Origin of the sequence: Paracoccus sp. N5 (assembly GCF_000371965.1) — a bacterium.
Taxonomy (GTDB): Bacteria; Pseudomonadota; Alphaproteobacteria; order Rhodobacterales; family Rhodobacteraceae; genus Paracoccus.
This window is the reverse complement of the sequence record NZ_AQUO01000001.1, coordinates 54,481-166,158: the sequence shown is the minus strand read 5'-3', so window position 1 is coordinate 166,158 and position 111,678 is coordinate 54,481. Positions and strand designations below refer to the sequence as shown.

Annotated in this window: 102 protein-coding genes, 1 tRNA gene and 7 pseudogenes (2 of these 110 cut by a window edge); 56 read left to right on the top strand and 54 right to left on the bottom strand. The window is 67.0% G+C overall.

Annotation, left to right across the window (positions count from 1 at the left end; translation table 11 throughout):
• The 5 genes from PARN5_RS0100795 to PARN5_RS0100775 form a co-directional block, all read right to left on the bottom strand.
• Nucleotides 1-1,349, bottom strand: the 5' portion of a protein-coding gene (locus PARN5_RS0100795) for an NAD(P)(+) transhydrogenase (Re/Si-specific) subunit beta (protein ID WP_017997900.1). The gene continues 85 nt to the left of window position 1, outside the view; 1,349 of the gene's 1,434 nt are visible here — the first part of the coding sequence; it begins with the start codon at nt 1,347-1,349; its stop codon lies off the left edge, out of view.
• A 13-nt stretch (nt 1,350-1,362) separates the two neighbouring features.
• Entirely contained in the window at nt 1,363-2,937 is a 1,575-nt protein-coding gene (locus PARN5_RS0100790) for a Re/Si-specific NAD(P)(+) transhydrogenase subunit alpha (protein ID WP_026155071.1), read from the bottom strand.
• 91 nt (nt 2,938-3,028) lie between these two features.
• On the bottom strand, nt 3,029-3,709 hold the full coding sequence (locus PARN5_RS0100785) for a D-lyxose/D-mannose family sugar isomerase (RefSeq protein ID WP_017997898.1): 681 nt from the start codon (nt 3,707-3,709) through the stop codon (nt 3,029-3,031).
• Nucleotides 3,710-3,808: 99 nt separating this feature from the next.
• Nucleotides 3,809-5,944 carry a malate synthase G gene (locus tag PARN5_RS0100780; RefSeq protein ID WP_017997897.1) on the bottom strand — a complete coding sequence of 712 codons (2,136 nt, stop codon included), beginning with the start codon at nt 5,942-5,944 and terminating at the stop codon, nt 3,809-3,811.
• 167 nt (nt 5,945-6,111) lie between these two features.
• Complete coding sequence (locus tag PARN5_RS0100775) at nt 6,112-6,768, bottom strand: hypothetical protein (protein WP_036744637.1); 657 nt, start codon at nt 6,766-6,768, stop codon at nt 6,112-6,114.
• A gap of 174 nt (nt 6,769-6,942) precedes the next feature.
• On the opposite strand from PARN5_RS0100775, the gene pepN reads away from it, so the two are divergent.
• Complete coding sequence (pepN, locus tag PARN5_RS0100770) at nt 6,943-9,486, top strand: aminopeptidase N (protein ID WP_017997895.1); 2,544 nt, start codon at nt 6,943-6,945, stop codon at nt 9,484-9,486.
• Nucleotides 9,487-9,557: 71 nt separating this feature from the next.
• Nucleotides 9,558-10,445 (top strand): 1-acyl-sn-glycerol-3-phosphate acyltransferase, encoded by an 888-nt coding sequence (locus PARN5_RS0100765; RefSeq protein WP_232419267.1) that lies wholly within the window; start codon nt 9,558-9,560, stop codon nt 10,443-10,445.
• A gap of 150 nt (nt 10,446-10,595) precedes the next feature.
• Here PARN5_RS0100765 and proB read toward each other — a convergent pair whose 3' ends face one another.
• Entirely contained in the window at nt 10,596-11,708 is a 1,113-nt protein-coding gene (proB, locus tag PARN5_RS0100760; RefSeq protein ID WP_017997893.1) for a glutamate 5-kinase, read from the bottom strand.
• The gene (gene obgE / locus PARN5_RS0100755) at nt 11,696-12,727 is read right to left on the bottom strand and encodes a GTPase ObgE (protein ID WP_026155070.1); all 1,032 of its coding nucleotides are present in this window, start codon (nt 12,725-12,727) and stop codon (nt 11,696-11,698) included. Before obgE ends, proB begins: the two co-directional genes overlap by 13 nt.
• A 120-nt stretch (nt 12,728-12,847) precedes the next feature.
• Here obgE and PARN5_RS0100750 point away from each other — a divergent pair, with 120 nt between their 5' ends.
• From PARN5_RS0100750 to eno, 4 genes are all read left to right on the top strand, one after another.
• Complete coding sequence (locus PARN5_RS0100750; protein WP_017997891.1) at nt 12,848-13,186, top strand: SMR family transporter; 339 nt, start codon at nt 12,848-12,850, stop codon at nt 13,184-13,186.
• Nucleotides 13,187-13,240: 54 nt separating this feature from the next.
• Nucleotides 13,241-14,656 carry a protein adenylyltransferase SelO gene (locus tag PARN5_RS0100745; protein ID WP_017997890.1) on the top strand — a complete coding sequence of 472 codons (1,416 nt, stop codon included), beginning with the start codon at nt 13,241-13,243 and terminating at the stop codon, nt 14,654-14,656.
• A gap of 14 nt (nt 14,657-14,670) precedes the next feature.
• Nucleotides 14,671-15,450 (top strand): endonuclease/exonuclease/phosphatase family protein, encoded by a 780-nt coding sequence (locus PARN5_RS0100740; protein WP_017997889.1) that lies wholly within the window; start codon nt 14,671-14,673, stop codon nt 15,448-15,450.
• Between the two features lie 69 nt (nt 15,451-15,519).
• A complete protein-coding gene (eno, locus tag PARN5_RS0100735; protein WP_017997888.1) occupies nt 15,520-16,797 on the top strand; it encodes a phosphopyruvate hydratase in 1,278 nt (425 codons plus the stop codon).
• Between the two features lie 48 nt (nt 16,798-16,845).
• Here eno and PARN5_RS0100730 read toward each other — a convergent pair whose 3' ends face one another.
• The 3 genes from PARN5_RS0100730 to cysS are packed head-to-tail and all read right to left on the bottom strand — an operon-like array spanning nt 16,846 to nt 20,726.
• Nucleotides 16,846-17,694: a squalene/phytoene synthase family protein gene (locus tag PARN5_RS0100730; RefSeq protein ID WP_017997887.1), complete on the bottom strand. Its 849-nt coding sequence runs from the start codon at nt 17,692-17,694 to the stop codon at nt 16,846-16,848.
• Entirely contained in the window at nt 17,691-19,307 is a 1,617-nt protein-coding gene (gene cimA / locus PARN5_RS0100725; RefSeq protein WP_017997886.1) for a citramalate synthase, read from the bottom strand. Before cimA ends, PARN5_RS0100730 begins: the two co-directional genes overlap by 4 nt.
• 33 nt (nt 19,308-19,340) lie before the next feature.
• Nucleotides 19,341-20,726 (bottom strand): cysteine--tRNA ligase, encoded by a 1,386-nt coding sequence (gene cysS / locus PARN5_RS0100720; RefSeq protein ID WP_017997885.1) that lies wholly within the window; start codon nt 20,724-20,726, stop codon nt 19,341-19,343.
• A 156-nt stretch (nt 20,727-20,882) separates the two neighbouring features.
• Between cysS and PARN5_RS0100715 the strand changes: the two genes are divergently transcribed.
• Entirely contained in the window at nt 20,883-21,224 is a 342-nt protein-coding gene (locus PARN5_RS0100715; RefSeq protein WP_017997884.1) for an MmcQ/YjbR family DNA-binding protein, read from the top strand.
• A gap of 89 nt (nt 21,225-21,313) precedes the next feature.
• Here the strand turns inward: PARN5_RS0100715 and PARN5_RS0100710 are convergent, their stop codons facing one another.
• The 6 genes and pseudogenes from PARN5_RS0100710 to rmuC form a co-directional block, all read right to left on the bottom strand.
• Nucleotides 21,314-21,772 carry a pore-forming ESAT-6 family protein gene (locus PARN5_RS0100710; protein WP_036744635.1) on the bottom strand — a complete coding sequence of 153 codons (459 nt, stop codon included), beginning with the start codon at nt 21,770-21,772 and terminating at the stop codon, nt 21,314-21,316.
• 97 nt (nt 21,773-21,869) lie between these two features.
• Nucleotides 21,870-22,967: an ABC transporter ATP-binding protein gene (locus PARN5_RS0100705; RefSeq protein ID WP_198289594.1), complete on the bottom strand. Its 1,098-nt coding sequence runs from the start codon at nt 22,965-22,967 to the stop codon at nt 21,870-21,872.
• Nucleotides 22,968-23,023: 56 nt separating this feature from the next.
• A complete protein-coding gene (locus PARN5_RS0100700; RefSeq protein WP_017997881.1) occupies nt 23,024-23,830 on the bottom strand; it encodes an ABC transporter permease in 807 nt (268 codons plus the stop codon).
• Nucleotides 23,827-24,696 (bottom strand): ABC transporter permease, encoded by an 870-nt coding sequence (locus PARN5_RS0100695; protein WP_017997880.1) that lies wholly within the window; start codon nt 24,694-24,696, stop codon nt 23,827-23,829. The genes PARN5_RS0100700 and PARN5_RS0100695 overlap by 4 nt, the downstream gene beginning before the upstream one ends.
• A 93-nt stretch (nt 24,697-24,789) precedes the next feature.
• Nucleotides 24,790-25,211: pseudogene (locus PARN5_RS21375) on the bottom strand (secondary thiamine-phosphate synthase enzyme YjbQ).
• 63 nt (nt 25,212-25,274) lie between these two features.
• Nucleotides 25,275-26,723 carry a DNA recombination protein RmuC gene (gene rmuC / locus PARN5_RS0100685; RefSeq protein ID WP_017997878.1) on the bottom strand — a complete coding sequence of 483 codons (1,449 nt, stop codon included), beginning with the start codon at nt 26,721-26,723 and terminating at the stop codon, nt 25,275-25,277.
• 140 nt (nt 26,724-26,863) lie between these two features.
• Between rmuC and PARN5_RS0100680 the strand changes: the two genes are divergently transcribed.
• On the top strand, nt 26,864-27,412 hold the full coding sequence (locus PARN5_RS0100680) for an NAD(P)H-dependent oxidoreductase (protein WP_017997877.1): 549 nt from the start codon (nt 26,864-26,866) through the stop codon (nt 27,410-27,412).
• A 408-nt stretch (nt 27,413-27,820) separates the two neighbouring features.
• Here PARN5_RS0100680 and rpoD read toward each other — a convergent pair whose 3' ends face one another.
• The 3 genes from rpoD to PARN5_RS0100665 all read right to left on the bottom strand — a co-directional run bounded on the left by rpoD (nt 27,821) and on the right by PARN5_RS0100665 (nt 32,621).
• Nucleotides 27,821-29,806, bottom strand: coding sequence for an RNA polymerase sigma factor RpoD (gene rpoD, locus PARN5_RS0100675; protein WP_017997876.1), 1,986 nt, complete (start codon nt 29,804-29,806; stop codon nt 27,821-27,823).
• A gap of 150 nt (nt 29,807-29,956) precedes the next feature.
• Nucleotides 29,957-31,882 carry a DNA primase gene (gene dnaG / locus PARN5_RS0100670; RefSeq protein ID WP_017997875.1) on the bottom strand — a complete coding sequence of 642 codons (1,926 nt, stop codon included), beginning with the start codon at nt 31,880-31,882 and terminating at the stop codon, nt 29,957-29,959.
• A 154-nt stretch (nt 31,883-32,036) separates the two neighbouring features.
• Complete coding sequence (locus PARN5_RS0100665; RefSeq protein ID WP_017997874.1) at nt 32,037-32,621, bottom strand: TetR/AcrR family transcriptional regulator; 585 nt, start codon at nt 32,619-32,621, stop codon at nt 32,037-32,039.
• A gap of 100 nt (nt 32,622-32,721) precedes the next feature.
• Between PARN5_RS0100665 and PARN5_RS0100660 the strand changes: the two genes are divergently transcribed.
• Together PARN5_RS0100660 and PARN5_RS0100655 are read left to right on the top strand one after the other, a co-directional pair.
• Nucleotides 32,722-33,072 (top strand): hypothetical protein, encoded by a 351-nt coding sequence (locus PARN5_RS0100660; protein WP_017997873.1) that lies wholly within the window; start codon nt 32,722-32,724, stop codon nt 33,070-33,072.
• Nucleotides 33,073-33,082: 10 nt separating this feature from the next.
• Complete coding sequence (locus PARN5_RS0100655; RefSeq protein ID WP_017997872.1) at nt 33,083-34,246, top strand: alpha-hydroxy acid oxidase; 1,164 nt, start codon at nt 33,083-33,085, stop codon at nt 34,244-34,246.
• A gap of 12 nt (nt 34,247-34,258) precedes the next feature.
• On the opposite strand, the gene PARN5_RS0100650 is transcribed toward PARN5_RS0100655, so the two are convergent.
• Entirely contained in the window at nt 34,259-35,257 is a 999-nt protein-coding gene (locus tag PARN5_RS0100650; RefSeq protein ID WP_157403888.1) for an acyltransferase family protein, read from the bottom strand.
• A gap of 182 nt (nt 35,258-35,439) precedes the next feature.
• Here PARN5_RS0100650 and PARN5_RS0100645 point away from each other — a divergent pair, with 182 nt between their 5' ends.
• From PARN5_RS0100645 to gluQRS, 3 genes are all read left to right on the top strand, one after another.
• Complete coding sequence (locus PARN5_RS0100645; RefSeq protein WP_017997870.1) at nt 35,440-36,063, top strand: 50S ribosomal protein L25/general stress protein Ctc; 624 nt, start codon at nt 35,440-35,442, stop codon at nt 36,061-36,063.
• 117 nt (nt 36,064-36,180) lie between these two features.
• A complete protein-coding gene (gene trmFO / locus PARN5_RS0100640; protein WP_017997869.1) occupies nt 36,181-37,518 on the top strand; it encodes a methylenetetrahydrofolate--tRNA-(uracil(54)-C(5))-methyltransferase (FADH(2)-oxidizing) TrmFO in 1,338 nt (445 codons plus the stop codon).
• Entirely contained in the window at nt 37,500-38,345 is an 846-nt protein-coding gene (gene gluQRS / locus PARN5_RS0100635) for a tRNA glutamyl-Q(34) synthetase GluQRS (protein ID WP_017997868.1), read from the top strand. The genes trmFO and gluQRS overlap by 19 nt, the downstream gene beginning before the upstream one ends.
• Here gluQRS and hisI read toward each other — a convergent pair.
• On the bottom strand, nt 38,334-38,693 hold the full coding sequence (gene hisI / locus PARN5_RS0100630; protein WP_017997867.1) for a phosphoribosyl-AMP cyclohydrolase: 360 nt from the start codon (nt 38,691-38,693) through the stop codon (nt 38,334-38,336). The genes gluQRS and hisI overlap by 12 nt on opposite strands.
• Nucleotides 38,694-38,753: 60 nt before the next feature.
• Between hisI and PARN5_RS0100625 the strand changes: the two genes are divergently transcribed.
• Nucleotides 38,754-39,191, top strand: a complete 438-nt coding sequence (locus PARN5_RS0100625; protein ID WP_017997866.1) for an iron-sulfur cluster assembly scaffold protein — start codon at nt 38,754-38,756, stop codon at nt 39,189-39,191.
• Nucleotides 39,192-39,549: 358 nt separating this feature from the next.
• On the opposite strand, the gene recG is transcribed toward PARN5_RS0100625, so the two are convergent.
• From recG to PARN5_RS0100600, 4 genes are all read right to left on the bottom strand, one after another.
• Nucleotides 39,550-41,664 (bottom strand): ATP-dependent DNA helicase RecG, encoded by a 2,115-nt coding sequence (gene recG / locus PARN5_RS0100615; protein WP_017997865.1) that lies wholly within the window; start codon nt 41,662-41,664, stop codon nt 39,550-39,552.
• Complete coding sequence (gene ligA, locus PARN5_RS0100610; RefSeq protein WP_017997864.1) at nt 41,640-44,036, bottom strand: NAD-dependent DNA ligase LigA; 2,397 nt, start codon at nt 44,034-44,036, stop codon at nt 41,640-41,642. The genes recG and ligA overlap by 25 nt, the downstream gene beginning before the upstream one ends.
• Nucleotides 44,037-44,152: 116 nt before the next feature.
• Nucleotides 44,153-44,869 carry a response regulator transcription factor gene (locus PARN5_RS0100605; RefSeq protein ID WP_017997863.1) on the bottom strand — a complete coding sequence of 239 codons (717 nt, stop codon included), beginning with the start codon at nt 44,867-44,869 and terminating at the stop codon, nt 44,153-44,155.
• A gap of 83 nt (nt 44,870-44,952) precedes the next feature.
• Entirely contained in the window at nt 44,953-45,237 is a 285-nt protein-coding gene (locus PARN5_RS0100600) for a DUF1153 domain-containing protein (protein ID WP_017997862.1), read from the bottom strand.
• Nucleotides 45,238-45,402: 165 nt separating this feature from the next.
• Between PARN5_RS0100600 and mnmA the strand changes: the two genes are divergently transcribed.
• Entirely contained in the window at nt 45,403-46,572 is a 1,170-nt protein-coding gene (gene mnmA, locus PARN5_RS0100595) for a tRNA 2-thiouridine(34) synthase MnmA (protein WP_017997861.1), read from the top strand.
• 6 nt (nt 46,573-46,578) lie between these two features.
• Here mnmA and PARN5_RS0100590 read toward each other — a convergent pair whose 3' ends face one another.
• The gene (locus PARN5_RS0100590; protein WP_017997860.1) at nt 46,579-46,992 is read right to left on the bottom strand and encodes a SufE family protein; all 414 of its coding nucleotides are present in this window, start codon (nt 46,990-46,992) and stop codon (nt 46,579-46,581) included.
• Between the two features lie 163 nt (nt 46,993-47,155).
• On the opposite strand from PARN5_RS0100590, the gene PARN5_RS0100585 reads away from it, so the two are divergent.
• On the top strand, nt 47,156-47,641 hold the full coding sequence (locus PARN5_RS0100585) for a hypothetical protein (protein ID WP_017997859.1): 486 nt from the start codon (nt 47,156-47,158) through the stop codon (nt 47,639-47,641).
• 664 nt (nt 47,642-48,305) lie between these two features.
• Nucleotides 48,306-48,485, top strand: a pseudogene (locus tag PARN5_RS24685) (hypothetical protein); the annotation flags it as partial.
• A 321-nt stretch (nt 48,486-48,806) separates the two neighbouring features.
• On the opposite strand, the gene PARN5_RS0100580 reads toward PARN5_RS24685, so the two are convergent.
• The 4 genes from PARN5_RS0100580 to PARN5_RS0100565 all read right to left on the bottom strand — a co-directional run bounded on the left by PARN5_RS0100580 (nt 48,807) and on the right by PARN5_RS0100565 (nt 51,386).
• Nucleotides 48,807-49,352, bottom strand: coding sequence for a GNAT family N-acetyltransferase (locus tag PARN5_RS0100580; protein WP_017997858.1), 546 nt, complete (start codon nt 49,350-49,352; stop codon nt 48,807-48,809).
• 112 nt (nt 49,353-49,464) lie between these two features.
• The gene (rpmA, locus tag PARN5_RS0100575; RefSeq protein ID WP_026155066.1) at nt 49,465-49,737 is read right to left on the bottom strand and encodes a 50S ribosomal protein L27; all 273 of its coding nucleotides are present in this window, start codon (nt 49,735-49,737) and stop codon (nt 49,465-49,467) included.
• A 12-nt stretch (nt 49,738-49,749) separates the two neighbouring features.
• Nucleotides 49,750-50,133, bottom strand: a complete 384-nt coding sequence (gene rplU / locus PARN5_RS0100570; RefSeq protein ID WP_017997856.1) for a 50S ribosomal protein L21 — start codon at nt 50,131-50,133, stop codon at nt 49,750-49,752.
• Nucleotides 50,134-50,321: 188 nt separating this feature from the next.
• Complete coding sequence (locus PARN5_RS0100565; protein WP_017997855.1) at nt 50,322-51,386, bottom strand: CaiB/BaiF CoA-transferase family protein; 1,065 nt, start codon at nt 51,384-51,386, stop codon at nt 50,322-50,324.
• Nucleotides 51,387-51,438: 52 nt separating this feature from the next.
• On the opposite strand from PARN5_RS0100565, the gene PARN5_RS0100560 reads away from it, so the two are divergent.
• Nucleotides 51,439-51,514: transfer RNA gene (locus PARN5_RS0100560), tRNA-Val, on the top strand.
• Between the two features lie 191 nt (nt 51,515-51,705).
• Nucleotides 51,706-52,008 (top strand): hypothetical protein, encoded by a 303-nt coding sequence (locus tag PARN5_RS21370; protein WP_017997854.1) that lies wholly within the window; start codon nt 51,706-51,708, stop codon nt 52,006-52,008.
• Between the two features lie 59 nt (nt 52,009-52,067).
• Here the strand turns inward: PARN5_RS21370 and PARN5_RS0100550 are convergent, their stop codons facing one another.
• On the bottom strand, nt 52,068-52,934 hold the full coding sequence (locus tag PARN5_RS0100550; RefSeq protein ID WP_026155065.1) for an NAD(P)-dependent oxidoreductase: 867 nt from the start codon (nt 52,932-52,934) through the stop codon (nt 52,068-52,070).
• Between the two features lie 129 nt (nt 52,935-53,063).
• On the opposite strand from PARN5_RS0100550, the gene PARN5_RS0100545 reads away from it, so the two are divergent.
• Nucleotides 53,064-55,517, top strand: coding sequence for a penicillin acylase family protein (locus PARN5_RS0100545; protein ID WP_017997852.1), 2,454 nt, complete (start codon nt 53,064-53,066; stop codon nt 55,515-55,517).
• Nucleotides 55,518-55,602: 85 nt separating this feature from the next.
• Complete coding sequence (locus tag PARN5_RS0100540; protein WP_017997851.1) at nt 55,603-56,550, top strand: nucleoside hydrolase; 948 nt, start codon at nt 55,603-55,605, stop codon at nt 56,548-56,550.
• A 149-nt stretch (nt 56,551-56,699) separates the two neighbouring features.
• Here the strand turns inward: PARN5_RS0100540 and PARN5_RS0100535 are convergent, their stop codons facing one another.
• The 8 genes from PARN5_RS0100535 to pyrH all read right to left on the bottom strand — a co-directional run bounded on the left by PARN5_RS0100535 (nt 56,700) and on the right by pyrH (nt 65,294).
• Nucleotides 56,700-57,386, bottom strand: a complete 687-nt coding sequence (locus PARN5_RS0100535; RefSeq protein ID WP_017997850.1) for an OmpH family outer membrane protein — start codon at nt 57,384-57,386, stop codon at nt 56,700-56,702.
• Entirely contained in the window at nt 57,386-59,722 is a 2,337-nt protein-coding gene (bamA, locus tag PARN5_RS0100530) for an outer membrane protein assembly factor BamA (protein WP_026155064.1), read from the bottom strand. Before bamA ends, PARN5_RS0100535 begins: the two co-directional genes overlap by 1 nt.
• A 103-nt stretch (nt 59,723-59,825) precedes the next feature.
• Entirely contained in the window at nt 59,826-61,151 is a 1,326-nt protein-coding gene (gene rseP, locus PARN5_RS0100525) for an RIP metalloprotease RseP (protein ID WP_017997848.1), read from the bottom strand.
• Nucleotides 61,148-62,320, bottom strand: a complete 1,173-nt coding sequence (gene dxr / locus PARN5_RS0100520) for a 1-deoxy-D-xylulose-5-phosphate reductoisomerase (protein ID WP_017997847.1) — start codon at nt 62,318-62,320, stop codon at nt 61,148-61,150. Before dxr ends, rseP begins: the two co-directional genes overlap by 4 nt.
• A 4-nt stretch (nt 62,321-62,324) precedes the next feature.
• Nucleotides 62,325-63,179 (bottom strand): phosphatidate cytidylyltransferase, encoded by an 855-nt coding sequence (locus PARN5_RS0100515; RefSeq protein ID WP_017997846.1) that lies wholly within the window; start codon nt 63,177-63,179, stop codon nt 62,325-62,327.
• Nucleotides 63,176-63,910 carry a polyprenyl diphosphate synthase gene (gene uppS, locus PARN5_RS0100510; protein WP_017997845.1) on the bottom strand — a complete coding sequence of 245 codons (735 nt, stop codon included), beginning with the start codon at nt 63,908-63,910 and terminating at the stop codon, nt 63,176-63,178. Before uppS ends, PARN5_RS0100515 begins: the two co-directional genes overlap by 4 nt.
• Before the next feature lie 5 nt (nt 63,911-63,915).
• Nucleotides 63,916-64,479: a ribosome recycling factor gene (gene frr, locus PARN5_RS0100505; RefSeq protein ID WP_017997844.1), complete on the bottom strand. Its 564-nt coding sequence runs from the start codon at nt 64,477-64,479 to the stop codon at nt 63,916-63,918.
• Between the two features lie 80 nt (nt 64,480-64,559).
• Complete coding sequence (pyrH, locus tag PARN5_RS0100500) at nt 64,560-65,294, bottom strand: UMP kinase (RefSeq protein ID WP_026155062.1); 735 nt, start codon at nt 65,292-65,294, stop codon at nt 64,560-64,562.
• Nucleotides 65,295-65,378: 84 nt separating this feature from the next.
• Here pyrH and miaA point away from each other — a divergent pair, with 84 nt between their 5' ends.
• Together miaA and PARN5_RS0100490 are read left to right on the top strand one after the other, a co-directional pair.
• Nucleotides 65,379-66,272, top strand: coding sequence for a tRNA (adenosine(37)-N6)-dimethylallyltransferase MiaA (gene miaA / locus PARN5_RS0100495; protein WP_017997842.1), 894 nt, complete (start codon nt 65,379-65,381; stop codon nt 66,270-66,272).
• A 188-nt stretch (nt 66,273-66,460) separates the two neighbouring features.
• Complete coding sequence (locus PARN5_RS0100490; RefSeq protein ID WP_232419265.1) at nt 66,461-67,450, top strand: AraC family transcriptional regulator; 990 nt, start codon at nt 66,461-66,463, stop codon at nt 67,448-67,450.
• A 485-nt stretch (nt 67,451-67,935) separates the two neighbouring features.
• On the opposite strand, the gene PARN5_RS0100485 is transcribed toward PARN5_RS0100490, so the two are convergent.
• Nucleotides 67,936-68,724, bottom strand: a complete 789-nt coding sequence (locus tag PARN5_RS0100485; RefSeq protein ID WP_017997840.1) for an RlmE family RNA methyltransferase — start codon at nt 68,722-68,724, stop codon at nt 67,936-67,938.
• 1 nt (nt 68,725) lies between these two features.
• Nucleotides 68,726-69,850, bottom strand: a complete 1,125-nt coding sequence (locus tag PARN5_RS0100480) for a Ppx/GppA phosphatase family protein (protein ID WP_026155061.1) — start codon at nt 69,848-69,850, stop codon at nt 68,726-68,728.
• A 106-nt stretch (nt 69,851-69,956) separates the two neighbouring features.
• On the opposite strand from PARN5_RS0100480, the gene PARN5_RS24440 reads away from it, so the two are divergent.
• From PARN5_RS24440 to PARN5_RS0100455, 5 genes are all read left to right on the top strand, one after another.
• Entirely contained in the window at nt 69,957-70,121 is a 165-nt protein-coding gene (locus tag PARN5_RS24440) for a hypothetical protein (RefSeq protein WP_198289558.1), read from the top strand.
• The gene (locus tag PARN5_RS0100470) at nt 70,121-71,302 is read left to right on the top strand and encodes a VWA domain-containing protein (RefSeq protein WP_017997837.1); all 1,182 of its coding nucleotides are present in this window, start codon (nt 70,121-70,123) and stop codon (nt 71,300-71,302) included. Before PARN5_RS24440 ends, PARN5_RS0100470 begins: the two co-directional genes overlap by 1 nt.
• Nucleotides 71,303-71,386: 84 nt before the next feature.
• Nucleotides 71,387-72,070, top strand: a complete 684-nt coding sequence (locus tag PARN5_RS0100465) for a M48 family metallopeptidase (RefSeq protein WP_017997836.1) — start codon at nt 71,387-71,389, stop codon at nt 72,068-72,070.
• A gap of 69 nt (nt 72,071-72,139) precedes the next feature.
• On the top strand, nt 72,140-73,333 hold the full coding sequence (locus tag PARN5_RS0100460) for a hypothetical protein (protein WP_026155060.1): 1,194 nt from the start codon (nt 72,140-72,142) through the stop codon (nt 73,331-73,333).
• Nucleotides 73,330-74,676 carry a cytochrome P450 gene (locus PARN5_RS0100455; protein WP_017997834.1) on the top strand — a complete coding sequence of 449 codons (1,347 nt, stop codon included), beginning with the start codon at nt 73,330-73,332 and terminating at the stop codon, nt 74,674-74,676. Before PARN5_RS0100460 ends, PARN5_RS0100455 begins: the two co-directional genes overlap by 4 nt.
• A 75-nt stretch (nt 74,677-74,751) precedes the next feature.
• On the opposite strand, the gene PARN5_RS0100450 is transcribed toward PARN5_RS0100455, so the two are convergent.
• Genes PARN5_RS0100450 through PARN5_RS0100440 form a run of 3 tightly spaced genes read right to left on the bottom strand, consistent with a single transcriptional unit; the run spans nt 74,752 to nt 78,162 of the window.
• Nucleotides 74,752-76,224: a carboxypeptidase M32 gene (locus tag PARN5_RS0100450; protein ID WP_017997833.1), complete on the bottom strand. Its 1,473-nt coding sequence runs from the start codon at nt 76,222-76,224 to the stop codon at nt 74,752-74,754.
• Nucleotides 76,221-77,366: a heme A synthase gene (gene ctaA, locus PARN5_RS0100445; protein ID WP_026155059.1), complete on the bottom strand. Its 1,146-nt coding sequence runs from the start codon at nt 77,364-77,366 to the stop codon at nt 76,221-76,223. The genes PARN5_RS0100450 and ctaA overlap by 4 nt, the downstream gene beginning before the upstream one ends.
• A gap of 52 nt (nt 77,367-77,418) precedes the next feature.
• Nucleotides 77,419-78,162, bottom strand: a complete 744-nt coding sequence (locus PARN5_RS0100440; protein WP_017997831.1) for an RNA methyltransferase — start codon at nt 78,160-78,162, stop codon at nt 77,419-77,421.
• A 75-nt stretch (nt 78,163-78,237) separates the two neighbouring features.
• Here PARN5_RS0100440 and PARN5_RS0100435 point away from each other — a divergent pair, with 75 nt between their 5' ends.
• From PARN5_RS0100435 to PARN5_RS0100425, 3 genes are all read left to right on the top strand, one after another.
• Nucleotides 78,238-78,849, top strand: a complete 612-nt coding sequence (locus PARN5_RS0100435; RefSeq protein ID WP_017997830.1) for a thiamine phosphate synthase — start codon at nt 78,238-78,240, stop codon at nt 78,847-78,849.
• 187 nt (nt 78,850-79,036) lie between these two features.
• Nucleotides 79,037-80,596, top strand: a complete 1,560-nt coding sequence (gene guaA / locus PARN5_RS0100430) for a glutamine-hydrolyzing GMP synthase (RefSeq protein ID WP_017997829.1) — start codon at nt 79,037-79,039, stop codon at nt 80,594-80,596.
• Between the two features lie 307 nt (nt 80,597-80,903).
• Complete coding sequence (locus tag PARN5_RS0100425; RefSeq protein ID WP_017997828.1) at nt 80,904-82,103, top strand: site-specific integrase; 1,200 nt, start codon at nt 80,904-80,906, stop codon at nt 82,101-82,103.
• Between the two features lie 429 nt (nt 82,104-82,532).
• Here PARN5_RS0100425 and PARN5_RS23920 read toward each other — a convergent pair whose 3' ends face one another.
• Nucleotides 82,533-83,396 (bottom strand): hypothetical protein, encoded by an 864-nt coding sequence (locus tag PARN5_RS23920; protein ID WP_157403886.1) that lies wholly within the window; start codon nt 83,394-83,396, stop codon nt 82,533-82,535.
• An 81-nt stretch (nt 83,397-83,477) separates the two neighbouring features.
• On the opposite strand from PARN5_RS23920, the gene PARN5_RS23915 reads away from it, so the two are divergent.
• From PARN5_RS23915 to PARN5_RS0100370, 12 genes are all read left to right on the top strand, one after another.
• Nucleotides 83,478-83,708, top strand: coding sequence for a DNA-binding protein (locus PARN5_RS23915; RefSeq protein WP_157403885.1), 231 nt, complete (start codon nt 83,478-83,480; stop codon nt 83,706-83,708).
• Nucleotides 83,709-83,715: 7 nt separating this feature from the next.
• Nucleotides 83,716-84,549, top strand: a complete 834-nt coding sequence (locus PARN5_RS23910) for a hypothetical protein (protein ID WP_157403884.1) — start codon at nt 83,716-83,718, stop codon at nt 84,547-84,549.
• The gene (locus tag PARN5_RS21365) at nt 84,546-84,848 is read left to right on the top strand and encodes an AlpA family phage regulatory protein (RefSeq protein WP_017997826.1); all 303 of its coding nucleotides are present in this window, start codon (nt 84,546-84,548) and stop codon (nt 84,846-84,848) included. The genes PARN5_RS23910 and PARN5_RS21365 overlap by 4 nt, the downstream gene beginning before the upstream one ends.
• On the top strand, nt 84,848-85,258 hold the full coding sequence (locus tag PARN5_RS22760; RefSeq protein WP_017997825.1) for a TraK family protein: 411 nt from the start codon (nt 84,848-84,850) through the stop codon (nt 85,256-85,258). Before PARN5_RS21365 ends, PARN5_RS22760 begins: the two co-directional genes overlap by 1 nt.
• A complete protein-coding gene (locus PARN5_RS0100405) occupies nt 85,258-85,983 on the top strand; it encodes an ArsA-related P-loop ATPase (RefSeq protein WP_017997824.1) in 726 nt (241 codons plus the stop codon). The genes PARN5_RS22760 and PARN5_RS0100405 overlap by 1 nt, the downstream gene beginning before the upstream one ends.
• Nucleotides 85,984-86,321: 338 nt before the next feature.
• A complete protein-coding gene (traJ, locus tag PARN5_RS0100400) occupies nt 86,322-86,696 on the top strand; it encodes a conjugal transfer transcriptional regulator TraJ (protein WP_017997823.1) in 375 nt (124 codons plus the stop codon).
• A 34-nt stretch (nt 86,697-86,730) separates the two neighbouring features.
• Nucleotides 86,731-88,545 carry a TraI/MobA(P) family conjugative relaxase gene (gene traI, locus PARN5_RS0100395; RefSeq protein ID WP_017997822.1) on the top strand — a complete coding sequence of 605 codons (1,815 nt, stop codon included), beginning with the start codon at nt 86,731-86,733 and terminating at the stop codon, nt 88,543-88,545.
• A gap of 213 nt (nt 88,546-88,758) precedes the next feature.
• Nucleotides 88,759-89,544, top strand: coding sequence for a P-type conjugative transfer protein TrbJ (gene trbJ / locus PARN5_RS0100390; protein ID WP_017997821.1), 786 nt, complete (start codon nt 88,759-88,761; stop codon nt 89,542-89,544).
• Nucleotides 89,545-89,561: 17 nt separating this feature from the next.
• The gene (gene trbK / locus PARN5_RS0100385) at nt 89,562-89,837 is read left to right on the top strand and encodes an entry exclusion lipoprotein TrbK (RefSeq protein ID WP_017997820.1); all 276 of its coding nucleotides are present in this window, start codon (nt 89,562-89,564) and stop codon (nt 89,835-89,837) included.
• Nucleotides 89,834-91,495 carry a P-type conjugative transfer protein TrbL gene (trbL, locus tag PARN5_RS0100380; protein ID WP_017997819.1) on the top strand — a complete coding sequence of 554 codons (1,662 nt, stop codon included), beginning with the start codon at nt 89,834-89,836 and terminating at the stop codon, nt 91,493-91,495. Before trbK ends, trbL begins: the two co-directional genes overlap by 4 nt.
• Nucleotides 91,496-91,497: 2 nt before the next feature.
• Nucleotides 91,498-91,755: a hypothetical protein gene (locus tag PARN5_RS0100375; protein WP_017997818.1), complete on the top strand. Its 258-nt coding sequence runs from the start codon at nt 91,498-91,500 to the stop codon at nt 91,753-91,755.
• 63 nt (nt 91,756-91,818) lie between these two features.
• Nucleotides 91,819-92,055 (top strand): type I toxin-antitoxin system ptaRNA1 family toxin, encoded by a 237-nt coding sequence (locus PARN5_RS0100370; protein WP_017997817.1) that lies wholly within the window; start codon nt 91,819-91,821, stop codon nt 92,053-92,055.
• 272 nt (nt 92,056-92,327) lie between these two features.
• Here PARN5_RS0100370 and PARN5_RS0100365 read toward each other — a convergent pair whose 3' ends face one another.
• Nucleotides 92,328-92,675, bottom strand: a complete 348-nt coding sequence (locus PARN5_RS0100365) for a hypothetical protein (protein ID WP_017997816.1) — start codon at nt 92,673-92,675, stop codon at nt 92,328-92,330.
• Nucleotides 92,672-93,037, bottom strand: coding sequence for an XRE family transcriptional regulator (locus PARN5_RS0100360; protein WP_026155056.1), 366 nt, complete (start codon nt 93,035-93,037; stop codon nt 92,672-92,674). Before PARN5_RS0100360 ends, PARN5_RS0100365 begins: the two co-directional genes overlap by 4 nt.
• 310 nt (nt 93,038-93,347) lie before the next feature.
• On the opposite strand from PARN5_RS0100360, the gene PARN5_RS0100355 reads away from it, so the two are divergent.
• The 12 genes and pseudogenes from PARN5_RS0100355 to PARN5_RS21360 all read left to right on the top strand — a co-directional run.
• Nucleotides 93,348-93,548: a helix-turn-helix domain-containing protein gene (locus PARN5_RS0100355; protein ID WP_010378957.1), complete on the top strand. Its 201-nt coding sequence runs from the start codon at nt 93,348-93,350 to the stop codon at nt 93,546-93,548.
• Nucleotides 93,549-93,606: 58 nt separating this feature from the next.
• Complete coding sequence (locus PARN5_RS0100350; RefSeq protein ID WP_017997814.1) at nt 93,607-96,399, top strand: DNA methyltransferase; 2,793 nt, start codon at nt 93,607-93,609, stop codon at nt 96,397-96,399.
• A complete protein-coding gene (locus PARN5_RS0100345; protein ID WP_026155055.1) occupies nt 96,396-98,450 on the top strand; it encodes a DEAD/DEAH box helicase in 2,055 nt (684 codons plus the stop codon). Before PARN5_RS0100350 ends, PARN5_RS0100345 begins: the two co-directional genes overlap by 4 nt.
• Nucleotides 98,443-99,630, top strand: coding sequence for a GIY-YIG nuclease family protein (locus tag PARN5_RS0100340; RefSeq protein WP_026155054.1), 1,188 nt, complete (start codon nt 98,443-98,445; stop codon nt 99,628-99,630). The genes PARN5_RS0100345 and PARN5_RS0100340 overlap by 8 nt, the downstream gene beginning before the upstream one ends.
• A gap of 57 nt (nt 99,631-99,687) precedes the next feature.
• The gene (locus PARN5_RS0100335; protein WP_017997811.1) at nt 99,688-100,200 is read left to right on the top strand and encodes a hypothetical protein; all 513 of its coding nucleotides are present in this window, start codon (nt 99,688-99,690) and stop codon (nt 100,198-100,200) included.
• A gap of 56 nt (nt 100,201-100,256) precedes the next feature.
• Nucleotides 100,257-100,550 carry a transposase gene (locus tag PARN5_RS24680; RefSeq protein ID WP_232419263.1) on the top strand — a complete coding sequence of 98 codons (294 nt, stop codon included), beginning with the start codon at nt 100,257-100,259 and terminating at the stop codon, nt 100,548-100,550.
• Nucleotides 100,495-101,040 (top strand): IS5 family transposase, encoded by a 546-nt coding sequence (locus PARN5_RS23085; protein ID WP_232419362.1) that lies wholly within the window; start codon nt 100,495-100,497, stop codon nt 101,038-101,040. The genes PARN5_RS24680 and PARN5_RS23085 overlap by 56 nt, the downstream gene beginning before the upstream one ends.
• 72 nt (nt 101,041-101,112) lie before the next feature.
• Nucleotides 101,113-101,604, top strand: coding sequence for a hypothetical protein (locus PARN5_RS23080; RefSeq protein WP_198289557.1), 492 nt, complete (start codon nt 101,113-101,115; stop codon nt 101,602-101,604).
• 89 nt (nt 101,605-101,693) lie between these two features.
• On the top strand, nt 101,694-101,915 hold the full coding sequence (locus PARN5_RS0100325) for a hypothetical protein (RefSeq protein WP_017997809.1): 222 nt from the start codon (nt 101,694-101,696) through the stop codon (nt 101,913-101,915).
• 507 nt (nt 101,916-102,422) lie between these two features.
• Nucleotides 102,423-102,557, top strand: a pseudogene (locus PARN5_RS23900) (IS5/IS1182 family transposase); the annotation flags it as partial.
• Nucleotides 102,558-102,778: 221 nt separating this feature from the next.
• Nucleotides 102,779-103,923, top strand: a pseudogene (locus PARN5_RS0100310) (IS3 family transposase).
• A 40-nt stretch (nt 103,924-103,963) separates the two neighbouring features.
• Nucleotides 103,964-104,768 (top strand): annotated as a pseudogene (locus PARN5_RS21360) (IS3 family transposase); the annotation flags it as partial.
• Here the strand turns inward: PARN5_RS21360 and PARN5_RS24675 are convergent.
• Both PARN5_RS24675 and PARN5_RS24670 read right to left on the bottom strand, forming a co-directional pair.
• Nucleotides 104,769-104,900: pseudogene (locus PARN5_RS24675) on the bottom strand (transposase); the annotation flags it as partial. It abuts the pseudogene before it with no gap.
• Nucleotides 104,901-105,078: 178 nt separating this feature from the next.
• A pseudogene (locus PARN5_RS24670) lies at nt 105,079-105,330 on the bottom strand (phage portal protein); the annotation flags it as partial.
• Between the two features lie 491 nt (nt 105,331-105,821).
• On the opposite strand from PARN5_RS24670, the gene PARN5_RS23070 reads away from it, so the two are divergent.
• A complete protein-coding gene (locus PARN5_RS23070) occupies nt 105,822-107,009 on the top strand; it encodes a Hint domain-containing protein (RefSeq protein ID WP_232419262.1) in 1,188 nt (395 codons plus the stop codon).
• Between the two features lie 69 nt (nt 107,010-107,078).
• Here PARN5_RS23070 and phoB read toward each other — a convergent pair whose 3' ends face one another.
• The 5 genes in view from phoB to pstC are tightly spaced (at most 20 nt apart) and all read right to left on the bottom strand, a layout consistent with a single transcriptional unit that may run on beyond the window.
• Entirely contained in the window at nt 107,079-107,768 is a 690-nt protein-coding gene (gene phoB / locus PARN5_RS0100295) for a phosphate regulon transcriptional regulator PhoB (RefSeq protein WP_017997802.1), read from the bottom strand.
• A 3-nt stretch (nt 107,769-107,771) separates the two neighbouring features.
• The gene (gene phoU / locus PARN5_RS0100290) at nt 107,772-108,482 is read right to left on the bottom strand and encodes a phosphate signaling complex protein PhoU (protein WP_017997801.1); all 711 of its coding nucleotides are present in this window, start codon (nt 108,480-108,482) and stop codon (nt 107,772-107,774) included.
• Nucleotides 108,483-108,500: 18 nt separating this feature from the next.
• Complete coding sequence (gene pstB, locus PARN5_RS0100285; RefSeq protein WP_017997800.1) at nt 108,501-109,298, bottom strand: phosphate ABC transporter ATP-binding protein PstB; 798 nt, start codon at nt 109,296-109,298, stop codon at nt 108,501-108,503.
• 20 nt (nt 109,299-109,318) lie between these two features.
• A complete protein-coding gene (pstA, locus tag PARN5_RS0100280) occupies nt 109,319-110,659 on the bottom strand; it encodes a phosphate ABC transporter permease PstA (protein ID WP_017997799.1) in 1,341 nt (446 codons plus the stop codon).
• Nucleotides 110,656-111,678: the 3' portion of a phosphate ABC transporter permease subunit PstC gene (gene pstC / locus PARN5_RS0100275; RefSeq protein ID WP_017997798.1), read on the bottom strand. It continues 168 nt past the right edge of the window; only the last 1,023 of its 1,191 coding nucleotides appear in the window; its start codon lies off the right edge, out of view — the gene reads right to left on this strand; the stop codon is at nt 110,656-110,658. Before pstC ends, pstA begins: the two co-directional genes overlap by 4 nt.

Sequence of the window (111,678 nt, the reverse complement as noted above, 5' to 3'; positions counted from 1 at the left end):
TTCTCGATGCCGGAATAGCCGGTGCCCTGGCCGCGCTTGCTGACGAAGACCTGCTTGGCCTTCCAGACCTCCAGCACCGGCATGCCGGCGATGGGGCTGTTCGGGTCCTCCTGCGCCGCCGGGTTCACGATGTCGTTCGAGCCGATCACGATCACCACGTCGGTATTCGGGAAATCCTCGTTGATCTCGTCCATCTCCAGCACGATGTCATAGGGCACCTTGGCCTCGGCCAGCAGCACGTTCATGTGCCCGGGCAGCCGGCCCGCCACCGGGTGGATGGCAAAGCGCACGGTCTTGCCGCGCGCGCGCAGCTTGCGGGTCAGCTCCGACACCGATTGCTGCGCCTGCGCCACCGCCATGCCATAGCCCGGCACGATGACGATCTCGTCGGCGTCGTTCAGCGCCGCCGCGACGCTTTCCGCGTCGATGGCGATCTGCTCGCCCACGATCTCCATCGCCGGGCCCGCCTCGCCGCCGAAACCGCCCAGGATCACCGAACCGAAGCTGCGGTTCATCGCCTTGCACATGATGTAGCTCAGGATCGCACCCGAGGAGCCGACCAGCGCACCGACCACGATCAGCAGGTCGTTCGACAGCGAGAAGCCGATCGCCGCCGCCGCCCAGCCGGAATAGCTGTTCAGCATCGACACCACCACCGGCATGTCGGCGCCGCCGATGCCCATGATCAGGTGATAGCCGATGAAGAGCGCCGCCAGCGTCATCACGATCAGCGCCAGGGTCGAGCCATTGGCCAGATAGACCAGCAAGAGCACCAGCGACAGCGCCGCCGCGCCGGCGTTCAGCACATGGCCGCCCGGCAGCTTCCTGGCCTTGCCGTCGACCTTGCCGGCGAGCTTGCCGAAGGCGATGACCGAGCCGGTGAAGGTCACGGCACCGATGAAGACGCCGAGGAAGGTCTCGACCCGCAGGATCGACTGCTCGACCGGGGACTTGTGCGCCAGCACGGCGGCGAAGCCGGTCAGCGCCTCGCGTCCGGCGGCGTCGAGGCCCAGCACATGGCCAAGCTCGACATGGGTGTTGAAGCCGATGAAGACCGCGGCCAGGCCGACCAGCGAATGCATGGCGGCGACCAGCTGCGGCATCTCGGTCATCTGCACGCGGGTGGCGACGATCCAGCCGATGACGCCGCCGACCGCGACCAGGATCAGCGACAGAAGCCACAGGCCCGAGCCGGGGCCGATCAGCGTGGCGGCGACGGCCAGCGCCATGCCCACGATGCCGTACCAGACCGCGCGCTTGGCGCTTTCCTGGCCCGAAAGCCCGCCCAGGGACAGGATGAACAGGATGGCCGCGACGACATAGGCGGCGGTGGTGAAACCGAATTCCATTGCGCCGGCCTCCTCAGGATTTCTGGAACATGGCAAGCATCCGGCGCGTGACCAGGAAGCCGCCGAAGATGTTGATCCCGGCCATGAACACCGAGAGCGCCGCCAGCACGATCACCAGCCCCGAACCCGAGCCGATCTGCATCAAGGCGCCCAGGATGATGATCGAGGAGATCGCGTTCGTCACCGCCATCAGCGGCGTGTGCAGGCTGTGGCTGACGTTCCAGATCACCTGGAAGCCGATGAAGACCGACAGCACGAAGACGATGAAATGCTGCATGAAGCTCGCCGGCGCCACCAGCCCCAGCGCCAGCATCAGCACGCCGCCGACGGCCAGCAGCCCGACCTGGTTGCGGGTCTGGGTCCTGAAGGCGGCGGCCTCGGCCGCGCGGCGTTCCTCGGGGGTGGGCTCCTTCGGCTTTTCCTTGGGCTTCGCGGCGGCGATGGCCGCGACCTTGGGCGGCGGCGGCGGCCAGGTCACGTCGCCGTCATGGGCCACGGTCGCGCCGCGGATGACGTCATCCTCCATGTTCTGCACGATGACCCCGTCCTTGCCCGGGGTCAGGTCGGCCAGCATGTGGCGGATGTTGTTGCCATAGAGTTCAGAGGCTTGCGCCCCCATCCTCGAGGGAAAATCGGTATAGCCGATGATCACCACGCCATTGTCGGTGACGATGCGCGCGTCCGGCACGGTCAGGTCGCAATTGCCGCCGCGCTCGGCCGCCAGGTCGACGATGACCGAGCCGGTCTTCATCGCCTCGACCATGTCCTCGGTCCAGAGCTTCGGCGCGTCGCGGCCGGGGATCAGCGCCGTGGTGATGACGATGTCCATCTCGGGCGCCAGCTCGCGGAACTTCTTCAGCTGCGCCTCGCGGAACTCGGGGCTCGAGGGCGCGGCATAGCCGCCGGTCGCGGCGCCGTCCTGGGCCTGCTCGGCGAAATCCAGATAGACGAATTCCGCGCCCATCGATTCGATCTGCTCGGCCACCTCGGGGCGGACGTCGAAGGCATAGACCTGGGCGCCGAGGCTGGTCGCGGCGCCGATGGCGGCAAGCCCCGCGACGCCGGCGCCGACGATCAGCACCTTGGCCGGCGGCACCTTGCCGGCGGCGGTGACCTGGCCGGTGAAGAAGCGGCCGAAATTGTTCGCCGCCTCGATCACCGCGCGGTAGCCGGCGATATTGGCCATGGACGACAGCGCGTCCATCTTCTGTGCGCGCGAGATGCGCGGCACCATGTCCATGGCGATGGCGGTGACGCCCTGCTCGCGGGCGAGCTCCAGCAGCTCGGCATTCTGCGCCGGATAGAAATACGAGATCAGCGTCTGACCACGCCGCATCGCCTTCAGCTCGGCGGCCTCGGGCGGCCGGACCTTGACCACGACATCGACCTCGGCGATCAGCGCCTGGGCATTCGGCGCGACGGTGATGCCGGCGGCCTGGTAGGCGGCGTCGGAAAACCCGGCCCCCGCCCCCGCGCCCGATTCCACGAAGACCTCGTGGCCCAGCTTCTTCAGATGCGCGGCCGAGGACGGCGTCACCGCAACACGCGCCTCCCCCTCGTAATGCTCTCTCAATGCGCCGATCTTCACGAGGCAACCTCCCTGTTAAGCTAGCAGCGACCTCATAGCATCGCGCAACAATCTTTCACAAGAGCGCGAGCGCTTGGCTCATCCGGAAATGTTACGCAGCGTCGGAATCGTAATCGCTGACCAGCAGGTGCGTCGGCGGCTCGTCCTCGATGACATGGGCGAAGCGGCCGATCGGGGCGGCGAAGATATTGTCGGTCAGGTCGTCGTTCACGGTCGAGACCTCGCCGATCAGCACCGGCCCGCCCTCGGCCCAGAATTCGTGCCAGTCGCCGGGGCGCAGGGTGACGGATTCGCCGGGCAGCAGGCGGATCATGCCGCCGGCCGCCACCTCGCGCGCGATGCCGTCGCAATCGACGCGGACGGCGGCGTTCCTGTCCATGCGCCCCTGCGCGTCCGAGCCGCAGAGCCGGATCGCCAGCACCGCGCCCGAGCGGTTGATGATGTCCTCGGTCTTGATGGCATGGGTATGCATCGGGCTGATCTGGTTTTCCTGCGAAATCAGCAGTTTCTCGGCATAGACCATGCCCCGGCCCGCCTGCAGATCGGCCAGCCGGCCGTTGCGCAGCGTGAACAGGAACAGGCCCAGCCGGTCGAAATCGCCCTGGCCGTAATCGGTGATGTCCCAGCCCAGCCTGCCGTCGCGGATGGCGGGGGTGGCGCGGGCGCGGAACTCTTCGGGCGACCAATGCGCGAAGGGCGGCAGGTGGAAGCCGGCCCCGGCGATCATCTCGGCCGCCTCGGCCATGATGCGGTTGATGCGCGAACGCTGCATGTCATTCCCTCCCCGGCGCCTTGCGGCCGATGACGGCATGAAAAGGCCTGCCCGCTGCGAAGGCAAGGGGCAGGCCGCGGCTTGATCGCAAGATCGGGGTCAGGCGGCTTTCTGCTCGGCCTTGGCCTGCAGGCGGCGGGCATGCAGCACCGGCTCGGTATAGCCCGAGGGCTGGACCCGGCCCAGGAAGACCAGGTCGCAGGCGGCCTGGAAGGCCACGCCGTCATAGCCCGGCGCCATCGGCCGATAGGCCGGGTCGCCTGCGTTCTGGCGGTCCACCACCAGCGCCATCTTGCGGAAGGCGTCCATGACCTGGCCCTGCGTCACGATGCCATGATGCAGCCAGTTCGCCAAAGCCTGGGCCGAGATGCGCAGCGTCGCCCGGTCCTCCATCAGCCCGACGTCGTGGATGTCGGGCACCTTGGAACAGCCGACACCCTGGTCCACCCAGCGCACGACATAGCCCAGGATGCCCTGGCAGTTGTTTTCCAGCTCGCGGGCGATTTCCACGTCGCTGTAGTTGCGGCCGCCGGCCAGCGGGATGGTCAGCAGGTCGTCGAGCCGCGCGGGACGCTTCAGCGCCGCGATCTCGGCCTGGCGGGCGTGGACATCGACGCGGTGGTAATGCGTCGCATGCAGGGTCGCGGCGGTCGGGCTGGGCACCCAGGCGGTATTGGCGCCGGCCATGGGATGGGCGATCTTCTCGGCCAGCATCTCGGCCATGCGATCCGGGATCGCCCACATGCCCTTGCCGATCTGCGCCTTGCCGGAAAGGCCGCAGGCCAGGCCGATGTCGACGTTGCGATCCTCATAGGCCGAGATCCAGGGCTGGCCCTTCATCTCGCCCTTGGCGAGCATGTCGCCCGCCTCCATCGAGCTGTGGTATTCGTCGCCGGTGCGGTCCAGGAAGCCGGTGTTGATGAAGGCCAGCCGGTGCTTCGCGGCGCGGATGCACTCCTTGAGGTTGGCGCTGGTGCGGCGCTCCTCGTCCATGATGCCCAGCTTGACGGTATGGCGCGGCAGGCCCAGCACGTCCTCGACATGGTCGAAGATCGCGCTGGCGAAGGCCACTTCCTCGGGGCCGTGCATCTTGGGTTTCACGACATAGATCGAGCGCGTGACCGAGTTCGCGCCGCGGTCGAGGTCGCGCATGGCGCAAAGCGTGGTGACCATGGCGTCGAGCAGCCCCTCGAACACCTCCTTGCCGTCGCGGTCCAGCACGGCGGGCGTGGTCATCAGGTGGCCGACGTTGCGCACCAGCAGCAGCGCCCGGCCCTTGGCGGTGACGGTCGAGCCGTCCGGCGCGGTGAATTCCACGTCGGGGTTCAGCCGGCGGGTGAAGCTCCTGCCGTTCTTCTGGACCTCTTCGGCCAGCGTGCCGTCCATCAGGCCCAGCCAGTTCGAATAGGCCAGCGCCTTGTCCTCGCCATCGACGCAGGCGACGGAATCCTCGCAGTCGATGATCGCGGACAGGGCGGATTCGATGACGATGTCGGAAATGCCGGCCTTGTCCTGCCCGCCGACCGGGGTCGAAGCGTCGAGGACGATGCGGATCAGCAGGCCGTTGTTGCGCAGGAAGATGCTGGCGGGGCTGGCGGCATCGCCGATATGGCCGGCGAATTTCGCCGGATCGCGCAGCGCCGGGACCAGCGCGCCGTCCTGGACCGACAGCGCCTCGATGCCCGCCCAGGATCCTTCGGCCAGCGGCGCGGCGGTGTCGAGAAACTCGCGGCCCCAGTCGATCACCCGGGCGCCGCGAGTGGCGTCATAGCCCTTGCCCCGCGGCAGGTCGCCCATGGCGTCGGTGCCGTAGAGCGCATCGTAAAGGCTGCCCCAGCGGGCGTTGGCGGCGTTGAGCACATAGCGCGCATTGGTGATCGGAACCACCAGCTGCGGCCCGGCGATGCGGGCGAATTCGGGATCGGTCGCCGGGGTCTCGATCTGGAAATCCTCGCCCTCCGGCACGAGATAGCCGATCTCGGTCAGGAAATCGCGATAGGCCTCAGCATCCGCCGGCTGGCCGCGATGCGCGATATGCCAGGCGTCCAGCGCCGACTGGATCTCGTCGCGCTTGTCCAGCAGCGCCCGGTTCTTCGGCCCGAAATCGTGGATCAGGGTCGAGAGCCCTTCCCAGAAGCGGCGCGGCTCGACGCCGCTGCCCGGCAGCGCGTGATCGTTGATGAAGCTGGCCAGGGTCTGATCGACCCGCAATCCTGCCTTTTCGACGCGGCCCATCGCAGTTCCCCTTCCGTCTGTCGGTCGATTTGGTGCACCGTGGTATGCCAAAGGCGAGCAGCATTCAACCGGGCTGGGTTTATCCGAAAGCTATATTCACAATTGCACCAAAATTGAAAATCCGCCGCCCGGGATACGGGCGACGGAAGCGATGCGAAGCCTTGCGATCAGTTGGTCGAAGGCGTGGTCGTGGTGTCGGTGCCGGCCGGCGGCGGGGTGGTCGGCGCGGTGGTCGCCGGTTCCTCGACCGAAACCGCGTCGTCCATCGCCTCGCCGGCGTTCTCGACGGCCTGACCGGCGGCATCGGCCGCGCTTTCGGCGGCGTCGGTCGCGGCATCGGCAGCCTCACCCGCGGCATTGGCGGCGTCGTTCGCCATGTCCTCGGCAGCCTCGGCGGCGTCCTGGGTGGCGTCGGTCACGGCGGCACCGGCCGCTTCACCGGCGTTCTCGGCGGCGGTGGCGGCCTCGCTCGCGGCCTCTCCGGCAGCGTCGGCCGCATTCTCGGCCGCGGCCGCGGCATCGTCGGCGGCAGCCTCGGCCTCGGCGGCCGGGGTGGTCGCGGCGGGCGCGGTCGTGGTGGCGGTATCCGCCGGCGCGGTCGTGGTGGTGTCGGCCGGCGCGGTCGTGGTCACGGCGGCATCCTCGCCGGTGGTCGCGACCTCGTTGCGGCCCATGAAGTATTGCAGCACGAAATAGGCGATCGCCAGGGCCAGCAGGATGCCGATGATCAGCGGCAGCGGCGATGCGCGGCGCTCGACCGGTTCGACATAGGTTTCGGGCTTGCCGGCCGGGCGCTGGGGATCGTTCGGGTCGTAATTGGCCATCGGGAGTTCCTCGTTTTCGGGGTCCGGGTTCTTGTCTTCCGGTCTTTGCGACGACATGGCCAAGGGTACTTTCACCCCGGGTTGCGAGCCGGCGCTTCCCGCACTAACACTTGGGTTTCGCGCAAGTTCCCTTGTGCCAGCGATTTTTTTCACCTGCGGAAAGGTGCCCGGGCCATGACCGTCACGCAATATCTCGCCGACTGGCGTCCCTATCCCTTCGCGATCGGCGAAACCCGGCTGGAATTCGTGCTCGCCCCGCGCGCGACGCGGGTGCGCTCGCAGATCGACTTCCGCCGCAGCGGGCCGGGCGATCTGGTGCTGGACGGCGCCGGGCTGAAGACCCTGTCGCTGGCCCTGGACGGCCAGCCGCTGGACCTGGCCCTGGCCGGCGCGGACCGCCTGGTCATCCCCGCGGCCGACCTGCCCGACGCCTTCACCTTCGAGGCCGAGGTCGAGATCGACCCCGAGGCGAATACCGCGCTGGAAGGGCTCTATCTCTCGGGCGGCATGTTCTGCACGCAGTGCGAGGCCGAGGGCTTTCGCCACATCACCTGGTATCCCGACCGGCCCGACGTGATGGCGCCCTTCCGCGTCACCATCAACGCGGACCAAGCGGTGCTCTTGTCGAACGGCAACCCCGCCCTTCAGGCGCCCGGCCGCGCGGTCTGGGTCGATCCCTGGCCGAAGCCGGCCTATCTGTTCGCGCTGGTTGCGGGCGACCTGCGCGCCATCTCGGACAGCTTCACCACCCTGTCGGGCCGCAAGGTCGCCCTGAACGTCTGGGTCCGCCCGGGCGACGAGAGGCGCGCGGGCTATGCCATGGAAAGCCTGATCCGCTCGATGCGCTGGGACGAAGAGGCTTATGGCCGCGAATACGATCTCGACGTGTTCAACATCGTCGCCGTGGACGATTTCAACATGGGCGCGATGGAGAACAAGGGGCTGAACATCTTCAACTCCAAGCTGGTGCTGGCCACGGCCGAGACCGCGACCGATGGCGACTATGAGCGCATCGAGGGCGTAATCGGCCATGAATATTTCCACAACTGGACCGGCAACCGCATCACCTGCCGCGACTGGTTCCAACTTTGCCTGAAAGAGGGGCTGACGGTCTTCCGCGACCAGCAGTTCACCAGCGCCATGCGCTCGGCCGCGGTCAAGCGCATCCAGGACGTGCAGACCCTGCGTGCGCGCCAGTTCCGCGAGGATGCGGGCCCGCTGTCGCACCCGCCGCGCCCGGACCACTATCAGGAAATCAACAATTTCTACACCGCCACGGTCTATGAAAAGGGCGCCGAGGTCATCGGCATGCTCAAGCGGCTGGTGGGGGAGCAGGGCTATGCAGCGGCGCTGGACCTGTATTTCACCCGCCACGACGGCCAGGCCTGCACCATCGAGGACTGGATCAAGGTGTTCGAGGATGCCACCGGGCGCGACCTCGCGCAGTTCAAGCGCTGGTATACCGACGCCGGCACGCCGCGCCTGACGCTGGTCGAGGACTGGCAGGACGGCGCGCTGACCCTGCACTTCCGGCAGGAAACCGCGCCGACCCCGGGCCAGCCGCAAAAGCCGCCGCGCGTCATCCCCATCGCCGTCGGCCTGATCGGCCCCAATGGCGACGAGGTGCTGCCGACCACGGTGCTGGAGATGACCGAAGCCGCGCAGAGCTTCCGCTTCGACGGGCTCGGCGCGCGGCCGGTGGTCTCGCTTTTGCGCGGCTTCTCGGCCCCGGTGACGGTCGCGCGCGAGATCACGGCAGAGGAGCAGGCGCTGCTGCTCGCCCATGACACCGACCCTTACGCGCGCTGGCAGGCCGGGCACGACCTGGCGCTCGACGCGCTGATCGCCTCGGCGCAAGGGGCGGCGGCCGATGCCGGCTTCAGCCGCGCGCTCGGCGGGCTCTTGGACGATGCCGAGGCCGACCCGGCCTTCGCCGCGCTGTGCCTGGCGCTGCCGGGCGAGGAAGAGATCGCCACCACCATCGCCGGCCGCGGCGCCATCCCCGACCCCGACGCGATCCACGCCGCGCGCGAGGCGCTGGCCCGCGACATCGCCGCCGCGCACGAGCCCGCGCTGGCCCGGCTTTACCAGGCGATGGCCGACGCCGGCCCCTACCGCCCGGATGCCGAGGGCGCGGCGCGGCGCAGCCTGCGCCTCGCCTGCCTGGGTTACCTCAACCGCCTCGACGCCGGCGCCCGGGCCGAGGCGCTGTTCGACGCGGCCGGGAACATGACCGAGCGGCAGGGCGCGCTGGAAAGCCTGATCGCCGCCGGGCGCGACAGCCGGGCGCTGGCCGATTTCGCGCAGGAATTCGCCGAAAACCGGCTGGTGATGGACAAGTGGTTCATGGTCCAGCCGCTGCGCGTCGCGCCCGCCCAGGCGGTGGCGCGGGCGCGCGACCTGGCGGCGCGGCCGGATTTCGACTGGAAGAACCCGAACCGCTTCCGCGCGCTGATCGGCGGGCTGACCGCGAACCATGCCGCCTTCCACGCGGCGGACGGCTCGGGCTACGCTTTCGTCGCGGAATGGCTGATGCGGCTCGACCCGGTGAACCCGCAGACCACCGCGCGCATGTCCACGGCCTTCGAGACCATCGCGCGCTACGACGCCACGCGGCAGGCCCATGCCCGCGCCGCGCTGGAACGCATTGCCGCCCGGGACGGGCTGTCGCGCAATACCAGCGAGATGGTTACGCGCATCCTTGCCGGTCTGGCATGAGCCCGGACGAACCGCTCTTGCGGGCATCCGGAGCGCACGGCAATACTGCCGGCATGGATGCCCGCGAGGACATGACCCAACGCCTTGATCCGCTGATCGCCGAGCGGGCGCCATGGCTTTTTTCCGGCCGCTGGCATCACGCCGCGGCGCGCCGGGCGCTGATGTGGCTCCTGCGCTATCCGCGCACGCTGGATCTCGCCGCCGAATATCGCGACCTGCCCACCGACGAGATCATGCGCCGGCTGGCGACGCTGATCGTGCGCGACCTGCAAGTCGAGGGGCTGGAGCAGATCCCGGCCACCGGCCCGGCGCTGATCGTCTCGAACCATCCGACCGGCATCGCCGACGGCATCGTGCTGAACGCGGTGATCGCGGCAGTGCGCGACGATCTGTTCATCTATGCCAACCACGACATCCTGCGCATCCTGCCGCAGTTCGAAAGCCTGGTGGCGCCGGTCGAATGGCGGATCGACAAGCGCAGCCACGCCAAGACCCGGGCGACGATGGACTATACCCGCGCAGCGCTGGAGCGCGGTCGGATCGGCCTGATTTTCCCCTCGGGCCGGCTGGCAAAGCGCCGCGGCCTGCAACTGGACGAACGGCCCTGGATGGCCAGCGCGGCGATGATCGCGCGGAAATTCGACGTGCCGGTGATCCCCCTGCGCATCCGGGCACGCAATTCGGCGCTGTTCTACCTGCTCGACGCCATCCACCCGACGCTGCGCGACGTGACTCTGTTCAACGAGGTGCTGAACAAGGCCGGGCAGCCCTTCCGCGTCACCGTCGGCGCGCCGATCCTGCCCGCCACCCTGCCCAGCCGCAGCGAGGACAGCATCGCGGCCCTGCGCGACGCCGTTCTGGCCCTGCCTGCGCCGGGCGCCGGTGCCGCGCGGCTGTCGCAACTGCGCCGGCTGTCGCAGGGTCGGCATGCGCTGGTCAAGGCGCGGCCGATCGAATAGGCCAGTTTCCCGCGGGCGCCGCCGCATGGGTATTTGGAAAACGGTGAAGGCGCAAAGGGCGAGAACACCCGAAGCCCCTTTGCCTTCACTGTTTCCCAAATACCCCCGCAGCCGTGCAAGAGGCGCTAGAGCGCCTGCCAGACGGCCGCGTCAGACCACCATGTCGTCGCGATGGATCAGCGCGGCGCGGCCGGGATAGCCCAGGATCGCCGGGATCTCGTCGCTGCGGTGGCCGGCAATGGCGCGTGCCTCGGTCGAGGCATAGCGCACCAGGCCCGAGGCGAGCCGCGCCCCGTCATGGCCCAGCACCACCACCGGATCGCCGCGGCCGAAGCGGCCGGCGACGGCGGTGACCCCGGCCGGCAGCAGCGACTTGCCCTGCCCCAGCGCCCGGGCCGCGCCGGCGTCGACGGTGATCTCGCCCTTGGGCTTCATCGCCGCGATCCAGCGCTTGCGCGCCGCCTGCGGGTCGGTGTCGGGCAGAAACCAGGTCACGCGCGCGCCCCCTGCCACCGCCGCAAGCGGATTCAGGACCGAGCCTTCGGCGATGGCCATGGCGCAGCCGCCGGCGACCGCGGTCCGCGCCGCCATCAGCTTGGTCTTCATGCCGCCCTTCGACAGGCCCGAGATCGGGTCGCCGCCCATGGCCTCGATCTCGGGGGTGATCTGCTCGACCACCGCAAGGTGCCGGGCGGTCGAGTCGGTCTTGGGATTGGCGGTATAGAGCCCGTCCACGTCCGAGAGCAGCAAGAGCTGGTCGGCGCCGCAGGTTACCGCGATCTGCGCCGCCAGCCGGTCGTTGTCGCCGAAGCGGATCTCGTCGGTGGCCACGGTATCGTTCTCGTTCACGATCGGCACGGTGCCGAGGCCCAGGAGCGTCTGCATCGTCGCGCGGCTGTTGAGATAGCGGCGCCGGTCGGTGGTGTCATCGAGCGTCACCAGCAGCTGCGCGGTCTTGACGCCATGCGGCGCCAGCGCCTCTTCATAGGCGCGGGCCAGGCGGATCTGGCCGACCGCCGCCGCCGCCTGGGATTGTTCGACCCGCAGTGGGCCGGCCGGCAGTTCCAGCACCAGCCGCCCCAGCGCGATGGCGCCCGAGGAGACCAGCACCACGTCCGTGCCCCGCGCCCGCGCCTCGGCCACGTCGTCGCAAAGCGCGCGCAGCCATTCGGTGCGCAGCCCGTTGCCATCGACCAGCAGCGCCGAGCCGATCTTGACCACCAGCCGCTGCGCCCGGCCCAGTTCGGGGATCAGGGCTGCCACGGCTTGTCTTCCTCGGCCACGGCCGGCCCGCGCGAGGGCAGGATCTGCGCCCAGAGCGCGCGCAGCACCTCGGGCACGCCCTGGCGCGAGACGCCCGACATCAGCAGCACCGGCCCGCCGATCTCGGCCTCCAGCGCGGCCTTGCGCTCGGCCAGGGTCTCGGCGTCCAGCGCGTCGATCTTGTTCAGCGCCGTCACCCGCGGCTTTTCGGCCAGGGCCGGGGAATAGGCCTGAAGCTCGGTCAGGATGGTGCGGGCGTCCTGGGCCACGTCCTCGGCAGTGCCGTCGATCAGGTGCAAAAGCACGCGCGAGCGTTCGACATGGCCCAGGAACTGGTCGCCGAGGCCGCGGCCCTCGCTCGCGCCCTCGATCAGGCCGGGAATGTCGGCCATGACGAATTCATGCCCGTCGATGCCGACCACGCCCAGGTTCGGGTGCAGCGTGGTAAAGGGATAATCGGCGATCTTGGGCCGCGCGTTCGATACCGCCGCAAGGAAGGTGGACTTCCCGGCATTGGGCAGGCCGACGAGCCCGGCGTCGGCGATCAGCTTCAGCCGCAGCCACAGCGTGCGCTCGACGCCCTCCTGTCCGGGATTGGCGTTGCGCGGCGCGCGGTTGGTCGAGCTCTTGAAATGCAGGTTGCCGAAACCGCCGTTGCCGCCCCTGGCCAGAAGCACGCGCTGGCCGGGCTCGGTCAGGTCGGCGATCACGGTTTCCTGGTCCTCCTCCAGGATCTCGGTGCCGACCGGCACGCGCAGCACGATGTCGTCGCCCGAGGCGCCGGTGCGCTGTGCGCCCATGCCGTGCTGGCCCGACTTGGCGAAGAAATGCTGCTGGAAGCGGAAATCGATCAGCGTGTTCAGCCCGCCCACCGCCTCGGCCCAGACGTCGCCGCCCCGGCCGCCGTCGCCGCCATCCGGGCCGCCGTATTCGATGAATTTCTCGCGGCGGAAGGACACGCAGCCGGCGCCACCCCCGCCCGAGCGGACATAGACCTTGGCGAGATCGAGGAATTTCACGGGCAGCACCTCTGGGATTGGCAAGTCACCGGGATAGTCAGATCGCGACCCGGGTTCAAGGGCGGCGTGACTTTCCGCCCTGCGCCGGCTTAGATGAGGCCAGATTCGCCGGAGCCGCCCATGCCGATCACCACCTATGCCACGCTTTTCACCGCCATCACCCTGGAGGTCATCGGCACGACCTTCCTGCAACGCAGCCAGCAATTCACTCAGCTTGTGCCGACGCTGGCGATGGGGCTGTGCTATGCGGCCTCGTTCTATTTCCTGTCACTGGCGTTGCGCGCCATGCCGCTGGGCATCGCCTATGCGATCTGGAGCGGGCTCGGCATCGTGCTGGTCTCGCTGATCGGGCTGGTGGGGTTCGGCCAGAAACTGGACCTGGCCGCGGTGATCGGGCTTTCGCTGATCGTCGGCGGCGTGGTGGTGGTCAACCTGTTCTCGAACAGCGTCTCGCATTGAGCAGGGCTTAACATTTCGGCAATCGCGGCTAGATAATGTCGAAAGGAGGGTCCGATGATCCACTTCGACAACAGCTATGCCCGGCTGCCCCAGGGCTTCTTCACCCGCACCCATCCGACGCCGGTGCGCGATCCGCAGCTGGTGGCGCTGAACCGTCCCCTGGCCGAACGGCTGGGCCTGGATGCCGATTGGCTCGCCAGCCCCGAGGGCATCGCCATGCTGGCCGGCAACGCCCTGCCCGAGGGGGCCGAGCCCATCGCCCAGGCCTATGCCGGCCACCAGTTCGGCGGTTTCGTGCCGCAGCTGGGCGACGGCCGTGCCGTGCTATTGGGCGAGGTGGTGGCGCCGGACGGCGCGCGCTTCGACATCCAGCTGAAGGGCGCGGGGCCCACGCCCTTCTCGCGCCGGGGCGACGGCCGGGCCTGGCTGGGGCCGGTGCTGCGCGAATACCTGGTCAGCGAATTCATGGCGGCCTGCGGCATCCCGACCACGCGCGCGCTGGCCGCCGTCGCCACGGGCGAGCAGGTGATCCGCGAGACCCTGCTGCCCGGCGCGGTGCTGACCCGCGTCGCCGCGAGCCATATCCGCGTCGGCACCTTCGAATTCTATGCCGCCCGCGGCGACCGCGACCGGCTGCAACTGCTGGCCGATCACGTCATCGGCCGGCACTATCCGGCTGCGGCAGATGCCGGCGAATTGCTGGAGGCCGTGGTGGCGCGGCAGGCCGCGACCATCGCCGGCTGGATGGCCTTGGGCTTCATCCACGGGGTAATGAACACCGACAACATGGCGGTCTCGGGCGAGACCATCGACTATGGCCCCTGCGCCTTCATGGACGAATATCGGCCGGACAAGGTGTTCTCCTCGATCGACGCCCATGGCCGCTATGCCTGGCGCGAGCAGCCCAACATCGCGGTCTGGAACCTGGCGCAACTGGCCAGTTGCCTGGTGCCGCTGATGGGCAATGACGACGCCGCGGTCGAGCGCGCCACCCGCATCGTGCACGGTTTCCCCGAGATCTATCAGCGCGAATGGCTGGCGCGCTTTGCCGCCAAGCTGGGCATTTCCGACCCGCGTCCCGAGGATCGCGCCCTGGTCGAACGCCTGCTGACCCTGATGGCCGAGGCGCGGGCGGATTTCACCCGCAGCTTCGCCGGGCTGTCGGATGGCACGGCGCGGGCCGAACTCGCCGATCCGGCCGGCTTCGACGCCTGGGTCGTCGACTGGCAGGCCCGCCTCGCCGGGCTGGCGGATGCCCAGGCGGTGATGGCCGCGGCCAATCCGCGCCGCATTCCCAGGAACCACCGCATCGAGGCGGTGATCGCTGCCGCCCGGGACGGCGACTATGCCCCCTTCCACGCGCTTGACGCGGCGCTGCGCGAACCCTTGCAGGATCGCCCGGAATGGGACAGCTTTGCCCTGGCGCCACGGCCCGAGGAACTGGTCCAGCGCACCTTCTGCGGCACCTGAACAACGACAGGCCCATGGCGAAAAGTCCCGACCATCTGCGACTGGCCAGCTACAACCTGCACAAATGCCGCGGCATGACCGGCCCGCATGCGCCCGAACGCAACCTCGCGGTGATCGCCGAACTCGGCGCCGATGTCATCGCCCTGCAAGAGGTCGATTTCCGCTTTGGCGCCCGGCCCGAGGCGCTGCCGCGGGCGCTGATCGAGCGGACCACCGGCATGGTGCCCGCGCCCTTTCTCGGCACCGGCGAGAATTCGCTGGGCTGGCACGGCCAGACCATCCTTCTGCGCCCCGAGCTGCGCGACAAGGCCGAGATCCGCCGCCTGCCCCTGCCCGGGATCGAGCCGCGCGGCGCCCTGGTGCTGCGCCTGCCCGGGCTGACGGTGGTGGCGATGCACCTGGGCCTGATGCGCTCGTCCCGGCGGGCGCAGCTTTCGCGCATCATCGCCCAGGCCCGGCGCATCGGCCACGACCGCATGGTGCTGACCGGCGATTTCAACGAATGGCACGATTCGCGCGGGCTCGAGGCGCTGGAGCCCTTGCGCATCGTCACCCCCGGCCCCAGTTGGCCCGCGCCCTTTCCGCGGCTGCGCTACGACCGCTTCGCCATGTCGCGCAGCATCGAGCTGCGGGATTGCGGCGTGCTTGACAGCGACATGGCCCGGCAGGCCTCGGACCATCTGCCGGTCTGGGCCGACCTGGTGGTCGATGCGCATGAGGACGTGCCGCGCGGCTATCACCCGGCCCGCATCACCTCGCGCATCCCTGGCGAGGATGATGCCGCGACGGAATAATGGCGCTTTTCCGGGCCGGCCCGCTCGGCTAAACAACGCCCAACCATTGTCACGAGAGGGACGGAAGCCATGACGGCCATCATCGACATCTTTGCGCGCGAGATTCTGGACAGCCGGGGCAACCCGACGGTCGAGGTCGATGTGACGCTGGAGGACGGCACCATGGGCCGCGCCGCGGTGCCCTCGGGCGCCTCGACCGGCGCGCATGAGGCGGTGGAAAAGCGCGACGGCGACAAGGCGCGCTACATGGGCAAGGGCGTGCTGGAGGCCGTCAATGCGGTCAATGGCGAGATCGCCGAGAACCTGATCGGCGAGGACGCGACCGACCAGATCGGCATCGACCGGCTGATGATCGAACTCGACGGCACCCCGAACAAGGGCCGGCTGGGCGCCAATGCCATCCTGGGCGTGTCGCTGGCCACCGCCAAGGCCGCCGCCGAAGCCTCGGCGCAGCCGCTTTACCGCTATGTCGGCGGCACGGGCGCGCATGTGCTGCCGGTGCCGATGATGAACATCATCAACGGCGGCGAACATGCCGACAACCCGATCGACATCCAGGAATTCATGATCATGCCGGTCAGCGCGGAAAACATCCGCGAAGCCGTGCGCATGGGCTCCGAGGTGTTCCACACGCTGAAGAAGGAACTCTCGGCCGCCGGCCTCGCCACCGGCGTCGGCGACGAGGGCGGCTTCGCGCCGAACCTCAGCTCGACCCGCGACGCGCTGGACTTCATCCTGAAGGCCATCGAGAAGGCCGGCTATGCCCCCGGCGACGACATCATGCTGGCGCTGGACTGCGCCTCGACCGAATATTTCAAGGGCGGCAAATACGAGATGAAGGGCGAGGGCAAGTCGCTGAGCCCGGCCGAGAACGTCGCCTACCTGGAAGCGCTCTGCAACGACTACCCGATCCTGTCGATCGAGGACGGCTGCTCCGAGGACGACTGGGACGGCTGGAAACTGCTGACCGAGCGCCTGGGCGACCGTGTGCAGCTGGTGGGCGACGACCTCTTCGTGACCAACCCGGCCCGCCTGGCCGAGGGTATCGCCAAGGGCTGCGGCAACTCGCTGCTGGTGAAGGTGAACCAGATCGGCACCCTGACCGAGACGCTGGACGCCGTGCGCATGGCCGACCGCGCCCGCTACACCTCGGTCATGTCGCACCGCTCGGGCGAGACCGAGGACGCCACCATCGCCGACCTAGCCGTGGCGACGAACTGCGGCCAGATCAAGACCGGCTCGCTGGCGCGCTCGGACCGGCTGGCGAAATACAACCAGCTGATCCGCATCGAGGAAATGCTGGGCGCCTCGGCGGTCTATGCCGGGCGCTCGATCCTGCGCGGCTGATCGGCTGCGCCGGAAAACAAGCAAGGGCGGCGCGCAAGCCGCCCTTTTTCATATCCACCAGCGATGGGTCAGGGCGAAGCGCGTCAGGGCCAGCCGCTTGCGGAACTCCGACACCTGCGCCCCGGCCAGGGCCTCGATGCCGCGCGGCGCCGCCTCCAGCACGGCCTTTACCTGTGCGCCCGGAAACAGCACCGGCGCCAGTGCGCGCGGCACCGCGCGCCGCCCAGCCCGCGCCTCGGCCAGCTTCGCCCGCGCCATGCCGGCAATCTCGGCCAACACCGGCGCCGAGGGCTCCCAAAGCCCCAGCCCCAGCCCCTGCAAGGCCGGCAAAGCCGCAAGCCAGGCAACCAGCCCCGCCCCCTCGGCTTGTGCTGCAATCACCTCCCCGACCGAATTTCTTTCTTGGACAAATATCCCACGGGGGTCCGGGGGTGTGAAACCCCCGGCAGCAACCCGGGCAGCCAGAGCGGGCGTCGCCGCCTTCGGCCCATCGAGGGCCTCGGCGGCGAACAGGACCAGCGGCGCCGCCGTTTCCCGCACATAGGCCGCGACCGCTTCAGGCCCGCCATGCGGCTCGCGCGCCGCATCGCGCCGGCGCGGCTCGGCCAAACCGGCAAAGGCGCCGGCCCGATCGCCCCAGGCCTCGGCCAGCGGCGTCAGCAATTCATGCGACGGGCGCTGGCCTTGCCCGATCGCCTCCAGCCGCTCGATCCACCATTGCAGCCGCATCTCGGCGATCAGCGGCTCGTTCGAGGCCAGCGGCGCCCGCGCCAACTCCAGGTTCAGCGCATAGAGCGTCAGCAGCTTCGGCCGCGCCTCGGCCGGGGCCAGCAGGCAGATGCCGAAGCGCTCGGGGTCATGGGCGCGCAGGCTTTCGGCGCAGGCGTCAAGGCTCATGCCGGACCGACCCCGTCGCGGATCAGCTTCCAGCGGATCGCATCGACCAGCGCCTCGAAACTGGCATCGACGATATTGGGCGAGACGCCGACCGTGGACCAGCGGTTGCCATGGCCGTCGGCGCTGTCGATGATGACGCGGGTCGCGGCATCGGTGCCGCCGCCGGTGATGCGGACGCGGAAATCGACCAGATTCATGTCGTCGATGGCGGCCTGATAGGGGCCCAGATCCTTGGCGAGCGCCCGCCACAAGGCGTTGACCGGGCCGCGATCCTGCCCTTCGCCGTCCATGCTTTCGCTGACCGAGAGCATGCGCTCGCCGCCGATCTCGACCACCACCACCGCCTCGGAAACCGAGATGCGTTTTCCCAGCGCGTTCGTCCTGCGCTCGACGGTGACGCGATAGCGCTCGACGTCGAAGAAATGCTGCATCCGCCCCAGCTCGGCCAGCGCCAGCAGCTCGAAACTGGCCTGCGCGCCGTCATAGGCATAGCCCTGATCCTCGCGCGCCTTGACCAGGTCCAGGATCCGCGCCAGCGCCGGATCGTCGCGGGCGATCTCGATCCCGGCATCCGCCAGACGCGCACGCAGGTTCGACTGCCCGGCCTGGTTCGACATCGGGATCACCCGCTCGTTGCCAACGGCCGCGGGTTCGACATGCTCATAGGTCGCCGGGTTCTTCAGGATGGCGCTGGCATGCAGCCCGGCCTTGTGGGCAAAGGCCGAGCTGCCGACATAGGGCGCGGCACGCGCCGGCGCGCGGTTCAGGATCTCGTCGAGCCGGCGCGAGATCCGGGTCATCTCGGAAAGCCCCTTCAACCCGGTCTCATAGGCCGAGGCATAGGGCTGTTTCAGCAAGAGCGTCGGGATCAGCGTCGTCAAGCTGGCATTGCCGCAGCGCTCGCCAAGGCCGTTCAGCGTGCCCTGGATCTGCCGCGCTCCGGCATCGACGGCGGCCAGCGTGCAGGCGACCGCGTTGCCGGTGTCGTCATGGGTGTGGATGCCCAGCCGGTCGCCCGGGATGCCCGCCGCGATCACCGCGCGCGTGACCTGCCCCACGCGGTCGGGCAGCGTACCGCCATTGGTGTCGCACAGCACCAGCCAGCGCGCGCCTGCCTCCAGCGCCACCCGCAGGCAGCGGATCGCGTAATCCGCATCCTCGGCATGGCCGTCGAAGAAATGCTCGGCATCGAACAGCGCCTCGCGGTCCTGGGCCACCAGATGCGCGACCGAGGCGCGGATGTTCTCGAGGTTCTCCTCCAGCGTGATCCCCAGCGCCTCGCGGACGTGAAACGGATGGGTCTTGCCGACGATGCAGACCGCCGGCGTCCCCGCATCCAGCACCGCCGCCAGCACGTCGTCGTTCTGGGCCGAGCGCCCGGCGCGCTTGGTCATGCCGAAGGCGGTCATGGTGGCGCGGGTCGCGGGCGCCGCGGCGAAGAAATCGCTGTCGGTCGGATTGGCGCCGGGCCAGCCGCCCTCGATGTAATCGACGCCCAGACTGTCCAGCATCAGGGCAATCTCGGCCTTCTCGGCGGCCGAGAACTGCACGCCCTGGGTCTGCTGCCCGTCGCGCAGGGTGGTGTCGTAAAGGTAAAGTCGCTCGCGCGGCATCGGGGCATTCCCCTTTCGGCTGGCTGGTTCGGATTATTGCGGCAAGCGGGCGGGATCGAATCCGGCGCCGGGCAGAAGCTCGGTGCCGTCCCTGGTCATGCGGATCTCGACCCCGGCTTCGGCCAACTGGCGCTTGAGCGCATCGACGGCCGAGAAGTCCTTCCGCGCCCTGGCCTCGGCGCGCAGGCTCTCCATCCGGGCGGCCAGGGCCGAGAGATCCGGGCCACGCGCCCAATCGCCCAGGTCCTCGCCCAGCAGCCCCAGCAGTTGCGCCGAGGCCAAGAGCCCCGCCGCATCGCCCTGCCCCGCCAGCTCGTGCAACGCCGCGATCGCCCCCGCGGTATTGAGGTCGTCGGCAAGCGCGGCGATGACGGCGGGGGCCGGGCTTGGCGCGGGGTCGATCCCCGCGACAAGCCCGCGCCATTTGCGCAGGCTCGCCTCGGCCTCGCGTGCCTTCTCGGCCGTCCAGTCCATCGGCTTGCGGTAATGCGTGGACAACAGCACGAAGCGGATCACCTCGCCCGGGATGCCCTGGTCCAGCAGATCGCGGACGGTGAAGAAATTGCCCAGGCTCTTGGACATCTTCCGGCCCTCGACCTGCAGCATCTCGTTATGCAGCCAGACCCGGGCGAAATCGCCCTGCGGATGGGCGCAGCAGCTCTGCGCGATCTCGTTCTCGTGATGGGGGAATTGCAGGTCGATGCCGCCGGCATGGATGTCGAAGCTCTCGCCCAGCAACTCGTAGGACATGGCCGAGCATTCGATATGCCAGCCCGGACGGCCGCGGCCCCAGGGGCTGTCCCAGCCCGGCAGTTCGTCGTCCGAGGGCTTCCACAGCACGAAGTCCATCGGGTCTTCCTTGAAGGGCGCGACCTCGACCCGCGCCCCCGCGATCATGTCGTCGACCGAGCGGCCCGAGAGCTTGCCGTAATCGGCAAAGCTGCGCACCCGGAACAGCACATGGCCGTCCCTGGCATAGGCATGGCCGCTCTCGATCAGCTGGCCGATCATGCGCAGCATCTCGTCGATGTAATCGGTGGCGCGCGGCTCGTGGTCGGGGCGCAGCGCCCCCAGCGCATCCATGTCGGCATGATACCAGCCGATGGTTTCCTCGGTGCGCTGGCGGATCAGCTCCTCCAGCGTGCCCGTGGCGCCCGCCTGCTGCCGGGCCAGCGCGGCCGCGTTGATCTTGTCGTCCACGTCGGTGAAATTGCGCACATAGGTCACATGCTCCGGGCCATAGACATGGCGCAAGAGCCGCACCAGCACGTCGATCACCACCACCGGCCGGGCATTGCCCAGATGCGCGCGGTCATAGACCGTCGGGCCGCACAGGTAGAGCCGCAGGTTCTGCGGGTCCAGCGGCTGGAAATCCTCTTTCCGGCGGGTCTTCGTATTCGTCAGCCTGATCTCGACCATGACTTCCCCTTTGCGGGCGTCATCCGGTCAAACTAGAACCGCCCGCCTGAAATTTCAGCCGGTAATGATGCAGCGGAGGGCGGCGGTTCTCACCTTCATGCGCCTGCCTTAACGCATTGTCTTGCCTCTGCCAAGAGAGGCTGCGACACTCGCGCCATGAGCCGCGAACTGGTCAACGAGATCTGTGCCGCCCAGCCCGGGGCCGAGTGGTCGGACCCTTGGGGCGGCGGCCATGATTGCTGGAAGATCGGCGGCAAGAGCTTTGCCGTGACCGGCGCCACGAACGGTCTGGTCTCGGTCAAGACCGACAGCGCCGAGACGGCGCGCTTCCTGATCGAGACCGGCGTCGCCGAACGCGCGGCCTATCTGCATGCAAGCTGGGTCGCCCTGCCGCTGGATTCGGCCCCGGACGAGCTGGCGCATCGCATCCGCCATTCCTATCGGCTGGTGCGCGGCGCGCTGCCGAAAAAGACCCAAGCCACGCTGCCGCCGCTCTAGCGGTCGACGGCCGGCCCCTGCCCCTCGCGGATCGGGACCGGCCGCAAGCCGGGGTCCGAGCGACTGGACCCCGGTTCACGAAACCGGCGTCAGGCCGGCACTTGCGAGGCGAGCTGTTGCAAGAGCGCGTCCATCTGCTTGCAGAGCGCGTCCTCGGTGGTGTTCTTTTCCTTGGCGGCATCGGCCAGGGTGCGCTCGACCCCCATGGCCGAGACGGTGCCTTCCTTGCCCTTGGCCTCGGCCGCATCGCCCTTGGCGGTATCGCCGGCCGGGATCATCGCCAGAAGCTTGGTCTGGGTCTCGACCGCCTTGGCGTCGATATAGCCCTTGTCCTGGCAATAACCCAGCACGCCCAGCTGGTTGCGGGCGCTTTCATAGGCGGCGCCGCTGTCCTGCGCGGCAGGGGCCGGCGCGGCGGCGGCCGGGGCTTCGGCCGTGGCAGCGGGGGCCGGGGTCGCCGCCTCTTGCGCCAGGGCGCCGGCGGACAGGCCGGCCACGGTCAGGGCCGACAACAGGGCCACGCGGAATGTTGCGGAACGTGCGATCATCTCGATCTCCGTCTGTTGCATTGTGCGCAGACTGTGGCATGGGCGGCGCCGGGCCGCAAACCGGCTCGGCGGAATGCCGCGGCCGGGGTCGGGCGTTTCAGCGGAAAAGCACCAGCGAGCCCGGAGACCAGCTCACATTCGCGCGCGTGCCCACGTCCTGCACCTCGCGGCCAAAGACGTTGCGCATGGCGATGCGGATCGGCCGGGCCTGGCCGTCGAAACCGGCCGAACCGTCCAGCCGGACGTCGTAATAGGTCATGTCGCCGTAATAGACGACCTCGTCGATCACGCCCTCGGCAACCCGGGCCTGGCCCGGCGCGCCGGCCGAAACCAGCGACACCGCCTCGGGCCGGAACCCGACCGAGGGGCCATCGTCGCCGGGATCGGCATGGCTGACATTGGCCGCCGGGATCTCGACCCGGCCGAGGCCGGGCACCTCGACCTCGACCCCCGAAAGCGTCTCGCCCAACACCCGCGTCGGCAGGAAGTTCATCACGCCGATGAAATTCGCCACCCGGCGGCTGGTCGGGCGGGCGTAAAGCGCCTCGGGTCCGTCGAGCTGGGCGATCTGGCCCTCGAACATCACCGCGATGCGGTCGGACATGACCAGCGCCTCTTCCTGGTCGTGGGTGACCAGCACGAAGGTGATGCCGACCTGGCGCTGCAGCTTGATGAGCTCGACCTGCATCTGCTCGCGCATCTTGCGATCCAGGGCCGAAAGCGGCTCGTCCAGCAGCAGCACCTTGGGCTTCAGGATCAGCGCGCGCGCCAGCGCCACCCGCTGCCGCTGCCCGCCGGACAGCGCATGGCTGGCGCGTGCGCCATAGCCTTTCAGCCCGACCATGGCCAAAGCCTCCTCGACCGCGGCGGCCTTTTCGGCCTTGGAACGCGGGTCGCGGCGCAGGCCGAAACCCACGTTCTCGGCCACGGTCAGATGCGGGAAGATGGCATAGGACTGGAACACCATGTTCGTGGGACGGCGGTTCGCCGGCACCCCCTCCATGTCCTGGCTGTCGATCAGCACCACGCCCGAGGAAATATCCTCGAAGCCGGCGATGGTGCGCAGAAGCGTGGTCTTGCCGCAGCCCGATGGGCCGAGCAGCGAAAAGAACTCGCCCGCGCGGATGGTCAGGTCGATGCCGCGCAGCGCGTGATAGTCGCCATAGTATTTCTGCACCTGCCGGCATTCGATCATCGGCTTGGCCCCGGCCATGGCGGCGCGATGGGCGGCGGTGGTTTTCTGGCTCTGGCTCAAAGGAAGCCCCCCGTGTCCTTGGCGCCGGTCTTCGCGATGCCGCGACGGCGGAAATATTCTGCGACGGTCAGAAGCAGGATCGACATCACCACCAGCACCGTCCCCAGCGCCATGATCATCGGGATCTGCTTCGGAAAGCGCAGCTGGCTGAAGATATAGGTCGGCAGCGTCGGCTCGTTCCCGGCCAGGAAGAAGGCGATGATGAATTCGTCCAGGCTGATGGTGAAGCTCATCAGCAGCGACGAGATGATCCCCGGCATGACCAGGGGCAGGATCACCAACCGGAAGGCGCTCCATCGCGTCTCGCCCAGGTCATAGGCGGCCTCCTCCAGCGAGCGGTCGAGCGAGTTGAAGGCCGTGGACAGGATCACCGTGGCATAGGGCATGCAGATCAGCGTATGGCCCAGCATGACCGTCAGGATGCTGAGCTTGACCCCGATGGAGAGCAGCACCACCAGAAGCGAGATCGAGACGATGATCTCGGGCAGCACCAGCGGCAGCATGATCAGCCCCATGATCGGCCCCTTGGCCGGAAACGCGAAGCGGGTCGAGGCGCGGGCGGCGAAGATGCCGAGGCAGGTGGCGAAGACCGAGGAACAGACCGCGATGGTCAGCGAATTCACCAGCGCCCGGCGCAGCGAGGCGTTCTCGGCCATCTGGGCGAACCATTGCGTGGTGAAGTCCTTCAGCGGAAAGGCGATGATGGTGCCCGAGTTGAAGGCGAAGACCGGCAGCAGCAGGATCGGCGCATAGAGGAACAGCAGGTAGGCGATCGCATAGGCGCGCAGCCCCCCGCCCTTCATTGCCGCACCTTCAGGAAGCGGCGGTTTAGCGCCACGAAGACCAGCGACAGCACGGCGACGATCAGCATGGCGGTCACCGCCAGGGCCGAGCCCATCGGACGGTTGTCCTGGTCCAGCATCTGGCTCTGGATCATGTTGGCGATCATCGGGATCTTGCCGCCGCCGATCAGCGCGGGCGTGACATAGTCGCCGATGGTCGGGATGAAGACGATCAGCGCCGCCGCCACCACCCCCGGCATGGCCAGGGGCAGCGTCACCCGCCAGAAGGTCATCGCTCGGCTTTCGCCCAGGTCGCGCCCGGCCTCCAGCAGCGAGCGGTCGATCTTTTCCAGCGCGATGAAGATCGGCAGGATGGCGAAGGGCGCATAGGTATGGGCCAGCGTCAGCACCATGGAATTCACGTTGTAGAGGATGAAGGTCAGCGGCTGCTCGATGATGCCCAGCGTCTTCAGCCCCGAGTTGATGACGCCGTTATAGCCCAGGATCACCTTCCACAGGAAAACCCGGATCAGGTAGCTGGTCCAGAAGGGAATGGTGATCAGGAACAGCCACATGGACTTCTTGCGCGGATCGACCGCGAAGGACAGGAAATAGGCCACCGGAAAGGCCAGCACCACCGTCACCAGCGTCACCAGCGCGGCCACCCCCAGCGAGCGCAGCATGATCTTGTGAAAGATCGGGTCGGACCAGACGGCGCGGTAATTCTCCAGCGTGAATTCGCGGATGACGGTCAGGTAGCCGTCCTTGAAGAAGGAATAGGCCAGGATGGTCAGGAGCGGCGCCGCCAGCACCAGCACCGCATAGCCCAGCGGCGGAGCGATCAGGCCCAGCCCCTGCGCCGCTTGTGATCGGTTTCCTGAAGCCATGCCCCGCCCCGGTTGCTTGCCCGTTTGTTACGCAGGTTTTCACAACAAACAATCAAGGGGAAGCAATTTTCGGTCGGTTCTCCACAGCTTTCGTCAGCCTGCCTGAAACTTGACCAGCACCTCGCGGCGATGCGGGGCGCGGCGATGCTCGACCAGATAGATGCCCTGCCAGGTGCCAAGCGCCATGCGCCCGTCCGCGACCGGGATCGACAGGCTGACCGGCAGCACCGCCGCCTTGAGATGCGCGGGCATGTCGTCGGGGCCCTCGGCGCGATGGGTCAGCTAGGCCATCGACGGATGATCGGCCGGCGGCGCGATGCGGCGAGCCAGCCCAGCAGGTCGCGCTGCACGTCGGGGTCGGCATTCTCCTGGATCAGCAGCGAACACGAAGTATGGCGGACAAAGACCGTCAGCACCCCCTCCTCGGCGCCGGCCCGGCGCAGCCAGCCGGCGATCTCGCGCGTGATCTCGTGGCAGGCGGGGCCATGCGTGGCGATGGTCAGGACCGTCTTCATCTCCGCCCTCCGGCCGGATCCCGCCGCAGCCTGGCTTTCTCTGTTTCAGAAATACCCAAAAGCCTACTCCGCCGCCTCGTCGGGCGCTTCCAGCCTGGCACCGTCATGGTCGAGCCCCAGCCGCTTCTGGGTGCGGGCACCGAGTTCGCGCAGCATCTCGGCCTGGCGGATGACATTGCCCGGCCCGCGCGTCAGCCGGTCGAGCGCGGTGGCATGGCTTTTCTGCGCCCGCTCCAGCGCGGTGCCGACATCCTCGATGGCGCCGACGAAACCGTGCAGCTTGTCGTAAAGCTGGCCGGCGCGGGCGGCGATCTGCATGGCGTTCGATTCGCGGCGCTCGACCGTCCAGATGTGATCGACGGTGCGCAGCGTCAGCATCAGCGTCGTCGGCGTGGTCAGCCCGACCCGGTTCTCCATGGCGAAACGCGCGAGGTCGGGATCGACCCGCAGCGCCTCGGAAAAGGCGCCCTCGACCGGGACGAACATCAGCACGTAATCGACCGCGCCCTCGTCCAGCGCCTGGTAGCCCTTGGCGGCGAGGCCGGTGACATGGCCGCGCATGGCGGCGACATGGCGGCGCAGCGCCGCCTCGCGCACCAGCCCGTCCTCGGCATTCACCGCCTCTTCATAGGCGTTCAGCGACACCTTGCTGTCGATCACCAGGATCTTCTTCTGCGGCAGCTTCACGATCACGTCCGGCCGCCACAGCTTGCCGTCGCCGTCGCGATGGCTGGTCTGGGTCAGGTAATGCGTGCCGGAAAGCAGGCCCGAATCCTCGAGGATGCGCTCCAGGATCATCTCGCCCCAGGCGCCGCGCTTCTGGCTGTCGCCCTTCAGCGCCCGGGTCAGCGCCACCGCCTCGCGCGAGATGTCTTCCGAGCGCTTGTGCAGATATTCGATCTGCTCGCGCAGCCGGGCCCGCTCCTCGTCGGTGGCCTTGTTGCGGGCCTGAAGCTCGGTCTGGAAGCGGTGCACCTGGTCGCGGAACGGCGTCAGCAGCGCCGAAAGCTGCTCGCCATGCGCCTTTTGCATCTCGCTGCCCTGGGTCTTCAGCGTCTCATGCGCCATCAGCCGGAACTGGCCGGTCATCTCCTCGCGCAATTCGCGCAGGGTGGCGAGATCGCGCTCGGCCGCCTCGCGGTCCTTCTCGGCGGCAAGCCGCGTCTCGGCCAGCATCCGCTCCAGCCGCGAGACCGACTGGCGCTCGCCATGCAGCGCGTCGGTCAGGGCGTCGCGTTCCTCGACCAGTTCGCGCATGCGCTGGCCCAGGCCCTCGGCCCGGGTCTCCAGCCGGCTCGCGGCCAGCAGCTGGTCGCGCAGCTGGGCGGCCTCGGCCTCCAGCCGCGCCAGCAGCGCCGATTCGCGCGCCGCGAACGCCTGCGCCGAACGCCGGGTTCGCCACAGCTGAACAAGACACAGGACCAGCGCGGCCAGCGCCACCGCCAAAGCCGCGCGCAGGTTGCCCGAATTCGCCAGCCAATCGTGCAATTTCACCGCCATGTCCTCGGGCATAAGCGCCTCGTTGTTTCGCGCCCGGCGGGCGCCCGGCGTGACTGTTCACCTTTTTCCCCATGATTGCAAGCCGCACGGGTCTTTCCTCCGGCCGCCACCGCGCCTAGCTTCTGGCCATAAACCGTCAAAGGAGATCAGGCATGGCCAAGTCCGTCGCCGTCATCGTCGGCTCGCTGCGCAAGGAGTCGATCAATCACAGGCTGATGCTCGCGCTGCAAAACCTGGCCGGAGACCGGCTGCAATTCCATCCGCTGCATATCGGCGACCTGCCGCATTACAACGAGGAACTCTGGGCCGAGCCGCCGGTCCCGGTGCTGCGGCTCAAGGACCGGGTCGAGCATTCCGACGCGGTGCTGGCGATCACGCCGGAATACAACCGCAGCTATCCGGGCGTGATCAAGAACGCGCTGGACTGGGGCACCCGGCCCTATGGCGAGAATTCGTGGAAGGGCAAGCCGGCCGCCGTCACCGGCGCCTCGCCCGGCGTGATCGGCGCCGCCGTGGGCCAGGCCCGGCTCAAGACCGACATGCTGGCCGTCGGCATGGTGATGATGTCGGCGCCCGAGGCCTATATCCAGTGGAAGCCCGAGGCCTATGCCGCCGACGGCCGCGTCACCGACGAGACGACGGCGAAATTCCTCGGCGGCTTCGTCGACGCCTTTGTCGCCTGGATCGAGAAGCACGGCTAACGGGCGGTTTCGCACCAGGGCTCAGGCCGGCGCCGGACCCGCCGCGGCGCGCATGAAGGCCAGCAGGCCGCCGGCGAAACGCGCTGTCGCCGGCCTGCACACCCCTCTCGTTGATCCAGTCGAAAAGCGTGCCCGGTTCGGAACTGCCGGATCCCATGTGCCAGCCGGCGAATTGCCGCTCGGGCAATTCGCCGCGCCACAGGTATTCGACACCCTCGTGGCGCGGGTCGGACGCGATCAGTGCACCGACGCCAAGGCCTCGGCCGGGCCTTCCAGCCATTGGCAGAAGCGGCCGTCCTTATGGCGCAGACAGCCGGTCAGCCCCTGTTCGGCATTGCGCGGGGCGCGCGGCAGGTGCCGGACCGCGCGTCGAGCGTGGTCCGGCTGCGATACAGGAAGGCCGTCGCCCTACTGGTCCAGGAAGGACCGCAGTTTGCGCGAGCGCGAGGGGTGCTTCAGCTTGCGCAGCGCCTTGGCCTCGATCTGGCGGATGCGCTCGCGGGTGACGCTGAACTGCTGGCCGACCTCTTCCAGCGTGTGGTCGGTGTTCATGCCGATGCCGAAGCGCATCCGCAGCACCCGCTCCTCGCGCGGGGTCAGCGACGCCAGCACCCGGGTGGTGGTTTCCTTGAGGTTTTCCTGAATGGCGCTGTCGAGCGGCAGCACGGCATTCTTGTCCTCGATGAAATCGCCAAGCTGGCTGTCCTCCTCGTCCCCGATCGGGGTTTCGAGGCTGATCGGCTCCTTGGCGATCTTCATCACCTTGCGGACCTTTTCCAGCGGCATCTGCAGCTTTTCGGCCAGTTCCTCGGGCGTCGGCTCGCGGCCGATCTCGTGCAGCATCTGGCGGCCGGTGCGCACCAGCTTGTTGATCGTCTCGATCATGTGGACCGGGATGCGGATGGTGCGGGCCTGGTCGGCGATGCTGCGGGTGATCGCCTGCCGGATCCACCAGGTCGCATAGGTCGAGAACTTGTAGCCGCGGCGATACTCGAACTTGTCCACGGCCTTCATCAGGCCGATATTGCCTTCCTGAATAAGATCAAGGAATTGCAGGCCCCTGTTCGTGTATTTCTTGGCAATCGAGATCACCAGGCGCAGGTTCGCCTCGACCATTTCCTTCTTGGCCTGGCGCGATTCCTTCTCGCCGCGCTGGACCTGGGCGACGATGCGGCGGAACTCCTCGATGTCGACGCCGACGTGCTGGCCGACCATGGCCATGTCGCCGCGCAGCTGCTCGACCTGGGCGCGCGAGCGTTCGAACAGCGCCTGCCAGCCGCGGCCCTTGTGCTCCATCATGCGGTCGACCCAGGTCGGGTCCAGTTCGCTGCCGCGATAGGCGTCGATGAATTCGCGGCGGTTGATGCGGGCGGCGTCGGCCAGCTTCACCATGCCTGAGTCGATGGTGACGATGCGGCGGTTGATGCCATAGATCTGGTCGACCAGCGCCTCGATCCGGGCATTGTGCAGGTGCAGTTCGTTGACCAGCCCGACGATGCGCGAGCGCAGCAACTGATAGGCCGATTCCTGCGCGGCCGAGAAGGTGCCGTCCTCGTTCAGCGTGGCGGACATGCGGTTGTCCTGCATATGCGCCAGCTCTTCATAGCCCTGGGCGATGGCCTCGAGCGTCTCGAGCACCTTGGGCTTCAGCGAGGCTTCCATCGCGGCCAGCGACAGGTTCTGGCCGTCGTCGTCCTCTTCCTCGTCGTCGCGGCCGATGGGATTGCCGTCGGCGTCCAGTTCCTCTTCCTCCGAGGCGCCGGCATTGCCGGAAACGGCGGGGGCGGCGGCGGTGTCGAGCACCTCTTCCTCTTCGCCCTCCTCGTCCATCGAGCGGCCGAAGGTGGTCTCGAGGTCGATCACGTCGCGCAGCAGGATGTCCTCGTCCAGAAGCTCCTGGCGCCAGAGGGTGATGGCCTTGAAGGTCAGCGGGCTTTCGCAGAGCCCCGCGATCATGGTGTTGCGGCCGGCCTCGATGCGCTTGGCGATGGCGATCTCGCCCTCGCGCGACAAGAGTTCGACCGAGCCCATCTCGCGCAGATACATGCGCACCGGGTCGTCGGTGCGGTCCAGCTTTTCGGTCTCGGCGGTGGCGACGGCGATCTCGCGCGAGCCCGAGCCGGTGGTCGCGACCTCGCCGCCGGTCTCGGCTTCCTCGGCGTCCTCGTCGCTTTCGACCACGCGGATGTCCATCTCGGACAGCATGGACATGACGTCCTCGATCTGGTCCGAGCTGACCTGCTCGGGCGGCAGGACGGCGTTCAGCTGGTCATAGGTGATGAAGCCGCGCTCGCGCCCTTCGGCGATCATGCGCTTGACCGCAGCCTGCGACATATCCAGCGAATGATCGTCGTCCTTGGTGTCGGGCTTCTGGTCGTCGTCGTTGGCTGCCATGCTGGCTCCCTTGAGGCAGTGATTCGCGAATCGGCGAATCGGGATCGGCTATCGGTCGGTTCTAGCGCGAGTCGCAAGCGAATCAAAGCCTGCGGCCGGCCCCGGACCGGGGTGATTCGAAGCGGGCGATTCGGGCCCGTCCGAGCCATTTCAGCGGCGCGGCTTGCGCCAGATCTCGTTCTTCAGCGCCGCATCCAGGATGGCCCGGAAGGCGTCGCTGTCCTCGCCCAGGTCCGACAGATCGGCCAGCGAGGGGTGGTCCGCCTGCTGCCGGGCGCGGGCGGATTGCGCCATGCGCCAGGTCAGCCCCTCGTCGGCCAGACCCTCGATCTCGGCCTCGGCGCGGGCGATTTCCTCGCGCGCGGCGCGGCGGGCCTCGATGCGGTCGAGCGCATTGGCAAGGATGCCGGCGGCGGCATCGCCGTCATGGGGACGCAGAATCGCCGGGGCCGCCCTCACATGGGGCTCGGCGAGGATCGATTCAAGGGCGCGCTGGCCGGCCTGGGACTGGCTGCCCGAGAGCAGGTCGTGGATCAGCGCGGCACGGTCGGCGTCCTGCGGTTCCAGCCGCTCCAGCCGCGATTCGACCGGGCCGATCAGGTCGGGATGGGTGGCGCAGATCGCCAGCACCATGGCCTCGATCAGCAGTTCGGCCTCGTGCTCGCCGGCCTCGGGCGAGGACAGGCGCGAGGCCCGGGTCGGCGCCGCCGGCGCCACCGGCAGCGCGGGTCGCATGCCGCGCGGCTGCCAGCCGGTCTGCGCGGGCCGCGGCTGGGCGGGATCGCGGCGGCGGTTGCCGAAAAGCTCCCATTTCAGGTTCTTCAGCGTGGCGAAATAGTGATCGCGCGTGTCCTTGTCGGGGATCCGCGCCACCGCCTCGCCAAGCGCCTTGTCGAGCGCGGCGCGGCGTTCGGGGCTGTCGAAGACCCGGCCCTCGGTCTCGCGCCGCCAGAGCAGGTCGACCAGCGGCCGCGCCTCCTCCAGCACGGTGGCCATCGCCCCCGCGCCGCGGGCGCGGATCAGGTCGTCGGGGTCCAGCCCCTGCGGCAGGAAGGCGAAGCGCAGCGCCTGGCCCGGCCCGGTCATCGGCAGCGCCAGGTCGATCAGCCGCATCGCCGCGCGCAACCCCGCGCTGTCGCCGTCGAGCGCGATCACCGGCTCGGGCGAGATGCGCCACATCAGCCGCAGCTGGTCCTCGGTGATGGCGGTGCCGAGCGGCGCCACCGCGCCTTCGAAACCCGCGCGGACCAGGGCGATCACGTCCATGTAGCCCTCGGCCACCACCAGCGGCTTGCCCTTGGCCACCGCCGCCCGTGCCGGACCGGCGTTGTAGAGGTTGCGGCCCTTGTCGAAGAGCGCGGTCTCGGGCGAGTTCAGGTATTTGGCGCGGGCATTCGGGTCCATGGCCCGGCCGCCGAAGGCGATGCAGCGGCCGCGGCCGTCGCGAATCGGAAAGATGATGCGGCCGCGGAAACGGTCGAAGGGCGCGCCGCCGTCGTCGGGTCTGGCCGCGAGTCCCGCCTCGACGATCAGCGCCTCGGCGACGCCCTTGCTGCGCAGGGCGTTGAACAGGCCTTGGCGCTGGTCGGGGGCGAAGCCGATGCCGAATTGCTCGCAGGCGGCGGGGTCGAGGCCGCGCCGGGCGAGGTAGGCGCGCGCCTGTTCGGCCGCGGCCATGCCCAGCTGCATGCGGAACCAGCGCACCGCCTGCTCCATGACCTCGACCAGTGCGCTGCGCCGGTCGGCGCGCTGCACCTGGCGCGGGTCGCGCTGGGGCATCTGCAACCCGGCCTCGGAGGCGAGCAACTCGACCGCCTCCAGGAAGCCCATGCCCTCGGCCTCGCGCAGGAAGGTCAGCGCGTCGCCTTTCGCGTGGCAGCCGAAGCAGTAATAGAAGCCCTTCTGGTCGTCGACGTGGAAAGAGGCGGTCTTTTCGCCGTGGAAGGGGCAAGGCGCCCACCAGTCGCCCTTGGCCTGATTCGAGCGGCGCAGATCCCAGGTCACCTTGCGCCCGATCACGCGCGACAAAGGCACGCGGGCGCGGATCTCGTCGAGGAACTGGGGCGGAAGGCTCATGCCGTCTTATATCCGGCTTGACCCGGGGTTGAACAGGCTTGTGCGCGGCGCCGCGGCCGGGGGGCGCCGCCCCCCGCGCCTCTGCGGCCCCTCGGTGGGGCCGCAGAGGCGTCCCCCGGGGGTATTTGGAAAACGGAAAAGGCCTGGGCGCGGGTCAGGCGCCGACCGCGCCGCGGACCAGTTCCCAATAGACCGCCGCGACGCGGTCCTGGTCCAGGCGGCCGCCTTCGCGATACCAGTTGGTGATGCCGGTCAGCATGGCGATCAGCGCCATGGTGGCCAGGCGCGAATCGGGGATGCGCATGCTGCCCTGGGCCATGCCGGCGACCAGGATCGCCTCGAGCGCATCCTCGTAGCGGCGGCGCAGGGCGGCGATCTCGGCGCGGTTGTCGGCCTCGAGATTGCGCAGTTCCATGTAGGACAGGAATACCGCCTCGGGCCGCTCCAGGCTGGTCTGGATATGGAAGCGCAGAAAGGCCTGCAGCCGGTCGAGCGCCGGGCGCGCCGGGTCGTCCTGCCAGGCGGCCAGCAGCTCCTCCATATGGCTGCGCAGGAGATCGGCCAGCAGCGCCTGCTTGTCGGGCGTATAGGCATAGAGCGCGCCGACCTGCAGGCCGACCTCGGCCGCGATCTGGCGCATCGAGACGGCGGCATAGCCGTGGCGCGCGAACAGCCTGCGCGCCGCGTCGCGGACCAGCGGTCCGGTGATCTCTGCCCTGGAGCCCTGCCTGCGTGCCATGACGCCTTCTAGGCAGGGACGCCCGGCAAGGAAAGAGCGCATCTTGTCCCGGCGGCCCGGCCGGGCCTATGGTGCGGCCCGACACAGCAGGGGAAACGGCATGAGGCTGGCCGGCATCATCGGCATCGCGGCGCTGGCGGCGCTGGCGGGTTGCGAGGACGGGCGCGACTATCCGGCGCTGATGCCGACCGAGCAGGTGCTGGCCCAGCCCGCCCTGCCCGGCCATGCCGCGGATGCCGTGCGCGACCCCGGTGCCGCGACCGGGGCGCTGGCCGCCCGCGGCGCCGCGCTGGCCGGCCGTGGTGGCGGCGGCAGCGTCGCCGATGCCGCGGCGCTGGACCGGCGCGCGGCCGCGCTGCGCGCCCGCGCCAAGGCGCTGTCGCAGCGGTCGCTGGACGGCGCCTGCCCCGAGGATCAGCCCGATTGCGCCGCTCCCGCGGCACCAGAATAAGGAAAGCCCCATGCCGGTCATCACCTGCATCGACGACCTTAAGGCGATCTATCGCCGGCGCGTGCCGCGCATGTTCTACGACTATGCCGAGAGCGGCAGCTATACCGAGGGCACCTTCCGCGAGAATTGCTCGGACTTCCAGCGCATCAAGCTGCGCCAGCGCGTCGCCGTCGACATGACGAACCGCAGCACCCGCAGCACCATGATCGGCCAGGACGTCGCCATGCCGGTGGCGCTGGCGCCGGTCGGGCTGACCGGCATGCAATCCGCCGACGGCGAGATCAAGGCCGCCCGCGCCGCGCGCGATTTCGGCGTGCCCTTCACGCTGTCGACCATGTCGATCTGCTCGCTCGAGGACGTGGCGCAAGAGGTGCCGCATCCGTTCTGGTTCCAGCTCTACGTCATGCGGGACCAGGAATTCCTCGAGGCGATCATCGAGCGGGCCAAGCGCGCCAACTGCTCGGCCCTGGTGCTGACGCTGGACCTGCAGATCCTGGGCCAGCGCCACAAGGATCTGAAGAACGGCCTGTCCGCCCCGCCCAAGCTGACGCTGCCGGTCATGCTGGACCTGGCGACGAAATGGCGCTGGGGCATCGAGATGCTGCAGACCAGGCGCCGCTTCTTCGGCAATATCGTCGGTCACGCCAAGGGCGTCGGCGACACCTCCTCGCTGTCGAGCTGGACCGCCGAGCAATTCGACCCGCAGCTCGACTGGGACAAGATCGCCCGCATCCGCGACCTCTGGGGCGGCAAGCTGATCCTGAAGGGCATCAACGACCCCGAGGACGCCCGCATGGCCGCCGGCTTCGGCGCCGATGCGATCATCGTCAGCAACCACGGCGGCCGGCAGCTGGACGGCGCGGTGAGTTCGATCCGCATGCTGCCCGAGATCGTCGCGGCGGTCGGTGACCAGGTCGAGATCCATCTCGACAGCGGCATCCGCTCGGGCCAGGACGTGCTGAAGGCACTGGCGCTCGGGGCGCATGCGACCTATATCGGCCGCGCCTTCATCTACGGGTTGGGTGCCATGGGCCAGGCGGGCGTCACCGCGGCGCTGGAGGTGATCCACAAGGAGCTGGACATTACCATGGCGCTGTGCGGCGAACGCGATGTCAGGAACCTCGGCCGCCACAACCTGCTGTTGCCGCCGGATTTCCTGACACCCTGGGCGTGACGCCCCCGCATCTCAGGGCTGTGCGGTGTCCTGGCCGTGGTCGTGATGGCGATGGGCCGGCTTGCCGAAGCCCGGGATCGGCAGGCGCTGCAACAGCAGCGCCACCAGCGTCGGCAGCCCGACCGCGAACAGCATCAGGTCCATGAGATGCGTGAATCCCAGCGCATGCGCGAGATGCAGCGCCAGCACATGCATGAAATAGATCCCGGCCGAGATCGGATCCAGCCGGACCGGCGGCGCCGGCAGCGGCGTGCCCAGCGTGGCGATGAACAGCGCCGGCGCCGCGATATAGGAACTGGCCGGGATGTCCAGCATCACGTCGTCGCTCCAGCGCGCCTGCACCAGCCAGGCCTCGATCATCAAAAGCCCGAGCCCGCCGATGGTCAGCGACAGCACCAGCCAGCGCGGCGGCAGCCCCAGGGTTCCCAGCCGCGCCACCCGCCGGCCGCAGAGATAGCCGATGGTGACGAAGGGGAAGCACATGAAGAGCCCGTTCGAGAACTTCTTCACCCCGATCTGCGCCACGCCCGACAGCGCCATGTATTGCAGCGTCACGCCGATCACGGCGCAGACCAGCGCGGCGCCCAGCAGGATGCGGTATTCATAGGCCGGCGCCAGCACCCGGCCCAGGCCGCGCAGGACCAGCACCAGCGCCCCGGCGACCAGGATCCCGGCCATGAACCACAGGTGGAAATAGCCCCAGAGCAGCTCCTTGACCAGCGAGGCCAGGCCGTGGATCTCGTTCAGCCAGAACGGGAAATAGACCGCCATCCAGAACAGGTAGAGCGCCAGCACCCGCCACAGCCACTTGACGCCCTTGCCGCGCGCCACCGCCGAGTAAAGGAAATAGCCCGCGACGATGCAGAAGACCGGCACCATGACCCGCATCAGCCCGTTGCCGATCAGGAACAGCCGCGGCGTCATGTTGGTCTGCAGCCAGTAGGTATGGGCAAAGGCCACCAGCACGGCCAGACCCAGCTTGAGATAGTCGAGAGAATGAATACGATGCAATTTTGAAACGCCCCGGGCACCTCTGGCGATGCATGAGGCTTCGGATGCGCTGTGGCAAGCGAATTCCCGCTTATGGCGATCACTTTTCCTGCTTCACATCGCGCCCCGTTCGGGATATAGGCGCGGCTTCGGCCATGCACCCTTGGAGGATGGCCGCGAACGCTTAGCAAAGGAATACCATCATGGCCAAAGAGATCCCGGATCTGGTGGCCGAGGCACGCGCGGGGACAGGCAAGGGGGCCGCCCGCCAAGCTCGCCGCGAAGGCAAGGTGCCCGGCATCGTTTATGGCGACGGGAAAGACCCGCAGCCGATCCAAATCGAATTCAACTCGCTGCTGACCAAGCTGCGCGCCGGTCGCTTCCTGTCCACGCTGTGGAACCTGAAGATCGACGGCCAGGAAGACGTGCGCGTCGTCTGCCGCGGCGTCCAGCGCGACGTGGTCAAGGACCTGCCGACGCATATCGACTTCATGCGCCTGCACCGCAACACCCGGGTGAACCTGTTCATCCACGTGAACTTCGAAAATCACGACGCCGCCCCCGGCCTCAAGCGCGGCGGCACGCTGGTCGTGGTGCGCCCCGAGGTCGAGCTGGTCGTGACCGCCTCGGACATCCCCGAGCAGATCACCGTGGACCTGACCGGCAAGCAGATCGGCGACACCATCCACATCGAGGACGTGGTCCTGCCGGCCGGCGTGAAGCCGACCCTCGACCGCAACTTCGTGATCGCCAATATCGCCGCGCCCTCGGGCCTGCGTTCGGCCGATAACGAGGAAGCCGCTGAAGGCGAGGCCGCCGAGGCCTGATCGCCGGCCTGAGCTGCGGATCACATCGGGCGGCACCCCTCTGCGGGCGCCGCCCTTTCTCTTGCCCAGACGCCCGGCGATTGCTAGGACATCGCGCCTGACGCGAAGGGGAAACGCATGGAACCGATCCATATCATCGGCGCGGGGCTGGCCGGCTCCGAGGCCGCCTGGCAGATCGCCCGCGCCGGCGTGCCGGTGGTGCTGCACGAGATGCGGCCGCAGGTCGCGACCTTCGCCCATCGCACCGGCGATTGCGCCGAGATGGTCTGCTCGAACAGTTTCCGCTCGGACGACGACCAGATGAACGCGGTCGGGCAATTGCATTGGGAAATGCGCGCGGCCGGCGGGCTGATCATGGCCATGGCCGACCGCCACCGCCTGCCCGCCGGCGGCGCGCTGGCCGTGGACCGCGACGCCTTTTCCGCCGCCGTGACCCAGGCTCTGTGGGACGAGCCGCTGGTCGGCTTCGCCCCGGGCGAGATCGCCGACCTGCCGACCGAAGGCCGCTGGATCGTCGCCACCGGCCCCCTGACCTCGCCCGCCCTCGGCCAGTCGATCCTGCAAGCCACCGGCGAGGGCGCGCTGGCCTTCTTCGACGCCATCGCCCCCATCGTCCATGCCGAGAGCATCGACATGGGGATCTGCTGGCGGCAAAGCCGCTATGACAAGGGTGAGACCGAGGAAGAGCGCACGGCCTATATCAACTGCCCGATGACGCGCGCGGATTACGAAGGCTTCATCGACGCGCTGCTGGCGGCGGACAAGGCCGAGTTCCACGAGGGCGAGACCGCCGGGTATTTCGACGGCTGCCTGCCGATCGAGGTCATGGCCGAGCGCGGCCGCGAAACCCTGCGCCACGGCCCGATGAAGCCGGTCGGCCTGACCAATGCCCATAACCCGGCGGAAAAGCCCTATGCGGTGGTGCAGCTGCGCCGCGACAATGCGCTCGGCACGCTCTACAATATCGTCGGCTTCCAGACCAAGATGAAATATGGCGCGCAAGTGGATGTTTTCCGGCGCATTCCCGGCTTGCAAAATGCCGGTTTCGCCCGGCTGGGCGGCATCCACCGCAACACCTTCCTGAATTCGCCGCGGCTGATCGACGACCGGCTGCGGCTGCGCGCCCGCCCGAACCTGCGCTTCGCCGGCCAGGTGACGGGCGTCGAGGGCTATGTCGAATCCGCCGCCATGGGCCTGCTGGCGGGCCGCATGGCCGCGGCCGAGGCGCTGGGGCGCGACCTGCCGCCGCCGCCCGCCACCAGTTCGATGGGCGCGCTGGTCCATCACATCACCGGCGGCGCCGATGCCAGGACCTTCCAGCCGATGAACGTGAACTTCGGCCTCTACCCGCCGCTGGATGCGATGCGCGGCGGCCGCAAGGGGCGCAAGGACCGCTACCCGGCCTATACCGACCGCGCCAAGGCGGATTTCCAGGCATGGCTGGCGGAACAGTAACCCGCTTCGCGCCTTCGCCGACCGGGCCGCTGCATCTGGGCCATGCCTTCGCCGCCCTGACCGCCGCGCGGCTGGCCGACCCCGGGCGCTTCCTGCTGCGGATCGAGGACATCGACCAAAGCCGTTGCCGCCCGGAATACGAGACGATGATCGCCGAGGATCTGCATTGGCTGGGCCTCGACTGGCCCCTGCCGGCGATGCGTCAATCCCGGCGCCTGCCCGCCTATCAGGCCGCACTGGACCGGCTGGCGGCGCTTGGCCTGACCTATCCCTGCCAATGCCGTCGCGCCGACATCCGCGCCGCCCTTTCGGCCCCGCAGGAGAGCGTGATCGGTCCCGACGGCCCGGTCTATCCAGGCACCTGCCGCCACCGTAGCATGGCCGAGACCGGCCCCGAGGACGCGATCCGCCTGAATGCCGCGGCCGCTTTCGCCCATCTTGGCGCAGGCGAGATCGCCTTCGAGGATGAAAACATCGCCCCCGGCGTCCCGCACCGCCTGACGGCCGAGGATTTCATCAGCGGCGTCGGCGATGTCGTCCTGGCCCGGCGCGGCATGGGCACCAGCTATCACCTCTCGGTGGTGGTGGACGATGCCGCGCAGGGTATCACCCTGGTCACCCGCGGCAAGGATCTGTTGGATTCCACATGGATCCACGTCCTTCTTCAGAAACTGCTGGAACTTCCGACCCCGCGCTATCACCACCACCGCCTGATCCGCGACGCCAGCGGCAAGCGGCTCGCCAAGCGCGACGACGCCCGCGCCCTGCGCCTCTACCGGGCCGAGGGCGCGACGCCGGAGGACATCCGCCGCATGCTAGGCCTCTGAGGGCGCCATGATCACCACCTCGGTCGCATCCCGCACGGCGGTATAGAAGCAGGACCGCCGATTGGTGTGGCAGGCCGGGCCGGTCTGCTCGACCAGCAAGAGCAGGCAGTCGCGGTCGCAATCCACCCGCAACTCGACCAGCCTCTGGACATGGCCCGAGCTTTCGCCCTTGGTCCAGAAGGCCTGACGCGAGCGAGACCAATAGGTTACGCGACTATCCTCAAGCGTTTTCGCGACGGATTCGGCATTCATCCAGGCCATCATCAGCACCTCGCCGCTGCGATGATCCTGGGCGATGGCGGGGATCAGCCCGTTCGCATCGTATTTCAGGCTGGCGGGATCGAACATCGGCTTTCCTTTCGGCTTGGCGATGCCTATCTAGACCCGACGGCAGCAAGGGAAAAGACCATGTCCGACAGCGACCTGATGCAGCTCTACTCGCGGCGCATCCTCGCGCTGGCCTCGGACATCCCGCATCTCGGCAAGCTGGCCGCGCCGACCGGCAGCGCGCACAAGCGCTCGCCGCAATGCGGCTCGTCGGTCACGGCGCATGTGGTGGTGCAGGACGGCCGCGTCGCCGATTTCGGACAAGAGGTGCGCGCCTGCGCCCTGGGCCAGGCCTCGGCCGGCGTGCTTGGCCGCAACGTTCTCGGCCGCTCACGCGCCGAGATCGCCCGCGCCCGCGACGAGTTGCAAGCCATGCTGAAACAGGACGGCCCCGCTCCCTCGGCCCCCTTCGAGGAACTCGAGGCGCTGCTGCCCGCGCGCGAATTCCCGAACCGCCACGCCTCGATCCTGCTCGCGTGGGAGGCGCTGCTCGGCGCCATCGACGCCTCGCCCAGCTGAGGCTTTCTCCGTTTTCCAAATACCCCCGCCGGAGGCATCGCGACCGCGCAAGCCGCGGCAACGCCGCCGCATGAAAAAGCCGGCCCTTCGCGGGGCCGGCCAGTTGCGCGCATGATCGTCCGGGGGAAATCGCGGCACCCAGGCGAAGGGGCCGCCATCAGCGCGGGGCAGTGAGGATCAGGCTGCCAGGATCGAGGGCAGCGAAAACAGGATGATGGCCGTCACGGAAATGGCGACAGTGCCCAGAAGATCAGACAGGGATTCGCGGGTCATAGGCGTTCTCCACGGTTTGTTTATACTTTGTTCTCATCAATGCGGAACAAAGTAAAGAACTTTTTAAGAACATCCGCGATCATGCCTAGCCGGCGGTGATCAGCCGCACCGCGCGGTCCTGCTCCATCAGCCACAAAAGCAGGCGAATCGCCTGGCCGCGCGGGCTTTCCATACCGGGGTCGCGCTCCAGGAAGGCCTGCGCATCCTTACGCGCCAGCGCCATCAGCGCGCCTTGCCGCTCCAGGTCGGCGATGCGGAACCGCGGCAGGCCGGATTGCGCGGTGCCGATCACGTCGCCCGCACCGCGCATCGCCAGATCCTCCTCGGCAATGCGGAACCCGTCCTCGGTCTCGCGCAGGATGCCGAGGCGGCGGCGGCCGGTCTCGGACAGCGGTTCGTGATACATCAGCAGGCAGCTCGAGGCCCCGCTGCCGCGTCCGACCCGGCCGCGCAGCTGGTGCAGCTGTGCCAGGCCGAAGCTCTCGGCACGTTCGATGACCATGATCGTCGCCTCGGGCACGTCGACGCCGACCTCGATCACCGTGGTCGCGACCAGGATGCGCGCCCGGCCGGCGGCGAAATCCTCCATGGCGGCGTCGCGTTCCTCGGCCGGCATCTGGCCGTGGACCATGCGCACATCGGCACCGAAGCGGGCGCGCAGCTCCTGGAAGCGGGCCTCGGCGGCGGTCAGGTCCACGGCCTCGCTTTCCTCGACCAGCGGGCAGACCCAATAGGCCCGCGCGCCGCCCTGCAGGGCGCGGTCCAGATGCGCCAGAACCTCGGCCATGCGGCTGTCCGGCACCACCGTGGTGCGCACCGGCTGGCGCCCGGCCGGCTTTTCGTCCAGCACCGACAGGTCCATGTCGCCGAATTGCGCCAGTGCCAGCGAGCGCGGGATCGGCGTCGCCGTCATCACCAGCATGTCGGGCGGCAGGTGGCTGCCCTTCTGGCCCAGTTCCATGCGCTGGTTGACGCCGAAGCGATGCTGCTCGTCGATGATCGCCAGCCGCAGGTCGTGGAACTCGACCGACTTCTGGATCACGGCATGGGTGCCGACCAGGATGTCGATGCGGCCCATGGCCAGATTGGCCAGGATATTCGCCCGCGCATCGCCCTTGTCGCGGCCGGTCAGCACCTCCAGCCGGATCCCGGCCAACCGGGCCAACGGCTCCAGCGCGCGGAAATGCTGGCGCGCCAGGATCTCGGTCGGCGCCATCAGCACGCCCTGCCCGCCCGCCTCGACCGCGACCAGCAGCGCGAGAAAGGCGACCAGGGTCTTGCCGGCCCCGACATCGCCCTGCAACAGCCGGTTCATCCGCCGCGGCGCGGCCATGTCGCCGGCGATCTCGTCGACCGCGCGGCGCTGCGCCCCGGTCGGCGGCCAGGGTAGACCGGCCAGCACCCGCTCGCGCAAGCGGCCGTCGCCCTGCGTCGCCAGCCCCGCTTGCCGGCGGCGGTCGCGGCGCAAGAGCGCCAGCGTCAACTGATGCGCGAAAAGCTCGTCATAGGCCAGCCGCGCCCGCGCCGGATCGGTCGGCGACAGCCCCTCGGGGCCCGAGGGCGCATGGGCCTGCGCCAGGGCGCCATGCCAGTCCGGCCAGCCCTCGCGCGCAAGCAGGCCCGGGTCGATCCATTCCCCGGCCGCCGGCAGTTTCGCCAGCGCGCCGCGCACCGCCTTCTGCACCACCCCCTGCGTCAGCCGGCCGGAGAGCGGATAGACCGGCTCGAACTCCGGCAGAGGCGGGCCGTCCTCGGGGCCGATATGGTCGGGATGCACCATCTGCGCCATGCCGTCGAACAGCTCGATCTTGCCCGAGACCAGCCGGCGCGCGCCCGCGGGCAACTGGGGCTCGATCCAGTCCTTGCGGGCATGGAAGAACACCAGCTGCAGATCGCTGTAGCCGTCCGAGCAATGCACCCGCCACGGCCGGCCCTTGGCGGTGGGCGGGCTGTGACGCTCGACCCGGATCAGCAAGGTGACGATCTCGGGTGGCCGGGCCTCGGCCAGCCGGGCGATGCGGCGGCGGCGGATGCCGGAATGCGGCAGGGTCAGCACCAGGTCGCGCAGCCGGGTCGCGCCCATCTGGGTAAAGCTCTCGGCGGCGCGTGGGCCGACCCCGGGCAGGGTCTCGACGCCCGCGAACAGGGGAAACAGCGCCTCGGGCCGGCCGGGCTTCACCGCTGCGCGATCGCCAGCCATTCGTCCTCGTCGATGACCTTGATGCCCAGTTCGGCGGCCTTCCTGGCCTTCGATCCCGCGCCCGGGCCGGCGATCAGCAGGTCGGTCCGGGCCGAGACCGAACCCGCGACATGGGCGCCAAGCGCCTCGGCGCGGGCCTTGGCCTCGGCGCGGGTCATCTTCTCCAGCGTGCCGGTAAAGACCAGCGTCTTGCCGGTGATCTCGCTGTCGGTGGCGCGCGCCTCGGGCGGCAGCACCGTCAGGAAAGCCGCCAGCCGGTCGATGGCGGCGCGTTCGGCGGGGTTGGCAAAGGCGTCCGACAGCGACATGGCAAGCGTCGGGCCGACGCCATCGGCGGCGATCAGGTCGGACCAGGCCGCGGCGCTTTCCGGCGACAGTTCGGCATCGGCCAGCATCGCGGCCCGGGTCTCGGCAATGCGGGCGCGGCGGTTTTCGGCCTGGGCGGCGGCGCGTTCGGCTTGGGCGGCCTCATCGGCCCCGCGATGGGCCAGCGCGGCGGGGCGCGACAGGTCCAGCGCCGTTTCGAGCGCCTGCCAGCTGCCGTAATGCCGCGCCAGGTCCTGGGCCGCAACCTCGCCGACATGGCGGATGCCAAGCGCGAAAAGCAGCCGCGAGAGCGGGATCTCGCGCCGCTTCTCGATGGCCTGGAACAGGCTCGCGGCGCTTTTCTCGCCCCAGCCCTTGATCTCGGCGAGACGCGTGGCCGACAACCGGGCCAGGGCCGCCGCGGCGCCACCCGAAAGATGCAGCCGGTCGATGCCAAGCGAAAGCAGCAGTTCCTCATCCGCATCGCCGCGGCTATCCGCCCGCATCTTGGCGCCCTCGGCGTCGCGCCGGGCCAGGGTAAAGATATCCGCGGGCTCGGCGATCCAGCCCAGGCGATAGAACAGTTCGACCTGCTTGGCGCCCAGCCCCTCGATGTCGAAGGCCGCGCGCGAGACGAAATGGCGCAGCTTTTCCACCGCCTGCGCCGGGCAGATCAGCCCGCCGGTGCAGCGGCGCACCGAGTCGCCCTCTTCCCGGATCGCGGGCGAGCCGCATTCCGGGCAGCTGTCGGGAAAGGCATAAGGCACGGCCTCGGGCGGCCGCTTGGCCAGGTCGACGTCCGCGACCTTGGGGATCACGTCGCCGGCGCGATAGACCTCGACCCAGTCGCCGATACGGATGTCCTTGCCGCCACGGATCTCGCTGCCATCGGCGCCGCGTCCGGCGATGTAATCCTCGTTATGCAGCGTGGCGTTCGAGACCACGACCCCGCCCACCGTGACCGGCGTCAGCCGCGCGACCGGGCTCAGCGCCCCGGTGCGGCCGACCTGGATGTCGATGGATTCGAGCCGGGTCCAGGCGCGCTCGGCCGGGAACTTGTGCGCCAAGGCCCATCGCGGCGTGGTCGAGCGCATGCCCAGCCGCGCCTGATAGCCGAGGTCGTTGACCTTGTAGACCACGCCGTCGATGTCATAGCCCAGCGTGGCGCGCATCTGCTCGATCTCGGCCCAGGCGGCCAGCATCTCGGCGACGGAACGGCAGATCCGGGTCAGCGGATTGATCTGGAAGCCCATCGCGGCGAGGCGCTGGACCGCCTCGAACTGGGTCGCGGCCAGGGGCTCGCTGATCTCGCCCCAGGCATAGGCGAAGAAGCGCAGCGGCCGGGCGGCGGTGATCGCCGGGTCCAGCTGGCGCAAGGAGCCGGCGGCGGCATTGCGCGGGTTGGCGAAGACGCGGCCGCCTTCGGTCTGGTTCAGCCGCTCGAAATCCGCGTGCGACATATAGACCTCGCCGCGGATCTCCAACACCTCGGGGAAATCGCTGCCGGCGAGCGCCTGCGGAATATCCGCGATGGTGCGGGCATTGGCGGTCACGTTCTCGCCCACCGCGCCGTCGCCGCGAGTCGCGGCCTGGACTAGCCGCCCGCCCTCGTAACGCAGCGACAGGGACAGGCCGTCGATCTTGGGCTCGGCGGTGAGTTCCAGCGCGGCATCGGGGCCGAGGTTCAGGAACGACCGCACTCGCTGCACGAAGGCCTGCACGTCATCGGCGGCAAAGCCGTTTTCCAGCGACAGCATCGGCAGCCGGTGCACAACCTTGGCGAAACGGCCATCCGGCGCGGCGCCAACCTGGGCCGAAGGGCTGGCTGTCGCGGCAAGCTCGGGGAAACGGGTCTCGATCTCCAGCAGGCGGCGCTTCTTTTCATCATACTCGGCGTCGCTGATGAAGGGCGCGTCGTCGCGGTGATAGGCCTGGTTCGCGCGATCCAGGACATCGGTCAGCGCGGCGATCTCGGCCAGGGCCGCGGCCCGGTCCAGCGTCTCGACCGGCTGCGGCGATGGCGATTCGGCCCTGCCCGCGGCCTGGTTCTCGTCCTCTGCGGTCATCGCGCCCTCCGCCAGCCTGCCTGCCCCGCCGGGCCTGTCCGAAAGACGGTGATACCGGGGCCGGGGCCGGATTGTCCAGCGCCCGACCCGGGCTCAGGCCGGTAACGCCACGCGGATCAGGCGCGCAGCGCCAGACGCTCGGGGTTCTGTATCTCGGCCACCGGGTCGCGCAGGACATAGCCCCTGCCCCAGACGGTCTCGATATGGCTTTCGCCGCTCATCGCCGCCGCCAGCTTCTTGCGCAGCTTGCAGACGAAGACGTCGATGATCTTCAGCTCGGGCTCGTCCATGCCGCCGTAGAGATGGTTCAGGAACATCTCCTTGGTCAGCGTCGTGCCCTTGCGCAGGCTGAGCAGTTCCAGGATCTGGTATTCCTTGCCGGTCAGGTTCACCGGGCGCCCGCCCACCTCGACCGAGCGCGCGTCCAGGTTCACCACCATCTCGCCGGTGCGGATCACCGACTGGCTGTGCCCCTTGGAGCGGCGGATGATGGCCTGGATGCGCGCGACCAGCTCGTCGCGGTTGAAGGGTTTGGTCATGTAATCGTCGGCCCCGAAACCGAAGCCGCGCAGCTTGCTTTCGGTATCGTCCGAGCCGGTCAGGATCAGGATCGGCGTATCGACGCGCGACATGCGGATCTGGCGCAGCACCTCCATGCCATGCATGTCCGGCAGGTCCAGGTCCAGCAGGATCAGGTCGTAGTCGTAGAGCTTGGCAAGGTCGATCCCCTCCTCGCCCATGTCGGTGCGATAGACGTTGTAGCTTGCGTGGGTCAGCATCAGCTCGATGCTGCGCGCCGTGGTCGGATCATCCTCGACCAGAAGAATTCGCATAATATGTCCCCTTGCCAACCATCTGACTGGTAAAATTTCCGCGCAAAAGGTTAATATCACGTTACCGAAGATACCGGCAAATGTTATTCAACCTCTGGTTGTCGAAATTTCTGCAGCTGGGTGATCTTCAGCGCGTTGCGGCCATGGCGGCGAAAGGCCTGCATCCAGGCGTCGAACTCTTCTCCGGTCAGGCCATAGCGGCGAATCGCCTCTTCGCGCGACAAGAGCCCGTATTGCACGGCATCGACGACGGCGGCCTTGCGGCTGGCCACCCAGCGGGTCTGCGGCGAGGGCAGGTCGGCCAGCGTCAGGATGCTGCCGTCGGGCAGGGTCGCGGTGCGCGGTCCGGGGGTTTTTCTCAAAAACATCGGCAGGTTCCTGTGATCCTTGCCCCGTTGTGCCGCAAACTTCTTAAATCCCGGTGAAGTCATGCCGGGTTTTCCCGCCCTGCCCTTGAGAAACCCGGGAATTTTCCTATAAATGTAGGCAACAACGCCGCCCGCCTTCGCGCGCGGCCGCGACAAGGACGATCCATGACAGCGCCCCGCCCGAACTTGCGCCCCGACGCGCCGGCCATGACCATGAATTCGCTGGGCTTTGCCAAGCCGCCGGCGCAAACCCGCGTGGTCGTCGCCATGTCGGGCGGCGTCGACAGCTCGGTCGTGGCGGCGATGCTGGCGGCGCAGGGCTATGAGGTGATCGGCGTGACGCTGCAGCTTTACGACCACGGCGCGGCCTTGGCGAAAAAGGGCGCCTGCTGCGCCGGACAGGACATCCACGATGCCCGCCGCGTGGCCGAGCGCATCGGCTTCCCGCATTACGTGCTTGATTACGAAAACAAGTTCCGGGAATCGGTGATCGAGGAATTCGCCGACGCCTATCTGGCCGGCGCCACGCCCGTGCCCTGCATCCGCTGCAATGAGCGGGTGAAGTTCCGCGACCTGCTGCAGACCGCGCGCGAGCTCGACGCCGATTGCATGGCGACCGGACATTACATCCGCCGCTTCGACGGTCCGGCCGGGGCCGAGCTGCACATGGCCGCCGACCCGAACCGCGACCAAAGCTATTTCCTGTTCTCGACCACGCAGGAGCAGCTGGATTTCCTGCGCTTCCCGCTGGGCGGCCTCGCCAGCAAGGCGGAAACGCGCGCCTTGGCGGCGCAATACGGGCTGGCGGTGGCGGACAAGCCCGACAGCCAGGACATCTGCTTCGTGCCGAACGGCGATTATGCCAGCGTGATCGAGAAGCTGCGTCCGGGCGCCGCCGACCCGGGAGAGATCGTCGACCTGGACGGCAAGGTGCTGGGCAGCCATCGCGGCGTGATCCATTACACCATCGGCCAGCGCCGCGGCCTCGGCATCGGCGGCTTGGGCGACCCGCTCTATGTCGTGCGGCTGGAGCCCGAGACCCGGCGCGTCGTCGTCGGTCCCAAGCAGGCGCTGGCGACGAAGATCGTGCCGGTGACCGAGGTGAACTGGCTGGGCGACGAACCCTTCGCGGGCGAGATCAGCATCACCGCCCGCATCCGCTCGACCCGGCCGCCGCGGCCGGCGATCCTGCGCGTGACCGGCAGCCGCCGCGCCGAGATCGAGCTGCTGGCCCCGGAGGAAGGCGTCAGCCCCGGCCAGGCCTGCGTCTTCTATGCCACCGAGGGCACGCGGGTGCTGGGCGGCGGCTGGATCTCGCACCGCCGCGGCGGCTGACGCGGCTCAGGCGGCGTGGCTGGCCGCCAGCAGCCGGATGCGCTCGACCATTGCGCGCAGCCCGTTCGAGCGCTGCGCGGACAGATGCCCCTCCAGCCCCAGCCGGGCCAGTTCGGCGCTGGCGTCGATGCCCTGGACCTGCCCCACCGGCACGCCGGAATAAAGCGCATGCAGGATGGCGATCAGCCCGCGCACGATCAGCGCGTCGCTGTCGCCCTGGAAGTCGAACCTGCCGCCCTCGATGCGGGGCATGATCCAGACCTGGCTGGCGCAGCCCTCGACCTTGGTCGCCGGCACCTGCAGCGAGGCATCCATCGCCGGCATCGCCTTGCCCAATTCGATGACATGGCGATAGCGTTCTTCCCAATCCTCGAGGAAATCGAAGGTTTCGGCAATGTCTTCAAAGGCGGGCGTGGCCATGGCGCTTCCTTTCCGCAAGGCCGCAAGCGGGCGGCCGGTGATGGCATAGCGCGCGGCGCCGGCAAGGTCAAAGAGGCTTTCACCGCCGCGCGACTTGCCCTATCACTGCGCCAACGAAACCAGGGACACGGGGGCAGCACTCATGCGGACGGGAAGATTGGCCATGCTTGCCTGCGCGGCCCTGGTGTTGGTCGGCTGCGGCCGCATGGGCGACAGCAGCTGGAACCCGATGCGCTGGATGGGCGGATCGGAGCAGCCGCAAAGCCTGGCGCCCGAGGGCGGCTACCCGACCGGCACGAACGACGGCCGCGTGCCGCTGGCGCATGTCACCGGTGCGAAATGGGATCCGATGTATGAGGGGCGGCTGCTGGTCGTCACCGGGCTCGGCGCCAGCAAGGGCTGGTGGGACGTGGCGCTGGTGACCGAGGTGCCGATGCCGCCGGGCCGGATCCGCCCCGACGAGAACGGCGTGCTGCGGCTGCGGCTGGTCGGCAAGCCGCCGCTGCCCGACACCTTTGCCGCCGCCAACCCGCCGAATCCGGCCAGCGACACCATCACCACCGCCCTGACCATTCCCAACGCGGTGCTGCCCAGCCTGCGCGAGGTGGTGATCTCGGGCGCCGGCAACGCGGTGACGCTGCGGCCCTGAGGCTGCGGCCCCGAAGAGTTTCTTCGTTGTGAAAATACCCACGCGGACCGCGCCGAAGGGCTGGGACGGGCCAGTCCTTGTTCAAGCGGCATGGTGCGCTCCGGCCAAGCCTGCGATCGGGACGGAGCGTTCAACAGCACCGTCAACGCCGCGACCAGCCTCATCAAGCGCCGCGCCCGAATGCTCCGGCAATCCGCGTCGCGGCCGGACCCCGGTGAGCCCTGCAAAGCGCAAGGTGCGTCCCATCGCGCGCGCATGATCCTGGCCGGCAATTCGTCTCGTCCGGTCCCGCGTAGCTTGCCAGGCATCATCCGCTCTCCGCGGCGAGCCTCGCGCTGCAAAGACGCGCGCGCTGCTTGTTCCATCAGTCATGGCGCGCGATTGGACCCGTCTTGCCGACCTTGGCTCCGGCCTCACGCGGCACGCGCTGCCCTCCGGCTTTCCGCATCGCCGGGGCCCGCGCGGACAAACCACCGCGCTGCGAAAAGCGCTCGCTGCGTTCGCCACCGGCCGGGCCTGCTCGACTGGCGCCTCCGGCCATGTCTCGAGCGGCTTGCGTCATCAACCCGTTTTCCATTTGGAGCGTCTTGCGGGACCTCGGAATCATGAGAGATTCCCCGGAGCGGCGGTTTGTGATTCATGGGGCAAACCGTATTCGTCCGATCAAATGCCATTCTCCAAGCCTAAGGCCTATCTTCGGCGCGCCGGGGCCTGCACCATTGACGCGCTTTGGCGCGCCGTCGGCGAAATCTGCGATCTCGACAAATGCTGGAACTCCTTCAAGCCCGCAGCATACGGGCCCGATTCAACGCAAGATGCTCTCAGGGCATATGAGGGCGCTTGACCGGGAACAAACCCTCGCGTCAAGAAAAATCTCTCGGTTCTTCTCCGGTCATGGCACGCGACGAAGCCGTCTTGCCCATCTTGGCCCCTGTCTCAACCGGCCTTCATCGGCCCGCTAGCCGCTGACCCGAGCATGAGGCCGCGCCAGCAAACCGACGCGCAACGAAAGGATCCGTTGCCGGATGACCGCCGGCCATTGCAGACCATCGAAACCATCTTGCGAATGCCGTTGCAGGTCGTCCCCACCTCGCACCCACCCAGCCAGGCACCATGCGCAAAGCAAAAGGCCCGCCGCAAGGCGAGCCTTCGCTCAATGCACCGCTCAGCCCATCTTGCGCAGATAGGTCCAGGTCGGCACCCGCGCATCGCGCGCCACCGACCAGCTTTCCGCATCGCCCAGATATTCGAAGCCGCAATTGGTCAGCACCCGGGCCGAGCCCGGATTGTCCTGGAAGGCCTCGGCAAAGAGCGTGCGCGAGCCATGCGGATTGGCCTCGACCAGCGCCGAAACCGCCTCGGTCGCGAAGCCGGTGTTCCAGAAGCCGGCGCCGACCCAGAAACCCAGTTCCGACTGCTCCTGGTCGATGCGGGTCAGCGAGACCACGCCCAGCAGTTCGGCCAGCTTGTTCGTCGAGCCGTCGATGGCCCAGACATCCTCGTCGCGATCCGCGGCCATGGCCCGGCGCACATAGGATTCGGCCGCGCCCGGCGGCAGCGGATGCGGGATCGAGCGCGTGCCCTCGGCCACCCGGCGGTCGGCGGTATAATGCGCGATCAGCCCGGCATCCGACATGCGCAGCGGGCGCAGCACGAACCGTTCGGTGGTGATATCGACCTGCCGCGCATCCGAGGCGATCAACTCGTTCATGTCACTTCTCTCCCCCATTCCTCGAAAACATATGGGTGCTGCGCGCCGAAACGCGAAGGGGACCGGCCTGCGCCGATCCCCCCTTTTTTAGCACCAGAGTGTTAAAATCGGCTTACTCGGCAGCCTCGAGATTGGCGGGCAGCACGGAGATATAGGTGCGGCCCTTGAGGCCCTTGCGGAAGCTTACCTGGCCGTCGGCCAGCGCGAACAGGGTGTGGTCGCGGCCCATGCCGACGTTGGCGCCGGCCCACCAGGTGGTGCCGCGCTGACGCACGATGATGTTGCCGGCGACGGCCTGCTGGCCGCCGAACAGTTTCACGCCAAGACGACGACCGGCCGAATCGCGACCGTTGCGGGACGAACCGCCTGCTTTCTTATGTGCCATGGGTCAGTCTCCTCAGTTGGCGGTTTCGACATGGTCCTGGCGACGCGCGATGCGCGCACCGACGGCGGCCTTGACGTCGGTCTTGTCGCCGCCGTTTTCCAGCAGGTCGGTGATGCGGACCAGGGTCAGCTGCTGGCGATGGCCGCGCGTGCGCTGCGAGGAATGCTTGCGGCGGCGCTTGACATAGGTGATGACCTTGTCGGCCTTGATGGTGTCGATCACCTCGGCCTGCACGGCGGCGCCGGCGACCAGCGGCGCGCCGACGGTCGAGCCGATCATCAGCACGTCGTTGAACTGGATCTTGTCGCCGGCTTCGGCGTTCAGCTTTTCGACGCGCAGCACGTCACCGGATTGGACCCGGTACTGCTTGCCGCCCGTCTTGAGAACTGCGAACATTCGCTTCTTCCTTGTTCTGCCGCGTCCTTCGGCCCCTGCGAGGCAGGTGTTTGCGGGGTCGGCCCCCGCCTTCGGACAGCGCACCCGTCGATGGGGTGAGGTTCAAAATAACGCACCGGCAACGGGCGCCTGCCCGGCCGGTCGCGGGTATATCGCGGATTCGGCCGCGCAAGTCAACAGGAATGCCGTCACCGCCTCCATGCCGCCCGCGCTTCGGCCAGGGTCAGCTGACGGCCCGGCCGCAGCGCGCCGGGCGTCTCCGACAGGCGCGGCGCCGGCGCCGGCTCGCTGCCGTGAAAGGTGCCGCGCGCGACATGATGCGGATGGCGCGGCGCCTCGTCCAGCGACAGCACCGGCGCGGCGCAGGCGTCCGAGCCCTCCAGCACCGCCGCCCAGTCATCGCGCGCGCGGGTAGCGATGCGGGTGGCCAGCACCGCCCGCAGCGCCGGCCATTGCGCCGGATCGGCCCGGTCGGGCAGCGCGGCCGGATCCAGTTCCAGCCGGCGTAGCAACTCGGCCCAGAATTGCGGCTCAATGGCGCCGATGGCCAGGAAGCCGCCGCAGGCGCAAGCATAGCAGCCGTAATAGGGCGCACCGCCGTCCAGCAGATTGGCCTGCCGCGCATCCTGCCAGATGCCGGCCGCCCGCATGCCCGAGATCATCGCCATCAGATGCGCCACCCCGTCCGAGATCGCCGCATCGACCACCTGCCCGCGCCCGGTCTCGCGCGCCGAGAGGATCGCCGCCAGCATGCCCGCGACCAGATACATCGAGCCGGCGGCAAAATCCCCGACCAGGTTCAGCGGCGGGAGCGGATGCGCCGCCGGGCCGATGGCATGCAGCGCGCCGGTAATGGCGATATAGGTCAGGTCATGGCCCGCCGAATGCGCCAGCGGACCCGTCTGCCCCCAGCCGGTCATGCGGCCATAGACCAGCCGCGGATTCTCCGGGAAATCCCCGGGACCGAGGCCGAGCCGCTCCATCACCCCCGGCCGCATGCCCTCGATCACCGCATCGGCGCCGGCGATCAGCGCATGCGCGGCGGCCCGGCCTTCGGGCGATTTCAGGTCCAGCTCCAGCCAGTCGCGGCCGCGGTCCAGCACGTCGCGCTCGAGCCCGAAGATATGGCGCGCGCCGGGCCGGGTGATGCGCAGCACCCGCGCACCGTGATCGGCCAGCCACATGGCCGAGAAGGGCGTCGGGCCAAGCCCGGCGATCTCGACGACGCGCAGATGCGAAAGCGCGCCGGTCATCGCCGGACCCCGCTTGCCAAGCGCCGGCGGATCGCGCTATCAGCCCGGCCGGGGGCGGTTAGCTCAGCTGGTAGAGCGCTTCGTTTACACCGAAGATGTCGGGGGTTCGAGTCCCTCACCGCCCACCAGCCCCCATGCCATTTCGTTAACCACAGTTCCGCGATTTCGTTGAGAGCGCAGGATCTTGCTGCTACGCGTTGCCATGGCTGAATGATGATGCAGCCGTTTTCGACTGCGAGGTTCGATGCGTATTTCATGGTTTGTTTCCCTCCCGCTTCTGGTTGTACTGGCGGCCTGCGCCCAATCTACGATCCAGCCGATGGCCAAGGACACCTTCAAGGTGGCGACCAATGCGGCACCGGCCTGCGGGCCGAACGGCGCGCGCAACGTCGCCTTCAAAAGCGCCTCGGTCGAGGTAATTCGGCGCGGCTATGACAAGTTCATCGTCGTCGGGGATTCGCATGAATCCAATGTCTGGTCGGGTGACCACAGCCAGGACATGGTCATCAAGATCATCCCCGATAGCAGCCCCGAAGCCGCCAATGCCCTGTCCGCGCGCCAGCAACTGGGCGACGACTGGCAAAAGGTGCTGGCCAAAGGGGCACCCACCACCTGCGGCTGACCAGCGCGCAAGGGCAGGATCCGGGCGGCTCTCGGGGGGAAAGCCCATGCCGGGGCGCCCTAGCGCCGCAGCCGCGCGATCAGCGACGAGGTGTCCCAGCGCCCGCCGCCCATGGTCTGCACCTCCTTGTAGAACTGGTCGACCAGCGCCGTCACCGGCAGGGTCGCGCCGGTCTCGTCGGCGGTGGCCAGGCAGATGCCCAGATCCTTGCGCATCCAGTCCACCGCGAAGCCGAAGTCGAAGCGGTTCTCGGCCATGGTCTGGTGGCGGTTCGCCATCTGCCAGCTGCCGGCGGCGCCCTGGCTGATCACCTCGACCACCGAGGCGATGGAAAGCCCGGCCTTCTCGGCGAAATGCAGCGATTCCGACAAGCCCTGCACCAGCCCGGCAATGGCGATCTGGTTGCACATCTTGGTCAGCTGTCCGGCGCCCGAGGGGCCCATCAGCCGGCAGATCTTGGCATAGGCGGCGATCACCGGCTCGGCGCGGGCGTAATCCGCCTCGGCGCCGCCGCACATCAGCGAAAGCTGGCCGTTCTCGGCCCCCGCCTGCCCGCCCGAGACCGGCGCATCGACGAAGCCGATGCCCACGCCCGAGGCGACCTCGGCCAGTTCGCGCGTCACCGCCGCCGAGACCGTGGTGTGATCGACGAAGACCGCACCCGCCGCCATGCCGGCAAAGGCGCCGGCCTCGCCCAGGCAGACCTGGCGCAGGTCGTCGTCGTTGCCGACGCAGGCCATGACGAAATCGGCGCCCGTCGCCGCCTCGCGCGCGGTCGCGGCGGCGCGGCCGGCGTGGCGGGCGAGCCAGGCCTCGGCCTTGGCGGGACTGCGGTTCCAGACCGTCACCTCATGCCCGGCCGCGGCCAGATGGCCCGCCATGGGAAAGCCCATCACCCCAAGTCCCAGAAATGCAACGCGCGCCATCACTTTCTCCGCTTCCATGTGAAAGGCGCGTTGATCCGGCCCGCGCCCTGTCCTATTCACCCCGATGAATTCCACCACGAGGCGCAAGGGTCAACCTCTGCGCCCAAAACCTCGGGACAGCACCGCGCCATGGTGACAATTTTCCGCTGGCTTGTGCGCCTGACGGTCGGGCTGATCCTGCTGGCCCTGGCGCTGGTGGTGCTGGCCTGGTATTTCGCCATCCGCTCGCTGCCGGATTACGACGGGCGCTACGAGGTCGCGGGCATCTCGGCCCCGGTCGAGATCGTGCGCACGACCGAGGACGTGCCGCATATCTTCGGCAAGACCGACCGCGACGTGTTCTTCGCCCTGGGCCTCGCCCATGCCCAGGACCGGCTGTTCCAGATGACCGTGCTGCGCCGCGCAGCGCAAGGCCGGCTGGCCGAGATCTATGGCCCGGGCGCGATCCGCGCCGACGACCTGGCGCGGCGGCTGGGGCTTTACCGCAACGCCCGCGCCTCGCTTCAGGCGCAGGACGCCGGCACCCGCGACGCCTTGCAGGCCTATGCCGACGGCGTGAACGCCTGGATCGGCCAGGTGAACCTCGAGGCGCGCGGCCGCGGCGCGCCGGAATTCTTCCTCTACCCCGACGACATTTCCTATTGGGAGCCGGCGGATTCGCTGGCGGTGCTGAAGCTGCTCGCCGCCTCGTCCACGGTGCAGATGCGGCGCGAGATTCTGCGCGCCCGGCTGTCGCTGGCCGACCCCGCGCGCGGGCAGGAGCTGATCGCCGAGCCCGGCGAGCCGCCGATGCCCTCCTATGCCGGGCTGTTCCCGGGCGCCCGCTTCACCGGGCCCGAGCGCGGCACCGGGCCGCAGGACTGGACCGCGACGCTGGCGGGCTATCTCGCGCCCTCGGCCGGGGCTTCGGCCAATGGCTTCGCGGTGGCGCGCGGGCGCACGGCGGCGGGCGGGGCCCTGCTTGCCAATGATCCGCAATTCGCCCTGACCGCGCCGGGCCTGTGGTATCTGGCGCGGATCGAGCTTGGCAGCGGCGGCGTGATCGGCGGCACCATCCCGGGCATACCGGCCATCCTCTCCGGGCGCAACACCAAGCTTGCCTGGGGGATCACGCCGGCGCAGATCGACGATCAGGACCTGTTCATCGAAGAGGTGCAGCCCGGCGACGCCGGCCGCTATCGCGGCGTGGATGGCTGGACCGAATTCACCACCCGGCGCGAGACGCTGAGGATTCGCGGTGCCGCGCCGCAGACCATCACCCTGCGCGAGACCGCGAACGGCCCGATCATCCCGGCGGCGCATCTGGACCTTGCCACGGTGCTGCCCGCGGGCCATGTCGCCGCCCTGTCCTGGACCGGCGGCTTCGGCGAGGACCGCAGCATGAGCGCGCTGATCGGGCTGATGCGGGCGCCTGACCGGGCCGGCGCCGCGGCGGCGCTGCGCGACATGGTCGCCCCCGCAATGGTGGTGACGCTGGCCGACGCCCAGGGCGTGGGCGAGGTGCTGGCCGGCGCCCTGCCCCGTCGCGCGCCCGCGCATCAGACAGCCGGGCGCATGCCCGTGCCGGGCTGGATCGCGCAGAACCGCTGGCAGGGCCAGGGGCCGGCGCCCGAAAGCCTGGCGCAGATGGACCCGCCGGGCGGCATGGTCGCCTCGACCGGCGCGGCGGCGCCCGGCCAGGGCTTGGGCCATGACGGCGCCGACGGCTATCGCCAGGCGCGGCTGGCGCATCTGATCCAGTCGCGCGAGGTGCATTCCCGCGACAGCTTCATCGCCGCGCAGAACGACATCGTCAGCCCCATCGCCCGGGCGCTGCTGCCGCTGGTCGGGGCCGACCTGTGGTTCACCGACGAGCCCGCGGCCCAGGGCACGCCCGAGCGCATGCGCCAGGACGCGCTGGCGCTGCTGGCGAACTGGGACGGCGCCATGAACGAGCACCTGCCCGAGCCGCTGATCTATGCCGCCTGGATGCGGGCCTTGCAGGACCGGCTGTTGCGCGACGACCTCGGCCCCCTGGCCGACGACCTGACCGAGCTTTACCCGCGCTTCATCGACCGCGTGTTCCGCAATCTCGGCGGCGCCGGGGTCTGGTGCGACATCCGCCAGTCGGCCCCGGTCGAGACCTGCGCCCAGACCGCCCGCCAGGCGCTGGACGCGGCGCTGCTGGATCTGTCGGCCCGCTTCGGTCCCGACCTTGCCAGCTGGCGCTGGGGCGACCTGCACCGTGCCCGGCATGTGCATCCGGCGCTCGGCGACATGCGCGGCCTGTCCTATATCGTGAACCTGATCCAGCCGACCTCGGGCGCGGAAAGCACCATCGCGCGGGCCGGCATGCTGGGCCATGGCCGCAATCCCTGGCTCAACGTCACCGGCGCCGCCTATCGCGGCGTCTACGACCTGGCCGATCCCGACAGCTCGGTCTTCGTGATCTCGACCGGCCAGTCGGGCCACCCGCTGTCGCGCCATTACGACGACATGGCCGAGCTGTGGCGGCGCGGCGAATATGTCGGCATGTCGCTGGACCCCGATCTGGCGCGGGCCGCCGCGACCGGCATCACCCGGCTGGAACCGGCCCCGAACTGACGCGCGAACTGAATAGCGCACTGCCCCCCTTGCATATTCCGCGGCAGCGGGCTTCCCTCGCGCCACGATGCCGCAGGAGAGACGCATGGCCCGCAAGATCATCATCGACACCGACCCGGGCCAGGACGACGCCGTCGCCATCCTGCTGGCGCTGGCCAGCCCCGAGCTCGAGGTGCTGGGCCTGACGGCGGTGGCCGGCAACGTGCCGCTGCACCATACCCAGCGCAATGCCCTCGTGCTGTGCGAACTGGCCGGCCGGACCGACCTGCCGGTTTACGCCGGGGCCGAGGCGCCACTGTCGCGCCCGCTGGTCACGGCCGAGCATGTGCATGGCAAGACCGGCCTCGACGGCGTCACCCTGCCCGACCCCACCATGGCGCTGGCCCCCGGCCATGCCGTCGATTTCCTGATCGACACCCTGCGCCGCGAGCCCGCCGGCTCGGTGACGCTGGTGCCGATCGGGCCGCTGACGAATATCGCCATGGCCTTCCAGCGCGCGCCCGACATCATCCCGCGCGTGCAGGAGATCGTGCTGATGGGCGGTGCCTATTTCGAGGTCGGCAACATCACCCCCACGGCCGAGTTCAATATCTATGTCGACCCCGAGGCCGCCAGCCTGGTCTTTGCCGCCGGCGCGCCGCTGACGGTGATGCCGCTCGACGTGACGCACAAGGCGCTGACCAACCGGCCTTGGGTCGAGCAGATGCGCGCCATGGGCCGCATCGGCCAGGCCATCGCCAGCTGGACCGATTTCTTCGAACGCTACGACCGCGAGAAATACGGCAGCGAGGGCGCGCCGCTGCACGACCCCTGCACCATCGCCTGGCTGCTGGCGCCGCAGCTGTTCTCGGGCCGGTTCATCAATGTCGAGATCGAGACGCGGGGCGAGTTCACCCTGGGCATGACCGTCGCCGACTGGTGGCGGGTCAGCGGCCGCACCCCGAACGCCACCTTCATCCGCGACGTCGATGTGCACGGACTCTTCGAACTGCTGACCCGGCGCATCGGCGAGCTCGACCGCCGGCTGGGCTGATCGGGACGCCCCCGCCTCTGGTGCCAGGCGCATGATGGCGAAGAATGCTTGCGTCGGCCGGCTCCAGCTTGCCCAAAGCAGGCCGGTCCTGGGCCGAGGCGGCAGCCACGGCGCCTTGTCCAACAGGCGGTGCCGCCGCGGCTGCGGACCTATTCGGCCGGAGCGGAGGGTTCGGGTGCGGCTTCCGACGGCTCGGCCGGCTCTTGCGGCGCGGGCAGGTTCGGGCCCTGTTGCAGCGGGCCGGCGCCGATCTCGCTGTCGATGCGCTGGATCAGCGCCTCGGTCACGTCGATGGATTGCGCCGCGACCAGGATCGCGCGCTTGTCCAGCACCGCGACCGCGCCGCGTTCGCGCATCAGCGCGGCCAGCACCGGCAGCATCGCCCGGGAAAACGCATAATATTCATCGGCGGCGCGCTTGTTCAGTTCTTCCGCCGCGGCCTCGCGCTGGCGGCGCACCTCGACCGCGCGCTTGTCGAATTCCTCGGCCTGCTTGCGGAATTCGTCGGCGGGCATGGTCTGGCGCAGCAGGGTCAGCGACTGCTCCTCGGCAGAGAACTGGTTGGCCAGACGCTCGTTCTCGGCCGCGATCTCCTGGCCGCGCCGTTCCAGCTCCGCCTTGACGCGCTGGCCCCATTTCGTGCCGGCGTAAAGCGCCTCCTGGTCCAGCGTCATCACCGGCAGCACGCCCTCGCCCTTGGGCTCGGGGGCATCGACGACCAGCGGCGCGGCCGAGGGGCCGCCGGCCAGCGGCGCCACCGTCTGCGCCAGCGCGGCCGGCGGGCCGGCCAGCAGGAGGGCCAGCCCGAGCAGCGCGACCTGACGCCCCGCCCGCATCAGAACTTGGTCGAAATGGTCAGGTCGAAGGCCTGTTCCTCGTCGTAGTCCTCTTTCTTCAACGCCTTGGCGAAGTTGAAGCGCAGGGGACCGATCGGCGTGGTCCAGAACAGCGAGGCCCCGACCGAGGCGCGGATATGCATGCCGTCATCGACCGGCGTGTCGAAGGCGCCGATCTTGTTGTCCAGCCCCCAGACCGAGCCGGCATCGGCAAACAGGCCGCCCTTGATGCCATATTCCTCGGGCAGGCCCAGCGGGAACTGCAGTTCCGTGCGCAGCGCCCAGAAATAATTGCCCCCCAGTGCGTCCTCGTTCGGCGCGGCCAGGTCGCGCGGACCCATGCCGTTCGGCTCGAAGCCGCGGATCTTGCCATTGCCGGTATAGCGGTTCAGGAAGCGGCTGTTCTGGTCGCCCAGCATATGCACGGCGCCGGCCTCGAATTCCGCCAGCATGGTCACGCTTTCGCGCCAGGCCCGGCTTTCGACCCCGGCGTAAAGCGAGCTGGTGACCGATTTCACGTCGCCGCCGACGCCGGCGAAATCCTGGCTGAAGCGCAGCCGATAGCTGGTCAGCGGGTCCAGCCCGGCAACGCGGCTGTCATAGCTGTAGGTATAGCCAAGCGCCGAGGTGAAGAAGCCGCCCTGTTCGTTGTAGAGGATCGGCGAGGAGCCGACCAGCTCGCCGCTCTCCTCGTCGACATGCAGTTCCTCGACGTCATAGAGCGTGTCCTTGCTGAGCTTGTAGCGCAGCTCCAGCCGGCCGTTTTGCGAGATCGGGAACTCCATCCCGGTCTGGAAGCCGACGGTGCGGGTGTTGTAGTCCGAATTCAGCCGGTCGGTGGTGTTGTACCAGGTCTGGAAGCGCGCCTTCAGGTCGCGGCCCAGGAAATAGGGCTCGACGAAGGTGAAGCCCGAGCTTTTCGTGCCCGAGCCGGTGGCAAAGGACAGGTCCACCTGCTGGCCGCGGCCCAGGAAGTTCTTTTCCGACAGCGAGGCGTTGAAGCCGACGCCGGTCGAGACGCCGTAGCTGACGCCGAAGTTCAGGCTGCCGGTCGGCTGTTCCTCGACGTTCACGTCCACGATGACCTGCTCGGGCGAGGTGCCCTGCCGGCTTTCGGCCTGCACGTCCGAGAAATACCCCAGCGCCCGCAGCCGCTCGGCCGAGTTGCGGATCTCGCGCGGGTTGAAGGGATCGCCTTCGACCGTGACGAACTGGCGGCGGATCACCTCGTCCAGCGTCGTGGTGTTGCCCTCGATGTCGATGCGCTCGACGAAGACGCGCTGGCCGCGGGTCAGGGCAAAGGTCAGGTCCAGGGTCTGGTTGCGCTCGTTGCGGGTGATGCGCGGCTCGATATTGACGAAGTCGAGGCCCTTCTGCAGCGCCAGCGCCTCCATCCGGCGGATGGTGGTGTCGATGATGGTCGGGTTGTAGACCGCGCCCCGCTTGACCCGGTTCTGCGCCGCGAATTCGCCGGCATCGACGCCGGGGATCTCGCTGACGGTGTTCACGGTGCCGAAGGTGTAGCGCGGGCCTTCCTGGATCTGGAAGGTGATATAGAAGGCGTCGCGTTCGCGGGCCAGTTCCGGCGCCACCGCCTGGACCTTGAAATCGGCATAGCCGCGCGAGCGGTAGAAATCGGTCAGCAGCTTTTCATCGACCGGCAGCCGGTCCGGCGCGAAGGTGTCGCGCTTGATGAAGGTGCGCAGGAAGCCGGCCTGCTTGGTCTGCAAGACGTTGCGCAGCCGGCGGTCGGAAAAGGCGCGGTTGCCGACGAAGCCGATGCGCTCGATCTCGGTGACCTTGCCCTCGGCCACCTCGAAGACCAGGTCGACCTGGTTGTTGCCGCGGCGGATGATGCGCGGATCGACGCGGGCGGCCAGCCGCCCTTCCGAGGCATAGACCTGACTGATCGCGGCGGCATCGGCCTCGGCCTGCGCCGGGGAATAGACGCGGCGGGCCTTGGACTTGACGATCTCGGCCAGGTTCTCGTCCTTGAGGCGCTTGTTGCCCTCGAAGGAGATGACGTTGATCGTCGGATATTCCGAGACGCGCACCACCAGCGTGCCGCCCGAGGGCACCAGCTCGACCTTTTCGAACAGGCCCGAATTCTGCAATCGCTGCATGGCGTCGTTCAGCGCGCCGCCCGACACGTCCTGGCCGCGCGGCAGGTCCAGATAGGACAGGATCGTCGCCGGTTCGATCCGCTGGTTGCCCTCGATGCGGACATTGCTGAAGACATAGGCCGAGGCGGCACTCGCCACCAGGCCGACGGGCGCGGCCACAGCCAGCGCCGAGATCAGCGCCAGCGCGCCCTTGCCGAGTTTCCTGTCCGTCATCGCCGCCCCTCGCGCGTAATGCATGGCCCGGCGGGTTGGCCCCACCGGATTTGTTCCGATGGATACAGCGAAGCGGGCGGGACTGTCAAAAGCCCATGCCCGCTCAGGGGCAGAAAAGATCGTTGCTGAGGCCGAAAACCATCAGCGACAGCACCGCAGCCATGCCGAGCGCCGACAGGATGTCGATCACCCGGGCCGAGGGCCGCCGCCGCGCCACTGCCTCGTAAAGATAGAACATCAGGTGCCCGCCATCCAGGACCGGCACCGGCAGCAGGTTCAGGAACCCGATCGCCGCCGACAGCACGGCGATCCACCAGATGAAGTTGCCGCCCCCGGCCGAGGCCGCCTGCCCGGTGGTCTCGGCGATGGAAATCGCCCCGCCCAGGTTGCAGCTGCCGATCTGGCCGGTGACCATGGCCCAAAGCCCCGAGACCGACGAGGCGATGATGTCCCAGGTCCGCGCCGCACCCAGGGCCAGCGATTCCAGCGGCCCGGCCGAACGGATCGCCGGGTCGAAATAGCTGCCGCCGCCTTGGACGCCGATCATCCAGCGCCGCTCGTAGCCGGCTTCGGTCGGCAGGTCCTGTTCGCGCGGGACCAGCGTATAGTCGGCCTCGCCCTGACCCTCGCGCCAGACGCGCAGCACCACCGGCTTGCCGGCCGCGGCCGTGACATGGCCGCGCAATTCGTCGAAGCGCCGCACGGGCTGACCGTCCACCGCCAGGATCACGTCGCCGGGCTGCAATCCCGCGGCGACGGCCGGGCTGCGCGGCGCGACGCCGCCGACCAGCGGCGGCACCGGGTCGGGCCCGGGCACGGTGATCTCGGCGCCCTCGCGCAGCACGGTCCAGTCATGGCTCGGCCGCGCCGGCAGGCTTTCGGCCAGCAGGCCGAGGTCACGCCAGCTGGCGACCGGCCGGCCGTCCACCGCCAGGATGCGGTCGCCGGGTTGCAGCTGCATCGTCACGCCCGGCGGCACCGGATGCAGCTTGCCGACCTGCACCTGATCGACCGGCAGGCCCTGCCAGATCGCCATGCCGGCAAAGACCAGGATGGACAGGATGAAGTTGAACACCGGCCCCGCCGCGACGGTGGCGAAGCGCGCCCAGAGCGGCGCCCCGTTCAGGCTTTGCCGGGCGCGTTCAGGCGCGACCGCGACCGAACCGGCGCTGGCGGCATCGGCATCGCCCAGGAAACGCACATAGCCGCCCAGGGGGATCGCCGCCACCTGCCACAGCGTGCCGCGCCGGTCGCGGCGCGAAAACAACCGCGGGCCGAAACCCAGCGAGAACACCTCGGCCCGGATGCCGCAAAGCCGGCCGATGATATAATGGCCGTATTCATGCACCGTGACGATGATCGACAGCGCCAGGACGAAGGCGGCGGCGGTCCACAGGAACCCGCCCAGCATCTCGACGGCCGCGCTCATGCCGCGCCCCGGCCTTGCGCCGCGGCCCGGCGGCCGAAACCGTCCCAGGCCAGCACGGCATCCAGATCGCCGGGACTTTGCGCGAATCCGGCCTCGCGCGCCGCCAGTTCCAGCGCCCGCTCCACGGCCGGGGCCATGTCGGTAAAGCGGATATGGCCGGCGATGAAATCATCCAGCGCCTGTTCCTTGGCGGCGTTCAGCACCGCCCCCGCCGCACCGCCGGCCTGCATCGCCTCGCGCGCCAGGCGCAGGGCGGGCCAGCGCGCCTCGTCCGGATCGGCGAAGCTCAGGCTGCCAAGCGCGGCCAGATCCAGCCGCGGCACCGGCAGTTCGGCGCGCGCCGGCCAGTTCAGCGCATAGCCGATGGCATGGCGCATGTCGGGCGCGCCCAGATGCGCGATGCTGCCGCCGTCGCGATGCGTGACCATGGCATGGATGATCGACTGCGGATGCACCAGCACGCGGATCCGCTCGGGCCCGAGGCCGAAAAATTCATGCGCCTCGATGACCTCCAGCGCCTTGTTGAACATGCTGGCGCTGTCGATGGTAATGCGCTGGCCCATGGCCCAGTTCGGATGCCGGCTGGCCTCGGCCACGCTGGCCTGGGCCAGGCGCTCCAGCGGCCAGTCGCGGAAGGCGCCGCCCGAGGCGGTGATGGTCACATACTCGACGCTTTCGAGATCTTCGCCCTGAAGCGCCTGGAAAATCGCGGAATGTTCGGAATCGACCGGCAGGATGCGCGCGCCGGTGCGGCGGGCGCGACCCATGACCAAGGGCCCGGCGGCGACCAGAGTCTCCTTGTTCGCCAGCGCCAGCGTGCCGCCCCGGTTCAGCACCGCAAGCCCCGGCGGCAGGCCGGCGGCGCCGACGATGGCGGAAAGCGTCCAGTCCGCGGGCCGCGCCGCGGCCTCGGTGACGGCATCCGCCCCCGCCGCGCAGGCAATGCCGCTGCCGGCGAGCAATTCGCGCAACTCGGCCAGCTTTTCCGGCCAGGCGGTCACGGCGATCTCGGCCCGCAGGGCGCGCGCCATCTCGGCCAGCCGCGCGACATTGGCGCCGCCGGTCAGGGCGACGGTGCGGAACGCCTGCGCGCCGCCCGCCCGCATCAACAGGTCGAATGCGCTTTCGCCAACCGATCCGGTCGCGCCCAGCACCGATACGCTGCGCATGATCTCAGCCTCCGATCACCGGCAGAAGGTTCGCCATCAGCAGGGCCAGCGCCAGCAGAAGCGCCCCGGCCATGGCGTCGAAACGGTCCATCGCCCCGCCATGGCCGGGGATCAGGTCGGAGCTGTCCTTGGCGCCGACCCGGCGCTTGAGCCAGCTTTCGGCAATATCGCCGAATTGCCCGGCCAGCGCCAGCAGCGGCCCGACGATCACGACCTGCCAGCCGGCCAGGCCGGAAATCCACAGCGCCCCCGCCAGCACCAGCGCCCCGACCCAGCCGGCGATGGTGCCGCTCCAGGTCTTCTTGGGGCTGATCGCCGGCCAGAACCGCGCCCCGCCCAGCTTGCGGCCGACGAAATAGCCCAGCACGTCCGAGGCGACCACCGTGCCCACGATCCAGAACAGCGTCGGCAGGCCCATCGCCTCGCGGATCACCACCAGGCCGTAGCCGGCGCCGAGGATGGCCAGCGTGAACAGCAGATAGGCCGGGCGCTCATGCTCATGCGTGCCGTGCCAGCCGGCAATCATCGGCACCAGCACCAGCGCCATCGGCCAGTCGCCCGGCAGCACCAGCATGGCGAGCATCACCAGTCCCGACAGCACGCCGATCAGCACCGGATGGCGCGGGCTGTGGAACTCGGGATGGCGCCAGCCGGTCAGCCGCGCCAGTTCCCACATCATCAGCCCGATCACCGCCGCGACGCCGAAGCGCAGCCACAGCCCCGCGGACAGCAGCAGCACCAGCCCCAGCACCACCAGGACGGCACCCGAGATCAGCCGCGGCCGCAGATCCGCCCATTTGTCGCGGCCGCGTTGCAGCGCGCCCCGCAGCCGGTCGCGCTTTGAGCCCTCGCCGGTCATGCGCCGCCGAAGCGCCGCTCGCGCAACCCGAAACGGTCGAGGATCTCGGCCAGGTGCTCGGGCGTGAAATCGGGCCACAGCACCCTGGTGAATTCATATTCGGAATAGGCCGCCTGGAAGGGCAGGAAATTCGAGGTCCGCGTCTCGCCCGAGGTGCGGATCACCAAGTCCGGATCGGGATGGCCGGCGGTGTCCAGGCAATCGGCCAGGTCGGCCTCGGCCGGCTCGGCGATCTCGCCCCGGGCCATGCGCTGCGCCAGCCGCGCCGCCGCCCGCACCAACTCGTCCCGGCCGCCGTAATTGATCGCCACCGTCAGGTTCAGCCGGGTATTGCCGGCAGTGCGCGCCTCGATCCCGGCCATCAGCCGTTGCAGCTTGGGGTCCAGCCGCTCGCGCCCGCCGATGAAGCGCATACGCACGCCCTCGGCCGCCAACCCGTCGGCCTCGCGCTCGATATAGCGGGCGAAGATGCCCATCAGGCCCAGCACCTCCTCGGTCGAGCGCTTCCAGTTCTCGGTCGAGAAGGCATAGACCGTCAGCCAGTTCACCCCCATGTCGGGACAGGCGCGCACGATCTGCTTGACGCGCTCGGCGCCGCGCCGGTGGCCGACAAGCCGCGGCCAGCCCTTGTTCTTGGCCCAGCGGCCGTTGCCATCCATGATGATGGCGACGTGACGGGGGCGCTGTTCCCCGCCGCCGGTATTGCTCAGGCTGGCTGCGGTTTCGGCCATCCGGATCAGACCTGCATGATTTCGGCTTGCTTGCTCTCAAGCGCCTGGTCGACCGCGGCGATCATCTTGTCGGTCAGCTCCTGCACGGCCGATTCCCAGAACTTCTGGTCGTCCTCGGACATGCCCGAGCCCTTGGCCTTCTTGATCTGGTCCATGCCGTCGCGGCGGACGTTGCGGATGGCGACGCGGGCATGTTCGGCATATTGCGCGGCAACGCGGGTCAGGTCGCGGCGGCGCTCCTCGTTCAGCTCGGGGATCGGCAGCATGATGATGGTGCCGTTGAGCTGCGGGTTGATGCCCAGGCCGGAATCGCGGATCGCCTTCTCGGCCTTGCCGACCAGCGCCTTGTCCCAGATGTTGATCGTCACCATGCGCGGCTCGGGCACGTTCACGGTGCCGATCTGGTTGATCGGCGTGGGCGAGCCATAGGCATCGACCATGATCGGCTCGACCATGCTAGCCGAGGCGCGGCCGGTGCGCAGCGAGGCGAATTCATGGCGCAGCGAATCCATCGCGCCCTTCATGCGGCGTTCCAGGTCGTCGGTGTCGATCTCGATCTCGTCGGACATGTAGGGTCATGGCCTCTGTGCTGTGGTTTTCAGCGTTCTTAGCCGAGCCGGGCCGGCATGGCAAAGCCTATGCGGGCATTTTAGCCATGCACCCGCGTATAAGTGCCGCTTCCGGCGAGAATCCCCCGGAACCCGCCCGGCTCGTCCAGCGAGAAGACGATGATCGGCAGGTCGTTGTCCCGCGCCAGCGCGATGGCCGAGGCGTCCATGACCCCCAGGTGCTTCTGCAGCACCTCGTCATAGGTCACATCGTCATAGCGTTTCGCGTCGGGGAACTTCTTCGGGTCCTTGTCATAGACGCCATCGACCTTGGTGCCCTTGAAGATCGCCTCGCAGTTCATCTCGTTGGCGCGCAGCGTCGCCGCGGTGTCGGTGGTGAAATAGGGGTTGCCGGTGCCGGCGGCGAAGATGCAGACGCGCTTCTTCTCCAGGTGGCGGACGGCGCGGCGGCGGATATAGGGCTCGGCCACCTCGTCCATGCGGATCGCCGAGATGACGCGGGTGTGGATCTTTTCCGCCTCCAGCGCCGCCTGCATCGCCAGCGCGTTCATCACCGTGGCCAGCATCCCCATGTAGTCGGCGGTCGCCCGCTCCATGCCCTGGGCGCTGCCTTGCAGGCCGCGGAAGATGTTGCCGCCGCCGATGACCATGCAGATCTCGACCCCCATGTCATGGACCGAGCGGACCTCCTGCGCGATGCGGGCGACGGTCGGGGGGTGCAGGCCGTAGCCCTGGTCGCCCATCAGCGCCTCTCCCGAAATCTTCAGCATGACGCGAGAGTATTTTCCGGGATTCTGGGGGGCGCTGTCCGACATGGTTCTACCTTTTCGCGGCGGTTTCATTGCCGCGCAAAATGTCGCAAACAGGGGCCATGTTCAACAGCCCGCTTTCCCGCCCGCATGGATAGTCTGATCGCCACGCTGGATCCGGCGCGCCATGTGCTGATCGCCGGCCCGACCGCCAGCGGCAAGTCCGCGCTGGCGCTGCGCATCGCCGAGGCGCAGGGCGGCACCGTGGTCAATGCCGATGCCTTGCAGGTCTGGTCCTGCTGGCGCGTACTGACCGCCCGCCCCGGTCCCGAGGACGAGGCGCGCGCGCCGCATGCGCTTTACGGCCATGTCGCGCCCGGCCGGGATTATTCCGTGGGCGCCTGGCTCTCCGAGGTGGCGGCCCTGCCCGGCCGGCTGATCGTGACCGGCGGCACCGGGCTTTACATGCATGCGCTGACGGCCGGGCTGGCCGCGATCCCGCCGACCCCTCCGCAGATCCGCACCCGCGCCGATGCGCTGAACCGCAGCCCCGAGGGCCTGGCGCGGATGATCGCCGATCTGGACGCGGCCACGCGGGCGCGCATCGACCTGAAAAACCCGGTGCGCGTGCAGCGCGCCTGGGAGGTGCTGCAGGCGACCGGCCGCGGCATCTCGGCCTGGCAGGACGAAACCCCGCCGCCGCTGATCCCGGCCGGGCGCGCGCATCGGCTGGTCCTGCAGGCCGACCGCGACTGGCTTGCCGACCGGATCGAGCGGCGCTTTCGCCAGATGCTGGCCCAGGGCGCGCTGGACGAGGTGCGGGCCATGCTGCCGCGCTGGGATGCCGCGGCGCTTTGGGCCAAGGCCATCGGCGCACCGGAACTGGTCGCGCATCTGCAAGGCCGCTGCAGCCTCGAGGAGGCCGTCGCGCAGGCGATCATCGCCACGCGGCAATATGCCAAGGCGCAGCGCAGCTTCTTTCGCGGCCGGCTGCGCGACTGGCAGCCGGTGCAGATCGGGCCGCGATCCGTCACGCAAATGTGACATATTGAACAATTCGCAACCACAGGCTGAATAAACTCTTCAGGAACCCTGGTCCGAAGTTTACGTTATCTTCATGGATTTGCTGGAAACCATGCCAGATGAACGAAGCTATTCGCGCCTTTGTCAATTTTGATTCGGATCCCGGCACACAACGGCTGCGGGCAGCCGGTATCAGTGCGCCGGGGATCATGGACCCGGCCGCCACCGATCCGCGCCTGCCGCAGGCCGAGCCATCGGCCACCCCCGCCGACGACAGGCCGGTTTCGGTGCTGGCGCCGGTGATCGCCGCCCCGCTCGGGCCAGCCGAGGCTGCTCCGCCACGGACCGGGATGCTGCCGCGCGGCCGTCCGGGCGACGGGCTTCGGCTGCTGCCGCTCTCGGGGTTTCACTGGGGCGGGCCGGTGCGGGGCCGCAAGACGCCGCCCAGCCCGCGCGTGCGCGGCGATCATGTGCTGATCCGCCCTGTCGCCGGCGCGGTCAGCGTCGAATTTCCGCGCCAGGCCCATGTCCTGACCGCCGGCCGCATTGCCTTCATCCCGGCCGGCACCGCCTTTTCCCTGAAGCCGCCGCCCGATGTCCAGGGCCAGACGCTGCTGATCCCGCCCGCCTGGGTCGGCGCGCAGCCCCTGCCCAAGGCGTTCCGCAGCGGCTGGCCGGCGTCCGAGGATGCTGCGATTCTCGACCCCGCCATCCTGGCACTGGCCGAGGGCGCGGCCCGCGATCCCGGCGGCAATGGCGCCACGCCCTATCAGCTGGGCCTGATCGCCGTGGCACTGTCGCGGCTCGAGGAGCGCCAGGGCCATGCCGACCCGCGTAGCGACAGCCTCGCCGGGGCGCGGCCGCTGACCGAGCGGTTCCTGGCGCTCGCCGGCTGCGACATGGCGGCCAACCGCACCATCGCCGAGATGGCGCGGGCCTTGGGCTGTTCGCTGGCGCAACTCGACCGCGCCTGCCGGCAAAGCCGGGGACGCAGCGCGCTGGAGCTGCTCTACGACCTGCGGCTGCAATTGGCGACCGAGGCGCTGCGCGGCAGCACGCGGTCCATTCCCGAGATCGCCGAGGAACTGGGCTATGCCGGGCTCGGCCATTTCATGCGCGCCTTCCTGGCCGCGACCGGCCGCACGCCCGAAGGCTATCGTGCGCTGATGCGCGGCGAGCCGCCGGCGCAGGAGGGCTGACCGCCCGGCTGCCCCGCTCGTCAGCGCGCGGCGTCGCCGCCACGCCTGAGGCCGGGCTCGACAGTCCCGCGACGTCATCTTCACCGCCCGGCGGCGGAATCTGTGCGACAGGCGGCTTCTCGGAGAATCCCTTGGCTGCTCAACGCGCGGCGTTGCGCCAGAACCGGGGGCACCATCCCGGCATCCGCCCGCCGCCACCCGCATCCCGGCCGCGGAAGCCCTGCCTCACGACAAGCGTCTCTACAGAACCCGACCCGCCCGGCGCGCGGCGTCATGCCTTCGCCGCGAAATCCGCCCTCCGCACCACCGGGATCCGGCCACGGAACCCCTGCGCCGCGACCGGCTTCGCGATGGCACCGACCCTTCCGCCCCACGCGCGGCGCCGCCAGCCTCGGGTCAAGGCTCGGCCTGCCCTCCGCCTCACCCGCCTCACCCACGACCCCCTGCGCCACGACGAGCGTCTCGGAGAAGCGCGACCTGCCCGCTCAACGCGCGGCGTCGCCATCCTCGGGCCAAACCTCGGCAGCCCCTTCCTTGCTGTCCGCATCCCGGCCACGGAATCCCTGCGCGACGACGAATTTCTCGGAGGAATCCGAGCGGCTGGCCGGAGGCTTCACATTCGCCACCTTGCGGAAATTGCGCTTCAGCATCGCCTGCATCTCGTTTTCCGCGCCCCCCGCCAGCACCTTGGCAACGAAGGTGCCGCCCGGCTCCAGCACGTCGAAGGCCAGCTGCGCCGCCGCCTCGACCAGCGCCACGATGCGCAGATGGTCGGTGCCCTTGTGCCCGGACGAGGCCGCCGCCATGTCCGACATCACCACATCGGCGCGCCCGCCCAGCCAGGCCTTGACCTGCTCGTCCGCGCCTTCCGACAGAAAGTCCAGCTGATGGATCTCGGCCCCGGCGATGGGATCGACCTCTTGCAGGTCCACGCCCAGCACGGTGCCGACCTTCTTGCCGGGTTTCTCGCCCAAGGCATTCACCCGCGCCACGGCAACCTGGCACCAGCCGCCCGGCGCGCAGCCCAGGTCGACCACGCGGGCGCCGGGAACCAGGAAATGATACTTGTCGTCCAGTTCCAGGATCTTGAAGGCGGCGCGGCCGCGATAGCCCTCGCGTTTCGCCCGCGCGACATAGGGGTCGTTCAGCTGCCGCTCCAGCCAGAGCGTGCTCGACAGCTTGCGCCCCTTGGCGGTCTTGACCCGCACCCGCAGGTCGCGCTGGCCGCGCCCCGAGCTTTTCTTCGTGCCGCCCGGCTTCTTGTCGTCGCTCATCTCACGCCACCCCGTTCATTCCATCCGGGGCCAGCACCCCATCCTTGACCATCTGCGCATAGAGCAGCCCCTCGCGCAGGCCGCGATCCGCCACCGACAGCCGCGTCGTCGGCCAGACCCGCATCAGCGTCTGCAGGATCGCCACGCCCGACATGATCAGCGCATGACGCTCGCGGCCGATGCGCGGATCGGCGCGCCGGCCCTCGGGCCCCAGCGACAGATAGTCGCGGATCACCCGGTCGATCTGGGTCGAGGTCATGGTCAGACCGTCCACCTTGGTCCGGTCATAGCGGCGCAGGCCCAGGTGGCTGGCCGCCACCGTGGTCACGGTGCCCGAGGTGCCGATGACCTGGAAACTGTCCCGCAGGCCGCCGGTCAGCGAATAGGGCGCGAAATCCGACAGCATCTCCTCGAAATGCCAGGACATCAGCGCGAAGCGGCCCTGATCGTCCTCGACATCCTCGAACTGGTCGCGCAACGTGGCCACGCCCAGCGGCACCGAGATCCAGTCCACCACCCGCGCCCCCCCGGGCTGCGGATCGCGAAAGCCGTCCGCCAGCCGCATGATGGCGCGCGAGCGTTCCTTGGGGTCCACCTCCTCGAGGTCGATCCAGACCAGCTCGGTCGAGCCGCCGCCGATGTCGACGACCAGCAATTGCTCGGTGCGCTGGCTGACCAGCGGCGCGCAGGAGATCACCGCCAGCCGCGCCTCTTCCTCGGCGTCGATGATCTCGACCGGCAGCCCGGTCTCGCGTCGGATCATGCGCAGGAAGTCGCGGCTGTTCCTGGCGCGGCGGCAGGCCTCGGTCGCGACCAGCCGCATATGCGCGACATTATGCGCCTCGAGCTTGCGCCGGCACACCTGCAAGGCATGCACCGTCCGCGCCATGGAAGGACGCGACAGCCTGCCTGATGCCTCGAGGCCATGGCCCAGCTGGACCGGCTTCGAGAAACTGTCAACCACCTGGAACTGGCTGCCCGCGGGGCGGGCAATCAGCATCCGGCAGCTGTTGGTGCCAAGATCCAAGGCCGCATAAAGCGGCCCGTCCTCGGCCGGGCGGGTGGCGAAAGGCTCGACCGTTTTTCTCGGGAACGCGTCCGCACCCGCAGGACGCCTGGGCGCCATCGTCACGCCCTCCGAATAGTAAGTTGCAACAAAACTAACCCGCCCCCCGCCCGCGTTCAAGGGGCTGCCCCTCGACAGGGGCGTCGTGCGGGGCTATGCCGGCCCCATGATCGTGATCGCCGCATTCATCCTTGGCGCAGCGATCGGCTGGATCCGCGCCGCGAAAGCCGGCGGCGGCACGGCCGACAAGCTGCAATATGCCGCCGCGCACGGCCTGGCGCTGACCGTCGCCGGGCTGTTCCTGACCGTGCTCCTCAGCCGGATGGGCTGATGTTCCGGCCCTTTCTCGACAGCCTGCGACGGCACGGAGTTCCGGTCAGCCTGCGCGAATACCTGGACCTGCTGGCCGGGCTGAAGGCGGGGCTGTCGGACTGGTCGCCCGAGGGCTTCTATCACCTGGCCCGCGCCACGCTGGTCAAGAATGAAAGCCACATCGACCGATTCGACCGCGCCTTTGCCGAAGCCTTCGCCGGGCTCGACGAAATCCCCATCGAATCGCTGGTCGATCAGGTTTCGATTCCCCGCGAATGGCTGGAAAAGCTGGCCGAGAAGCTGCTGACACCCGAGGAACGCGCCGCCGTCGAGGGCGCCGGTTCCTTCGAGGAGCTGATGAAGCGGCTGCGCGAGCGGCTGGCCGAGCAGCAGGGCCGCCACCAGGGCGGCAACAAATGGATCGGCACCGCCGGCACCTCGCCCTTCGGCGCCTATGGCTACAACCCCGAGGGCGTGCGCATCGGCCAGGCCGAGAGCCGCCACCGCCGCGCCGTCAAGGTCTGGGACAAGCGCGAGTTCCGCGACTTCGACGATTCGGTCGAGCTCGGCACCCGCAACATCAAGGTGGCGCTGAAGCGGCTGCGGCAATGGGCCCGGCACGGCGCGCTGGAAGAGCTGGACCTGCCCGGCACCATCCGCGCCAGCGCCGAGCACGGCTATATCGACGTCCAGACCCGGCCCGAGCGGCACAATGCCGTGAAGGTGCTGCTGTTCCTCGACGCCGGCGGCAGCATGGACGACCATTCCCGGCTGGTGGACGAGCTGTTCTCGGCCGCCCGCGCCGAGTTCAAGCACCTGGAGCATTTCTATTTCCACAATTGCGTCTACGAGGCGCTGTGGAAGGACAACCGCCGCCGCTGGACCGAGACCACGCCGACCTGGGAGGTCGTCAACCGCTTCGGCCGCGACTACAAGGCGATCTTCGTCGGCGATGCCTCGATGTCGCCCTATGAGATCGCAGTGCCCGGCGGCGCCAACGAGCACTGGAACCCCGAATCGGGTGAAACCTGGCTCCGCCGCCTGCGCGAGACCTGGCCCGACCATGTCTGGCTGAACCCGGTGCCGCGCCCGCATTGGACCCATACCCGCTCCATCGCCATGATCCGCGAGATCTTCGAGGACCGCATGCAGCCCCTGACGCTCGAGGGGCTGACCCAGGCCATGCGCCTGCTCGGCTAGGCGCGCCATGCCGGCGCTTGGCTCACCGTCCGCGCGACGACACCTATGCTTGGCGAACCGCAAAAGCGGGCCCATATTGGGGCCATGCTGCGCTATGCCCCGATCCTGCTCATCATCCTTTACATGGCCGCGATGTGGTTCTTTTCCATGTGGCGGCTCAAGGCCGAGCTCAACACCCGCTCGACCCCGCTGACCCATCCGCGCCTGACGCCGATGCTCGAGCGGCTGGGCCGCGCCATGGACCTGCCGCCGATCCGCGCCCATGTCTATGAGGTGGCGCCGGTGAACGGCATGGCGGTGCCGGACGGGCGCATCTTTCTGACCCGCGGTTTCCTCGACAAGTTGGACGAAGGCCGCGTGACCGAGGCCGAGCTCGCCTCGGTGATCGCGCATGAGCTGGGCCATGTCTCGCTGGGCCATTCCCGGCGCCGGATGATCGACTTCGCCGGCCAGAACGCCATCCGCATGGCGCTGGCGGGCGTGCTGGGCCGCTTCCTGCCCGGCATCGGCGGCTGGATCGCCAATCTGGTCGCCGCAGCCGTCGCCGCCCGCCTGTCGCGCCAGGACGAATTCGAGGCCGACGCCTTCGCCAGCGCCCTGATGGTCAAGGCGGGCTTCGGCACCGACCCGCAGAAAAGCCTGTTCCGCAAGCTCGACGGGCTGGCCGGCGGCCGCGGCACGGCACCGGCCTGGCTGCTCTCGCACCCCCCGACCGCCGCCCGCATCGCCGCCATCGAGACACTGGAGCGCCGCTGGGGCGTGGCCTGACCTGACGGCTCGCGACTTGCCCGCTCGCCCGGATGGGTTATGCTGCACCGGCAAAACAACCGCCGTGACATGACCCGCCCCTTTCGCCGCCGCGTCCTCTACATCCCCGGCTATGACCCGATCCCGCCGCGCCGCTACCGCGAGCTTTACAAGCGCGAGGGGGCCGAGCAGGCGCGGATCTCGGGCTATCGGCTGGGTTTCGGCCCGCGCCGCGACCGCAAGGGCTTCGGCTGGGGCGTCGCGGGCGATTTCGGCGGCGCGCGGGCCGAGGCCGAGTTCGAGGTGCTGGTCTGGGCCGACATCGTGCAGGGCTCGATGGGGCAGTCGATCGCCGCGACCTATGGCCAGCTTTGCCGCACCGCCTGGGTCTATATCGGCTCGGGGGCGCTGTTCCGGCTGATGCGGCTGCGCCGCGGCCCGGTGATCGCGGCGCTTTATCCGGTGGTGGTGCTGCTGGCGCAACTGGCCGTGGCGCTGCTGGTCGGCGCGGCCTTCGGCTGGCTCGTCGGCCGGCTGACCGGCGTGATGGGGCTGGCGCTGCCGGTCACGCTGGCGGTGGCCTGGGCCGGGCTGCACCTGTGGCGACGGCTCGACGGCAAGATCTTCGCCTATTACCTGATGCACGACTACGCCTTTACCGCCCAGGGGGGCGGCGCCTATCCCCCGGCGCTCGAGGCGCGGCTGGCGCAATTCGCCGACCGCATCGCCGAGGTGCTGGCGGGCGATTGGGACGAGGTGCTGGTCGTCGGCCACAGCTCCGGCGCCTACCTGGGCGTCTCGGTGCTCTCGGACCTGATCCGTTCCGGCCGGGTGCCGGCGGGGGCGCGTCTCTCCTACCTGTCGCTGGGCCATGTCGTGCCGATGGCCGCTTTCCTGCCGCGCGCGAACCGGCTGCGGGCGGATCTCGCCTATCTCTCGGCGCGGCCCGAACTCGACTGGGTCGATGTGACCGCGCCGGGCGACGCCTGCTGCTTCGGGCTCTGCGACCCGGTCGCGGTCTCGGGCGTCGCGCCGCCCGAGCGCCGGCAGCCGCTGGTGCTCTCGGCCGCCTTCACCCGGACGCTTTCCCCGGAAAAGCGCCGCAGCCTGCGCGGGCGCTGGTTCCGGCTGCATTTCCAGTATCTCTGCGCCTTCGACCGCCCCGGCGACTACGATTATTTCGCCATCACCGCCGGGCCGCTGCCGCTTGGCGCGCGCTTCGCCGGCCGCGACCATTCGCCGGGCCGCATCGCCCGGCCGGTCAACGGCTTCACCGCGACATGATCCCGCCGAAACCCGCCTCGCGCCCGGGCAAGCCCTCGCTCTGGCGCTTCCTGCGCGATTTCCGCCAGGACATCCTCTCGGCGCAGTCCGACCGGCTCTATCGCGCCTGGATGGCCGAGTTCCGCGCCCCCTTCATCCGCAGCTTCACCTGCAACGACCCCAAGCTGATCGACCTGATCCTGAAGCAGCGGCCGATGGATTTCCCGAAATCGCCGCGCATGGCGGCCGGTCTGCAACCGCTCTTGGGCAATTCCAGCTTCATCTCGAACGGCGCGACCTGGCAGCACCAGCGCCGCATCATCGACCAGGCCTTCGAGGGCGGCAGGCTGCGCGAATCCTTCGCCGCCATGTGGGACGCGGCGCAATCCGGCGTGGCCCGGCTGGCACCGCTGGCCGACGGCGCGGATGTGGACATCGAGCCGCTGACCAGCCACATCGCCGCCGACGTGATCTTCCGCACCCTGTTCTCGATCCCGATCGAGGACCGCATCGCCGCCGGCGTGTTCCAGTCCTTCCGCGACCACCAGGACGCGCAACCGATGGTGAATCTCGGGGGCCTCCTGCCGCTGCCGCGCTGGGCGCGGCTGCACAGTAGCCGCACCCGCGCCAGCGCCCGCCGCATCCGCGACCTGATCCGGCAGCTGGTGGCGGATCGCGCCGCGCTGATCGCCCAAGGCGTCGCGCCCGCTGACCTCGCGACCCGGATCATGACCACGCCCGATCCCCAGACCGGCGCGGTCTTCACCGCCGCCGAGATGGTCGACGAGGTCGCGACCTTCTTCCTGGCCGGGCACGAAACCGGCGCCTCGGCGCTGGCCTGGGCGCTCTACCTGCTGGCCGAGCATCCCGACTGGCAGGACCGTCTGGCCGAAGAGGCCCGCCAGAACCTCACCGCCGATTTCGCCGCCATCAAGGCCCTGCCGCTGTCCCGCGCCGTCTTCCGCGAGGCACTGCGGCTTTATCCCCCGGTCGCGATGACGGTGCGGCAATGCGCCCATGCCGAGACCCTGCGCGACCGCAAGGCCCCCAAGGGCGCGCAACTGGTCCTGTCGCCCTGGCACCTGCATCGCCATGAGCGGCTGTGGGACAATCCCGACGGCTTCGACCCCGACCGTTGGCAGACCGAGAACGGCAAGGCCTGCATGCGCGACGCCTATATCCCCTTCTCGGCCGGCGCCCGCGCCTGCCCCGGCGCCGGCTTCGCCATGATCGAGGGGCCGCTGCTGCTCTCGTCCCTGATCAGGACCTACCGGCTGGAACCCGGACCCGAAAGACCCGTGCCGGTCATGCGCCTGACGCTGCGGGGCAAGAACGGCATCCACCTGCGCCTGTCGAAGCGTTGAATGGGTATTTGAAGAACGAAGAAGACCAGGGCACCGCGCCCGGCTTCTTTGCTCTGCAAATACCCGAATCCAAGCTCAAAGCCGGTAGATGCCCGAGAATTTCTCTTCCAGATAGTCCAGCAGCGGCGCCTCGCTGATCTCGGCGCCGGTGGCGCGCTCGATCAGGTCGCGCGGCGGATAAAGGCCGCCATGGCGCTGCATGGTCTCGCGCAGCCATTCCACCGCCGGATCCGCCTCGCCGCGCGCCAGCGCCGCGTCGAGATCGGGGACGGCGGCGCGCATGGCCGCATTCAGGCAGCCGGCATAGACATTCCCCAGCGCATAGGTCGGGAAATAGCCGAAAAGCCCGACCGCCCAATGCACGTCCTGCAGGACGCCATTGGCGGGCCGGTCCACGGCCACGCCGAAATCGTTGAGAAAGCGCGTGTTCCAGGCCTCGACCAGGTCGCGCGTGTCGAGCCGGCCGGCGATCAGGTCGCGTTCCAGGTCGAAGCGCAGCATGATGTGCAGGTTGTATTGCACCTCGTCGGATTCGGTGCGGATGAAGCCCGGCGTCACCCGGTTGACCGTCGCATGGAAGGCATCCGCATCGGGCAGCGACAGCCCGCCGAAGGCATCCGACATGCGCTGATAAAGCCAGCCGGTGAAGGCGCGGCCGCGGCCGATCTGGTTTTCGTAGATCCGGCTCTGGCTTTCATGGGCGCCCATCGAGACGCCGCGGCCCAGGGGCGTGAAGGCATAATCGGGGTCGATGCCCAGCTCATAGCTGGAATGGCCGACCTCGTGGATGGTGGAATAAAGGCAGTTGAACGGGTCGGTCTCGACCACCCGCGTGGTGATGCGGCTGTCCTGCCAGCGTCCCGAACTGAAGGGATGCACGGCGATGTCCATGCGGCCCCGGGTCCAGTCATAGCCGAAGGCGGTGGCGCAGGTCCGCGCCAGGCGCAGCTGGGTTTCCTGCGGGAAATGCCCGGTCAGCGGCTCGGGCTGGTGGTCGGCGCCCAGCACGTCCTCGCGCAGCGCGACCAGGCGCGGGCGCATGGCGTCGAACAGCCGCGCGATCTGCGCTTGGGTGGCGCCGGGCTCGTAATCGTCCAAGAGCGCGTCGTAAAGATCGCCGCCATCGGCCAGCGCCGCCGCCTCCTCGCGCTTCAGCATCAGGATGTCGCCCAGCACCGGCAGGAATTCCTCGGGCGCGTCCTTGGCCCGGGCCTCGGCCCAGACGCCCTGCGCCAGCGAGGTCTGCCGCGCCAGTTCCGTCGCCAGCCGCGCCGGGATGCGCGAGGCGCGGCGGAAATCGCGGGCGATCAGCTCGATGATGCGGGCGTCCTCATCGTCCTCGGGCACCGCCTGGTCCAGCCATTCGCCGATGCGCGGATCGGTGCGGCGCTCGTGCAGCACCGATTCCATCGCCGCCATCTCCTCGCTGCGCTGCTCGGTCGCACCGCGCGGCATCACGGTTTCCTGGTCCCAGCCCAGCCGTTCGGCGACCGAGGACAGCGCCTCGGTCTGGCGCTGGAAGGCGAGAAGATCGTCGAAGGCGCTCATCGGATGGTTCCCCTGACCGAGGTTTCATAAGGATAGCGCGCATGGTGGCGCGCGCGCAGGATCAGGGTGAAGAGTGCCACGGCCATGCCCTGATGCGCCAGCGCCAAGGGCAGCGGCGCGGCATGGATCACGTTCATGATGCCCAGAAGCACCTGCACCGCCACCGCCGCGATCATCGCGAGATAGGCACCGCGCGTCTGCGGATGCGGCGAGCGCCGGGCGCGCAGGAATACCACGACCGCGAAGATGGCCAGCAGATAGCCCACCATGCGGTGGATGAACTGCACCAGCGCCGGGTTCTCGAAGAAATTGCGCCAGCCCAGGGCGGCATCCCAGATCTCGGCCGGGATCCACTCGCCGCCCATGGTGGGCCAGCCGGTATACATGCGCCCGGCGTCGATGCCCGCGACCAGCGCGCCCAGCAGGATCTGCACGAAGGCCAGGTGCATCAGCCCGGTGGTCATGGAAAACAGCTTCGCCTCGCCGGCGCGGCGGGCGCGCAGCAGCGCCGCCTCGGACCGCGAGAGCTGCATGGCATACCAGGCGATGAAGCCCAGGATCGCGAAGGCCAGCCCCAGGTGCAGGGCCAGCCGATAGGAGGCCACGCGCACCATCTGGCCCGACAGGCCCGAATGCACCATCCACCAGCCGATCGCGCCCTGCGCCCCGCCCAGCACGCCCAGCAGCAGCAGCCGCGGCACCCAGCCGGTCGGGATGCGGCGGGCGGCCAGAAAGCCCAGGAAGCCCACGGCCCAGACCAGCCCGATCAGCCGGCCCAGCAGGCGGTGCGACCATTCCCACCAGTAGATCTGCTTGAAGCCCGCCAGGTCCATGTCTGGGTTCACCTGCTGGAATTGCGGGATCAGCTTGTATTTGTCGAACTCGGCCTGCCAGGCGGCGGCATCCATCGGCGGGATCGCCCCGGTCACCGGCTTCCACTCGGTGATCGACAGCCCCGAGCCGGTCAGCCGCGTGGCCCCCCCCAGCGCGATCATCGCCGCGACCAGCACGAACATGACGATCAGCCACAGCCGGATCGCGCCGCGCGCGCCGCGATGGCCGGCATCGATCATGCCGCCCGAGGGCTGCGTGGCCTTTGGGCTCGTTTCGGTGACTTCCTGAAAGACGGGGCGTCTTGCCATGTCAGCTTCCTTGTTCGAACAGGCGCGACCTTGGCCCGGGCGCGCCCGGAAATCAATCTGCGCGCCGGACCAGCTGGCGCAGCATGCCGTGGAAGATGCGCGTATCGGCCCGGGTCAGCGGCAGCCGCGACCACAGGTTGCGCAGCGTCAGCTTCATCGCCGGCGCCTTCTCGGCCGGGAAGAAGAAGCCCGCGGCCTCGAGCCGCTCCTCGTAATGGTCGGCCAGCTTCTCGATCTCGATGCGGGTGGCCGGCGCCTCGCCATCGGGGCGGCGGCCATGTGGGGCGGGCTCGGGCGGCAGGCTCTCGCGCGCCCATTCATAGCCGTTGAGCAGCACCGCCTGCGCCAGGTTCAGCGAGGGGAAATCCGGGTTCACCGGCACGGTGATGATGGCATTGGCCCGCGCCACGTCGTCGTTTTCCAGGCCCGCGCGCTCGGGTCCGAACAGGATCGCGGTGCGGCCGCCCTGGGCATGGCGCGCCCGCGCATCGGCCATGGCGGTGGCGGGGGTCAGCACGGGCTTGGTCAGCTCGCGGCCGCGCGCGGTGGTGGCATAGGCATGATCGACATCCGCCATGGCCTCGGCCAGGGTCGCAAACACCCGCGCCCGGTCCAGCACCCGGCCGGCGGCCCCCGAGGCCATGGCCACGGCGCGCGGATTGGGCCAGCCGTCGCGCGGCGCCACCAGGCGCATGTCGGTCAGGCCGAAATTCAGCATGGCGCGCGCCGCCGCGCCGATGTTTTCGCCCATCTGCGGGCGCACGAGAATGATCGCGGGTTCCATGCGCGCGGCCATATCCTTCCCGGGAAGCACTGGCAAGGCGCGCGGCGCTGCGCTATCTGCTGGGGCGAACCTCAGGATGACAGCGCCATGACAGACCAACCGAATTCGCCGCAGCTCTATCTGATCACCCCTGTCGGCGCGGCGGCCTCGACACTGGGGCCGATGCTTGCCGATGTCATGGACCGCTTCCCGGTGGCCTGCCTGCGCATCCCCGGCGCCGGTTCCGAGGATGAGCTGGGCCGCATCGCGGACCTCGCGCGCGAGATCGCCCATGCCCGCGACGTGGCGGTGGTGATCGACGATCACGTCGCGCTGGCGCAGCGCCACGGGCTCGATGGCGTGCACCTGACCGACGGCGCGCGCTCGGTGCGCTATGCGAGGAAGGAGCTGGGCCAGGACGCCATCGTCGGCGCCTTCTGCGGCGCCTCGCGCCACGACGGCATGAACGCGGCCGAAGCCGGGGCGGATTATGTCAGCTTCGGCCCCTGCGGCGCCTCGGCGCTGGGCCACGGCACCCTGGCCGAGCTGGACCTGTTCCAATGGTGGTCCGAGATGATCGAGGCGCCGGTGGTGGCCGAAGGCGCGCTGACGCCGGCGCTGATCGGCCAGCTGGCGCCGGTCAGCGATTTCATCGCGCTCGGGCCCGAGATCTGGTCCGAGCCCGATCCGGTCGAGGCGCTGGGGCATCTCTGGCGCTGACGGTGCCGGCGGCACGGCCGGCATGGGTATTTCTAAAACAAAGAAGGCGATTGGTTCCGATTGGACGGCACTGTCGGCTCCGGCGCGACGGCCGGCCTTCTCTGTTGCGAAAATACCCCTGCGGCGCTGCGGCCGGCGATGCGACAGCCCTCTTGCGAAGCGCATTGCCGCGGCCTAAAGCCTTGCCATGACCCAGCATCAGCGCCTTCTCATCATCGACTTCGGCTCCCAGGTGACGCAGCTTATCGCGCGGCGCCTGCGCGAACTGAACGTCTATTGCGAAATCCACCCCTTCAACGCGGTGGACGACGCCTTCCTGAACGATTTCGCCCCGCAGGCGGTGATCCTGTCGGGTGGCCCGGCCTCGGTCACCGAGGCGGGCTCGCCGCGTTGCCCCCAGGCCGTGTTCGAGATGCGCGTGCCCGTCTTCGGCATTTGCTACGGCCAGCAGGTGATGATGGCGCAGCTGGGCGGCCGCGTCGAATCCGGCCATCATGCCGAATACGGCCGCGCCTTCATCGCGCCCGCCGAGGGGCACAAGGGCGACGGCATCTTCGCCGGCCTGTTCGAGGCCGGCCGCGAGGAGGTCTGGATGAGCCATGGCGACCGGGTGACGCAGCTCGCCCCCGGTTTCGAGGTCATCGGCACCTCGCCCAATGCCCCCTATGCCATGATTGCCGATGAATCGCGCGGCTTCTACGCCGTGCAGTTCCACCCCGAGGTGCACCACACCCCGCACGGCCGCCGCATGCTCGAGAATTTCGTGCGCATGGCCGGCTTCACCGGCGACTGGACCATGGCCAGCTATCGCCAGGAGGCGATCCGCAAGATCCGCGAGCAGGTCGGGACCAAGCGCGTCATCTGCGGTCTGTCCGGCGGCGTCGACAGCTCGGTCGCGGCGGTGCTGATCCACGAGGCGATCGGCGACCAGCTGACCTGCGTCTTCGTCGACCACGGGCTCTTGCGGCTGAACGAGGCCGAGGAAGTCGTGACCATGTTCCGCGACACCTACAACATCCCGCTGATCCATGCCGACGAGGCCGACCTGTTCATCGGCGCACTGGAGGGCGTCTCGGACCCCGAGGTCAAGCGCAAGACCATCGGGCGCCTGTTCATCGACGTGTTCCAGAAATACGCCAACGAGATCGAGGGCGCCGAATTCCTGGCCCAGGGCACGCTCTATCCCGACGTGATCGAATCGGTCAGCTTCTCCGGCGGCCCCTCGGTCACCATCAAGAGCCACCACAATGTCGGCGGCCTGCCCGAGAAGATGGGCCTGAAGCTGGTCGAGCCTCTGCGCGAGCTGTTCAAGGACGAGGTTCGCGCGCTTGGCCGCGAGTTGGGCCTGCCCGATAAGTTCATCGGCCGCCACCCGTTCCCCGGCCCCGGCCTCGCCATCCGCTGCCCGGGCGAGATCACCCGCGACAAGCTCGACATCCTGCGAAAGGCCGATGCGGTCTTCATCGACCAGATCCGCAGGCACAGGCTCTACGACGAGATCTGGCAGGCTTTCGTCGCCATCCTGCCGGTGCGCACCGTCGGCGTGATGGGCGACGGCCGGACCTATGACTATGCCTGTGCGCTGCGGGCGGTGACTTCGGTCGATGGCATGACCGCGGATTACTATCCCTTCACGCATGAGTTCCTTGGCGAAACCGCAACGCGGATCATCAACGAGGTCAAGGGCATCAACCGCTGCACCTATGACATTACCTCGAAGCCGCCGGGCACCATCGAGTGGGAGTGATTCGACGTCTGGCACTGGCTGGCATCTAGTCGCACGAGAACACACCTAAGCCCGCGTCATTGCGGGATTTTTTGTGATTGCGTTCGGCACCGCCTGGCAACATTTGGCATCGCCAAGCACCGTTTTTTCATGGCATGATGAATGGCATTGAATGCTTCTATGCCATGAGAAGTCGCCGATACCATGTAACCACCTTGCGGATGTTCATGGTATTGAGTTGGCGTAACACAATGATTTTGTTGTTGTTTTACGCCAGGATTGGCCGATTTTTGGAACATGGTATTTGAGCTGAATCAGGGCGAGAACCATGCTGACCGATACCAAGCTGCGCAACCTCAAGCCGAAGGACAAGCTCTACAAGGTGAATGACCGTGACGGCCTCTATGTAGCCGTCACGGCCACCGGAGCGATCTCGTTCCGCTACAACTACTCGATCCACGGTAGGCAGGAGACCATCACCTTCGGCCGCTACGGTGTCGGCGGCATCACCCTGGCGGAAGCCCGCGAGCGGTTGGGCGAGGCCAAGAAGATGGTCGCGGCCGGGAAGTCACCGGCCAAGGAGAAGGCGCGGGATAAGGCCCGCGTTAAGGACGCGGAGACGTTCGGGGCCTGGGCGGAAAAGTGGCTGCGCGGCTACCAGATGGCCGACTCCACCCGCGACATGCGCCGCTCGGTCTACGAGCGCGAGCTGAAGCCGAAGTTCGGCAATCAGAAGCTGGTGGAGATCACCCACGAAGACCTGCGCGCGCTGACCGATGCCATCGTCGAGCGCGGCGCGCCGGCGACAGCCGTGCATGTCCGCGAGGTGGTGCTCCAGGTCTTTCGCTGGGCCATCGAGCGCGGCCAGAAGGTCGAGAACCCGGCGGAGCTGGTGCGCCCAACGTCCATAGCCAAATTCGAGCCGCGCGACCGTGCGCTGACGCCCGACGAGATCGGCCTGATGTACCAGTACATGGAGCGCATCGGCACAGCGCCATCCATTCGGGCGGCGGCCAAGCTGCTGCTGTTGACGATGGTGCGCAAGAGCGAGCTGACCAACGCGACCTGGAGCGAGATCAATTTCAGCGACGCGCTTTGGACGATCCCGAAGGAGCGGATGAAGCGGCGCAATCCGCACCTGGTGTTTCTGTCCCGCCAGGCGCTGGACATCTTCATTGCTCTGAAAACCTTCGCCGGTGGATCGGACTACGTGCTGCCGTCGCGGTATGACTCGGACCTACCCATGAGCAGCGCCACGCTCAACCAGGTGCTGACGCTGACGTATCGGCTGGCGCAGAAGGAAGGAAAGCCGCTCGCCAAGTTCGGGCCGCATGACTTGCGGCGCACGGCCAGCACGTTGTTGCACGAGGCCGGCTACAACACGGACTGGATCGAGAAGTGCCTGGCGCACGAACAGAGAGGCGTCAGGGCCGTCTACAACAAGGCTGAGTACCGCGAGCAGCGGACGGCGATGTTGCAGGACTGGGCGGACATGATCGACGGATGGACAGCAAGGAAGGCGTTTTAGCCGCTAAAAAAGAGGCCTGCCGAGGTCGATGGGCCATCACTGTGCTAAGCAGAGATCGACTTTTGAGCAGCGACTCTCGACCGACGGTAATTGTCTTGGGTAGCGGCCGCTAGGCCCTCCCATCGACGTACCAAGTATTGGCTTGGGGAGGAGTCAGCCAGTCGCAAGAAGGGGTTGTTCACGTACTCGCGCACACCGCGTTCTCCGAAACCTCGCGAGTTCGACCAATGCTCCTTGAAGGCCTTTCGGTACCTCCAATCCGTCTCGATCCTTTGGTGCTCCATGTCGGCCAGGTGGTCTTCAATGTCATGCAGAACACCAAATGTTGTATGTTGTAGTGCCATACAACATACAACACCCATCAATCTGCGAAGTCGGGGCCTTTTTTTAGCGGCTAAAACGCCTCCGGCTCTCAATCGTTTTCGTTCCTCAGTGCTTGATCTCGTCTGTAGATCGATCCGTCATCGTTTCCTGGTCAAAGTCTGCGCCTTCTGGAGTGGACCTCAGTCCGTGAAGAAGCTGCAGTCGCCGACTTTCCGCCGAGCGCATATGACGCTCGAATTCATCGTCATCCACCATCCAGGCGGCCCAATAGATTGGCTTCCCATCGGCAGTTCGCGTCGTGTCGAACTGGGAGGCAATCCATTCCCGTATGGGATGAGTCAATCCATATTCCTCCAGGATGCCGCGAGCACCAGGCAAGGCCGCCACACCTTCCAGAAGCACACGCAAGGCTAGTGGATTGCCCTGGCCAAGTACGTTCCAAGCTCGAAACACCCGCAATGCAGTCGAAAATGCCTTCAGATCGGATGTAAACGCATCTTTCCAATCCCAGGTTGCCACCGTTCGGAAGTAAATGATGCGGGCAAGAATCGCGTCATCAAAAAACATCTCGCTGAGATGGCTTTGAGGCCAGTCACCGGCCGGCATCAATCTGTCGGCCATTCGCAAATCGGCTGGTGTGAGACTGCCCCACATGGCGTCCCACAGAGGGACCCTAAATGGCCCGATCTCATACACATTGCGAGCCGCTGCGAAGAACTCGTCATCAGCATCTAGGAATTCTGGCTTAGGCGATCGTTGCCCGCGCCGATACCGATAAATCGTCACGAGATCGACGCCATCAAAAGGCGTCAAGTTAGCAACGTCTGTTGCCGATCTACCTGCAGCCAAGAAGTGATACCAGGCGATGGTGCGAAAGCACTCACTGATGTGACGCGCCGGGCGGCCACGGCTCGATGACGTACTCCCAACCTCTTGCCGAAAATTCAACAATTTCTGGTCTTTGCGCATGAGGGATTCCTCAATGTAATGGCAGCAAGCGAAGCCAAAGGAAGAGAGACGAAGGCACGCGAATTAATGAGGAGTTTCGTCATGTCCATCGAAAAACAACTGGTCGAGAAGTATGGGCCCTTGCTGTCTCTTGTTGATCTGTCTGACCTTTTGAAGAGAAGTCCCGACGGGTTGCGAATTGCAATGACGGGACAGTCTGATTTTGCCAAGCAATGGCGAAAAGTGCGATGCAAGGTTGGCCGTCGCGTCTACTTTCGGGCAAGCGAAGTTGCAGCCCTGATAGAGGCGCCAGCTGCGTCGAATGAAGGTTAATGCACGCATGAGCATCAAGGTGATGAGCCTCGTCTGGGAGCACTATCCGGAAGGTGGTTCGGAGCTTCTCACCGCGCTCGCATATGCGGATCACGCGCATGATGATGGAACAGGTATCCGTCCAAGCGTCGCTCACATCGCAAGAAAAACCCGTCAGAGTGAACGATCAGTGCAGCGCCATCTCGACTGCATGCGCAAGAAGGGCTGGTTGCTCACGGTTCGATACGGTGATGGTGGTCGAGGAAAAGCGACCGAATATCGAATCAATCCTCTGTGGATAACTAACCCCGACAAAGTGACACCCTTTCCCCAAAGGGTGTCAGGCAGAGCCGAAAAGGGTGACATGGGTGGTAGGAAAAGGGTGACACCCATGGCACCCCAACCACCAAGAACCGTTATTGAACCTACTACTACCCGTGACATGAGAACGGGACGGGAGGTAGTAGGTCATGCCGAACTGAAATGGCCAGCACTTCTCGATGGCAGTGCACAGCCGTCGGCCGAGCAAGTCTTGCAAGACTGCCCCGTTGCAGAACGACAGAACGTGCTCGATGAAATTGCCGGCCTGGCCGACAGAGGCGCTGTTCGCCATCCGCTTGGACTCCTGCGCAAACTCGTGGAGCGTGCCAAGCAAGGGCAATTCGTTCCAGCCGCCGCGCTGGACTATCGACGGAAGCTCGAATCGCAAGCCATTGCGGTCCAAACACGGATTGCGGAGGAGCTGCGTCGCCAAGAGCAATCGACGCCGCAAGCACGCGAAGCTGCACTGGCACATCTCGCTTTGCTACGCCAACAGCTCGGTGATCGGCACTCTCGAATCAAAAAAAAGGAATCGCCATGAAAGGAATCCTGGCCATTGCCGAGTCGGTGAAGGGCAAGACACTCATCAATCGTAAGAAGCTGCTGGCGATGATCCCGCTGTCAGACCGCACCATCTACAACATGGAGCAGCGAGGAGAGTTCCCTCATCGCATCGCACTTACCAGTCGTAATGTGGCTTGGGACTTGGCCGAGGTTGAGGCGTGGATCGAGGCGCGCAAGTTGTCGAGTGAATTGGCCCGCCGTCCCGGTCCTATGGTCGTGGGCGACGACCCTCATGGCGCAGGTCTTCAGCTCGCACGGCTACGAGGTGTGACGTGATGGTCGATGAATCCAAGGTAGACGGAGAGGTGACGAAGAGCTTTCGGGATGAGCTGGCCGCCTGGGTTGCGCAGCGCGACCAAGCCGCAAGGCCCAAGCGCAGGGAGTCCCTGGCGGCCTTTCTGGTCGTGCGTGCCGATGTGATCGAAGCGACCGCCGCTGGCTACGCGCTCAAGACCATCTGGGAACACCTGCACGAAGCTGGGCGCGTGTCGTTTCGGTACGAGACATTTCTCAAACACGTTCGCCGGCACATCACGAACCCGCCGACCGAGCAGAGCAAGCCGGTGCCAGTGAAGCGAAGCAATGAGCGCGAGAGCAAGCCGATTCATGAGCCGAGAAAAGTCGAGTCCGTTGGAATTCCCAGTTTTCACTACAACCCAAGAATGGAAGATAAGGACTTAATCTAATGACCAAGATTCACATGGTTCTTCAAGGCAAGGGCGGTGTCGGTAAATCGATGATTGCCGCGACTCTTGCTCAGTACAAAGCAAGTAAGGGCGCAAAGCCGCTTTGCATCGACACCGATCCGGTCAATTCGACCTTTGAGGGGTACAAAGCCCTGAGCGTGCGCCGGCTCGACATCATGGATGGCGACGAGATCAATACACGCACCTTCGACGCCTTGGTCGAAATGATCGCGTCGGCGGACGGCGAGGTCATCATCGACAACGGGGCCAGTTCGTTCGTGCCGCTATCCAGCTACCTCATCGGGAATCAGGTACCGGCGATGCTCCAGGACATGGGCCACGAACTTGTGGTGCATACCGTCGTCACCGGCGGCCAGGCATTCAAAGACACGTTGATGGGACTTGCCCAGCTCGCGGCGCAGTTTCCGGCGGAATGCACGTTCGTCGTCTGGCTCAATCCCTATTGGGGGCCGATTGAAAGCGAAGGCAAGGGCTTCGAGAAGATGAAGGCGTACACGGACAACAAGGCTCGCGTGTCGGCCATCATCCAGATTCCGACCCTCAAGGCGGAAACCTACGGGCGCGATTTCTCGGAAATGCTCCAGGAGCGTCGCACCTTCGACGAGGCCCTGGCTGATCCGGCGCTCACGATCATGACGCGGCAGCGCCTCAAGATCGTGAAGACCCAAATCTTCCAGCAGCTCGACAACGCGGCGGTGCTCTGATGACCGCATTGCATCGCTGTCAGTGTGCAGTCGATGCGCTGCCGATACGCAACCCTATCGCTGTCGCCGCGCTGTTCTTGGCCCTTTCTGGCCATTACCGCACTCTCGGCACGCTGTTCCACGTCGATAGCGCATCAACAGCACATGCACAGCGACAGATTCGAGATGCTTTCCGTGGAGTAATCAACGCCGTGATGCGGGCAGGATGTGTGAAGTAGGCCCACCGCGCAAGCGCAGTGTTCCTCTTCACTTTCCCTTATTCGCGCCTACGGCGCTCAACGGGCATCCTGCTCTGCGAGGCATCCGGCGACCGCCGGCAACGACATGAGGACGCCAAGATGGAGGTCAACGAGAACAAGGTGACGAGGAAGGGCAGCCCGCCCATCAAGGTCTATTGCCTGCCCGAAGAGCGGGCCGAGATCGAGGCGAACGCCAAGAGGGCGGGCGTCAGCGTGGCGCGCTATCTGCGCGACGTGGGCCAGGGCTACCAGATCAAGGGTGTCATGGACTACCGGCACGTGCGCGAGCTGGTGCGCGTCAACGGCGACCTTGGCCGTCTTGGCGGTTTGCTCAAGCTCTGGCTGACGGATGACGCGCGCACGGCCAAGTTCGGCGAGGCCACCATCCTGGCGTTGCTGGGCCGGATCGAATCCACACAGGACGAAATGAGCCGCCTCATGAAATCCGTGGTGCAGCCGAGGGCGGGGGCATGATTTTTTTAGCCGCTAAAACGCTGGCGGGCCGGCCATGATCGCCAAACACGTGCCGATGCGCTCGCTGGGCAAGTCTGACTTCGCCGGCCTAGTGAACTACGTCACCGACGCGCAGAGCAAGGATCACCGGCTGGGCCAGGTGCAGATCACGAACTGCGATGCCGTGTCCGTGCAGGACGCCATCACCGAGGTTCTGGCGACCCAGCACACGAACACGCGGGCCAAGGGCGACAAGACCTATCACCTGATCGTCAGCTTCCGGGCCGGCGAGCAGCCCGGCGCCGACACGCTGCGCGCGATTGAGGAACGCATTTGCGTCGGGCTGGGCTATAGCGAGCATCAGCGCGTCAGTGCCGTCCACAACGACACCGATAACCTGCATATCCACATCGCCATCAACAAGATTCACCCGACGCGGCACACGATGCACGAGCCGTACTACTCGCACCGGGCGCTGGCGGAACTCTGCATGACCTTGGAGCGCGACTACGGCCTGGAGCGCGACAACCACGAGCCGCGCCGGCGCGGTGCGGAGGGGCGGGCCGCCGACATGGAGCGGCATTCCGGCCAAGAAAGCCTGTCCGGCTGGATCAAACGTGAATGCTTGGCCGAGATCAAGAGCGCGGCGAGTTGGGCCGAACTGCACCAGGTCATGCGTGAGAACGGCCTGACGTTGCGCGCCCGAGGCAATGGCTTGGTCATCGAAGCCGGCGACGGCACCACGATCAAGGCCAGCACCGTCGCCCGTGACCTGTCCAAGTCGGCGCTGGAGAAGCGTTTCGGGGTCTTCGAGGCTTCGCCCGAGCATCAGGCCGCGCCGACGCGGCGCGGCTATCAGAAGGGCCAGCCGATGCGCTTGCGTGGTGGGCTGGACACGACTGAGCTTTACGCCCGGTACAAGGACGCACAGCAGGGCCTCACGGCGACCAGGGCCGGCGCACTGGCCGAGGCGAAGCGCCAGAAAGACAAGGCCGTGGAGAACGCCAAGAAGGCGGCGGCGATGAGGCGGGCGGCGATCAAGCACCTGACCGATGGCCGGCTGACCAAGCGACTGCTGTACGGCCAGGCCAGCGCGGCACTGCGCGCCGATCTGGCGGCGATCCACGAGCGCCACAACCAGGAACGGGCAGCTATCTATCTGGCGCACAGCCGGCGCACGTGGGCCGACTGGCTCAAGCAGCAGGCAATCGCCGGCGACGGCCAGGCCATCGATGCCTTGCGCGCCCGTGAGGCAGCTCAGGGCCTCAAGGGGGACACCCTTCAGGGTGAGGGTGTGGTGAAGGCCGGTCGTGCCTTGGTGATCGACAACATCACGAAGAAGGGCACCATCATCTACCGCGCCGGCAGCTCAGCCGTGCGTGATGACGGCGAGCGCTTGGCCGTGTCCAGTGAGGCCGACCGCGCCGGCGTGTTAGCCGCCTTGCGCATGGCGATGGAGCGTTACGGCGAACGCATCACCGTCAGCGGTAGCGTGGCGTTCAAGGCCACCGCGATCCGGGCGGCCGTGGATGCGCGGCTGCCCATCGTCTTCACCGATCCGATCCTGGAGCGTCGGCGGCTGGTCGAGGCCGCGAAGGCTCAGGCCAGAGTCCGTCCCGGCGCGCCACCTGTCGGCCGGCAACCACCGCCGCATCGTCGGCATGGCCTGCGCACGCTGGGCCAGCTCGGCGGTCTGTACATCGAGGGCGGAGCCCAGCGGCCGGCGCAAGCGCCGAGGCCAGCGCCGATGCCAGCCAAGGTACGACCATCAGCACCGTCCGAACTAGCGCAGCGCGAGGCGCGGCTGCGGGCGCAGATGGAGGCCAAGAGGGCCAAACGCCAAGAGAACGGCAAGGGGCGTGGTCGATGACGAGCGCTTTCACTACCTGGGAGGTGCAGTGCGAGCTTCACCCCCGTACACCGATGTTCAACAGAAATGGCCGGGCGCTACGGTGTCGCTCAGGTCGGGGTACCGGGACAGCGATACGGCGTGCTGTCTCTGTGATGGCCCAACGCCGCCAGTTGCCGACCAGGCAGCCGGCAGGCGCAGTGCAGCCGCTCATCACATTCCAGGAACTCGACCATGAAACACGTCCGTTTTTTAGCGGCTAAAACCGCGCTTGCCGCCTCCCTCCTTGGCGTCATCGTGACCACGCCGGCCTCGGCCGGCATCCCCGTCATCGACGGCGGCAACCTGGTGCAGAACGTCATGACGGCCATCGAGTCGGTGGCGCAGACGCTCAAGCAGATCGAGCAGTACCAGACCCAATTGCAGCAGTACGAGAACATGCTGCAAAACACGATGGCCCCGGCGGCCTACATCTGGGATCAGGCGCAGTCCACCATCAACGGGTTGATGAATGCCGTCAACACGCTGGACTACTACAGGAACCAGCTCGGCAGTCTCGACACCTACCTGGGCAAGTTCCAGGACGTGAGCTATTACCGCAGCTCGCCGTGCTTCTCGGCCGCCGGGTGCTCGGATGCCGAGCGCGCCGCGATGGAGCAAAACCGCCGCCTGGCGAGCGAGAGCCAGAAGAAGGCGAACGACGCGCTTTTCAAGGGCCTGGAGCAACAGCAGCGCAACCTGACCGCCGATGCTCGCCAGCTCGAACGGCTCCAGTCCGCCGCGCAGGGTGCGAACGGCCAGATGCAGGCCATCGGCTTCGCCAACCAGCTCGCCGCCAACCAGGCAAACCAGCTTCTGCAAATCCGTGGCCTGCTGATCGCGCAGCAGAACGCCGCGACCGCCAGGATGCAGGCCCAGGCTGATCTTGAGGCCCGGCAGCAGGCGGCGCACGCGACAGCGACGGAATCCAGGATCGGCAAGACAGCCAGCCCGAGAAATTGGCTTGAGCTGATTCGCTGATCAGGAGGGCAGACACCATGCAAAAAACGCTGCTGATCGCCGCCCTCATGGCGGCCTTGCTGGCTGGCTGCGAGAAGCAGCCACCCGCGCCGGTCATGCCCGAAGTGAACGACGCCAACTGCCAGCTTCCCAAGATCATGGAAATCAAGGACAAGGCGACGCGAGAAGCCTTTGCCGGGACGTGCGCGCACCGCTCGCCCACCGGCGGCGGTATCGCACCGACCAAAGACCCGAAGAACTGGCTGGAACTGATCGACCAGACGACCCCGAAGGGGCAGGAGGTCAAACCATGAAAGCACCGCACAAGGCGGCGCTGATCGGCGTCGCCCTCGCGCTCTACTCCACTGCCGCATCGGCCCAGCTCACGAACCAGGGCATGCTTGACCAGGTAGTGACGGACTTCGCCTCAGCAGCGAGCTCCTGGCAAGTCGCAGTGATGAATGCGGCCATGTTCTTGTTCTGGACGCTGGGCACGATCTCGCTGGTATTCACGTTCGGCTTCATGGCGCTGCGCAAGGCCGACATTGGCGAATTCTTCGCCGAGTTCATCAGGTTCATCCTGTTCTTCGGCTTCTTCCTCTGGCTGCTGCGCCACGGCCCGGCTTATGCCGGCTCGATCATTCAATCACTGCGCCAGCTCGGGGAACAGGCTTCCGGCGTGTCCTCGGTGACACCCTCGGGCATCGTGGATGTGGGGTTCCTGATCTTGAAACAGGCGTTTGCCAACCTGTCGGCCTTCTCGCCTGTCGATAGCGTCATCGGCGTGGCCTTGAGCCTCGGCATCCTGATCCTGCTGACCGTTGTTGCCGTGAATATGTTGCTGCTGCTCGTGTCGAGCTGGATTTTGATGTACGCGGGCATCTTCTTCCTCGGCTTCGGCGGCTCGCGTTGGACGTCCGACATGGCGATCAACTACTACAAGACCGTGCTGGGCGTGGCCGTGCAGATCATGACGATGGTGCTCCTGGTCGGCATCGGGAACGACCTGCTTTCCAGCTTCTACGCCAGGATGAACACCGGCACGCTGAACTTTGAAGAGCTGGGCGTGATGCTGGTTTTCTGCGTGGCGTTGCTCATGCTCGTCAATCGTGTGCCCCCTCTCATCGCCGGCATCATCACCGGCTCGGGTATCGGTGGCGCGGGTGGCATCGGCAACTTCGGCGCGGGTGCTGCCATCGGTGCGGCTATGGGCGCGGCGAGCATGGCCGCCGGTGCGGCAAGCGTGGCCGGTGCGGCCGTGATGGGTGGTGCAGCCTCGGCCGCCGGCGGTATGTCGGCGGTCAAAGCAGCGTTCGAGAAAGCGGGGTCGAGCGCCGGCGGTGAATCGGGCGGAATGCCAATGCTCGGCGGTGGCTCCGACTCGGGCAGTGATGCAGGCTCGTTTACACAAGCTGCTGGCTTTGGTGGCGGGTCAAGCTCAGGTGCGGGCACCACTACACCACTTGCACAGGCCGCCGGTTTCGGCAGCAGCTCGGGCAGCGGTGCCAGCGGCTCGGGTGGCGGCAATGGGCAGCAGCCCGGTAAATCGGGTGGAGGTTCCAGCTCGAAGGGTGGCGACGAAGCCGGCAGCAAGAAAGCGCAGCAAGTCGGCCAGCAGGCCGCACCAGGCAGCACCGGCCCCGGCTTGCTGGCCTCGGCCGCGTCGGCGCTTGGCACGGCGGGCCGCGTGACGGCCGACGCCGGCGCGAACCTGATGCAAGGCGTCGGAGAGGTTGCGAAGGCCAAGGCCGCCAGCATCCGCGACGCCGCCGCCGAGCGCATCGCCGACACCACCGGCGGGAAGATCGCGACGGCTATCAGGGCGAGCGCGGAGAGCGACCAGGCCGGCGCTGTCGAGGCGGTGCCGACATTCGGCGGCAACAACCTGGCAGGGGCCGATTCGGCCGCTGCCGATCCTGATGATGAAGTGGCCGCGTTCGCCAACCGCGAGCACGGTAAATCGGAGGCGTGACTATGAAACGTAGTGGCTTTTTCGACTGCCTGGCGCTCGACCAGGTGCAGCGGCTGGCAGTGGAGTTTGAGCAGCCTGGCGATCAATCAACCGAGCTTGATGCAGCGGCGGAAGTTTCGGCCTTTGTTGATCGCTCTGCTCCGTCGGCCATCGAGGCCACCAGGGCAGCGGCCAGATCATCGGACAGCAGCTACAGCGGCAGCAACAGGAACACGCCGCTGGCAGAAGCTGCCGGCTTCTACAGCAGCGGCCAACGGTAAAGCGCGCCGGCCGGCGTGGGGCCGGCCGACACTTCCACAACCCACCTACCACAGAGGTGAATCATGGCAACCTTGAATCCTACCAATGCAATCGCAACCCAGGCAGTTCATCATGCGGCCGCGCAGCTCGCGGCCCTGGACTGGATCGACCAGGACGCGGCGCGGCAGCTCTCACCGATGGACGAGGCCGTCGCCAATATGTTCATGGTGCTGTACTACCAGGCCGAGACGGGCCAGGCCACGCGGGACGACTTCCGTCTGGCCCTGGACGCGGTGCGGCAATCTATGCACATCGCGTAGTCTTGCGGCGGGTAAGAAGAATAAGAAGAATATTCTTCTTCTTACCTATCGACTAACCCACTGGGAAGGACAAGGGCGGCTATTAGGCCGCCTTTGTCTTTTCCGGTCATACATCGTCAAAGGGGAAGTGCGCGTCGGTATGCTCGAGCATCGCCATGTCGGATGATGATGGCCGCTCTAGGCTGCTCCCTGGGCGTGGGACCTCGCATCGTCATTTCCGGCGATGAGATCCACCTGCAGCACCGCCAGGCATGACGATGCTGGCCAGCTTCCTACCTGATGCCGTGCATGGACCGCGCACGTGCCGCAACCTCGCGGGCGTGCTGGATATAGGCCGGGTCGGCCGTGGCTTCGGCATCGGCCAGGAACGCGGCTATGGCTTCGACGGTTTGCAAGTCCTCGGGCAGCAGCTCACGGCCAACGGCCGGTGCATCCACCCATTCGCGTTGCTCCGGCGGCAATGGATACTGGCCGGATGCTTCGGCTTTCGCCAGCAGCTCATCGAGCGTGTAGCGGACCCGGTCGGCCGAGACGGCGCGGGCCGGGTCGGCTTTCAGCGCGTCATGGGCCGGGCCGGCCTTCTCATGCAGCCAGGTTTCCAGGTTCTTCGGGTCAATCATCGGCCGGCCTCATCGAGCAGCACCGCCAAGCCTTCCAGGTCATCGACCGAATGCGCACCGAAGCGGCCGGCCAGCAGCTCGCCCAGCTCGGCCAGCGTCAATCCAAGAGCCGCCGCCGCTTGGTCGTTCGACAACTGCCGCACCGTGATGGCCTGGCTGATCTTGGTTATGAGCGTGGCCTTGGCGTGCATTTCATCCGCGTCGGGGCGGCCCAGGTCGGCATAGACGTTCGTGCTGCCTTCATAAATTTCCGGCGTGTCGTCGGCGTTCAGGTCGGCGAACAGCGCTTCGACGGAATCGAACCGCTTCAAACCGCCCCGTCGGGCTTCTTCAATTGCTTCCTCGGTTTCTTTCCTGCCCATCACACACCTCACGCTGATTTGCCTAGCCCGTCTCATCCAGATGAGGCCACAGAGAGCACGGCTGTGAAGGGCCAAGGGTACTACGTTGCGTGTTTTCCCTGGAAAAAGACACGCCGACCACCTTCTTGGCGTAAACCGTCTACGACCTGCTGGCTAAAGCACATGATCTTGCCATCGAGCTGGTGCCACGAGCCTGCCGAATCTATGGCTTTGCGCACATGAGATTCGAGGTTCATTTGGGTGGATCGGATGGTAAACTTGGCCAAACTTTGGAAGACTTCGCCGTGCGACACCAAGCGAGCCGCCTGACATGAACCAACCTGATAGCGAAATTCTCACGCTGGATGAAGTGGCGGTCTACCTCAAGGCAGGGAAGAAGACCGTTTACCGGCTGGCCCAGCAGGGGGAGATACCGGGATTCAAGCTGGGCGGCACCTGGCGGTTTCGTCGCAGCGAGTTGGATCGCTGGATTGCCGCGCAGATAGCCGAGAAAACGCAGGACAAGACATGAGCGCCCCGAAAAACGATAGCAACCAGGCGGCCTCGCCCCGAGAGGGGGCTGCACGTCCATGAACGCCGTAGAAATCGAACAAGCCATCACCGACCTCGCGGAGCAGCCGTTCGACCGTGCGGAGTTCCCCTATGCCTTTCTTGAGGCGTTCGGCAACAAAGCGACCACCATCAAGCGCCTGCGCGCGGGGGCGTCGAACAAGTCCGACCTCGGCGGTGTTCTCCAGACCAGCAATATCCACATCCTGACCTGCGACGTAGGGCGGGTGACACAGACGCTGGCCGCCCTCAAGGCCAGTTCGGCGACGGCCAAGGCCAAGGCGAAGTTCATCCTCGCCACCGACGGTGCGGACTTCGAGGCCGAAGACCTGACCAGCGGCGAGACCGTCGCCTGCGCCTTCAAGGACTTTCCCGACCACTTCGGCTTCTTCCTGCCGCTGGCGGGCATCAGCACCGTTCGCCAGATCAGCGAGAACGCCTTCGACATCCGGGCGACCAGCCGCCTGAATCGCCTGTACGTCGAACTGCTGAAAGACAACCCTGAATGGGGCACGGCGGAGCGTCGCCACGACATGAACAACCTCATGGCGCGGCTGATCTTCTGCTTCTTCGCCGAGGACACCGACATCTTCATCGGGAAGGGCCGTTTCACCGAAACCGTTGCGCAGATGAGCGCCAAGGACTCGTCCAACACGCACGAGGTCATCGCCACGCTGTTCCGCGCCATGAATACGAAGCGCGAGGACCGGGCAGCCGCCAAGATTCCCCGGTGGGCCGAAGACTTCCCTTACGTCAACGGGCAGTTGTTCTCTGGCGGCGACGAAGTGCCGCGATTCAGCAAGATCGCCCGGTCCTACCTGCTACACGTCGGGGGGTTGGATTGGACCAAGATCAACCCTGACATCTTCGGCTCGATGATCCAGGCCGTCGCCGAGGACGAGGAGCGCGGCGAGCTGGGGATGCACTACACCAGTGTCCCCAACATCCTAAAGGTGCTGAATCCGCTATTCCTCGACGACCTGCGTTCCAAGCTGGAAGAGGCGGGCGACAACCCTCGCATGTTGCTGAACCTGCGCAAGCGCATAGCGAGGATCAGGGTCTTCGATCCGGCCTGTGGCTCGGGCAATTTCCTGGTGATCGCTTACAAGGAAATGCGCGCCATCGAGGCCGAGATCAACCGGCGGCGCGGCGAGCCGGATCGTGCATCAGAAATTCCGCTTACCAACTTTCGCGGGATCGAGCTACGCGACTTCCCGGCGGAGATCGCCCGCCTCGCACTGGTCATTGCCGAATACCAGTGCGACGTGCTGTACCGGGGACAGAAGCTGGCCTTGGCTGAGTTCCTGCCTCTGCGCAGCGAGAACTGGATCACCTGCGGCAACGCGCTGCGGCTCGACTGGCTGAGCATTTGCCCGCCAACCGGCACCGGCGTGAAGGTGAAGGCCGATGACTTGTTCGGTTCTCCGCTCGATCAGGCAGAGATCGATTTCGAGAACGAGGGAGGCGAGACGTACATCTGCGGGAATCCACCGTACCTGGGCAGCAAATGGCAGAGTGCAGCACAGAAAGCTGATCTTGGTGCCTTGTTCGATGGGCGCGTGAAAAACTGGAAGTCGCTCGACTATGTGGCCGGCTGGTTCTTGAAGGCGGCAGATTACGGGACCCACACGCCTTCATCTGCTGCGTTCGTTGCCACCAACTCCATTTGCCAAGGCCAGCAGGTGCCGACGCTTTGGCCGGAGATATTCGTTACAGGCAATGTCATCGTCTTTGCGCACACCTCGTTCAAATGGGCCAATCTGGCCAGCCACAATGCCGGCGTGACCGTGGTCATCGTGGGCATTTCTACCATGTCCGGCCCCACGCGCCGTTTGTATTCCATTTGGGGCGGTAGCCACGAATCGGTCGAGTGCAAGCAGGTAGACAACATCAATGCCTACCTAGTCGCCGCGCCGAACATCGAGGTGCAACCCGCAGCCAGGCCGCAAAACGGTTTGACGCCGATGCAGTTCGGCAACCATCCCTACTACGGGGCGGCGCTGATTCTCTCAAACGACGAGGCAGGACATCTCGTTGCCGGATCGCCGGAAGCTGCGCGCTTCGTCCGGCCTTTCTATGGCTCAAAAGAGTTCATCGACGCCGCACCCCGCGCCTGCCTCTGGATCGCGGATCAGGAGGCCGAGGCCGCCCTTGCCATTCCGGCCATTGCCCGTCGTGTGGAGGACGTAGCCCGTGCAAGACGAGCCGCGACCAAGGACGCCAGCGCACGAAAACTGGCTGACACCCCGTGGCGATTTCGGGAACAGACGATGGGGAATCGTCACGCCTTAATTGTCCCGCGCGTGAGTTCCGAGAATCGCCCCTATCTTCCTATCGGCCTGCTGGAGCCACATTGCGTGGTGCAGGAGAAGGCGTTTGCTCTTTATGACGCTCCACTGTGGAACCTTGCGCTGATCGCCTCACGGCTGCACTGGGTCTGGATCGCCACAGTCTGCGTACGACTGGAAATGCGATTCTCCTACTCCAATACCCTGGGCTGGAACACGTTCCCGGTCCCCATGCTCACCGAGAAGATGAGGGCCGACCTCACGCGCTGCGCCGAGGACATTTTGCTGGCGCGGGAGCATCACTTTCCCGCGACCATCGCGGACCTGTATGACCCTGAGAACATGCCCGCCGACCTGCGCGCTGCCCATGATCGCAACGACGAAGTGCTGGAGCGCATCTACATCGGTCGGCGCTTCAAGAACGACACCGAGCGGCTGGAAAAGCTGTTTGACCTCTATACCAAGATGACCGCTTCGGCTGCACCGGCCAAGGGCAAGAAGCGCAAAGCGGGAGCCAACGCATGAGCGACAAGATCAAGTCCGTACCGTCCGTTTCCGTCACCTACGCCCGAAACGGCGCATCGACCAAGGCCAATGCTCTTGGGATGCGGCCCATGCAGGAGCGGGCCTACGAGAAGCGGGGCGAGCAATACCTGCTCATCAAGTCGCCGCCCGCATCGGGCAAGAGCCGTGCGCTGATGTTCGTGGCACTCGACAAGCTCAAGAACCAAGGCTTGAAGCAGGCCATCATCGTTGTGCCGGAGAAGTCCATCGGTGCCAGCTTCAACGACGAGCCGCTGTCGAAGTACGGCTTCTGGTCCGATTGGCAGGTCGAACCCAAGTGGAACCTGTGCAATGCGCCAGGCAACGACAACGGCGGGAAGGTCAAGTCCCTGGGCGCATTCCTCGAAGGCGACGACAAGGTGCTGGTCTGCACCCATGCAACCTTTCGCTTCGCGGTCGATGCCTACGGCGTGGAGGCTTTCGACGACCGACTGATCGCGGTCGATGAGTTCCACCACGTTTCGGCCAACCCGGACAACAAGCTCGGCTTGCACCTGGGGCAGTTCTTCGCGCGGGGCAAGACGCACATCGTTGCCATGACCGGCTCCTACTTCCGTGGCGACGCCGAGGCCGTGCTTGCACCGCAGGATGAGTCGAAGTTCGATACCGTCACCTACACCTACTACGAACAGCTCAACGGCTACGAGTACCTCAAGCAACTCGACATCGGCTACTTCTTCTACAGCGGGCCTTACGTCGACGACATCCTCAATGTCCTCGATCCCGCCGAGAAGACCATCATCCACATCCCGAATGTCAATTCGCGCGAGAGCACGAAGGACAAGATGCGGGAAGTGGAGCACATCATCGAGGCGCTGGGTGAATGGCAAGGCATCGACCCTGCGACCGGCTTCCAACGTGTCAAGCGCCCCGATGGCCGCGTGCTGCGAATCGCCGATCTCGTCGATGACGATGCCGCCAAGCGCGACCGCGTGTCCGCCTCACTCAAAGACCCGGCGCAGAAGAACAACCGCGACCATGTGGACATCATCATCGCGCTGGGCATGGCGAAGGAAGGCTTCGATTGGATTTGGTGCGAACATGCACTGACCGTGGGCTACCGCGCCAGCCTGACCGAGATCGTGCAGATCATCGGCCGAGCTACCCGCGACGCGCCCGGCAAGACCCGCGCGAGGTTCACCAACCTGATCGCCGAGCCGGACGCAGCCGAGGAAGCTGTCACCGAGGCCGTTAACGATACGTTAAAGGCCATCGCGGCGAGCCTGCTGATGGAGCAGGTTCTTGCTCCGCGCTTCGAGTTCAAGCCCAAGAACCCCGACAGTGGCCCGGTGCCGGGTTTTAACTACGGCGAGGGTGGCTATGACCCGGACCGCTGCAACATCGGTGTCAATGAGCAGACAGGGGCGTACCAAATCGAGATCAAGGGCATCGCCGAGCCCAAGAGCAAGGAGGCGGCGCGAATCTGTCAGGAAGACCTGAACGAAGTCATCGCGGCCTTCGTGCAGGACAAGCCCACCATTGAGCGCGGCCTGTTCGATGAGGAGTTGGTGCCCGAGGAGCTGACGCAGGTTCGCATGGGCAAGATCATCAAGGACAAGTATCCCGAGCTTGACGCCGAAGATCAGGAGGCCGTGCGCCAGCATGCCATCGCCGCCCTCAACCTGACGCAACAGGCCAAGCGGCTTGTCACCGAAGGCGAGAGCGACGGATCGCCTAACACCGCCCTGATCGATGGCGTGCGCCGCTTTGCGATGGACGTGCGCGAGCTGGACATTGACCTCATCGACCGCATCAACCCCTTTGGCGAAGCCTATGCCATCCTCGCCAAGACAATGAGCGAGGACAGCTTGAAGCAGGTCGCGGCGGCCATCTCGGCCAAACGCACCTCTATCACGCCTGAAGATGCCAAAGTGATCGCCAAGCGCGCGGTTGAGTTCAAACGCGAACGTGGGAGGGCTCCATCGGTTACCTCGCAGGACGCCTGGGAAAAGCACCTTGCCGAAGGTGCGGCCGCCTTCATGCGGTTCAGGGCGGAGGGACGCTATGAGTAACTCTGATCTTGACGACCTGGCGGCAGAGCTGGCCGAGTTCGCTCCGCCTGAGAAGAAAAATGGCCGCCCAGCCAGCGAGGAGCGTGTCATTGCCGGCTTCGAGGAAATCCAACGCTTCACAGAGCGGCACGGGCGTGCGCCTGAGCATGGCGAAGACCGCGACATATTCGAGCGCCTATATGCCGTGCGGCTCGACCGTCTACGCGCGCTCCCGGATTGCCGCGCCTTGCTTGAGCCGCTAGACCATCAGGGCTTGCTTGCTGGGGCACCGACCGTTGCCGCTTCGGCGGACGAAACTATCGACATCGACGACTTGGCTGCCGAACTGGCGGATGTTGCCGGCGCGGACGACATCACGGTCTTGCGCCATGTCCGTACCAGCGCCGAAAAGCGCGCCGCCGAGGAGATCGCGGATCGCAAGCCCTGCGAGGACTTCGAGACCTTCCGGCCCTTGTTCGAGCGCGTGCAGGCGGAAGTCAAAACCGGTATGCGCCAGTCCCAGCCCATCGAAGCGGGCCGTCGTGCGATTGAAGTCGGGGACTTTTTCGTTCTCGACGGCCTTACTCTCTACGTCGCCGAGGTCGGCGAGCCGTTGAAAACCACCGCCGGGGAAGTGGACCGTCGCCTGCGCCTCATCTTCTCCAACGGCACCGAAAGCAATCTGCTGTTGCGCTCGCTCCAGCGCGCGTTCTACGACGACCCCGCCGCGCGGCGGCTGGCCTCGCCCGAGAGTGGGCAACTCTCTTTCGGCGGTGAGCTTGAGGCCGATGATGTCGAAAGCGGCACCATCTACGTCCTGCGCTCCCTCTCCGATCATCCCTATGTCGCGCAGCACCGCGACATCATCCACAAGATGGGCGTGACCGGCGGCAGGGTGGAGACGCGCATTGCCAACGCCGAACACGACTCCACCTACCTGCTGGCGAAGGTCGAAGTGGTAGCGACCTACAAGCTCGCGGGCATCAACCGCACCCGGATGGAAAACCTGTTCCACAGGCTGTTCGCGCCCGCGCGGTTGAACATCACCATCAACGACCGCTTCGGTCACCCCGTGCAGCCCGAGGAATGGTTTCTCGTTCCGCTGTTCGTGATCGACGAGGCCGTTGCACGCATCAAGGATGGCAGCATCACCGGCTACGTCTACGACCCCAAGGCTGCGAAGCTGGTGAAGGTGACGTAGATCGAACTCACCTCCGCCGCCCCGTTCGTCTGAAATTAGCCAAAGATTGGAGCAATTATGAAGCTGAAGAGGGAAGCCAAGACGCTGAAGGCCAAGGCTATAGCTTCGTTAAAGCGTGGGTTGGAGGCATTCAATAACCACGACGACGATGGGAGGCCGGAAACAGTCCTTCTTATGCTTCAGCACGCGAGCGAAATGTTGGCTAAGGCGTTGTTGGTTCAGAAGGGGCAGGACGTCTTTGACAAAGAAAAGGGAACCTCGATTGGTATCGAGAAGGCGTTGAACATTGCTCAGTCCAAAGGGTGGATGAGCGCATCACAAGCTGGGGCTATCCGAGTCGTCGACGCGCTGCGTGACCAAGCCCAGCACTGGATGATCGTGGTTCCCGAAGACGCTCTCTACATCAACGCGAGGGCGTTGATAACGGTGTTGGATGAAATCCTGACAGCGCACTTCCAGGACACGATCGCAGATAACCTTCCGGTACGGGTTCTGCCTCTGTCTACCCAACCGCTGCCTGATTTCTTAATGCTGGTGAATCGGGAATACGCACAGATTAGGTCGTGTTGACAAAAGGGATTCCTCTGGCAGTCGTCCTATGATTCAAGCTCATCTCTACGTGGGAGATGAACTTGGCACGCAACCTGATATCCGACGATGAGTGGACCTTCTTCGAGGGCTTCATTCGTGCCGTCCGGCACCCTAACGGGCGGAAACCTGCGGACCATCGTCTTGTTCTGAATGGTATATTCTGGATCGCAAGGACTGGTGCGCCATGGCGCGATCTGCCCGAAGAGTTTGGCAAGTGGTCCTCGGTCTACCGTCAGTTCCGCCGCTGGACTTTGGCGGGACTGTGGGAGGGATATCCTGGATGCGCTGAACCACGCTGGGATCGCGCCAGACAAGCTCCAGATGGTTGATAGCACTGTGTACCGCGCCCATCATCATGCGGCGGGCGCAAAAGGGGGACTCCGAAAGAGGCTCTTGGCCGTTCGAGAGGCGGCTTCTCGACCAAGATCCATCTCCGCGTCAACGGCGCAGGCCCTCCCGATGAGGACCGAGATCACGCCGGGGCAGGATTCCGACTACACCGGCTATGATATGGTGATGGCCGACAACCTGCCGCAACCAGCAGTTCTGGTCGCCGACAGGGGCTATGACTCTGATAAAATTCGGGAAGACATCGAGAGCCGCAACGCCCTGCCCATGATACCGATGCGAAGGAACCGAAGGGTGCGCAAGGCTGTCGACATGACCATCTACACCCTGCGCAACATGGTCGAGCGCTGCTTCAACAAGCTGAAAAATAGCCGCCGCCTTGCAACCCGCTACGACAAAACCGCCGAAAGCTTCCTTGGCTTCGTCGACGTCGCCTGCATCAGGCTCTGGCTCCGCCATTTGTCAACATGACCTAGAGACCTGCTTGCTCCGGGCCGAAGGGCGAGAGACGAGGCTAGAGGCCGAATCACGGCACTCCTGGCGATGGAAGCCCATGTCAGTGAAGAGGTTGCAGTTTCCAAACGAGATCTGGATCGAATTGAAGAGGCGATCAAAGACGACACTCCCGTGGAGCAGGTATTTCCACGATTGATGACCCTAGCAACGAACATTGAAGGAGACGGTCCGACGATTCGAGTCCGAATCACCCGAGCCGCAGACGCTCCAGCGGTTCGCTTCGTGTCGGGTGATGACCCAGAGGGTGCGGCGGCTATCCGCGACGTAGATCTCCAGAAAAAATACCACTGGAGTCCGAGTGCGTTGGCGGGAAAGCTGGGGTTGACAATCAATAAGGCCAAGGCTGTCCGCGACTTCCTGCGTATAGACGAAGATCAAGCCAACGTCATGGTGTTTGAGTTCGGGTCTCAAAAACACCCGAGGTATTCCGACAACGCACTGCGCGTGCTTCGGGAAGCTATCACCCCGGAATTGGTCGAGGAAGCATGGCAGGCACGCCCGCGGGGTCGCGGGAGATAGCCTTGTTGCGCAATGTTCGTTTTCGGCAAGGCCGTCGCGCGCTTGATTTGCCCTGGCCGCAGGCCAAATGAACGCCAAGAGGAAAGAGAATGACGAAGCTGCACCAGGACAACCAAACCGAGCCATGTTTCATAACCGACGGCCCGCCGTCCAATGACCTGCCGCCCCCTCCACACCGGACCATGAACCTGCCGCAAATCCTGGCGGGCCTCACCAATGAAGAGTTGGCGGGGTGGCCCGGCGACTTGGCCGACGCCGAGCGGGAGAAGCGGCGCAAGGCCGGAGGTTGGACCGCATCCGATGGTGGCTAACTCAATCTGCCTTGGCGTCACATGGTATTTATCATGGCATCAGGCGAATGGTCATAAGTAACATGTTGATGTGAAAAGATATTTTTCTCTTGATGACAATCGAGTGGGAGTGATTCTGGCCCCCGCCGAATACCGCCGATTTTATGCCACATCACTCCATAAGGATCTGAAATAGATCAATAAATCTCAAAACCTGGCGGCTCTCTCGCATTTTCTGAGCGATCTCGGAGGGTCCAACGCGGGCGTCGAAGCCCTGAAACCAAAACGTAAATTAAACAAGGTCGCTGACCGTGACGGTATGTACGTTGTGGTCTGTCAATCGGCTCCCAAAACTGACCCCCAATCGGCGTGCAAAATAGGGGCTGCCTCAAAGTTGGAGCATTTTGGGTTCATGCTGGCGCGATGAGCCTTGCCCTGAGCAGGTCAATGTTGGCGCGGCCATACATCTGACGCTTGAGGGTCTTCAGCCGATTGATCTGTCCCTCTGTCTGTCCGTTCGACCAAGGTGGGCGCCTGATCGGGCGCACGAAGGGCGGCATGAACACGAAGCTTCATGCCGTTGCCGATGCGCAGGGACGCCCGATCCGCATGTTTGTCACCGCTGACCCCGTCGGCGATTACACCGGAGCCGCTGCCATGCTGAGGATTAGAGGCGGGGCGCGACCCGATACGACAGGCGCCATCGTCTTCCTCTCGGCCATAGCTCTCGCCGCAACCGTTCTTCTTCTGGCTCTAAAGTTAATGAGTCTGGAGCCTAGCGGCGGGCGATAAGCAGGACGGCCTGAGCACCTCCCCGAAAATCGGACAGTGACGTAAGCTCTGATCTTCCGTCTGCTGGTCTCCAAGAACGAGGAGAACAGACGATGTCGAAACGCAGGAACCATGACGCGGGCTTCAAGGCTCGCGTGGCGCTGGAAGCCGTGAAGGGCGAGCGCACCGTGTCGGAGCTGGCCGCGGAATACGGCGTGCATCCGACGATGATCCACCAGTGGAAGAAGGCGCTGCTCGAGGGGGCATCGGACATCTTCGAACGCGGCAGGAAGAAGAAGGCCGAGGTCGACGAGGAGACGGTGCGATCGCTGCACGCCAAGATCGGAGAGCTGGCCGTCGCCAACGATTTTTTGTCACGAAAGCTCAAGCCCTGGACCGGCAGGTGAGGCGCGGGATGATCGAACGCTCTCACCCCACGCTGTCGGTCGGGGCGCAATGCCGTCTGCTGTCGATCTCGCGGTCGTCGTTCTACTACGCACCGCAGGGCGAGACCGAGATGAACCTGGCGCTCATGCGGCTGATCGACCGTCAGTTCCTGGAAACCCCCTTCTACGGCGTCCAGCAGATGACCTGGCACCTGCAGAACGAAGGGCACCCAGTGAACATGAAGCGCATCCGGCGGCTGATGCGGCTCATGCGTCTGATGCCGATCTACCAGAAGCCCAACACCAGCAAGCCTGCGAAGGGGCACAAGACCTACCCCTATCTGCTGGGTGGCCTGCGGGTCGATCGGCACAACCATGCCTGGTGTGCCGACATCACCTATCTGCCGATGCGACGAGGCTTCCTCTACCTGGTCGCCATCATGGACTGGTTCACCCGCAAGGTGCTGGCCTGGCGCATCTCGAACACGCTCGAAGCCGACTTCTGCGTCGAGGCGCTGAACGAGGCGGTCCACCGCTTCGGCCCGCCCGAGATCATGAACACCGATCAGGGCTCGCAGTTCACGTCCTTCGCCTGGACCGACCGGCTGAAACGGATCGGCACCCGGATCTCGATGGACGGCAAGGGCCGGTGTCTCGACAACATCTTCATCGAGCGCCTTTGGCGGTCCCTGAAGTATGAGTGCGTCTATCTGCACGCCTGGGAGACCGGCTCGCAGGCGAAGGCGGGCGTTGGCCGATGGATCACCTTCTACAACCACCAGCGGCCCCACGCCGCCCATGGCGGACAGCCGCCCGCCGTGGTCTACTTCAACCAGATCGAAACCGATCAGCAGGGGCAGAGAGTAGCTTAAATCATCCCGGAAACTGTCCAAGAGATGGGGAGTAGCTCAGTGCCGCGAGCACGGCATCAGCGATGCGATCTTCTGCAAGTGGCGCTCGAGGTATGGCGGCCTGGAGGTCAGCGAGGCGAAGCGGCTGAAGCAGCTCGAGGACGAGAACGCGCGACTGAAGAAGCTGCTTGCGGAGTCGATGATGGATGTCTCGACGCTCCGCGAGATGCTCGGAAAAAACTTCTGAAGCCCGGGGCAAGGAGAAGCGCCGTGATGGGCCATGTCCGAAGAGCTATACGCAACGTCGTGCCTGCGGGCTGGTCGGGATCGATCCGCGGGTCTTCCGTTGCCGGTCCACCCGGCCGGATGACGTGAACGGCGACGCTTCGGCTACCGACGCCTGCACATCCTGCTCGCTCGGGAGGGCCGGGAGGTGAACGGGAAGAAGCTCTACCGCCTGCGGCGTAGAGCGGCTGACGGTGCGCAAGCGCGGCGGCCACAAGCGGGCGCTCGGAACGCGGGCGCCGATGGCGATCCCGCAGGGACCGAACCAGCGCTGGAGCTTGGACTTCGTCTCCGACAGCCTGGTCCATGGCCGCAGGTTCCGGATCCTGTGCGTGCGCGACGACTTCAGCCGGGAATGCCTGGCGGCGGTCGTCGACACCTCGCCCACCGGGCACCGGGTCGCCCGGGAACTCGACCGGATCGCCGAGATGCGGGGTCTGCCCTGTATGGTGCTCTCCGACAACGGCACCGAGTCGACTTCGAACGCGATCCTGCGCTGGCAGGAAGAACGCGTTGAGTGGCACTACATCCCACCCGGCAAACCGATGCAGAACGGCTTCGTCGAGAGCTTCAATGGCCGCCGGGGCGTAGAAGTAGACCACGCCGGGCAGATCCTCGCCGCCCCATGGCCAGTCATCGCGGGCCAAGGCCCAGAGATATCCGGTCTTTGTCGTCCCGCGCCCCGGATCCAGCACCGGAGCGGTGGTGTTCTCCGGGGCTTACGCGGCCCCACTGGGGCCACGGTCCTCTGCGAACTCCATGAACAGCTTGCCGGATCGCTGCAGCTGTTCGGCCAGCCACGGCTCCGGCGGTGAACGCCGTGGCACGGATCCACAGACAATATATCGTCGCAACTGCCTCGATCACGAAGACCGGGCGACCTCCGGGGGCGATCAGGCAGCGCGTATAGGCGGCGGCCCAACGGGAGAGCCAGGGGCGCGGGGTGCCATTGAGAAAATCCCCGCGCGATTGCTCATAATTCAACCAGGTGGCGCGGCTGGTCTCGAAAAGGATGGCTGGCGGGACGCCAAAGGCACGGGCGATCTCGCGGATTTGCTCACTCCGGACTTCCGAGACTTCAGAATCGGCCAGTTTATGCGCGATCTCGCGGAACGTCATTCCTTCATCCAGAAAGGCGGTTGAGCCGCTGTTTGATCGCCATGTGAGGGTGGCAACGTCATGACGACTCCTCCCTTCCTGGCCCTGGCTGAGGGGCCGGCTTTACGCCGCAGCGCTGCACCACCCCTGCTTGCAGCAAATATGCAACATTCAATCTAAATAAGGTTAACGCTATTCTGGTGCCAGGATCGGCCTGAAGGCGCCTAGGTTCTCTGGAAAGCGCAAGTTATTTGAAATTAATCTAAAACTTCCATCGGCACCTTCCTACTCCAGAACAATACCGAACTATCAGTTCAGTATTTGCGCTTGCCAAAAACGTGAACAATTTGGATGAAAAGGCGTCGGGCCATGTGGACCGATGTTGCGTGTTGCAGCCTGGTAACGAGTCTCCGCCGGCCGGTCTTAGCCGGGAACGCCCCTATGGCACACGGATGCGCTGGTTACCCGGGCGGACGGGCAAGGTAACCGATTACGCCGCCTGTGACCAAGGCGCGTATCTGATCAGGATGTTAATGATGACCACCAACCACGGCGGCGACCATTGCGGCCCCTCGGGCCCCGGCTGCGAAAACATGATCTATCTCGGCAAGATGGCCGACATGGATCCCAACGAGCTCTTCCCCGGCGCGGAAAAGGCCAGCAAGGTCCTGGGCAACACCAGCTACGGCTCGGACAGCGACCCGCTGTCGAAGCAACTGGTCGAGGTCAGCGCCAATGACCGCAACCACGACGGCGTCATCAAGACCAATGACGGGCTGTTCGGCAAATTCTCGGAAACCATCCGGCACGACGCCGACGGCGACGGCCACGAGAACAGCTATCAGGTGGATTCGACCTTCATCGTCAAGAATACCTCCGTCACCTTCCTGAACCCCGACGGCAGCACCGAGACGCTGTCGATCCCGGTCCGCATCATGCAGGACACCGGCGGCAACACCTTCCTGATGCCGCCGCCCCATGGCGCCTCCGAGGCCGAGGTGCAGGCGCTGACCACCCGCCCGATCGTCTCGGTCGAGTTCCCCCGCGACCCGCATTGCTACGATCTGTGCCACGACGGCATCTTCACCGACCGGCACTGCTTCCCCTGCTTCGCGCGCGGCACGCTGATCCAGACCGAGGACGGCCCCGTCGCGGTCGAGGACCTGCGCGCCGGCATGAAGGTCATCACCCGCGACCACGGCGCGCAGGACGTGCGCTGGATCGGTTCGCGCGTGCTGTGCGCCAAGTCGCTGGCGGTCAACCCGAACCTGCGCCCGATCCGCATCTCGGCCGGCGCGCTGGGCCAGGGTCTGCCCGAGCGCGACCTGGTCGTCTCGCCGCAGCACCGCATCTTGGTGCGTTCGAAGATCGCGCAGAAGATGTTCGGTTGCGCCGAGGTTCTGGTCGCCGCCAAGCAACTGCTGCAGATCGACGGGATCGACGTCGCCCATGACCTGGAATCGGTGGAATATTTCCACATCCTGTTCGACCGCCACGAGATCGTGCTGTCGGAAGGGGCCGAGACCGAGTCGCTCTATACCGGCACCGAGGCGCTGAAATCCGTCGGCGCCAGCGCGCGCGAGGAAATCTTCGCGATCTTCCCGGAACTGCGCGAGCGGGCCGAGGATGAGCAGCCCGCCGGCGCGCGGCTGCTGGCCTCGGGCCGCACCGGCCGCAAGCTGGCGGTGCGCCACGCCCAGCACCACAAGCCGCTGGTCCAGTAACCAGCCGCATCGACATGCGAAAGGGCCGGCGTCGCGCCGGCCCTTTCTGCGTTCGCGCTGCCCTGGGCCTCAGCCCAGCGAATAGCCGGCGCCGCGCACGGTGCGCACCGGATTGTCGCCGCCATGCGCCATCAGCGCCTTGCGCAGCCGGCCGACATGCACGTCGATGGTGCGGGTATCGACATAGATGTCGCGGCCCCAGACCCGGTCCAGCAATTGCTCGCGCGTCCAGACCCGGCCCGGCTTTTCCATCAGCGTCGACAGCAGGCGGAACTCGGTCGGACCCAGGTGCAGCGGCTGGCCGCCCCGGAACACCCGATGCTCGGATGAATCCAGGATGATGTCGGCAAAGCTCAGCCGCTCGCCCATCGAGGCCGGGCGGGTGCGGCGCAACTGGGTGCGCAGCCGCGCCATCAGCTCGACCACGGAATAGGGCTTCACGACATAGTCGTCGGCGCCGGTTTCCAGGCCGCGCACCCGGTCCACCTCCTCGGACCGGGCCGAGAGCATGATGATCGGGATGGCCCGCGTCGAGGGGTCGGCCTTGACCCGGCGGCAGACCTCGATGCCCGAGACATTGGGCAGCATCCAGTCGAGCACGATCAGGTCGGGCTGTTCCTCGGCGACCAGCAGCATGGCCTCGTCGCCGTTCTCGGCCATGACGACGGCAAAGCCCTCGGCTTCGAGGTTGTATTTCAGCACCTCGCGCTGCGCGCCCTCATCCTCGACCACCAGAACGCAGGGTTGCGATTGTGCCATGGCTCACGCCCCTTCCAGCCGCGGCACGCTTTCGCCTTTGGGGCGCGCGTCCTCGGGCAGCTCGCCGGTGGCGATATAGATCACCTGCTCGGCGATGCCGGTGGCATGGTCACCCATGCGCTCGATGTTCTTGGCGATGAAATGCAGGTGCATGCAGGCGGTGATGTTGCGCGGATCCTCCATCATATAGGTCAGGAACTCGCGGAACAGCGCGTTATACATCTGGTCGACTTCCAGGTCGCGCTTGCGCACGTCCTCGGCCAGGGCGGCGTCGCGCTGGATATAGCTGTCCAGCGCGTCCTTCATCATCGCCTCGACCGTGGCCGACATGCGGCGCAGCGCCATGCCGGCGCCTTCGATGGCGGGCATCTCGGCCAGGACGTGGCTGCGCTTGGCGATGTTCTTGGCATAGTCGCCGACGCGCTCCAGGATATGCGAGATCTTGATCACCGACAGCACCATGCGCAGGTCGGTGGCGCGGGGGGCGCGCAGCGCGATCAGCCGCGCCGCCTCTTCATTGATCTGCATCTCCAGCGCGTCGATGGCCTTGTCGCGGCGGCGGACCTCTTCGGATTTCTCCTCGTCGCGGCTTTCCAGCGCGGTGGCGGCGTCGTGGATGGCGCTTTCGACCATGCCGCCCATCTTGACGACCAGCGCCTGCACGGTCTCCAGGTCGCGGTCGAAGGCCGAGAGGATATGGCGTTCGTTGTTCATGTCAGATCCCTTTCCGGCCTAGCCGATGCGGCCCGAGATATAGCTTTCGGTGCGCGGGTCGCGCGGATTGGTGAAGATGTCGTCCGTGCTGCCATATTCCACCAGGTTGCCCAGGTGGAAGAAGGCGGTCTTCTGGCTGACCCGCGCCGCCTGCTGCATCGAGTGGGTCACGATCACCACCGAGAATTCGGCGCGCAGCTGGTCGATCAGCTCCTCGACCTGGCCGGTGGCGATGGGGTCCAGCGCCGAACAGGGCTCGTCCATCAGCAGCACCTCGGGCTGGGTCGCGACGGCGCGGGCGATGCAAAGCCGCTGCTGCTGACCGCCGGACAGGCCGGTGCCGGGATCCTGCAGACGGTCCTTGACCTCGTTCCACAGCGCCGCGCCCCGCAGCGAGCGTTCCACGATCTCGTCCAGCTCGGCGCGGTTGCGCGCAAGGCCGTGGATGCGCGGGCCATAGGCCACGTTGTCGAAGATCGACTTCGGAAACGGGTTCGGCTTCTGGAACACCATGCCGACGCGGGCGCGCAGCTGCACCGGATCGACGCGGCGGTCATAGATGTCCTCGCCGTCCAGCATGATCTTGCCCTCGACCCGGCTGATGTCGATGGTGTCGTTCATCCGGTTCAGGCAGCGCAGAAAGGTGGACTTGCCGCAGCCCGACGGACCGATGAAGGCGGTCACGGTCTTGTCGAGGATGTCGACGTTCACGTCCTTGATGGCGTGCTTGTCGCCGTACCAGACCTGCACATTCCGTGCCGAGATCTTGTTTTCCGTCTGCTCCACGGCACGCTCCAGGGTTCTCATGTCGTTCATATCGGTTCTCCGTCCCGGGTTTACCACCGACGCTCGAACTTGCGACGCAGGAAGATGGCAAGAAGGTTCATGCAGAGCAGGAACACCAGCAGGACGATGATCGCCCCCGAGGCCCGTTCCATGAAGGCGGGGTCCGCGCGCTGGGTCCAGTTGAAGACCTGCACCGGCAGGGCCGAGGCGGGGTCGAACAGCCCGTCCGGCGGCGCGGCGGGGAAGTTCTTGACGAAGGCCACCATGCCGATCAGCAGCAGCGGCGCGGTCTCGCCCAGGGCTTGCGCCAGGCCGATGATGGTGCCGGTCAGGATGCCCGGCAGCGCCAGCGGCAGGACGTGGTGGAACACCGACTGCATCCTGGACGCCCCCACCCCCAGCGCCGCGTCGCGGATCGAGGGCGGCACCGCCTTCAGCGCCGCGCGGGTGGCGATGATGATGGTGGGCAGCGTCATCAGCGTCAGCACCAACCCGCCGACGATGGGCGCCGATTGCGGCAGGCCGGCGAAGTTGATGAAGGCGGCCAGGCCGAGGATGCCGAAGACGATGGACGGCACCGCGGCGAGGTTCGAGATATTGACCTCGATGATGTCGGTCCAGCGGTTCTTGGGCGCGAATTCTTCCAGATAGATCGAGGCCGCGACCCCGATCGGCACCGAGAGCACCAGCACCACCAGCATCATGTAGAGCGAGCCGAGGATGGCGATGCCGACGCCCGCCGATTCCGGGCGCTGGTCCGAGCTGTCGGGCATGGTCAGGAAGGACCAGTTCCAAGTGGTCGCCAGCATGCCCTGCGCCTTCAGCGCGTCCGCCAGTTGCAGCTGCGCCGGTGAGGTATTGCCGTCGCGCGCCGCGCTCTCCATGCTGACGCGGCCCTTGTAATAGCCGTCCACGCGGCCGTTCACCAGCACGCGGGCCTCGACGGTCTGGCCGATCAGTTCGGGGTCGGCCAGCACGCGGTTGCGCAGCTGGGCCGAGGCCTCCTTGGAGATCAGCCCGGCGCGGTCCTTGTCGGACAGGTCGGCGACCTGGATGCCCTTGTCGGCAATGGCCTTGTCCAGCGCCTGCTGCAACAGCTTGCCATAGGTCAGGGTCAGCACCTTCTTGATCTGCTCGGGATCGCGGGTGCCGGACTTGTCGAGCTGCGCCGCATCCAGCGTCACCGGGATTTCCAGATAGGTCTGGCGAAAGGCGCCGATGCCGCCGGTCAGGATGGTGAACAACAGCACCACCAGCATGACCATCGAGACGATGATCGCTGCCAGCCCATAGCCGCGAAAGCGGGATTCGGCGGCATTGCGCTTGCGGGTATGCGGGTCGGCGACCAGCAGCGAGGCCTTCTGCCCGCCGGAAAAGGTGGCGTCGCTCATTCGTACTGCTCCCGGTATTTGCGCACGACGTAAAGGGCGATGATGTTCAGCATCAGCGTGACGACGAACAGCGTCAGGCCCAGGGCAAAGGCGACCAGCGTCTCGGGCGCGGCGAAATCGGTGTCTCCGGTCAGCTGGCTGACGATCTTGACGGTGATCGTGGTCATGGCCTCGAAGGGGTTCACGCTCATCTGCGCGGCCGCGCCGGCGCCCATGACGACGATCATGGTCTCGCCGATGGCGCGGGACGCGGCCAGCAGGATGGCGCCGACGATGCCCGGCAGAGCGGCGGGCAGCACCACCTTCTTGATGGTCTCGGAATGGGTCGAGCCCAGCCCCAGCGCGCCGTCGCGCAGGCTCTGCGGCACGGCATTGATGATGTCGTCCGACAGCGAGCTGACGAAGGGGATCAGCATGATGCCCATGACCAGCCCCGCCGTCATCACCGACGACCCCGAGGCGCCAAGCCCCAGCGGCTGGGCGAACCAGTCGCGCAGCATCGGCCCGACGGTGATCAGCGCGAAAAGCCCGTAGACGATGGTCGGGATGCCGGCCAGCACCTCGATCGCGGGCTTGGCGATGCTGCGCAGCCGGGGCGAGGCGTATTCCGACATATAGATTGCCGCGAACAGCCCGATCGGCACCGAGACCGCCAGCGCGATCAGCGAGATATACATCGTGCCCCAGACCAGCGGCAGGATCCCCAGCTGCGAGCCGCCGCCAAATCTTGGCGACCAGGTGGTGCCGAAGAAGAAGTCCTGCCAGGGATATTGCTGGAAGAAGTTCCCGGTCTCGAACAGCATCGAGAAGACGATGCCGGCGGTGGTCAGGATGGCGATGCTGGAGCACAGGATCAACAGGCCCTTGACCATGCTTTCGACGGCATTGCGGGCGCGGAACGCGGGCCCGGTGCGGGTCAACGCAAGGACCAGTCCCAGCGCGGCCAGCGCCAGCCCGGCCACGGCGACCAGGGTGGTATTCGCCGCCGGCTGGACGAAGCGCCAGATGGCGATCAGGAA

Coding starts and splice junctions, on each gene's coding strand:
- recG (WP_017997865.1), bottom strand. CDS start 41,664: ATGGCTGGCGATCGCGCAGCGGTGAAGCCCGGCCGGCCCGAGGCGCTG.
- PARN5_RS0100345 (WP_026155055.1), top strand. CDS start 96,396: ATGAGCGACAAGATCAAGTCCGTACCGTCCGTTTCCGTCACCTACGCC.
- PARN5_RS0100355 (WP_010378957.1), top strand. CDS start 93,348: ATGAACCAACCTGATAGCGAAATTCTCACGCTGGATGAAGTGGCGGTC.
- rseP (WP_017997848.1), bottom strand. CDS start 61,151: ATGAGCGCGGCCGTCGAGATGCTGGGCGGGTTCCTGTGGACCGCCGCC.
- PARN5_RS0100325 (WP_017997809.1), top strand. CDS start 101,694: ATGACGAAGCTGCACCAGGACAACCAAACCGAGCCATGTTTCATAACC.
- PARN5_RS24440 (WP_198289558.1), top strand. CDS start 69,957: ATGATCGTGATCGCCGCATTCATCCTTGGCGCAGCGATCGGCTGGATC.
- miaA (WP_017997842.1), top strand. CDS start 65,379: ATGGATAGTCTGATCGCCACGCTGGATCCGGCGCGCCATGTGCTGATC.
- PARN5_RS0100565 (WP_017997855.1), bottom strand. CDS start 51,386: ATGACCGGCGCGCTTTCGCATCTGCGCGTCGTCGAGATCGCCGGGCTT.
- trbL (WP_017997819.1), top strand. CDS start 89,834: ATGAAAGCACCGCACAAGGCGGCGCTGATCGGCGTCGCCCTCGCGCTC.
- PARN5_RS0100625 (WP_017997866.1), top strand. CDS start 38,754: ATGTCCGACAGCGACCTGATGCAGCTCTACTCGCGGCGCATCCTCGCG.
- PARN5_RS0100655 (WP_017997872.1), top strand. CDS start 33,083: ATGCCGGTCATCACCTGCATCGACGACCTTAAGGCGATCTATCGCCGG.
- PARN5_RS0100710 (WP_036744635.1), bottom strand. CDS start 21,772: ATGATCGCACGTTCCGCAACATTCCGCGTGGCCCTGTTGTCGGCCCTG.
- PARN5_RS0100545 (WP_017997852.1), top strand. CDS start 53,064: ATGGTGACAATTTTCCGCTGGCTTGTGCGCCTGACGGTCGGGCTGATC.
- PARN5_RS0100730 (WP_017997887.1), bottom strand. CDS start 17,694: ATGAGCCTTGACGCCTGCGCCGAAAGCCTGCGCGCCCATGACCCCGAG.
- PARN5_RS0100600 (WP_017997862.1), bottom strand. CDS start 45,237: ATGTTTTTGAGAAAAACCCCCGGACCGCGCACCGCGACCCTGCCCGAC.
- PARN5_RS0100490 (WP_232419265.1), top strand. CDS start 66,461: ATGGACCCGGCCGCCACCGATCCGCGCCTGCCGCAGGCCGAGCCATCG.
- PARN5_RS0100350 (WP_017997814.1), top strand. CDS start 93,607: ATGAACGCCGTAGAAATCGAACAAGCCATCACCGACCTCGCGGAGCAG.
- PARN5_RS0100480 (WP_026155061.1), bottom strand. CDS start 69,850: ATGGCGCCCAGGCGTCCTGCGGGTGCGGACGCGTTCCCGAGAAAAACG.
- PARN5_RS0100605 (WP_017997863.1), bottom strand. CDS start 44,869: ATGCGAATTCTTCTGGTCGAGGATGATCCGACCACGGCGCGCAGCATC.
- PARN5_RS0100665 (WP_017997874.1), bottom strand. CDS start 32,621: ATGGCACGCAGGCAGGGCTCCAGGGCAGAGATCACCGGACCGCTGGTC.
- bamA (WP_026155064.1), bottom strand. CDS start 59,722: ATGACGGACAGGAAACTCGGCAAGGGCGCGCTGGCGCTGATCTCGGCG.
- PARN5_RS0100435 (WP_017997830.1), top strand. CDS start 78,238: ATGACAGACCAACCGAATTCGCCGCAGCTCTATCTGATCACCCCTGTC.
- traI (WP_017997822.1), top strand. CDS start 86,731: ATGATCGCCAAACACGTGCCGATGCGCTCGCTGGGCAAGTCTGACTTC.
- PARN5_RS0100340 (WP_026155054.1), top strand. CDS start 98,443: ATGAGTAACTCTGATCTTGACGACCTGGCGGCAGAGCTGGCCGAGTTC.
- PARN5_RS0100375 (WP_017997818.1), top strand. CDS start 91,498: ATGAAACGTAGTGGCTTTTTCGACTGCCTGGCGCTCGACCAGGTGCAG.
- PARN5_RS23080 (WP_198289557.1), top strand. CDS start 101,113: ATGGAAGCCCATGTCAGTGAAGAGGTTGCAGTTTCCAAACGAGATCTG.
- phoU (WP_017997801.1), bottom strand. CDS start 108,482: ATGAACAACGAACGCCATATCCTCTCGGCCTTCGACCGCGACCTGGAG.
- dxr (WP_017997847.1), bottom strand. CDS start 62,320: ATGCGCAGCGTATCGGTGCTGGGCGCGACCGGATCGGTTGGCGAAAGC.
- pstB (WP_017997800.1), bottom strand. CDS start 109,298: ATGAACGACATGAGAACCCTGGAGCGTGCCGTGGAGCAGACGGAAAAC.
- rpoD (WP_017997876.1), bottom strand. CDS start 29,806: ATGGCAGCCAACGACGACGACCAGAAGCCCGACACCAAGGACGACGAT.
- trbJ (WP_017997821.1), top strand. CDS start 88,759: ATGAAACACGTCCGTTTTTTAGCGGCTAAAACCGCGCTTGCCGCCTCC.
- eno (WP_017997888.1), top strand. CDS start 15,520: ATGACGGCCATCATCGACATCTTTGCGCGCGAGATTCTGGACAGCCGG.
- PARN5_RS0100590 (WP_017997860.1), bottom strand. CDS start 46,992: ATGGCCACGCCCGCCTTTGAAGACATTGCCGAAACCTTCGATTTCCTC.
- PARN5_RS0100515 (WP_017997846.1), bottom strand. CDS start 63,179: ATGACCGGCGAGGGCTCAAAGCGCGACCGGCTGCGGGGCGCGCTGCAA.
- PARN5_RS0100585 (WP_017997859.1), top strand. CDS start 47,156: ATGCTTGCCTGCGCGGCCCTGGTGTTGGTCGGCTGCGGCCGCATGGGC.
- PARN5_RS0100580 (WP_017997858.1), bottom strand. CDS start 49,352: ATGAACGAGTTGATCGCCTCGGATGCGCGGCAGGTCGATATCACCACC.
- PARN5_RS22760 (WP_017997825.1), top strand. CDS start 84,848: ATGGTCGATGAATCCAAGGTAGACGGAGAGGTGACGAAGAGCTTTCGG.
- PARN5_RS24680 (WP_232419263.1), top strand. CDS start 100,257: ATGAACTTGGCACGCAACCTGATATCCGACGATGAGTGGACCTTCTTC.
- PARN5_RS0100775 (WP_036744637.1), bottom strand. CDS start 6,768: ATGGCCAATTACGACCCGAACGATCCCCAGCGCCCGGCCGGCAAGCCC.
- PARN5_RS0100360 (WP_026155056.1), bottom strand. CDS start 93,037: ATGGGCAGGAAAGAAACCGAGGAAGCAATTGAAGAAGCCCGACGGGGC.
- PARN5_RS21370 (WP_017997854.1), top strand. CDS start 51,706: ATGGCCAAGGACACCTTCAAGGTGGCGACCAATGCGGCACCGGCCTGC.
- uppS (WP_017997845.1), bottom strand. CDS start 63,910: ATGGCCGAAACCGCAGCCAGCCTGAGCAATACCGGCGGCGGGGAACAG.
- PARN5_RS0100765 (WP_232419267.1), top strand. CDS start 9,558: ATGACCCAACGCCTTGATCCGCTGATCGCCGAGCGGGCGCCATGGCTT.
- rpmA (WP_026155066.1), bottom strand. CDS start 49,737: ATGGCACATAAGAAAGCAGGCGGTTCGTCCCGCAACGGTCGCGATTCG.
- PARN5_RS0100485 (WP_017997840.1), bottom strand. CDS start 68,724: ATGAGCGACGACAAGAAGCCGGGCGGCACGAAGAAAAGCTCGGGGCGC.
- PARN5_RS0100645 (WP_017997870.1), top strand. CDS start 35,440: ATGGCCAAAGAGATCCCGGATCTGGTGGCCGAGGCACGCGCGGGGACA.
- PARN5_RS0100780 (WP_017997897.1), bottom strand. CDS start 5,944: ATGGGCCGCGTCGAAAAGGCAGGATTGCGGGTCGATCAGACCCTGGCC.
- pepN (WP_017997895.1), top strand. CDS start 6,943: ATGACCGTCACGCAATATCTCGCCGACTGGCGTCCCTATCCCTTCGCG.
- ligA (WP_017997864.1), bottom strand. CDS start 44,036: ATGACCGCAGAGGACGAGAACCAGGCCGCGGGCAGGGCCGAATCGCCA.
- PARN5_RS0100660 (WP_017997873.1), top strand. CDS start 32,722: ATGAGGCTGGCCGGCATCATCGGCATCGCGGCGCTGGCGGCGCTGGCG.
- PARN5_RS23070 (WP_232419262.1), top strand. CDS start 105,822: ATGACCACCAACCACGGCGGCGACCATTGCGGCCCCTCGGGCCCCGGC.
- PARN5_RS0100785 (WP_017997898.1), bottom strand. CDS start 3,709: ATGCAGCGTTCGCGCATCAACCGCATCATGGCCGAGGCGGCCGAGATG.
- trmFO (WP_017997869.1), top strand. CDS start 36,181: ATGGAACCGATCCATATCATCGGCGCGGGGCTGGCCGGCTCCGAGGCC.
- PARN5_RS0100405 (WP_017997824.1), top strand. CDS start 85,258: ATGACCAAGATTCACATGGTTCTTCAAGGCAAGGGCGGTGTCGGTAAA.
- ctaA (WP_026155059.1), bottom strand. CDS start 77,366: ATGGCAAGACGCCCCGTCTTTCAGGAAGTCACCGAAACGAGCCCAAAG.
- PARN5_RS0100700 (WP_017997881.1), bottom strand. CDS start 23,830: ATGAAGGGCGGGGGGCTGCGCGCCTATGCGATCGCCTACCTGCTGTTC.
- PARN5_RS0100550 (WP_026155065.1), bottom strand. CDS start 52,934: ATGGCGCGCGTTGCATTTCTGGGACTTGGGGTGATGGGCTTTCCCATG.
- PARN5_RS0100460 (WP_026155060.1), top strand. CDS start 72,140: ATGACCCGCCCCTTTCGCCGCCGCGTCCTCTACATCCCCGGCTATGAC.
- mnmA (WP_017997861.1), top strand. CDS start 45,403: ATGACAGCGCCCCGCCCGAACTTGCGCCCCGACGCGCCGGCCATGACC.
- PARN5_RS23920 (WP_157403886.1), bottom strand. CDS start 83,396: ATGCGCAAAGACCAGAAATTGTTGAATTTTCGGCAAGAGGTTGGGAGT.
- PARN5_RS0100695 (WP_017997880.1), bottom strand. CDS start 24,696: ATGGCTTCAGGAAACCGATCACAAGCGGCGCAGGGGCTGGGCCTGATC.
- PARN5_RS0100455 (WP_017997834.1), top strand. CDS start 73,330: ATGATCCCGCCGAAACCCGCCTCGCGCCCGGGCAAGCCCTCGCTCTGG.
- PARN5_RS0100715 (WP_017997884.1), top strand. CDS start 20,883: ATGAGCCGCGAACTGGTCAACGAGATCTGTGCCGCCCAGCCCGGGGCC.
- PARN5_RS21365 (WP_017997826.1), top strand. CDS start 84,546: ATGAAAGGAATCCTGGCCATTGCCGAGTCGGTGAAGGGCAAGACACTC.
- PARN5_RS0100365 (WP_017997816.1), bottom strand. CDS start 92,675: ATGATTGACCCGAAGAACCTGGAAACCTGGCTGCATGAGAAGGCCGGC.
- PARN5_RS0100370 (WP_017997817.1), top strand. CDS start 91,819: ATGGCAACCTTGAATCCTACCAATGCAATCGCAACCCAGGCAGTTCAT.
- cimA (WP_017997886.1), bottom strand. CDS start 19,307: ATGCCGCGCGAGCGACTTTACCTTTACGACACCACCCTGCGCGACGGG.
- traJ (WP_017997823.1), top strand. CDS start 86,322: ATGGAGGTCAACGAGAACAAGGTGACGAGGAAGGGCAGCCCGCCCATC.
- dnaG (WP_017997875.1), bottom strand. CDS start 31,882: ATGAGCCTTCCGCCCCAGTTCCTCGACGAGATCCGCGCCCGCGTGCCT.
- frr (WP_017997844.1), bottom strand. CDS start 64,479: ATGTCCGACGAGATCGAGATCGACACCGACGACCTGGAACGCCGCATG.
- PARN5_RS0100750 (WP_017997891.1), top strand. CDS start 12,848: ATGCCGATCACCACCTATGCCACGCTTTTCACCGCCATCACCCTGGAG.
- guaA (WP_017997829.1), top strand. CDS start 79,037: ATGACCCAGCATCAGCGCCTTCTCATCATCGACTTCGGCTCCCAGGTG.
- PARN5_RS0100745 (WP_017997890.1), top strand. CDS start 13,241: ATGATCCACTTCGACAACAGCTATGCCCGGCTGCCCCAGGGCTTCTTC.
- pstA (WP_017997799.1), bottom strand. CDS start 110,659: ATGAGCGACGCCACCTTTTCCGGCGGGCAGAAGGCCTCGCTGCTGGTC.
- PARN5_RS0100705 (WP_198289594.1), bottom strand. CDS start 22,967: ATGATCGAATGCCGGCAGGTGCAGAAATACTATGGCGACTATCACGCG.
- PARN5_RS0100680 (WP_017997877.1), top strand. CDS start 26,864: ATGGCCAAGTCCGTCGCCGTCATCGTCGGCTCGCTGCGCAAGGAGTCG.
- trbK (WP_017997820.1), top strand. CDS start 89,562: ATGCAAAAAACGCTGCTGATCGCCGCCCTCATGGCGGCCTTGCTGGCT.
- PARN5_RS0100535 (WP_017997850.1), bottom strand. CDS start 57,386: ATGCGGGCGGGGCGTCAGGTCGCGCTGCTCGGGCTGGCCCTCCTGCTG.
- PARN5_RS0100440 (WP_017997831.1), bottom strand. CDS start 78,162: ATGGCCGCGCGCATGGAACCCGCGATCATTCTCGTGCGCCCGCAGATG.
- PARN5_RS0100465 (WP_017997836.1), top strand. CDS start 71,387: ATGCTGCGCTATGCCCCGATCCTGCTCATCATCCTTTACATGGCCGCG.
- PARN5_RS23910 (WP_157403884.1), top strand. CDS start 83,716: ATGAGCATCAAGGTGATGAGCCTCGTCTGGGAGCACTATCCGGAAGGT.
- PARN5_RS23915 (WP_157403885.1), top strand. CDS start 83,478: ATGTCCATCGAAAAACAACTGGTCGAGAAGTATGGGCCCTTGCTGTCT.
- cysS (WP_017997885.1), bottom strand. CDS start 20,726: ATGGTCGAGATCAGGCTGACGAATACGAAGACCCGCCGGAAAGAGGAT.
- PARN5_RS0100540 (WP_017997851.1), top strand. CDS start 55,603: ATGGCCCGCAAGATCATCATCGACACCGACCCGGGCCAGGACGACGCC.
- rmuC (WP_017997878.1), bottom strand. CDS start 26,723: ATGCCCGAGGACATGGCGGTGAAATTGCACGATTGGCTGGCGAATTCG.
- hisI (WP_017997867.1), bottom strand. CDS start 38,693: ATGTTCGATCCCGCCAGCCTGAAATACGATGCGAACGGGCTGATCCCC.
- PARN5_RS0100425 (WP_017997828.1), top strand. CDS start 80,904: ATGCTGACCGATACCAAGCTGCGCAACCTCAAGCCGAAGGACAAGCTC.
- PARN5_RS0100470 (WP_017997837.1), top strand. CDS start 70,121: ATGTTCCGGCCCTTTCTCGACAGCCTGCGACGGCACGGAGTTCCGGTC.
- phoB (WP_017997802.1), bottom strand. CDS start 107,768: ATGGCACAATCGCAACCCTGCGTTCTGGTGGTCGAGGATGAGGGCGCG.
- rplU (WP_017997856.1), bottom strand. CDS start 50,133: ATGTTCGCAGTTCTCAAGACGGGCGGCAAGCAGTACCGGGTCCAATCC.
- PARN5_RS0100740 (WP_017997889.1), top strand. CDS start 14,671: ATGGCGAAAAGTCCCGACCATCTGCGACTGGCCAGCTACAACCTGCAC.
- pyrH (WP_026155062.1), bottom strand. CDS start 65,294: ATGTCGGACAGCGCCCCCCAGAATCCCGGAAAATACTCTCGCGTCATG.
- gluQRS (WP_017997868.1), top strand. CDS start 37,500: ATGGCTGGCGGAACAGTAACCCGCTTCGCGCCTTCGCCGACCGGGCCG.
- PARN5_RS0100450 (WP_017997833.1), bottom strand. CDS start 76,224: ATGAGCGCCTTCGACGATCTTCTCGCCTTCCAGCGCCAGACCGAGGCG.
- PARN5_RS0100335 (WP_017997811.1), top strand. CDS start 99,688: ATGAAGCTGAAGAGGGAAGCCAAGACGCTGAAGGCCAAGGCTATAGCT.